Annotated in this window: 90 protein-coding genes, 2 tRNA genes and 3 pseudogenes (2 of these 95 cut by a window edge); 49 read left to right on the top strand and 46 right to left on the bottom strand. The window is 71.0% G+C overall.

Features of this window, described 5'->3' with window-relative positions:
- The 5 genes and pseudogenes from VMR06_RS15990 to modA form a co-directional block, all read right to left on the bottom strand.
- Positions 1–461, bottom strand: the beginning of a protein-coding gene (locus VMR06_RS15990) for an acyl-CoA dehydrogenase C-terminal domain-containing protein (RefSeq protein WP_325378121.1). The gene continues 1,330 nt to the left of window position 1, outside the view; the window shows 461 of its 1,791 coding nt (coding positions 1–461); it begins with the start codon at positions 459–461; the stop codon falls past the left edge of the window.
- A 139-nt stretch (positions 462–600) separates the two neighbouring features.
- Entirely contained in the window at positions 601–1,050 is a 450-nt protein-coding gene (locus VMR06_RS15985) for an LEA type 2 family protein (protein WP_325378119.1), read from the bottom strand.
- A 185-nt stretch (positions 1,051–1,235) separates the two neighbouring features.
- A pseudogene (locus VMR06_RS15980) lies at positions 1,236–1,835 on the bottom strand (ATP-binding cassette domain-containing protein); the annotation flags it as partial.
- Complete coding sequence (modB, locus tag VMR06_RS15975) at positions 1,828–2,514, bottom strand: molybdate ABC transporter permease subunit (RefSeq protein WP_325378117.1); 687 nt, start codon at positions 2,512–2,514, stop codon at positions 1,828–1,830. The pseudogene VMR06_RS15980 and the gene modB, both read right to left, overlap by 8 nt.
- Positions 2,515–2,550: 36 nt before the next feature.
- The gene (gene modA / locus VMR06_RS15970) at positions 2,551–3,375 is read right to left on the bottom strand and encodes a molybdate ABC transporter substrate-binding protein (RefSeq protein WP_325378115.1); all 825 of its coding nucleotides are present in this window, start codon (positions 3,373–3,375) and stop codon (positions 2,551–2,553) included.
- 68 nt (positions 3,376–3,443) lie between these two features.
- On the opposite strand from modA, the gene VMR06_RS15965 reads away from it, so the two are divergent.
- The 4 genes from VMR06_RS15965 to VMR06_RS15950 all read left to right on the top strand — a co-directional run bounded on the left by VMR06_RS15965 (position 3,444) and on the right by VMR06_RS15950 (position 8,914).
- Positions 3,444–3,845, top strand: a complete 402-nt coding sequence (locus tag VMR06_RS15965) for a LysR family transcriptional regulator (protein ID WP_325378113.1) — start codon at positions 3,444–3,446, stop codon at positions 3,843–3,845.
- 246 nt (positions 3,846–4,091) lie between these two features.
- Positions 4,092–4,667 carry a molybdopterin-dependent oxidoreductase gene (locus VMR06_RS15960; protein ID WP_325378111.1) on the top strand — a complete coding sequence of 192 codons (576 nt, stop codon included), beginning with the start codon at positions 4,092–4,094 and terminating at the stop codon, positions 4,665–4,667.
- 186 nt (positions 4,668–4,853) lie between these two features.
- Positions 4,854–7,283, top strand: a complete 2,430-nt coding sequence (locus VMR06_RS15955; RefSeq protein ID WP_325378109.1) for a winged helix-turn-helix domain-containing protein — start codon at positions 4,854–4,856, stop codon at positions 7,281–7,283.
- Between the two features lie 74 nt (positions 7,284–7,357).
- Positions 7,358–8,914, top strand: coding sequence for a hypothetical protein (locus tag VMR06_RS15950; protein WP_325378107.1), 1,557 nt, complete (start codon positions 7,358–7,360; stop codon positions 8,912–8,914).
- Between the two features lie 100 nt (positions 8,915–9,014).
- On the opposite strand, the gene VMR06_RS15945 is transcribed toward VMR06_RS15950, so the two are convergent.
- The 3 genes from VMR06_RS15945 to VMR06_RS15935 form a co-directional block, all read right to left on the bottom strand.
- On the bottom strand, positions 9,015–10,514 hold the full coding sequence (locus tag VMR06_RS15945) for a hypothetical protein (protein ID WP_325378105.1): 1,500 nt from the start codon (positions 10,512–10,514) through the stop codon (positions 9,015–9,017).
- Between the two features lie 651 nt (positions 10,515–11,165).
- Entirely contained in the window at positions 11,166–12,872 is a 1,707-nt protein-coding gene (locus tag VMR06_RS15940; protein ID WP_325378103.1) for a serine hydrolase domain-containing protein, read from the bottom strand.
- A gap of 38 nt (positions 12,873–12,910) precedes the next feature.
- Positions 12,911–13,240 carry a hypothetical protein gene (locus tag VMR06_RS15935; protein ID WP_325378101.1) on the bottom strand — a complete coding sequence of 110 codons (330 nt, stop codon included), beginning with the start codon at positions 13,238–13,240 and terminating at the stop codon, positions 12,911–12,913.
- Between the two features lie 141 nt (positions 13,241–13,381).
- On the opposite strand from VMR06_RS15935, the gene VMR06_RS15930 reads away from it, so the two are divergent.
- Together VMR06_RS15930 and VMR06_RS15925 are read left to right on the top strand one after the other, a co-directional pair.
- Positions 13,382–13,960: a sigma-70 family RNA polymerase sigma factor gene (locus tag VMR06_RS15930; RefSeq protein ID WP_325378099.1), complete on the top strand. Its 579-nt coding sequence runs from the start codon at positions 13,382–13,384 to the stop codon at positions 13,958–13,960.
- Complete coding sequence (locus VMR06_RS15925) at positions 13,957–14,400, top strand: hypothetical protein (protein ID WP_325378097.1); 444 nt, start codon at positions 13,957–13,959, stop codon at positions 14,398–14,400. Before VMR06_RS15930 ends, VMR06_RS15925 begins: the two co-directional genes overlap by 4 nt.
- Before the next feature lie 252 nt (positions 14,401–14,652).
- Here the strand turns inward: VMR06_RS15925 and VMR06_RS15920 are convergent, their stop codons facing one another.
- The 3 genes from VMR06_RS15920 to VMR06_RS15910 all read right to left on the bottom strand — a co-directional run bounded on the left by VMR06_RS15920 (position 14,653) and on the right by VMR06_RS15910 (position 19,228).
- Entirely contained in the window at positions 14,653–17,070 is a 2,418-nt protein-coding gene (locus VMR06_RS15920) for a winged helix-turn-helix domain-containing protein (protein WP_325378095.1), read from the bottom strand.
- Between the two features lie 77 nt (positions 17,071–17,147).
- Positions 17,148–18,047 (bottom strand): DUF1684 domain-containing protein, encoded by a 900-nt coding sequence (locus VMR06_RS15915; protein WP_325378093.1) that lies wholly within the window; start codon positions 18,045–18,047, stop codon positions 17,148–17,150.
- Positions 18,048–18,118: 71 nt separating this feature from the next.
- Entirely contained in the window at positions 18,119–19,228 is a 1,110-nt protein-coding gene (locus tag VMR06_RS15910; protein WP_325378091.1) for a hypothetical protein, read from the bottom strand.
- Between the two features lie 251 nt (positions 19,229–19,479).
- On the opposite strand from VMR06_RS15910, the gene recQ reads away from it, so the two are divergent.
- Complete coding sequence (recQ, locus tag VMR06_RS15905) at positions 19,480–21,303, top strand: DNA helicase RecQ (protein ID WP_325378089.1); 1,824 nt, start codon at positions 19,480–19,482, stop codon at positions 21,301–21,303.
- Between the two features lie 10 nt (positions 21,304–21,313).
- On the opposite strand, the gene cfa is transcribed toward recQ, so the two are convergent.
- The 3 genes from cfa to VMR06_RS15890 all read right to left on the bottom strand — a co-directional run bounded on the left by cfa (position 21,314) and on the right by VMR06_RS15890 (position 24,549).
- Entirely contained in the window at positions 21,314–22,432 is a 1,119-nt protein-coding gene (cfa, locus tag VMR06_RS15900) for a cyclopropane fatty acyl phospholipid synthase (RefSeq protein WP_325378087.1), read from the bottom strand.
- Between the two features lie 114 nt (positions 22,433–22,546).
- On the bottom strand, positions 22,547–22,936 hold the full coding sequence (gene crcB / locus VMR06_RS15895; RefSeq protein WP_325378085.1) for a fluoride efflux transporter CrcB: 390 nt from the start codon (positions 22,934–22,936) through the stop codon (positions 22,547–22,549).
- Between the two features lie 272 nt (positions 22,937–23,208).
- Positions 23,209–24,549: an alkaline phosphatase PhoX gene (locus VMR06_RS15890; RefSeq protein ID WP_325378083.1), complete on the bottom strand. Its 1,341-nt coding sequence runs from the start codon at positions 24,547–24,549 to the stop codon at positions 23,209–23,211.
- 396 nt (positions 24,550–24,945) lie between these two features.
- On the opposite strand from VMR06_RS15890, the gene VMR06_RS15885 reads away from it, so the two are divergent.
- The 11 genes and pseudogenes from VMR06_RS15885 to VMR06_RS15840 all read left to right on the top strand — a co-directional run bounded on the left by VMR06_RS15885 (position 24,946) and on the right by VMR06_RS15840 (position 39,227).
- A tRNA-Met gene (locus VMR06_RS15885) sits at positions 24,946–25,022 on the top strand.
- 68 nt (positions 25,023–25,090) lie between these two features.
- Positions 25,091–25,252: pseudogene (locus VMR06_RS18230) on the top strand (DUF6538 domain-containing protein); the annotation flags it as partial.
- Positions 25,253–25,255: 3 nt separating this feature from the next.
- A complete protein-coding gene (locus tag VMR06_RS15880; protein ID WP_414648160.1) occupies positions 25,256–25,864 on the top strand; it encodes a hypothetical protein in 609 nt (202 codons plus the stop codon).
- Entirely contained in the window at positions 25,861–26,298 is a 438-nt protein-coding gene (locus VMR06_RS15875; protein WP_325378080.1) for a hypothetical protein, read from the top strand. The genes VMR06_RS15880 and VMR06_RS15875 overlap by 4 nt, the downstream gene beginning before the upstream one ends.
- A gap of 14 nt (positions 26,299–26,312) precedes the next feature.
- Positions 26,313–29,582, top strand: a complete 3,270-nt coding sequence (locus tag VMR06_RS15870; protein WP_325378078.1) for a site-specific DNA-methyltransferase — start codon at positions 26,313–26,315, stop codon at positions 29,580–29,582.
- A gap of 7 nt (positions 29,583–29,589) precedes the next feature.
- Complete coding sequence (locus VMR06_RS15865) at positions 29,590–32,424, top strand: BPTD_3080 family restriction endonuclease (RefSeq protein ID WP_325378076.1); 2,835 nt, start codon at positions 29,590–29,592, stop codon at positions 32,422–32,424.
- 852 nt (positions 32,425–33,276) lie between these two features.
- Positions 33,277–33,927 carry an MgtC/SapB family protein gene (locus VMR06_RS15860; RefSeq protein WP_325378074.1) on the top strand — a complete coding sequence of 217 codons (651 nt, stop codon included), beginning with the start codon at positions 33,277–33,279 and terminating at the stop codon, positions 33,925–33,927.
- 199 nt (positions 33,928–34,126) lie between these two features.
- Positions 34,127–34,531, top strand: a complete 405-nt coding sequence (locus VMR06_RS15855) for a YtcA family lipoprotein (RefSeq protein WP_325378072.1) — start codon at positions 34,127–34,129, stop codon at positions 34,529–34,531.
- 13 nt (positions 34,532–34,544) lie between these two features.
- The gene (mdtN, locus tag VMR06_RS15850) at positions 34,545–35,612 is read left to right on the top strand and encodes a multidrug transporter subunit MdtN (protein ID WP_325378070.1); all 1,068 of its coding nucleotides are present in this window, start codon (positions 34,545–34,547) and stop codon (positions 35,610–35,612) included.
- Position 35,613: 1 nt separating this feature from the next.
- Complete coding sequence (locus VMR06_RS15845; RefSeq protein WP_325378068.1) at positions 35,614–37,695, top strand: FUSC family protein; 2,082 nt, start codon at positions 35,614–35,616, stop codon at positions 37,693–37,695.
- A gap of 62 nt (positions 37,696–37,757) precedes the next feature.
- Complete coding sequence (locus VMR06_RS15840; RefSeq protein ID WP_325378066.1) at positions 37,758–39,227, top strand: efflux transporter outer membrane subunit; 1,470 nt, start codon at positions 37,758–37,760, stop codon at positions 39,225–39,227.
- Positions 39,228–39,284: 57 nt separating this feature from the next.
- On the opposite strand, the gene VMR06_RS15835 is transcribed toward VMR06_RS15840, so the two are convergent.
- From VMR06_RS15835 to VMR06_RS15825, 3 genes are all read right to left on the bottom strand, one after another.
- Positions 39,285–41,702, bottom strand: a complete 2,418-nt coding sequence (locus VMR06_RS15835) for a membrane-bound PQQ-dependent dehydrogenase, glucose/quinate/shikimate family (protein WP_325378064.1) — start codon at positions 41,700–41,702, stop codon at positions 39,285–39,287.
- Positions 41,703–41,964: 262 nt separating this feature from the next.
- Complete coding sequence (locus VMR06_RS15830; RefSeq protein WP_325378168.1) at positions 41,965–44,700, bottom strand: serine/threonine-protein kinase; 2,736 nt, start codon at positions 44,698–44,700, stop codon at positions 41,965–41,967.
- 279 nt (positions 44,701–44,979) lie between these two features.
- The gene (locus VMR06_RS15825) at positions 44,980–45,516 is read right to left on the bottom strand and encodes an ECF-type sigma factor (protein WP_325378063.1); all 537 of its coding nucleotides are present in this window, start codon (positions 45,514–45,516) and stop codon (positions 44,980–44,982) included.
- A 525-nt stretch (positions 45,517–46,041) separates the two neighbouring features.
- Between VMR06_RS15825 and VMR06_RS15820 the strand changes: the two genes are divergently transcribed.
- The 3 genes from VMR06_RS15820 to VMR06_RS15810 all read left to right on the top strand — a co-directional run bounded on the left by VMR06_RS15820 (position 46,042) and on the right by VMR06_RS15810 (position 48,929).
- The gene (locus tag VMR06_RS15820; RefSeq protein WP_325378061.1) at positions 46,042–47,286 is read left to right on the top strand and encodes a DUF3182 family protein; all 1,245 of its coding nucleotides are present in this window, start codon (positions 46,042–46,044) and stop codon (positions 47,284–47,286) included.
- Positions 47,283–48,113 (top strand): alpha/beta hydrolase family protein, encoded by an 831-nt coding sequence (locus VMR06_RS15815; RefSeq protein ID WP_325378059.1) that lies wholly within the window; start codon positions 47,283–47,285, stop codon positions 48,111–48,113. The genes VMR06_RS15820 and VMR06_RS15815 overlap by 4 nt, the downstream gene beginning before the upstream one ends.
- A 204-nt stretch (positions 48,114–48,317) precedes the next feature.
- Complete coding sequence (locus VMR06_RS15810; protein ID WP_325378057.1) at positions 48,318–48,929, top strand: carbonic anhydrase; 612 nt, start codon at positions 48,318–48,320, stop codon at positions 48,927–48,929.
- Between the two features lie 129 nt (positions 48,930–49,058).
- On the opposite strand, the gene VMR06_RS15805 is transcribed toward VMR06_RS15810, so the two are convergent.
- The gene (locus VMR06_RS15805) at positions 49,059–49,670 is read right to left on the bottom strand and encodes a helix-turn-helix domain-containing protein (protein ID WP_325378055.1); all 612 of its coding nucleotides are present in this window, start codon (positions 49,668–49,670) and stop codon (positions 49,059–49,061) included.
- Between the two features lie 105 nt (positions 49,671–49,775).
- On the opposite strand from VMR06_RS15805, the gene VMR06_RS15800 reads away from it, so the two are divergent.
- Positions 49,776–50,756 carry an SDR family oxidoreductase gene (locus VMR06_RS15800; protein ID WP_325378053.1) on the top strand — a complete coding sequence of 327 codons (981 nt, stop codon included), beginning with the start codon at positions 49,776–49,778 and terminating at the stop codon, positions 50,754–50,756.
- Positions 50,757–50,941: 185 nt separating this feature from the next.
- On the opposite strand, the gene VMR06_RS15795 is transcribed toward VMR06_RS15800, so the two are convergent.
- The 4 genes from VMR06_RS15795 to VMR06_RS15780 all read right to left on the bottom strand — a co-directional run bounded on the left by VMR06_RS15795 (position 50,942) and on the right by VMR06_RS15780 (position 53,632).
- A complete protein-coding gene (locus tag VMR06_RS15795; protein WP_325378051.1) occupies positions 50,942–52,201 on the bottom strand; it encodes an RNA polymerase sigma factor in 1,260 nt (419 codons plus the stop codon).
- A gap of 104 nt (positions 52,202–52,305) precedes the next feature.
- Entirely contained in the window at positions 52,306–52,725 is a 420-nt protein-coding gene (locus tag VMR06_RS15790; RefSeq protein WP_325378049.1) for a YciI family protein, read from the bottom strand.
- A 3-nt stretch (positions 52,726–52,728) separates the two neighbouring features.
- Positions 52,729–53,154: a VOC family protein gene (locus tag VMR06_RS15785; protein WP_325378047.1), complete on the bottom strand. Its 426-nt coding sequence runs from the start codon at positions 53,152–53,154 to the stop codon at positions 52,729–52,731.
- Positions 53,155–53,206: 52 nt separating this feature from the next.
- Complete coding sequence (locus VMR06_RS15780) at positions 53,207–53,632, bottom strand: VOC family protein (RefSeq protein ID WP_325378044.1); 426 nt, start codon at positions 53,630–53,632, stop codon at positions 53,207–53,209.
- A 159-nt stretch (positions 53,633–53,791) separates the two neighbouring features.
- Between VMR06_RS15780 and VMR06_RS15775 the strand changes: the two genes are divergently transcribed.
- Positions 53,792–54,187 carry a YciI family protein gene (locus VMR06_RS15775; RefSeq protein WP_325378042.1) on the top strand — a complete coding sequence of 132 codons (396 nt, stop codon included), beginning with the start codon at positions 53,792–53,794 and terminating at the stop codon, positions 54,185–54,187.
- A gap of 67 nt (positions 54,188–54,254) precedes the next feature.
- On the opposite strand, the gene VMR06_RS15770 is transcribed toward VMR06_RS15775, so the two are convergent.
- From VMR06_RS15770 to VMR06_RS15760, 3 genes are all read right to left on the bottom strand, one after another.
- Positions 54,255–56,657, bottom strand: coding sequence for a hypothetical protein (locus VMR06_RS15770; protein ID WP_325378040.1), 2,403 nt, complete (start codon positions 56,655–56,657; stop codon positions 54,255–54,257).
- A gap of 93 nt (positions 56,658–56,750) precedes the next feature.
- Positions 56,751–59,534 carry a serine/threonine-protein kinase gene (locus tag VMR06_RS15765; RefSeq protein ID WP_325378038.1) on the bottom strand — a complete coding sequence of 928 codons (2,784 nt, stop codon included), beginning with the start codon at positions 59,532–59,534 and terminating at the stop codon, positions 56,751–56,753.
- A 57-nt stretch (positions 59,535–59,591) separates the two neighbouring features.
- Positions 59,592–60,134 (bottom strand): ECF-type sigma factor, encoded by a 543-nt coding sequence (locus VMR06_RS15760; protein ID WP_325378036.1) that lies wholly within the window; start codon positions 60,132–60,134, stop codon positions 59,592–59,594.
- A 180-nt stretch (positions 60,135–60,314) separates the two neighbouring features.
- On the opposite strand from VMR06_RS15760, the gene VMR06_RS15755 reads away from it, so the two are divergent.
- On the top strand, positions 60,315–61,517 hold the full coding sequence (locus VMR06_RS15755; protein WP_325378034.1) for a multidrug effflux MFS transporter: 1,203 nt from the start codon (positions 60,315–60,317) through the stop codon (positions 61,515–61,517).
- 209 nt (positions 61,518–61,726) lie between these two features.
- Complete coding sequence (locus VMR06_RS15750) at positions 61,727–62,701, top strand: LysR family transcriptional regulator (RefSeq protein WP_325378032.1); 975 nt, start codon at positions 61,727–61,729, stop codon at positions 62,699–62,701.
- Positions 62,702–62,711: 10 nt separating this feature from the next.
- Here VMR06_RS15750 and VMR06_RS15745 read toward each other — a convergent pair.
- From VMR06_RS15745 to VMR06_RS15715, 7 genes and pseudogenes are all read right to left on the bottom strand, one after another.
- Positions 62,712–64,631 (bottom strand): annotated as a pseudogene (locus tag VMR06_RS15745) (M2 family metallopeptidase); the annotation flags it as partial.
- 108 nt (positions 64,632–64,739) lie between these two features.
- Positions 64,740–65,723, bottom strand: a complete 984-nt coding sequence (locus tag VMR06_RS15740; protein WP_325378030.1) for an LLM class flavin-dependent oxidoreductase — start codon at positions 65,721–65,723, stop codon at positions 64,740–64,742.
- Positions 65,724–65,805: 82 nt separating this feature from the next.
- The gene (locus VMR06_RS15735) at positions 65,806–66,261 is read right to left on the bottom strand and encodes a hypothetical protein (RefSeq protein WP_325378027.1); all 456 of its coding nucleotides are present in this window, start codon (positions 66,259–66,261) and stop codon (positions 65,806–65,808) included.
- Between the two features lie 12 nt (positions 66,262–66,273).
- Entirely contained in the window at positions 66,274–66,552 is a 279-nt protein-coding gene (gene minE, locus VMR06_RS15730; protein ID WP_325378025.1) for a cell division topological specificity factor MinE, read from the bottom strand.
- 6 nt (positions 66,553–66,558) lie between these two features.
- Entirely contained in the window at positions 66,559–67,371 is an 813-nt protein-coding gene (minD, locus tag VMR06_RS15725) for a septum site-determining protein MinD (RefSeq protein ID WP_325378023.1), read from the bottom strand.
- Between the two features lie 88 nt (positions 67,372–67,459).
- Positions 67,460–68,257, bottom strand: coding sequence for a septum site-determining protein MinC (minC, locus tag VMR06_RS15720; RefSeq protein ID WP_325378021.1), 798 nt, complete (start codon positions 68,255–68,257; stop codon positions 67,460–67,462).
- 3 nt (positions 68,258–68,260) lie between these two features.
- Entirely contained in the window at positions 68,261–68,872 is a 612-nt protein-coding gene (locus tag VMR06_RS15715; protein WP_325378019.1) for a GNAT family N-acetyltransferase, read from the bottom strand.
- A gap of 198 nt (positions 68,873–69,070) precedes the next feature.
- Here VMR06_RS15715 and VMR06_RS15710 point away from each other — a divergent pair, with 198 nt between their 5' ends.
- From VMR06_RS15710 to VMR06_RS15700, 3 genes are all read left to right on the top strand, one after another.
- Positions 69,071–70,252: a sensor histidine kinase gene (locus tag VMR06_RS15710; protein WP_325378017.1), complete on the top strand. Its 1,182-nt coding sequence runs from the start codon at positions 69,071–69,073 to the stop codon at positions 70,250–70,252.
- Complete coding sequence (locus tag VMR06_RS15705; protein WP_325378015.1) at positions 70,249–70,890, top strand: response regulator transcription factor; 642 nt, start codon at positions 70,249–70,251, stop codon at positions 70,888–70,890. Before VMR06_RS15710 ends, VMR06_RS15705 begins: the two co-directional genes overlap by 4 nt.
- Positions 70,891–71,113: 223 nt before the next feature.
- Positions 71,114–72,316 carry an SRPBCC family protein gene (locus VMR06_RS15700; protein WP_325378013.1) on the top strand — a complete coding sequence of 401 codons (1,203 nt, stop codon included), beginning with the start codon at positions 71,114–71,116 and terminating at the stop codon, positions 72,314–72,316.
- A gap of 241 nt (positions 72,317–72,557) precedes the next feature.
- On the opposite strand, the gene VMR06_RS15695 is transcribed toward VMR06_RS15700, so the two are convergent.
- The gene (locus VMR06_RS15695; protein WP_325378011.1) at positions 72,558–74,000 is read right to left on the bottom strand and encodes an aldehyde dehydrogenase family protein; all 1,443 of its coding nucleotides are present in this window, start codon (positions 73,998–74,000) and stop codon (positions 72,558–72,560) included.
- Positions 73,997–75,397: an exodeoxyribonuclease VII large subunit gene (gene xseA / locus VMR06_RS15690; RefSeq protein WP_414648158.1), complete on the bottom strand. Its 1,401-nt coding sequence runs from the start codon at positions 75,395–75,397 to the stop codon at positions 73,997–73,999. The genes VMR06_RS15695 and xseA overlap by 4 nt, the downstream gene beginning before the upstream one ends.
- A 145-nt stretch (positions 75,398–75,542) precedes the next feature.
- On the opposite strand from xseA, the gene VMR06_RS15685 reads away from it, so the two are divergent.
- The 3 genes from VMR06_RS15685 to VMR06_RS15675 are packed head-to-tail and all read left to right on the top strand — an operon-like array spanning position 75,543 to position 80,918.
- Complete coding sequence (locus VMR06_RS15685) at positions 75,543–77,753, top strand: putative bifunctional diguanylate cyclase/phosphodiesterase (RefSeq protein ID WP_325378007.1); 2,211 nt, start codon at positions 75,543–75,545, stop codon at positions 77,751–77,753.
- Positions 77,750–80,467, top strand: coding sequence for a CHASE domain-containing protein (locus tag VMR06_RS15680; RefSeq protein ID WP_325378005.1), 2,718 nt, complete (start codon positions 77,750–77,752; stop codon positions 80,465–80,467). Before VMR06_RS15685 ends, VMR06_RS15680 begins: the two co-directional genes overlap by 4 nt.
- Positions 80,460–80,918: a response regulator gene (locus VMR06_RS15675; RefSeq protein WP_325378003.1), complete on the top strand. Its 459-nt coding sequence runs from the start codon at positions 80,460–80,462 to the stop codon at positions 80,916–80,918. The genes VMR06_RS15680 and VMR06_RS15675 overlap by 8 nt, the downstream gene beginning before the upstream one ends.
- Positions 80,919–80,949: 31 nt before the next feature.
- On the opposite strand, the gene VMR06_RS15670 is transcribed toward VMR06_RS15675, so the two are convergent.
- The 5 genes from VMR06_RS15670 to cysG form a co-directional block, all read right to left on the bottom strand.
- Entirely contained in the window at positions 80,950–82,434 is a 1,485-nt protein-coding gene (locus tag VMR06_RS15670; protein ID WP_325378001.1) for a phospholipase D-like domain-containing protein, read from the bottom strand.
- Positions 82,435–82,589: 155 nt separating this feature from the next.
- On the bottom strand, positions 82,590–83,387 hold the full coding sequence (locus VMR06_RS15665) for an SDR family oxidoreductase (protein ID WP_325377999.1): 798 nt from the start codon (positions 83,385–83,387) through the stop codon (positions 82,590–82,592).
- Between the two features lie 234 nt (positions 83,388–83,621).
- Positions 83,622–84,635 (bottom strand): cysteine synthase A, encoded by a 1,014-nt coding sequence (locus VMR06_RS15660; protein ID WP_325378166.1) that lies wholly within the window; start codon positions 84,633–84,635, stop codon positions 83,622–83,624.
- Between the two features lie 50 nt (positions 84,636–84,685).
- On the bottom strand, positions 84,686–85,321 hold the full coding sequence (locus VMR06_RS15655; protein WP_325377997.1) for a peroxiredoxin: 636 nt from the start codon (positions 85,319–85,321) through the stop codon (positions 84,686–84,688).
- A gap of 32 nt (positions 85,322–85,353) precedes the next feature.
- Entirely contained in the window at positions 85,354–86,871 is a 1,518-nt protein-coding gene (gene cysG / locus VMR06_RS15650) for a siroheme synthase CysG (RefSeq protein ID WP_325377995.1), read from the bottom strand.
- A 223-nt stretch (positions 86,872–87,094) separates the two neighbouring features.
- Here cysG and VMR06_RS15645 point away from each other — a divergent pair, with 223 nt between their 5' ends.
- Entirely contained in the window at positions 87,095–88,099 is a 1,005-nt protein-coding gene (locus VMR06_RS15645; RefSeq protein ID WP_325377993.1) for a LysR substrate-binding domain-containing protein, read from the top strand.
- A 126-nt stretch (positions 88,100–88,225) separates the two neighbouring features.
- Here VMR06_RS15645 and VMR06_RS15640 read toward each other — a convergent pair whose 3' ends face one another.
- A complete protein-coding gene (locus tag VMR06_RS15640) occupies positions 88,226–90,325 on the bottom strand; it encodes a diguanylate cyclase domain-containing protein (protein ID WP_325377991.1) in 2,100 nt (699 codons plus the stop codon).
- Positions 90,326–90,422: 97 nt separating this feature from the next.
- Between VMR06_RS15640 and rimO the strand changes: the two genes are divergently transcribed.
- The 11 genes from rimO to VMR06_RS15585 all read left to right on the top strand — a co-directional run bounded on the left by rimO (position 90,423) and on the right by VMR06_RS15585 (position 104,355).
- Positions 90,423–91,751 carry a 30S ribosomal protein S12 methylthiotransferase RimO gene (gene rimO / locus VMR06_RS15635; RefSeq protein WP_325378164.1) on the top strand — a complete coding sequence of 443 codons (1,329 nt, stop codon included), beginning with the start codon at positions 90,423–90,425 and terminating at the stop codon, positions 91,749–91,751.
- A gap of 68 nt (positions 91,752–91,819) precedes the next feature.
- On the top strand, positions 91,820–93,061 hold the full coding sequence (locus VMR06_RS15630; RefSeq protein WP_325377989.1) for a DUF819 domain-containing protein: 1,242 nt from the start codon (positions 91,820–91,822) through the stop codon (positions 93,059–93,061).
- Between the two features lie 26 nt (positions 93,062–93,087).
- On the top strand, positions 93,088–93,936 hold the full coding sequence (locus VMR06_RS15625; protein ID WP_325377987.1) for a DUF3025 domain-containing protein: 849 nt from the start codon (positions 93,088–93,090) through the stop codon (positions 93,934–93,936).
- A gap of 113 nt (positions 93,937–94,049) precedes the next feature.
- On the top strand, positions 94,050–94,916 hold the full coding sequence (locus tag VMR06_RS15620; protein WP_325377985.1) for a sel1 repeat family protein: 867 nt from the start codon (positions 94,050–94,052) through the stop codon (positions 94,914–94,916).
- Between the two features lie 367 nt (positions 94,917–95,283).
- Positions 95,284–96,231: an ABC transporter ATP-binding protein gene (locus VMR06_RS15615; protein WP_325377983.1), complete on the top strand. Its 948-nt coding sequence runs from the start codon at positions 95,284–95,286 to the stop codon at positions 96,229–96,231.
- Positions 96,228–96,962: an ABC transporter permease subunit gene (locus VMR06_RS15610; RefSeq protein WP_325377981.1), complete on the top strand. Its 735-nt coding sequence runs from the start codon at positions 96,228–96,230 to the stop codon at positions 96,960–96,962. Before VMR06_RS15615 ends, VMR06_RS15610 begins: the two co-directional genes overlap by 4 nt.
- 13 nt (positions 96,963–96,975) lie before the next feature.
- Positions 96,976–98,847: a GldG family protein gene (locus tag VMR06_RS15605; RefSeq protein WP_325377979.1), complete on the top strand. Its 1,872-nt coding sequence runs from the start codon at positions 96,976–96,978 to the stop codon at positions 98,845–98,847.
- Positions 98,847–100,040 carry a DUF4340 domain-containing protein gene (locus VMR06_RS15600; protein WP_325377977.1) on the top strand — a complete coding sequence of 398 codons (1,194 nt, stop codon included), beginning with the start codon at positions 98,847–98,849 and terminating at the stop codon, positions 100,038–100,040. The genes VMR06_RS15605 and VMR06_RS15600 overlap by 1 nt, the downstream gene beginning before the upstream one ends.
- Before the next feature lie 4 nt (positions 100,041–100,044).
- On the top strand, positions 100,045–100,434 hold the full coding sequence (locus VMR06_RS15595; RefSeq protein WP_325377975.1) for a DUF423 domain-containing protein: 390 nt from the start codon (positions 100,045–100,047) through the stop codon (positions 100,432–100,434).
- Between the two features lie 166 nt (positions 100,435–100,600).
- Positions 100,601–103,036 carry a winged helix-turn-helix domain-containing protein gene (locus VMR06_RS15590; protein ID WP_325377973.1) on the top strand — a complete coding sequence of 812 codons (2,436 nt, stop codon included), beginning with the start codon at positions 100,601–100,603 and terminating at the stop codon, positions 103,034–103,036.
- A 212-nt stretch (positions 103,037–103,248) separates the two neighbouring features.
- Positions 103,249–104,355: a hypothetical protein gene (locus VMR06_RS15585; RefSeq protein WP_325377971.1), complete on the top strand. Its 1,107-nt coding sequence runs from the start codon at positions 103,249–103,251 to the stop codon at positions 104,353–104,355.
- Between the two features lie 114 nt (positions 104,356–104,469).
- Here the strand turns inward: VMR06_RS15585 and VMR06_RS15580 are convergent, their stop codons facing one another.
- Positions 104,470–104,943, bottom strand: a complete 474-nt coding sequence (locus VMR06_RS15580) for a hypothetical protein (protein WP_325377969.1) — start codon at positions 104,941–104,943, stop codon at positions 104,470–104,472.
- Between the two features lie 292 nt (positions 104,944–105,235).
- Between VMR06_RS15580 and VMR06_RS15575 the strand changes: the two genes are divergently transcribed.
- The gene (locus tag VMR06_RS15575) at positions 105,236–105,637 is read left to right on the top strand and encodes a BlaI/MecI/CopY family transcriptional regulator (RefSeq protein WP_325377967.1); all 402 of its coding nucleotides are present in this window, start codon (positions 105,236–105,238) and stop codon (positions 105,635–105,637) included.
- Positions 105,634–107,916 carry a M56 family metallopeptidase gene (locus VMR06_RS15570; protein WP_325377965.1) on the top strand — a complete coding sequence of 761 codons (2,283 nt, stop codon included), beginning with the start codon at positions 105,634–105,636 and terminating at the stop codon, positions 107,914–107,916. The genes VMR06_RS15575 and VMR06_RS15570 overlap by 4 nt, the downstream gene beginning before the upstream one ends.
- 15 nt (positions 107,917–107,931) lie before the next feature.
- Here VMR06_RS15570 and VMR06_RS15565 read toward each other — a convergent pair whose 3' ends face one another.
- Positions 107,932–109,245 (bottom strand): sensor domain-containing phosphodiesterase, encoded by a 1,314-nt coding sequence (locus tag VMR06_RS15565; protein ID WP_325377963.1) that lies wholly within the window; start codon positions 109,243–109,245, stop codon positions 107,932–107,934.
- A 308-nt stretch (positions 109,246–109,553) separates the two neighbouring features.
- Positions 109,554–109,643: transfer RNA gene (locus VMR06_RS15560), tRNA-Ser, on the bottom strand.
- Positions 109,644–109,755: 112 nt separating this feature from the next.
- Between VMR06_RS15560 and VMR06_RS15555 the strand changes: the two genes are divergently transcribed.
- From VMR06_RS15555 to VMR06_RS15540, 4 genes are all read left to right on the top strand, one after another.
- Positions 109,756–110,148 carry a DUF6165 family protein gene (locus VMR06_RS15555; RefSeq protein ID WP_325377961.1) on the top strand — a complete coding sequence of 131 codons (393 nt, stop codon included), beginning with the start codon at positions 109,756–109,758 and terminating at the stop codon, positions 110,146–110,148.
- Positions 110,149–110,209: 61 nt separating this feature from the next.
- Positions 110,210–110,653: a hypothetical protein gene (locus tag VMR06_RS15550; protein ID WP_325377959.1), complete on the top strand. Its 444-nt coding sequence runs from the start codon at positions 110,210–110,212 to the stop codon at positions 110,651–110,653.
- Between the two features lie 103 nt (positions 110,654–110,756).
- Positions 110,757–111,875, top strand: a complete 1,119-nt coding sequence (locus VMR06_RS15545) for an alanine--glyoxylate aminotransferase family protein (protein ID WP_325377957.1) — start codon at positions 110,757–110,759, stop codon at positions 111,873–111,875.
- Positions 111,876–111,908: 33 nt separating this feature from the next.
- Positions 111,909–112,520 (top strand): glutathione S-transferase family protein, encoded by a 612-nt coding sequence (locus VMR06_RS15540; RefSeq protein ID WP_325377955.1) that lies wholly within the window; start codon positions 111,909–111,911, stop codon positions 112,518–112,520.
- Between the two features lie 193 nt (positions 112,521–112,713).
- Here VMR06_RS15540 and VMR06_RS15535 read toward each other — a convergent pair whose 3' ends face one another.
- The 3 genes from VMR06_RS15535 to cysI all read right to left on the bottom strand — a co-directional run.
- Positions 112,714–114,480: a bifunctional sulfate adenylyltransferase/adenylylsulfate kinase gene (locus VMR06_RS15535; protein ID WP_325377953.1), complete on the bottom strand. Its 1,767-nt coding sequence runs from the start codon at positions 114,478–114,480 to the stop codon at positions 112,714–112,716.
- Positions 114,481–114,562: 82 nt separating this feature from the next.
- The gene (locus VMR06_RS15530; protein WP_325377951.1) at positions 114,563–115,285 is read right to left on the bottom strand and encodes a phosphoadenylyl-sulfate reductase; all 723 of its coding nucleotides are present in this window, start codon (positions 115,283–115,285) and stop codon (positions 114,563–114,565) included.
- Positions 115,282–115,343: the 3' portion of an assimilatory sulfite reductase (NADPH) hemoprotein subunit gene (cysI, locus tag VMR06_RS15525; protein WP_325377949.1), read on the bottom strand. The gene runs 1,627 nt beyond the window's last position; the window shows 62 of its 1,689 coding nt (coding positions 1,628–1,689); the start codon falls outside the window, past its right edge — the gene reads right to left on this strand; its stop codon occupies positions 115,282–115,284. The genes VMR06_RS15530 and cysI overlap by 4 nt, the downstream gene beginning before the upstream one ends.

Here is a 115,343-nt window from a genome sequence, read left to right as displayed (position 1 = left end):
TTCAGGAACGCCTCGCGCTGCCAGTCCTCGCCGTGCGCCTTGAGCGCCTCGACCGCGCCGTGCGACAGCATCGGAAAATTGCCCCAGGACACGTTGGCCGAGTCGATCATCTCCTTGACGATCGCGCCGACCACCTCGGGCAGCTCCTGGCCGCCATAGACGGCCGGCGTGGTCAGGCCGGTCCAGCCGCCCTCGACGTACTGGCGGAACGCTTCCTTGAAGCCTTTCGGCGTGGTGACGCTGGCGCTGGCCTTGTCGAGCGTGCAGCCTTCCTGGTCGCCGCTCTGGTTGAGCGGCGCGAGCACCTGTTCGGTGAACTTGGCGGCTTCCTCGAGCACGGCGTCGACGATGTCGCGGCCGGCGGCCTCGAAGCCGGGCAGGCGCTGGTAGAGCGCTTCGGCGCCGAGGACGTCGTACAGGGCGAAGCGGATGTCGGCGAGCGGTGCGGCGTAGACGGTCATGGCGGTTCCTGCGGGTGGGGCGTGGGCGTACGGCGGGCGGGTCTGGCTCGGGTCGCGGCGGAGACTGCTGATCGGTCCGGGGCGGCGGGCGGCCGGATCGGCGCCGCGGCCGCGCCGCGATCCGGCGGTCGCGGCCTGGCTAGCGCCAGGTGCCGGCGAGGCCGGGGACCGGGGTCAGCCGGCTCGAGCGGTCGAACGGATAGACCTTCTTCGGGTCGGTCACGTCGATGTGTCCGGTCAGCTCGTAGGCGAAGTCGCCGGCCGGCAGGCGGACCGAGACCGGCAGCGTCGCCTCGACGACCTCGGCGCTGTTGCCGACCACGTCGAAGCCGAGCGGCAGCGCGAGCGTGCCGACCTCGGTGCCGTCGACCTTGACGGTCGCGTCGAGCCGGCCGAACACCATCGGCACGGTGCTGAAGTTCTGGATACGCAGCGTGAGACGCCATTGACCGCTGCCGTCGACGACCAGCTGCTGGATGCTCGCGGTCGGCGGATTGATGCGCCTGACCGGACCGCTGCCGCAGCCGGCCACGAGCAGCGCCGCCGCGGCGGCCACGATCAGGGTGCGTCGGGATTCGCGTGGAGTCATCGAGGCCTCGAACGATCGTTTGAATCGGCCAAGAGTAGCCGGTTCGACCGGGCACGGAAAGCTGCGCCGCAAGGTGCCGGCGGCCCGCACCGGCGCATTGGCGGCGCGGCTCAGCGGCCGAGCTGGCGTTGCGCGAAACGGTCGACCGGCATCTGGTCGGCGACTGCGCCGGACTGCATCAGCACGACCTCGTCGGCCAGCGCGATGACTTCGGCCGGCTGGTGCGAGACCAGCAGCATCGCCAGGCCGAGTTCGAGCTTGAGCCGGACCAGGTGGTCGAGCACCTGCTCGCGCGCTTCGCGGTGCAGACCGGTCAGCGGCTCGTCGAGCAGCAGGATGCGCGGCGCCGACAGCAGCGCGCGCCCGATCGCGACGCGCTGGCGCTCGCCGCCGGACAGCTGCGCGGGCCTGCGCGCGAGCAGGGCGGCGAGGTCGAGCAGGGCGACGATGCGGTCCAGACCGGCGCCGTCGCGGCCGCGCGCCCGCGCGCCGTAGAGCAGGTTGGCGCGCACGCTGAGGTGCGGGAACAGGCGGCCGTCCTGGAACACGTAGCCGATCTGGCGCTGCGCCACCGGCAGGCAGATGCCGGCATCGCGATCGAACAGCACGCCGCCGTCGAGCACGATGCGGCCGGTGCGCGGCGTCAGCAGGCCGGCGATCGCGTTGAGCACCGTGGTCTTGCCGGCGCCCGAATCGCCGAACAGCGCCAGCACGCGGGCCGGCGTGCGGAACGCGACCTCGACCGTGGCGTCGCGATAGACGTGGCGCAGTGCGACCTCAATCATCGGCGCGGCGCCTCCACAGCGCGCCGCCGAGCAGGGCCGCGATCAGCGTCGCGGCGAGCGCGACGGCGAACGCGACCACGGTCAGCCGCTGCACGCCGGCCTCGCCGCCGGGCACGCTCATCAGCTCGTAGATCGCGATCGGCAGCGTGCGCGTCTCGCCGGGAATATTCGAGACGAAGCTGATCGTCGCGCCGAACTCGCCGAACGCACGCGCAAACGCCAGCACGCAGCCGGCCAGAATGCCGCCGGAGGACAGCGGCAGCACGATCGTCCAGAAACGTCGCCAGGCGCCGGCGCCGAGCGTCTCGGCCGCGCGCTCGAGTCGGCGGTCGAGGTTGTCGAACGCGACGCGGATCGACAGCACCAGCAGTGGAAAGCCCATCACCGCCGCGGCCAGCACTGCGCCGGTCCAGCGGAACGCGAAGACGATGCCGGCCGCGGCCAGCCACTGGCCGATCGCACCGTTGCGGCCGAACAGCACCAGCAGGGCATAGCCGGTCACCACCGGCGGCAGCGTCAACGGCAGGAACAGCAGCGCCTCGATCAGCGCGCGTCCCGGCACGCGCGTGCGCGACAGCACCCAGGCCAGCGCGAGCGCGAACGGCAGCGAGACGATCACGCTGATCGCGGCCACGCGCAGGCTGAGTGCGAGTGCCGCGGTTTCGTCGGGTGTCAGCATCGAAGAGCGGTGCGGGCGAAAGCCGAAGTGTGCCAGCTACCGCGGCGTCTGCGTCGGGAGCGGCGTCGCCGACCGCACAGGCGCGCTGCCGAATCCGTAGCGCTCGAACACCGCCTGCGCGGCCGGCCCGCGCAGCAGCGCCGCGAACGCACGGGCCGGCGCGCCGTCCTCGGCCGCGAGCACGGCCAGCGGATAGACGATCGGCGCATGCGTCGCGGCCGGGAACGTGTCGAGGATGCGCACGGCCGGCTCGGACACCGCATCGGAGCGATAGACGATGCCGAGCGGCGCCTCGCCGCGCACGACGAAGGCCAGCGCCGCGCGCACGCTGTCGGCGGCGACGATGCGCCGCGAGACCGCATCCCAGGCGCCGAGCGAAGTCAGCGCGGCCTTGGCGTACTTGCCGGCCGGCACGCTGTTGGGCTCGCCGATCGCCAGACGGCCGTCGGCGCCGAGCGCGGCGGCGAGGTCGACTCCGGGCACGAGCGCGATGCGCGCCTCGCTCGCGGCCGGTGCGACCAGCACCAGCGCATTGCGGATCAGGTTCACGCGCGTACCGGCCGCGACCGCGCCGCGCGCCTCGACATGGTCCATCCAGTCCTGATCGGCCGAGATGAAGATCGCGGCCGGCGCGCCGTGCTCGATCTGGCGCGCCAGTTGCGAGGACGCCGCGTAGCTGGCCCTGATCGTGCCGATCGCCTGCGCCTCGGGGCCGGCGATGATCGCGTCGAGCGCGGGTTTCAGGCTCGCCGCGGCGAACACCAGGACCTCGGCCGCGCACAGCGGCGTGGCCGGCAGCAGCAGGATCAGCGCGAGCAGGCTCGCCCGCAGCCAGGTCGAAGCGTGGGGGCGCAGCATCATGACGGACTCCGCCGCGGCGCGTCGTGGAGAGGAATCGGTATCATCGCGGCGCCCTCCCGAGGTCGAAGATGCCGCCATCGGAACGCCGCTCCACCCGCACGACCGTGTGCGCCGCAGCCGCCGAGTCGCGGCCGCGGCTGAGCCTGCGCGTGCTGCGCGGCCGCGCCGGCGTGCTCGGTCCCGGCAAGGCCGACCTGCTCGAAGGCATCGACCAGACCGGCTCGATCGCCGCGGCCGGCCGGCGCCTGAAGATGAGCTACAAGCGCGCCTGGCAGCTGGCCGAGGAGCTCAACCGCGGCTTCCGCGATCCGCTGATCGAGGCCAGCAAGGGCGGCAGCGGCGGCGGCGGCGCCCAGCTGACGGTGCTGGGGCGCGAGGTACTGAGGCGCTACCGGCGCATCGAGGCGGCCTGCTCGCAGGCCGCCGCCGCCGACCTGGCCGCGCTGCAGCGACGCATGGCGCGGGACTGACGACGCGCCGGCCGCGCCAGTCGCGGTCGCGCGAATGGTGCCCGGCGGTGCGGCCGGGACCGGGCCGGTTGTCGAATCGGTGCGCACGTCGATATAGTCGTATGGAAATAACGAAAGTGACAAGCACCGCCGCATTCACAAGCCAGCAAGGGCGGTGGCCAGCATCGCCTCGATCGCCGTGGGGAGCCGTCATCCCGAGCCGGGCCGGGCGAATACCTGCCCGGCGACCCGATCGAGGACCATCCGATGACATCGTATGCATCTTTCGCCGCGCATCGTCCGCGTATCGCGCATCGCCTGGCCTGGATGCTGGCCGGCGCCGTGGCCGTGATCGGCACGTCGGCGCCGGCGCAGGACACGCACGACCGCCACGCCCATGCCGGGCCGGCCGCCGAGACCGATGCGGTGGTCAAGATCGGCGGCGAGGTCGCCAAGCCGCTGACGCTCGATGCCGCCCTGCTGGCGAGGCTGCCGCGCAGCAAGGTCAAGGCAGCCGCGCACGGCGTCGAGGGCGAGTGGGAGGGCGTATCGCTGATCGAGATGCTGCGCGCCGCCGGCGCGCCGGTCGGCGCCGCGCTGCGCGGCCAGGATCTGCAGCTCTACGTACGCGTCAGCGCCGCAGACGGCTATCGCGTGGTCTATGCGCTGGCCGAACTCGACCCGGCGTTCCGCGACGACGGCGTAATCCTGGCCGACCGCCGCGACGGCCGGCCGATCGCCGGCGACGAGGGGCCGTTCCGTCTGATCGCGCCGCGCGAGGCGCGGCCGGGCCGCTGGGTGCGTCAGGTCATCGCGATCGACGTGCTGCGCGCCGCGCGGTGACGCGTCTGGCCTCGCCAACGTGCGAGCGGCGGCGAGGCGAGACGGCTTCGGCGTCGCAGATCACGCACGGCCAGACCACGCCGCTGCGGTCCGGCGGCGAGCCCGGCGGCCGCGCGCCGATCCGAACACCGGTTCGCGTTCGTACGCCCGGGCCGGCGGCGTGGAGCGAGTCGCTATACTTCTTGCGTGAAGCGCACGACGTACTTCTTTTCTGAATTCAGTCTTGATCCGGCGGCGCGCGAGATCTACCGCGGCGCCGCTCGCGTCGATCTTCCCGGCAGTGCGCTGGACTGCCTGGTCTACCTGGTCGAACATCGCGATCGCGCGGTCGGGCGCGATGAACTCATCGCCGCAGTGTGGGGGCGTACCGACGTCAGCGATACGCAGCTCAGCCAGACCGTCTCGCGCGTGCGCCAGGCGCTGGACGACACCGCGGGCCTGCAAGGCACGATCCGCACCATTCCGCGCTTCGGCTACCGCTGGGTGGCCGCTACCCGCAGCGAGGCCGGGGTCATCGCGGCAAGCGCCGCCGGAGCGGTCGGCCCGGTGTCCGCCGTCGGGTCGGAGCCGGGTGGTCGCGAACCGGTCGATATCGCGGCGGTTGCCGAACCGGCATCCGCTGCGCCGGCCCGCCGCACCGGGTTTTCGCGCCGGGCGCGGCGCATCGGGCTTGCGGCGTTGGCTGCCGGTGTCGCAATCGCCTGGGCGATGGCTCGTCTGCCATCGCCGCCTGCCGATTCTCCTGCGCCGCCGGCCGCGGGCGATGCGTCGGCGACGGTACCCGCGATCGCGGTTCTGCCGGCACGGGTCGACGCGCCTTCGGAGTGGCGCTGGCTGCGCCTGGGCTTGATGAGCCTGGTCGCCGATCGACTGCGCGACGGCGATCTGCCGACGATGCCGAGCGAGGCGGTGATCGGCTTGATCTCGCCGCAGGGTGCTTTGCCCGAGGGCGATACGGACAGCGCGGCGCTGGCAGGGGCTGCGGGGCTGCGGATCTGGCCCGAGGCGACGGTCGAAGGCGCGCGCTGGCGGGTCCGCCTGCGGGCGGTGTCGGCCAGCGAGACGCAAATCGTGGAAGCGGTTTCGGACAACGTGCTGAGTGCCGCGCGCAGTGCTGCGGACCAGTTGTTGATCCGCTCCGGCCACAAGCCGCCTGCGGCCGCCGACGGCGGGCTTGCCCAGGAAGAGCTGATCCGGCGCGTCCGCGCCGCGTCGCTGGCCGGGCAGCTCGCGCTGGCCGACACGCTGATCCGCGAGGCTCCGCCCGAGCTGCGCTCGCAGCCCGACGTGCAGCTGAGCGCGGCGGTCAACGTATCCCGAAGCGGCGACTACCGGCAGGCCGAGCAGATGGCGCTGGCCCTGCTCGATACGCCGGCTGCGCGGACCCGGCCGACGCTGCGCGGCCAGACGCTCAATCTTCTCGGAGCGATCGCGTCCCGCGAGGACGACCTGGCAAAGGCCTCTCAACTCTATGACGAAGCGATCGAGCAGTTGCGTGATCAGTCGACCCGCCGCGACTTGGGTCTGGCCTACCTCGGGCAGGGACTGATCGCGGCCGAGCAGCTCCGCTACGAGGAGGCGATCGCGCTGCTCGGCCGCGCGCGCGTCGAAATGGCCGCCGGCGGCGATCCGCTCGGCGAAGCCGAGATCGACGCCAATCTGGGTGCGATCCAGGCGCTGCGGCATCGACCTCACGTCGCACTGGGCATCCTTGAAGCGGCAGAGCAGCGATTCTTCCAGCTGGGCGCCCAGGAACAGCGCGCGCTCATGCTGACCAACCTGGTCCAGGTGCTGATACAGCTGGCCGAGCACGAGCGGGCGCTCGCGGTCAGCGACCGATTCTGGCCGCCCGAGACGCACACCGCCAACCAGCGCCTGCTGTGGCGCCTGGTCTGGACGCGTGCCGCGGCCCTGGTCGACAACGGCAAACTGAGCGAGGCGCGTACATTGCTCGACCGCATCGAGACGGGCGCGGACCCCGAACGCGATGCCGAGGTCCGCACGATCGCCGCTCAGCTGAAGGCGCAGCTGGCCGATGTTGCCGGGGATATGCCCGAGGCGCTGCGGTTGAGCGCAGCCGCCAGCACGCCGTCGCTGCGCGAGCGCGATCCCGTCGGCTACCTGAAAATGGGTCTGTTGCACGCGCACGCGCTGCGCGCCCTCGGCGATCCGCGTCAGGCGCAGGCGCAGATCGACGCCTTGGCCCTTGACGCCGGCGCCAACGCCGATCCTCGGCTGGCGCTGTATCTCGCTCTGGGGCAGGCCGACCAGGCGCTTGCCGGACGGGGCCTCGCGGCCGCCCAGACCCACTACGACGAAGCGCTCAAAGGGGCGCTCGCACTGGCGATACCGGAGGACGTGATCGGGGTGTCGCGAGCCTACGCCGAAGCCCTGCTCGCGCAGGACCATCTGCAACAGGCACAAGCGGTGGCCGGCGGCATCGCGATGTGGGCGGGACGCGATTTCTACGCGGCTTGGACCCAGGCGTGCGTGCTGCGCCGGCTCGATCCGGGCCGCGCGGCCGTGGAGGCGGCGACCACGGCGGTGCGGCTGGCCGGCGAGCGGATGCTGCCGACGCCGTTGTGCGGCAAGGGGTTGGGCAGCCCACAGCCGTGAAACTGTGATCCCCGCGAAGCGGCCGGCGGGGCGATGCAGCGGATTGGAAGGAAATTCGAAGCATTCCGGAAAACGTGCGCACTCGGCATCTTCTATGGTCGGCGGACCCAACCAGGAGTGCGCTGCCCATGACTGTTCGTGAATCACGCCGATACCCGACGCCGTTGCTGTCTGCATTCGCGGCGGGTGTCCTGACCGTTGCTGCTATGTCCGCCTGGGCCGAGCCGATCCTGATCGACCTCGGCGAACTCGCGCCCGGTGCCGGCTCTCAGGCGATGGGATTCAGCGTCGACGGCCGGACCGTCGTGGGCATGAGCGCGTTCCAGCCCTTTCGCTGGAGCGCAGCCGATGGCCTGCAGAATCTGGGCTCGCTGTCGCTGGGAGGAGGGTCCAGCTATGCCTGGGACGCGAGCGGCGACGGCAGCGTCGTGGTCGGCCACAGCCAGACGCACGCATTCCGTTGGAGTGCCGGCAGCGGCATGCAGGACCTGCTGACGTTGCCGGGCAGCCCGTTCTCCGAAGCGCATGCGGTCAGCGCGGACGGCAGCGTGGTGGCGGGCTGGAGCGGCAGCCAGACCGGTACCGGATCAGCGTTCCGCTGGACCGCGGCCGACGGCATCGAGAATATCGGCACATTGGGGGCGGGCGAGACCAATGCGCGCGGCATCAGTGCCGATGGCAGCGTGATCGTCGGCCACAGCGCCGGGCGGCCGTTTCGCTGGACCGCAGCGGACGGCATCGAGGATATCGACATCGGCGGAGAACCGGCCAGCGCCTACGCGATCAGCGCCGACGGCTCGACCATCGTCGGTGCCATCGGACCCAATTTGCATCAGTTCCGCTGGACTGCGGCGACCGGATTGGAGGTGCTGCCCGACCACCCCGGCGCCGGCTCGCTGAACCAGGCGCAGGCGGTCAGTGCGGACGGCAACGTCGTCGGCGGGCGTGCCTTCGTGTCGGCGAACCGCGGCTATGTCGCCACGTTGTGGACCGCCGATCTGGGCACGATCAATGTCGCCACCTATCTGGCCGGCCTGGGTATCGACCTGACCGGCTGGACCATCAACCAGATCATGGGCGTGTACGTGGATTCGCAATCGACCGTGCTGGTCGGCAACGCCATCGTCGATACCGGCGAAGGATTCATCCAGCACGGCTGGATCGCCACCGGGCTGCCGCCGCTCAGCGTCGTGCTCGATCCGCCCACCGTCGCAGTCGCCTTCGAGCCGGCCAAGGTCGAAGCAGGCGCCACCAGCACGGCGACGATCACGCTGACCAATGCCAACGCGGCCGACGCGATGCTGACCGCCGATCTGCTCGACGTCCTCCCGTCCGGACTCACGGCCACCGCCGCGAGGACGACCTGCGTCGGCAAGGCGAGCTTCGTCGCGGACGCGGTCATGCTTGCCGCAGGCGCGGCGATTCCGGCCGGTGGCGCGTGCACCCTGACGGCTACCGTGCAGACCACCGATGTCGGCAGCTACGTCGACACGATCGCAGCCGGCGACCTGGTCACCGATGCCGGCCGCAATGCGGCTGCGGCCACGGCGACGCTGACGGTGACCCGAAGCACCGCCGAGGATATCTTCTGCACGGGCTTCGAGACCGGCGAGACCGGCGCGTGCGGTTGATCCGAGCTTTCCGACGATGCCTGGGACCGGCATTAGGCCGGCGTGCCGGCGGGTCCTTCCCGCCGGCCGCTTCGCGCGGCGCGGCCGCGCCAGCCTGGACTCACGGAATGCGGATCGCCGCGCCGCTACGGTCGTAGGCGTAGTCGAGTACGGTGACCGGAAAGCCGGCCGGCGCGGTCGTCTGCAGGTGCAGATAGCCGTAGTTGACCTGGCCGGTCTGCTCGTTCCAGAACTTGAAGCCGAGATAGCCGGTCGCGCCGGCCAGCCAGTGATCGAGCGGCTTGGACTGCAGGCTGTAGAACGGATCCTCGCCGACCCGGCCACCGGGCTGCAGCAGCGAGAAGTCGATCGCGCCGGTCGTGTTGACGTCGATGACGCCGCCGACGAAGGCCGGCGTCACGTCGGCGTACCAGTACACGCTGAGCGTGCCGGCGCCGTCGTTGCCGGCATAGAGATTGACGTCGGCCGCCGCGCCGCCGCTCTTGGGACCGTGTGCGCCGGTGACCAGGTCGATCGCCAGACCGGCGAAGTCGGCCGGCACGCTCCAGTTCAGCGGTCCGCTGCGCACCAGGCCGGTCGGCGCGCCGTCGCAGCGTCCGCTTTCGCCGGACTCGAAGCCGCTGCAGAACAGCGGACCGGCGTCGCTCCCCACGGTGACCTCGAGCGCGATGCGGACTTCGGGGCGGGCCGGATCGTTGCTGATCACGCAGGCGATGGCGCGATGCCGGCCGGGGCCGGCCAGATCGCCGCGTGCGGCGAACCACAGCCGCACCGCCTCGCCGGCGGCCAGCGTGGCGGCGGCCGGCGTCGCGCCGAGCCAGGCCGGCTGCGGCGCCGAGCAGAGTTCGCCGTCGTCGACCAGGCGGATCGTATAGCTCAGCGGATCGGCACCGAGGTTGGCCAGGTTGATCGCGGCGGCCGTGGTCGCCGGCGCGGCGAGCGACCACTGCAGCTCGGTCCGGTCGACCTCGACGGTCGGTTCGGTCGTCGCCGGCGCGCCGAGCCGCACCGTGTCGATCCACCAGCCGTTCGGCGCGGGCGCGGCGACCGACGAATCGGTCGCGAAGCGCCAGCGCAGCCGGATCGCGTGCCCGGCGAGGTTCGACGGCAGCATCACGCGCGTCGCGAAGAACGCGTCGCGCTCGCCGCCGGCCCAGGCGCGGCGACCGCCGATCGGATTGCCGCCGCAGCAGGCCGCCAGCGTGCCGTCGTAGCCGCCGGCCACGAACCGGCCGCCGGCGTCGAGGATGTCGGCGAAGCCGCCACCGTCCACGGCGATCTCGAGCACGCCGCCGTCGTACGGCGCGACCTCGAGGTTCCAGCGCTGGCGAAAGCTCAGCTCGGTCTCGTCGGCCGCCAGCGTCAGCGATGGCGTGACCAGGCTCGCCTCGCCGGCGGCCTCGGCCTCGACGATCTGCGCCGATCGCGTGCCGCTGTGCGCGCGGTCGCTGACGACACGCCAGCCGTCGCCGGCGGCGTCCAGCGTCGTGGTCCAGCCCTCGGGCAGTGCGTCGCCATCGTCGAACGTCCACAGGCGTTCGGCGGCGGCCGGTACGGACAGCGACCCGAGTGCGAGCAGCAGCGGCAGCGGGGAACGCATGCGAAAACGCGAAGCAGACATACGATGACCTCGGGCGAGCGGCGCGATACGGAAGAGGCGCGCATTGGATGTCGCCCGCCTGCGTGCTGCCGTGCCGTTGCGTGGTCGTTCGATGGCCGTTGCCGGCAAGTCGTTGATTGACGGCCGGCGTACATACTGCGGCGGCCCGCGCCGCGCTGCATACGTATCGCCGTGCGGTCCCGGCAAGGTAAAGTCCGCTGCGGACCGCGGCCGTTCGTTGCGAGCGACGCGCCACCGCCCGAGTGGTGAAACTGGTAGACACAAGGGACTTGAAGACTTGAGCCCTGTGCGGGAAACCGCCCAGGTGGCACCCGTCAAACTCGGTGAACGCCCTGGCCGCGTGCGGCCGAGCCGACGCCGAGCCAAGCCCGCGCCGTGGCGCGGGAAGGTGTAGAGAGCAGACGGCGGGCACCTAAGGCCGCGAGGCGATGGTGAAGGCGTGCTCCAGACCACGAACGTCCGGCGCGAGCCGGGCGGCGGCGAAAGCCGAAGTGGCAAGAAAATCCCTCGACCTCACGGTCGTGCCGGTTCGATTCCGGCCTCGGGCACCATCCGGACATGCTGGCCGCCGCATCGCGCGGCGGCCGGCGTGCACGTCAGGTCATTGCGGGTCGATCGGCGGGCGCGTGTTCATGGCTGCTTGCGCTCGAGCGGAATCTCGGCCGGCCCCTGCTTCAGCGTGACGCGCGCGGCCGGGCCGGGGCCGGCGTCGAACGTCAGCGTCGCGTCGACCTCGGCGATGAACAGCCGCTCGGCGCTTTCGGCCTTCAGCGCGAATGCCGGCTGGCCGGGCACCTGCGCGTGCAGCACGCCGGCCTCGTCGAGGAACACCTTGATCGCCAGCTGCGGCGAGGCGTAGTCGCCGGCCAGACGTTCGAGCGCCGCGCGCGGCAGCTCGATCGCGACGCGACCGGGCGGCAGGTCGCCGCTGCGCCGCCAGCGTTCGCCGGCTTCGCCTTCCGGATGGAAGACCAGGCCGGTGACGCGGCCGCGCCGGTCGCGCTGCGGCTCCAGATAGCTCAGCGACCCTTCGAACACGAAGCGCCCGCCGGCGACGGCGATCAGCCGGTACGGACGTCCGCCTTCGCGCTGCGAGGTCAGCGCGCCGTCGACGACGCGCAGCACGCGGCTGTCGGTCTCGTCCTTGCGATAGACGCCTTCGAGTGCGCACAGCGCGTCCTCGGCGATCGCGACCGGTGCCGGGTCCGGATACGGATCGCCGAGCGCGAACGCGGCGATGCGCCGTTCGGCCGGCGGCACCGGCGCGCCGTCGGCATTGCGCAGGCTGACCACCGTCAGCTGCTGCTCGGGCAGCCAGCTCAGTTTCGACAGGAAGCCCGGGATGCCGCCGTCGTGGCTCAGCGTCGTGCGGCCGCGCAGCGTGCCGCGAGCGATGCCGTAGCCGTACGGCGCGTCGGCCTTGGCCGCGGCGCCGGCCGGGGTGATCATGCGCCGGTAGCTCGCCTCGCTGAGCACGCGGCCGCGATGCAGCGCGAGGTTCCAGCGCCACAGATCCTCGAGCGTGGAGACCAGCGCGCCGGCCGCATGCGGCTGGGTCATGCTGATCGCCTGGGCGCGCGCGAGCCGGCCGCCGGCGAGGCTGTAGCCGGTCGCGAAGCCGTCGATCACGGCCGCATCGGCGCCGTAGCGCGTATCGGCCAGGCCGGTCGGGGCCAGCACGGCCTCGGTCAGATAGGCGTGCCAGGGCTTGCCGGTGATCGCCTCGATGACCGCGCCGACCAGCACGTAGCCGGAGTTGCTGTAGGCCCATTTCTCTCCGGGCGCGAAGTCCGGCTTCTCGTGCGCGAACACCGCGACCAGCTCGGCGGTGGTCAGGTCGCGCCGGATCGGCGCGTCCATGTAACCGGGCAGGTCGGTGTAGTTGGCGATGCCGGCGGTGTGGTCGAGCAGCTGATGCAGCGTGATCGCCTGCGCGTTCGGGTAGTCCGGCAGGTATCTGGCAAGCGGATCGTCGAGCGCCGCGCGGCCCTCGTCGACCAGCTTCAGCAGCGCGGCCGCCGCGAACTGCTTGGTCACCGAGCCGATCCGCATCACGTGGTCCGGCGACAGCGCCACGCCGAGCTCGATGCTGGCGCGGCCGCGCGCACCGCGGTAGAGGATCTCCTCGCCGCGCGCGACCAGGACGGCCAGGCCCGGCCCGTCCGGATCGGGCACCGCTTCGCGCATCACGCGTTCGGCGTAGGCGGCGACCTCGGCGACCTCGGCGGCGTCCGGCGGTGCCGCGGCGCCGGCCGTTCCGGCGAACGGCGTGCCGAGCAGCACCAGCAGCAGTGCGGAGCGCCAGGCCGGCCACCGCCGGGTCCGCGGGTGCGGCATCGGAATGGTCCCGAACGGCGTCGTGCGCATGCGCCCGGTCACCGGTTCGACCAGCGCGCGATCGCGTAGTAGGCGAGATTGCCGATGCCGGTCGCGGCGAGCAGGATCGCGAACACGCCGGGCGTCACGTCGGACCAGCCCTTGTATTCGATGACCGCGAAGCCGATCGCCAGCGTCAGCAGCACGACGCCCCAGCGCAATGCGGCATGGCGGCGCTGCAGCTCGTCGCTTTCGAGCATCGAGCGGATCAGGTCCTGAGAGGCGCTGGCATCGATGATGCGGCGCCGCGTACGCGCGTCGACCACGGCCTTGATCGCATAGGTGATGCAGACGAACAGGCTGATCGGGATGAAGACGTCCAGGTTCATGCGGAGACCTCGTGTGGGTGGGTTGCGCAGCAGGAGATACCGGGGCGGCGCCGGCGGTTGCAGCCGATCGCAGCCGATCGCTTGCAACCGATCCCGCTCCGGGCGTATCCCTGAGCGGCGATGACCGATGCGCCCCCTTCCATGCCCCCGACCGCGGCCGACGATGCGGCCCTCGTGCAGGCCGTCCTGGCCGGCGCGCCCGGCGCGTTCGAGCGCCTGGTGCGCCAGTACCAGGGCCTGTGCTGGCATATCGTCGACCGCATGGTGCGTCATCCGGAGGACACGCGCGAGCTGTGCCAGGAGGCGTTCCTGCGCGTGCATCGTTATCTGCACCAGTACCGCAGCGAAAGTCCGCTCAAGGCCTGGATCGGTCAGGTCGCCTATTCAGTCGCCAAGCGCCATCTCGAGCGCCGTCGCATTCCGCTGGCCGAGGCGGCCGACGGCGCCGACGGCATGGCGCTGGCCGAGTCGGTCGGGCAGGATTTCGACCTGGAGACCGCCTGCGCCGAGGACGAGGCGCAGTCCCTGCTGCATGCGGCGATCGAGGCGTTGCCGCCGCTGCAGCGCACCTTGCTGACGCTGTACCACCTCGACGAGGTGCCGATCGGCGAGATCGCCTCGATGACCGGCCTGGCCGAGGGTACGATCAAGAGCCATCTGTTCCGCAGCCGCAAGCACCTGCGCGCGATCCTGGAGCCGCGCATCGGAGTTCCCGCATGACATCCCCCCCTCCCATGGTCGACGAACGCGCCTGGCAGGCACAGGAGCAGGCGCTGCGTGCCGCGCACGGCGGCGTGGCCGGTCCGGACGCGGCCACCGTGGCCGACCGGCGCCTGCTGCGCGCGCTGCGCGAGCCGCCGCTGTCGCCGCTGCCGGTCGATTTCGCGGCCGAGGTCGCTCGCCTGGCGGCCCCGCCCGCGCATGCACGCCCGGCCGATACGCGCCTGGAGCGTCTGCTCGGCGCCGGTCTCGGCATCGCGCTGGGCGCAGCCGCGCTGGTGATGGGTCTCGAGCAAGGTACCCAGTGGCTGCGCGCCGTCGCCGAGCAGGCGCCGCCGGGGACGCTGCGCTTCGGGGTCGCGCTGATCGCCTGCGTCGGCAGTTCGTGGCTGATCGGACTGCTGCCGCGGTCGCATTCGCGCGGGCCGCTGCGGCACTGAGGCCGCGCGCGGTCGCGCGGCGATGCATGGCGGATCGAGGCGGCCGGTACGCCGGTTCGCCGCGGCCGGACGGCGCGCACAGGCGGCGCCGGGCTGGCGAACCGCACCCCGCAAGAGACACGCAGACCCTCGGCGTCCGGCATCGCGCCGCGGACGAACGGGCGCGGCGCCGGCCGCGGTCTGCGCGGTACGCATCGGCAGGCATCGATCGGCCTTGCGTAGGGCGCGCGCCGCGGGCGCAGGCGCGAACGCTCAGGGCGCGGCGGCGCCGGCGATCGACACGCTGCGCTCGCCGGCCAGACCGCGTGCACGCGCCAGCGCCGCGGCGAGCGCGTCGGTCTGGCCGAGCGCCGCGTACAGGCGCGCCTGGATCAGCGCGCAGTCGAAATCCTGGGCCGCCCAGCGCGCGACCTGACCGACCACGGCGGCAGCGCGCACGTGATCGCCGGCACCGATCAGCGCGCCGCCGTAGGAGGCCACGACCTCGGCGACGTCCGACGGCGAGCCGCTGCGATTGGCCTCGCGCAGCGCTGCCTCGTAGACCGGTGCGGCAGTCTCGCGGCGTCCGGCGGCCCAGTCCTGCTCGGCCGCGGCCAGCAATGCGTGGATCAGCATGTCCGGCTCGCCGCTGCGCTCGGCCAGTGCCGTGAAACGCTGAGCCGCCTGCTGCGCGCGCGTCTCCTGGCCGGCCGCGCGCAGCGCGCGCACGCGCGTCAGCCGGCCGCTCGCGCGCAACCGCGCATACAGCGGCGTCGCCAGCGCCGGCTCGTCGAGCGCGGTCTCGTCCTCGACCAGACGTGCCGCGCGCACCGGATTGCCGTGGGCCAGCTCGAGCCGCGCCAGCTCGATGCGCACCGCCAGCGCGAGGCCGAGTACCGGCAGCGCGGCGGGCTGCTCGAGGATCGGTTCGAGCAGGCTGCGCGCCTCGCCGTCGCGGCCGTTGCGCGCCAGCACGCGCGCCTGCGTGTAATCGAAGATCACGCGCGTCAGCGCGCCGTCCTCGATCCGCGCGAGCCACGGCCGCGCCCGCTCGATCGTCGCCAGCGCGGCGGCCGATTCGAGCAGGGCGAGCCGCTCGATGCCGGCATTGCCGAGCGCCTCGACGACGTTGCGGGCATCGCCGAAACGCTCGAAGCGGTCGGCGACGCGATCCCAGACCGCCAGCGCCTCGGCGTGCCGGTTGCGCAGCGCCAGCAGATTGGCCTGCTGGCCTTCCAGACGCGCCAGGCGCAGCGTGTCGCCGCCGAGTTCGAGCGCGATGCGGCCCTGCGAGAAATCCGAGTCGGCGCGGTCATAGTCGCCCAGCACCATGCGCAGCATCGCGCGGCCGGCCAGCGCCTCGCCGAGCAGGTCGGGCTGGTTGAGATCCTGCAGCAGCGCGATCGCCTCGCCGAGCTGGCGCTGCGCGCCGGCCAGGTCGCCGCGCTGCGCGAGCGGTCCGGCGATGCCCATCAGCGCGCGGGCGCGCACGACCGGATCGCTCTCGCGGTCCGGAAAGCGGCGCAGCAGTTCGGCGTAGGCCGCGTAGGCCTCGTCGTTGCGCTCGGCCGTGATGTCCAGATCGGCCTGCCGCAGCAGCAGCGCCGAGGTGCCCTGCAGGTCGGGCGGCGCCTGTTCGATCAGGTTGCGCGCGGTCGCGAAGTCCTGGTCGAGCAAGGCGGCGTCGATGCGCTGCAGCCATTGCGCCGGCATCGCGTCGGCGCCTGGCAGCGCGGCCGGAGCACGCCGCTGCAGCCAGCCGAGCAGGCGGTCGCCGGCCTGGCGCGCGGCGCCGGCGGCGTCGACATCGCGGCCTTCGGCCTCGCGCAGGACCGCCTCGTCGCGGCGCCATTGCAGCCGCACGACCCAGCCGTTGGCGGTGCGCTCGGCGTCGCCGGTGATCAGGCTGCCGGCGCCGGTCGCCTCGTGCACGCGGCGCGCCTCCAGCGCCGGCGTGCCCTCGTTGCGGACCAGCGCGACGACGTTCGCGCTCGGCACCACGACCAGGCCGGCACGGCGCAGATGATGGGCGACCAGGTCCATCAGGCCGAGCCGCAGCCAGGCCCATTCGCTGTCGATGCCGGCGCCGATCTCGACCGGCAGGATCGCGATCGCCTCCTCGGAACCCGGCCGTGCCGGGGCGAGCGGCGCGCGCGCGAACCAGCGCTGCGCGCCGGCGGCCGCGACCAGCAGCGCCACCAGCACGATCGCCAGCGCCGGCCACGGACGGCGCCGCGCCGCCGCGACGGGTGTCGGCGCCGCGGCGACCGGGCTGGCGTCGGGCGGCAGCGCGGACGCTGCGCCGGCCGCTGCCTGCGCGGCGGACGGCACCTCGGCGAGCGGCGGCTCCGGCGTTCCGGACGCGGCGGTGTCGAGCACGCCGGTCGGTGCGATCCAGCGGTAGCCGAAGCGCGGCACCGTGCGGATGATCGTCTGGCCGTCGCCGTCGTCGCCGATGATCCGGCGCAGCTTGCGCATCAATTGGCCGAGCTGGGCGTCGGCGACGTCGGCGCGGCCCCACACCGCCGCGATCAGCTCGTCGCGCCCGACCGCGCGGTCGCGGTGCTCGATCAGCCAGACCAGGCAGTCGAAGATCTTCGGCGAGACCACGACCAGCTGGCCGCCCTGTCTCAGCTCCCGCGCGGCACTGTCTAGTTCGAAGGCGGCGAAGCGGTAGGTCGGGCGGCTCATCGGCTCGAAGATAACGCGGCCGCTTCGGCGCTGTCATGTCGAGCCGTGCGCCGCTTCCGCGGCGCGCGGGCACGCGGTCAGTGCGCCGTGGCGAGCTTCTTCTCGCCGGCCGTCACGCGCAGGCCGAGGCGGTTCTCGGGCGGCGCGGTCGGACAGACCACGTGCGGCGACAACGCGCACGGCGGGTTGTAGGCCTTGTTGAAGTCGATCACGACCTTGCCGTCCTTCGGCGCGTCGGCGTACAGGAAGCGCGCCGCGCCGTAGCTTTCCTTGCCGCTGGTGCGGTCGGCGATGATGAAGAACAGCTGCTTGCCGTCGTCCTCCGACAGCGGCTGCAGTTCGTAGCGCTGGCCGTCGCGCTCGAACACCGCCTTGCCGGGCACGATGCCCTGCTCGGGCGTGCCGAGCGAGGTGACCAGCTCGATCGTCCTGGGCGGATCGAACGGCTGCCAGTCGGCGACGACGCGCCACGCGGGATCGATCGGCCAGGTCTCGATGTCGGTGAACGCCAGCCGCGCCGGCGAGTCCGGATCGCGGAAGCGCCAGCCGACGACGTTGCCGGTTTTGACGACGTAGAACCAGGTGGCGCCGATCGTCACGCGCGTCGGCGTCGCGCCGTCGGCATTGGTCGACAACGTGGCGCGCTCGAACGGCTTGCCGTCGATCAGCGCGCCGCTGCCGGGTTCGGCGCTCAGCGTCAGGCCGCCGTCGGCGCCCAGATGCAGCGTGCCGAGCCGGGCCGGGCCCTTCGGCAGCACGATCGCATTGTCCTCGGCGCTGCCGACCGTGTTGTCGCCGGGCTGGACGCGGCCGGAGCCGGCGAAGCTCAGCCAGCCATCGGGCTTCTTGAGATTGGCGATGCGCGTGGCATGCCACTGCTCGATCGAGGCGACGTAGTCGTCGGCGGCGAGCGCTGCCGGCAGCGCGGCGGCCAGCGCTGCGCCGGCGATCAGACGGATGGACGTGGAGACGGACATGGGCGTGGCACGGGCGGGGAAGGGCCCGCCGAGTATAGGCGCGTGCGGGGCGCCGCCGCGGTCTGGCCGGATCAGGCCGGATCGAAGCCGTTGAGGAAGATCTCGATCGCCGGCATCGCGACGCTGCGCACGCAGTTCCAGGTCTCGCCGATGCGCGGGCCGGTGTCGATGATCTGGAAGTCGGTCACCTGGATCGCGGCCGCGCCGCCGGCGCCGTTCCAGAACACCTGCGGCGTGATGCCGAGGCCGGACCACTTGGCGGTGGTGTGGCGGTCGCTCTCGAAGGTCAGCGCGATGTTGCCGCCGTCGGCGAGCACCAGGCCGTAGCGCTGCATCGTGCGCAGGATCACGCGCGCCGCCGCGTTGTAGCCGCTCATGTCGAAGTCCGGGCGCAGGCGCATGCGCACGCCGTAGGGCACGGTGCCGCGCGGGCCGCTCGGGCCGCCGGCGTGCGAGGCCGGGCGCACGTAGAGACGGCCGCCGACGCCGCCGAGCGCGCTGTCGGTGGCCATGCGCGCATTGGGCAGGATGAAGCGGATCGCGTGGCCGAGATCACCGTCGGGCTCGCCCTGGCGCTGCGCGACCTCGTCGGCGTTGACCAGCAGCGGCGCGATCGGGAACCCGGCCGCGTCCGCGCTCGTGCAGTGCTCGCCGCGGCCTTCCGGCGGATAGACGGCGTTGAGATCCCACACGGCCAGACAGCGCGCATCGAGCACGCCGCCGGACAGATTGCCCGAGTACAGCTCGTAGAGCTTGCTGCCCTGGCGCACCAGCAGATGGCAGTCCGAGCTGGAGCTGTTGCAGCTCAGGCCGCTCTGTCCTTCGAACGCCGCGTCGGGCGGCACCGGCATCGTCGTCGGCAGCGCCTCGCAGTCCGGCGTCCAGTATTCGCCCGAGCCGCGATGCGGGACCACCTCGTAGCGCGGCGCATCGGCCGGCGCGCTCTGGTGCACGTGCAGCGAGAAGTCGATCTGCATGCGGTTGTTGTTGCCCCAGCCGCCGAGGCCGGCCAGGGTCTGCAGCATCTGGGTCGATTCGGGATGCAGCGGCGCGTTGGCGATGTTCTGGTGCCAGACCGAGCCGGCCGGGAAGCGCGGCGGTGCGGCGGCCGGCGCGACGGCGGGCAGCAGCACCAGCGTGGCGGCGAGGACGCGAACGGAGCGGGAGGCGGGCAGGGGCATCGGCGGTCCCGGCGGGGGTCAGGGCGGCGCAGGTTAGCAGAGCCCGGCCGGGCAATCCGTCGATCCGGCGCCGATTTCCCGTTGCCGTCAGCCGGCGTTCAAGTCGCTGATCGTAAAGGCCGCAATGGTCGAGCCGCGATCGCGCCGAGCACCCTGGGCGCGCAATCGCCGCAGCCCCGCTCTAGAATGCCGCTCCGCTCGCGCCCTCGGGGCCGCCGCGCCGTTCCGCCGCCGAAGGTCCGCCCGTTTCGATGTCCGTTCCGATCCCCGGTTCCGCGCTGCAGATCCTCAACACCGTCTTCGGCTACCCGGCCTTCCGCGGCGATCAACAGGCGATCATCGAGCACGTCGCGGCCGGCGGCGACGCGCTGGTGCTGATGCCGACCGGCGGCGGCAAGTCGCTGTGCTACCAGATTCCGGCGCTGCTGCGCGAGGGGACCGCGGTGGTCGTCTCGCCGCTGATCGCGCTGATGCAGGACCAGGTCCAGGCGCTGCTGCAGCTCGGCGTCGAGGCCGCGTTCCTCAATTCGAGCCTCGACGCGCAGGCGCAGCGCGAGGTCGAGCAGCGCTACGCGCGCGGCGAGCTCAAGCTGCTCTACGTCGCGCCCGAGCGGCTGCTGACCGAGCGCTGCCTGGACCTGATCGGCGCGCGCACGCCGGCGCTGTTCGCGATCGACGAGGCGCATTGCGTCTCGCAATGGGGCCACGACTTCCGGCCCGAGTATCGCCAGCTGACAATCCTGCACGAGCGCTTCCCGGCGGTGCCGCGGATCGCACTGACCGCGACCGCCGACGCGCCGACGCGCACCGAGATCGTCGAGCGGCTCAATCTCGGCGAGGCCTCGCGCTTCGTCGCCAGCTTCGACCGGCCCAACATCCGCTACCGCGTCGTCGAGAAGGACAATCCACGCCGCCAGCTCAAGGCCTTTCTCGACGGCCACCGCGGCGAGTCGGGGATCGTCTACTGCCTGTCGCGGCGCAAGGTCGACGAGACCGCGGCCGGCCTGGTCGAGGACGGCGTGCATGCGCTGGCCTACCACGCCGGCATGGATGCGGCCGAACGCGCCGCCAACCAGCAGCGCTTCCTGCGCGAGGACGGCGTCGTGATGGTCGCGACGATCGCGTTCGGCATGGGCATCGACAAGCCCGACGTGCGCTTCGTCGCGCACATGGACCTGCCCAAGAGCATGGAGGGCTACTACCAGGAGACCGGCCGCGCCGGCCGCGACGGCCTGCCGGCCGAGGCTTGGATGACCTATGGTCTGGCCGACGTGGTGACGTTGGCGCAGTTCATCGCGCAGTCCGACTCGGGCGAGGAGCGCAAGCGCGTCGAGCGCGCCAAGCTCGACGCGCTGCTCGGCTTCGCCGAGACCACCGCCTGCCGCCGGCAGCGCCTGCTCGCGTATTTCGGCGAAACGCCGGCCGGACCCTGCGGCAACTGCGACAACTGCCTGGAGCCGCCGCAGAACTGGGACGCGACCGTGATCGTGCAGAAGGCGCTTTCGTGCGTGTACCGCACCGGCCAGCGCTACGGCGTGGGCCATCTGACCGCGGTGCTGCGCGGCGACGACGACGAGCGCGTGCGCGCGCTCGGCCACGACCGGCAGAGCACGTTCGGCATCGGCGCCGAGCTCGACGCGCGGCAGTGGCGATCGGTGTTCCGCCAGCTGGTCGCCGCCGGCCTGCTGACGACCGACGAGGAAGGCTACGGCACGCTGCGTCTGACCGAGGCCAGCCGCACGGCGCTGCGCGGCAGCGAGCCGATCTGGCTGCGCCGTCCGCCCGGCAAGGCCGAGCGCCGCGCGGCCGGCCGCGACGGGGCGGCGCGTACGCGGCAGAGCCTGGACATCGCCCCGCACGAGGCCGCGCTGTGGGACGCCCTGCGCGATGCGCGCGCACGCCTGGCGCGCGAGCAGGGCGTGCCGGCCTACGTGATTTTCCACGACGCGACATTGCTGGCGATGCTGCGCGAGCGGCCGCAGTCGCTGCGCGAACTCGGCGCGATCAGCGGCGTCGGCGAGCGCAAGCTGGCGCGCTACGGCGAGGCCTTCCTCGGCGTGCTGACCGCGTCCTGAGCGGCGCCGCTCAGCGCGGCGCGACGTAGCCGCCGGGCACGCCGTCCGGGCTCATGACCAGCTGCCAGAGCTGGATCTGGCGCGTGCGGAAGCTCGCCATCGAGCCGGCCAGGTAGAAGCGCCACATGCGGCGGAAGCGCCGGTCGTAGCGGTCGGCCAGGTCGGGCCAGGCCGCCTCGACGTTGTCGCGCCAGGCCTGCAGCGTGCGGTCGTAGTCGGCACCGAAGTTGTGCCAGTCCTCGATCACGAACAGGCCCTCGCTGGCCTGCGCGATCTGCGCCGCCGACGGCAGCATCGAGTTGGGGAAGATGTACTTCTCGATCCACGGATCGGTGTGGTTGGTCGAGACGTTGGCGCCGATCGTGTGCAGCAGCGACAGCCCGTCCGCGGCGAGGTTGCGGCGCACGACCTCGAAATAGGTCCGGTAGTTGCGCACGCCGACGTGCTCGAACATGCCGATCGAGTAGATCCGGTCGAAGCGCTCGTCGATCTCGCGGTAGTCCTGCAGCCGGATCTCGACCGGCAGGCCGCGGCACAGCTCGCGCGCGTAGTCGGCCTGTTCGTGCGAGACGGTCAGGCCGACGCCGCTGATGCCGTAGTGTTCGGCCGCGAACTTCAGCGCCTCGCCCCAGCCGCAGCCGATGTCGAGCACGCGCTGGCCCGGTGCCAGCCCGAGCTTGCGGCAGACCAGATCGAGCTTGGCTTCCTGCGCGGCGTCGAGATCGGCGGCCCTGCGCCAGTACGCGCAGCTGTAGACCAGGCGGCGGCCGAGCATGCGCTCGAACAGGTCGTTGCCGATGTCGTAGTGACGCTCGCCGACCGTGTAGGCGCGCCGGCCGCGCTGCAGGTTGACGACGGCGGCCTTCAGCCACAGCAGGATGTCGTCGAGCCCGCGCACGCGCTCGTCCACGTGGACCGCCAGCAGGCGCGTCAGCAGACCGTCGAGGTCGTCGCTGTCCCACCAGCCGTCCATGTAGGCCTCGCCGAGGCCGAGCGAACCGTGGGCGATCACGCGCCCGTACAGACGGTCGTCATGGACGCGCAGATCCCAGGGGGCGTCACCGTCCAGGGTGACGCCGGCCAGCTGCAGCAGAGCCTGGATGCGGTTGCGAAGTTCCGGTTGGGACATCGATCCCCGACGGCGGCCGAACCGGCTACCAGTATGCCGCCGCCGCGCCGAGTTTTTAAGCCCGCCGCGTCCGCTCGGCACCGGCGCATCGAACGAAGGACTGAGTCCAGCGAGCTAGGCGGCGCGCAGCAGAGCCCGCGTCGCGGCCAGGCCGGCCGCCGTCATCAGCAGCGAGCCGCCCAGGTGCGCCGCCACCAGCACCAGCGCGGCGTTCCATTGCTGGCGCTCCAGCAGATGCACGGCCTCGCCGGAGAATGCCGAGAACGTGGTCAGTCCGCCGAGGAAGCCGGTCGTCGCGGCCAGGCGCCAGGCCAGCGGCACCGTGTCGAAATGGGCGAACAGCGCCATCGCCACGCCCATCAGCAGGCCGCCGGCGAGGTTGGCCGCCAGCGTGCCCAGCGGCAGCGACGGCAGCAGCGGATTGAGGCCGAGTCCGAGCAGCCAGCGCGCCAGCGCGCCGAGCGCGGCGCCAGCGGCGACGGCGAAGGCACTGGCGGCGTTCACGGGCGGCGCGGCCGGCGTGTGTGGACGACGGGCGGAAACATGGACGGGCCTCGGCGGCGCCGCCGGCCGGCGGCTGCCGCATTCTAGAGCGTGTCTCGGCCGCGGGGGCGGACCTCGCCGTCGCGCCGGTCTGCCATCGCGTCGCGCCGGCGTACGGCGATGCGACCGGCGGCAGGGTGGCGCATTCGTGGCGAGTGACCGCCGCGCCGCGCGCACCGCGACCGCCCGCGACCTGCGCCGCCCGCGAGGGCGTCGCCGGCGGCCGGAGCGCGTCAGCCCGGCAGGCCGCATTCGAAGCCGGCGCGGAACAGCGCCGCACCGGCGAGCGGCCCGCGGATCTCGTAGGTGACGCCGGGTCCGCTGCCGCCTTCGCCGCGCTGCGAATTGAAGTAGAGGCGGCTGCCGTCCGGGCTCAGCGCCAGACCGGTGATCTCCGAGCCTTCGTGCCCGGATACCTGCAGCAGCGGGTAGAGCGTGCCGCCGGCGCCGAGCGCGACCACCTGCATGTCGCCGCCGTCCTCGGCGACCAGCAGGTCGCCGGCGGACGTGGCGATGATGTTGTCGACGCCGGTCAGCAGCGGATCGGCGAACCAGGCCGCGTCGTAGAGCACCCACAGGCGGTCGTCGTGCGGATCCAGCGCCCAGACGCGGTCATCGCCCTTGGTCGTGAAATGGACCACGCCGCGGTGGTGCCAGATGCCTTCGCCGCCGCGGAAGCGGCTGGCGGCCGGAACCTGCTCGCGCGTCGGCGTTCCGAACAGGGCCGACGGGTTCGGGTCGGGCAGGTCGTGCCAGACCACCGCGCGCGGCGGTGCTTCAGGATCGGCGCCCGGATCGGCGCCGATGACCTCGGCCACCTGCAGCACGCCGGTCTCCAGGCTCGGCCAGTGGTCTGCCTTGAAGCGGTACAGGCAGCCGTCGCCGACGTCCTCGGTCAGGAAGATCAGGCCGAGCGCGTCGACCACCGCAGCCGCTTCGTGCTTGAAGCTGCCGAGCAGCGGCCGCCGGCGGCTGGACGGAAACAGGATGCCGCGATCGGTCGGCAGCACCTCGAACACCGCGCCGAAATCGATTTCCTCGCAGGTCAGCCACGAGCCCCACGGCGTGACGCCGCCGGCGCAGTTGATGCTGGTGCCGGCGAGCACGCGCCAGGCGTCGACGATGCGGCCGTCGCAGTCGAAGCGGATCGCGCTGACGCCGCCGCCGAGCAGGGCGATCGTTTCGGAATTGGAGACGTAGATCCAGCCGCCGTCGGGCTGCGGGAAGCAGGCGCCGCCGTCGGGCCAGGTGTGCCAGAGATAGCCGGTGCCGGGCACTGCTTCCATACCGCGCGCGATCACGCGGCTGGAGAAGCCTAGCGGCAGCCGGACGCCGTTGGCGTCCGGCTCCAGCAGCGCGCCGGGAAGCGCCGGCTGGCCGAGCGCGGCGAGACCGCCACGGCCGGGTGCCGGCGCGGCCGCCTGCCAGTGGTGGCCGCTGCGCGCCAGCAGGGCCGGGCCGCAGACGGCCAGGCCGGTACCGAGGCACAGGCGCGCGAGGAAGCGACGGCGCGACAGCGGCGCCGACAGGCGCGACCGGTCGGCCGCGACGAGCACAGAGGAATGGGGCGGCACGGGGCACTCGCGGAATCGTCAGGGGAGCCGCGAAGGTGTGCGTCGTCGATGAAGCCCTGTTGTCATGCGCGTTGCAGACCGCCGCCGCCGCTGCCAAAGCGTGCGCGACATCGCGGTTCGCGGACCCGTCGCGCGCACCACGATGCAACGGTTGCCGAGTTGAAGCCGGCACGGAGCAACCGGCCTCCTCGGCGCTCCGTTTCCCGGCGACGGGCTCATCCTGCAGAGCGGCTTCGGCGCGCGCGTGACCGACCTGCAGCGGCACCGCGCTTGCGCCGGGCGCGCCCGGCGCCGCCGCAGCGCCGCTGTGACGCCGCGGCCGGACGGACATGCGCCGGTGCGGGCAGGGCCGTTTACCGCGCCGCCGCGAGCGGCTAGAATGCGCGCCCTCGCCGTGGCTATGTAGCTCAGCCGGTTAGAGCACAGCACTCATAATGCTGGGGTCGGTGGTTCGAGTCCACCCATAGCCACCAATGCGTCGCAAGCGTTTGACGTCATTGGAAAATCTAGCACTTTCGCTCCCTTTAGCTCGATTGCTGCGGTGAGTGACCAGCAGGTGCTACAGCGACGCGGACAGATTTATACTTCACGCATCGTCGTCCCCTCGCGCATTCGCGCTCGCTGGGGGCGTCCAGAAATCACTCGAAGCCTGCGCACCGGCGACCTCCGAGAGGCACGGCGCCGCTTGGCACTGTGGGAAACCCACATGAGCGCCTTCCTGCAGCAAATCGACCGGAACCTTCAGTCGATGACCCGCGAAGAAGTTGACGCCCTCTACCGCAAATACCTGACCACCAAAGTCGACGAAATCGAGGCGCGGCTTTCCCGGCCGCTCGACGAAGACCAAGCGGACGGCACCTCCTTCTATCTCAACGACGAGGCCCACAGCATCTCAGCGGCGCTGGCCTTCGGACATGTCGAGGAACGCATCCCGGAAGCTATCCAGATGGCTCCTGGAGCACCCGAGGCAGACCAGCGCAGGCTCGCCAGGCGCCTCCTGGAAGCCGACCTGAAGGCCACGGTGGCCGAGCTCAACGCACTGGAAGGACCCCCCTGGAACTTCCCCCAGGAGACCTTGGCTGTCACGGCGCAGCCTAAGGATCAGACTGTGACCTCACCCCTGCTCTCAGAGGCGGTCCGGGGGTACTGCGAAGAGCATGTCGGCCTGAAGAAATGGTCCGAGCGGACTGCCGACCAAAGCCAAAAGATCTTCGAGCTGGTCGTGGGCTTGCTGGGAGACCGGCCGATCCACGAGATCGGCAAGGCCGATATCCGCACGCTCGGCGCGCAGAGCTTGAGCTGCCCACCAACATGACCAAGCTCTTCCGCGGGCTGACGCCTCGGCAGGCCCTGGAAGCTGCTGCATCTCGGCCCAAGCTCCCCCGCCTTATCAACAAGAACTACCAGTACGTCCGCTCCCTGTTCCTATGGGCGGCGGCACACGACTACGTGACCCAGAACCCCGCAACGGTCCTGCGCGACGTGAATGAAGGGCGCGCCCAGGATGCCCGGAAGGCACTCGACGACGATGACATCGAGAAGTTCATCGGATTCGTCTCGCAGCACGCCACGGAAGCCTACGAGCTCTGGATACCAAGCATCATGGCCTTTACAGGTTGCCGCATGGGAGAGGCCGCGAGGCTGGGAAGTGTCTTAAAACTCGGGACAGTCCAGAGAACGGCAGGACCGCGCCCGCAAGAGGCGGGGGCGGATCACCTGACCGGCGTCGTATTCTATCGGGACGACTAGGGGAATCCACAGCTATGGCCAAGGCAGCCGTTGCCGACATTCGTAATACCCTTCTGGAATTGCTTCCCAAGGACGGCTCGTCCGTAGGCAACCAGTCCCTACGCGATCAGCTGGCGGACAGGCTGGGCGCCCCCGTCTCCGAGGTCGATTATTTCGCCGCCCGAGACGCATTGGTTGACGCCGGAATGGTGCGCAAGGGGAAAGGTCGGGGCGGCTCCGTGGCGCGCATCTCGGATCAGGCAGAGGGCTTCTCCTTGGCGATGGCTGAGAAGCCCGCCGATGCGGATGCTCCAAAGTCCCGGCAGGCCGGCATGACACTGGCGCAGGCCCGACGGGAGAAGGCCGAAGTGAAGCCGAAGGGCGTCAGGGGCGACGCTGAGGTGATCGCCTACCGCCACGACCAGAAACGCCGCAACAATCCCGACGTCGGCGTGGTCACCCCGGACAACGATCCTGAGCAGCCCAAGACGCAATGGGCCTACGACCCACACATTGACCCTGCCTTGCAGTTCGATGTTGGCCGTGCACAGATTGAAACCCTGATCGACAACGCGCTGTCCAGCGGCGACGAGGCTACCATGCGCGCCGCGCTGGAACAGCTCAAGCGCCAGGCCGCGCCTTACCTCAACTGGACCGGCAAGGCGGAAAGCACCAGCTTCGAGGTGGACACCGTCAGCCTGCACGTGCACGAGCGCATCGACCCGGCCAGCATCCTGGCCGTCATCCAGAAGCGCATGAAAGCCGATGCCGGCAAGGCCGCAACCGGCGACATGTTCCGCGCCTGGTTCGAGGAGCCGCTGCCGCTACGCGAGGCGGTGGACTTCTACAAGCACGACCGCGGCTGGAGCAACCGCTTGGTGGCCGGCGACAGCCTGCTGGTGATGAACAGCCTGCTGCAAAAGGAGGGCATGGCCGGGCAGGTGCAGATGATCTACATCGACCCGCCCTACGGCATCAAGTACGGCAGCAACTTCCAGCCCTTCGTCAACAAGCGCGACGTCAAGGACCGCAAGGACGAGGACCTGACGCAAGAGCCGGAGATGATCAAGGCGTTCCGGGACACCTGGGAGATGGGCATCCATTCCTACCTGACGTATCTGCGGGATCGACTGCTGCTGGCGAAGGAGTTACTACACGAGTCGGGCAGCGTGTTTGTGCAGATTTCGGATGAGAACCTTCACCATGTGCGCGAGATCTGCGACGAGCTGTTCGGCGCCGAGAATTTGGCTGGTCTCATACCATTCAAGAAGACAAGTGGCCAGGCGAGCACGCTTATCGCGGGGGTCTGCGACTATCTCGTGTGGTACGCGAAGGATAAGCGGAAGGCGAAGTACCGCCAGATTTATGCCGCCCTAGGCACCGACGTTTCTGATGATTCCTATAACTGCCTACTCGCACCAGATGGGTCATGGCGGCGCTTGAAAGCCTCAGAGCTTAGGTCTGGTCATGTCGTCACCGATGGGCAGAGGTTTCGAACAGCAAACCTGACATCACAAGGCGAGTCAGGAGAAGACGATCAATTCGATGGCTGGGGGCAGGCGTTCCTACCTTCTGCGGGCACCCATTGGAAGCCAGGAGTCAGGAAGCTTCCCACGCTACAAAGGGCAGGAAGGCTCATAGGTGTTGGTAAAACACTTGCCTTCAAGCGCTTCTCAGGCGACTTTCCAGTGGTCGCGATCAACAACATGTGGTCCGACACGATTGAAAGCACGTTTGTTGCGGCGAAGATGTACGTAGTTCAAACCTCCGCGAAGGTAATCGAGCGCTGCCTCCTAATGACGACAGATCCGGGGGATCTGGTGCTCGATCCCACCTGCGGCTCTGGCACCACCGCGTACGTCGCCGAGAAATGGGGCCGCCGCTGGATCACATGCGACACCTCGCGCGTGGCCGTCACCCTGGCGAAGCAGCGGCTGATGACTGCCAGCTACGACTACTACGACCTCAAGTACCCGCACGAGGGTTTGAGGGCCGGCTTCATCTACAAGACCGTCCCGCACGTCACCCTGAAATCCATCGCCAACAACCCTGAGATCGACGAACTCTGGGAGCGCATGCACCCGGCCATCGAGGCGGCGCTGGGGCAGCTCAATGCTGCGCTGGCTGGTACCCGAGTCCCGTTCAAGGTCACCGAGGGCGGACGCAAGGGCGAAGACATCGCCTTCGACGCGAAGGGCACGCACGCGATGCCCACCGGCGAGCAGGTGCCGGCCAACGCGCTGCTGGAATGGGAGGTGCCGTTCGACTTCCCCGCCGACTGGCCCGCCTCTGCTCGCGGCGCCTTCGACGACTTCCATGCCGCGCGCCAAGCGATGCAACGGAAGATGGACGACTCCATCGCGTCCCACGCCGACCAGGAAGTGCTCTACGACCAGCCGCAGGTGGCCAAGGACAAGCTGCGCATCACCGGCCCGTTCACCGTGGAGGCGGTGCCGTTCCCCAGCGTGATGGTGCTGGACGAGGCGCAGCCCGCCGCCGAAGCGGACGCCAGCATCGCCCGCAGCGGCGAATCCGCCCGTCAGCACCGCTGGCGCGACGAGTTGTTGAAGGCCGGCATCCGAGGCAAGGGCGGGCAGATGCTTCGCTTCGCCGAGCTGGAGAGCCTGCCCGACACTCCGCACCTGCACTGCACCGGCCACCTGGACACCGGAGAGCGCGTGGTGGTGTGCTTCGGCCCGGAGCACGCCGCGCTGGAGCAGCGCACGGTGGAGTTGGCCATGCGCGAGGCCGGCGATCTGTTCCCGCGGCCGAAGATGATCGTGTTCTGCGCCTTCGCCTTCGATCCGGAAGCCGCCAAGGACATCGACGCCACCAAGGGCATCACCGCCCTGAAGGCGCAGATGAACACGGACCTGCTCACCGAGGACCTGAAGAAGAACGCGCGCCACAACCAGAGCTTCTGGCTGATGGGTCAGCCGGAAGTGGAGGTCCGCCAGCAGAAGGACGGCCGCTACGTGGTGGAAGTCCACGGCTTCGACTACTTCGATACCGCAGACGGCAAGCTGGTATCTGGCGGCAAAAAGAACATTGCTGCATGGAGCCTGGATACCGACTACGACGAACGCAGCCTGTTCCCGCGCCAGGTGTTCTTCCCCATGGCCGGCAAGAAGGACGGCTGGCACAAGCTGAAAAGAGACATCAAGGCCGAGCTTGACGAGAGCAAGCTGGACAAGCTGCATGGCACCGTCAGCCTGCCGTTCGAGGCCGGGGAGAACCGCAAGATTGCGGTCAAGATCGTCGACGACCGCGGCATCGAGTCGCTGAAAGTCATGGCACTGGGTTGAGCACGGCATGACGACTCCTAAATCGCTGATCGTCAACACGCCTTTCGAGGCGCCGCGCTGGCACTGGATAGACCACCAAGGTGGCCTGAAGCTGACTGAAGGTCGCCGCCCGGCGGGCTACGAGATCTTCGACACCCGCCAGAACACGCGCCGCACCGAGCGCCTGGACCTGGTCGAGCGCATCCGTGACCGTGTCAGCCAATGGCGGGCCTCGGATTACCCCGGCGTAACTACCGTTACCCGCAGTCTGCTCGAACACTGGCACGACGCCAGCGCTCGCCAGCATCCGTTCTACTTTTGCCAGCTGGAAGCCATCGAGACCCTGATCTGGTGGATCGAGGCGCCGGCCGATTTCAAGCAAGGCATCCACGTGCCCGGCGATGGCGGACCATGGCAGCGGCTCTGCAACAAGATGGCAACGGGCACCGGCAAGACGACGGTGATGGCCATGCTCATCACCTGGCAGGTGTTGAACGCACTGGCCTACCCCAGGCGCAACAAGGATTTCTCCCGCGCCATCTTCTTGGTTGCCCCTGGCCTGACGGTGCGCGAGCGCCTGCAGGTGCTCTATCCGGGGCACCCGGACAACTACTACGACCTGTTCGCCCTGTGCCCGAATGAGGCAATGCGCAGCAAGCTGAATCAGGCCGAGGTGCTGGTAGAAAACTGGCACACGCTGATGCCGCTCAAGCAGCCGGATCGCTCGGTGGTCAGGAAAGGGCCGGAGAGCGACAAGGCATTCGTCCGTCGCGTGCTCGGGAAGCTGGCGCAGTACAAGGACATCGTTGTAATCAACGACGAGGCCCACCACGCTTATCGGCAATCCCCCGACGACAAGCGCAGCCGCGACGTGAAGCGCCGGGCTGAGGAAATGGGCTTGGATCAGGAGGAGGCCACTCGCTGGATCGAAGGCCTGGACCGCATCCACAAGGAACTGCGTATCCAGCGTTGCTTCGACCTGTCCGCCACACCCTTCGCGCCGACCGGGCGCAGCAATACCGAAGGCGGCCTGTTCGATTGGATCATCTCTGACTTCGGCTTGAACGATGCCATCGAGGCGGGCTTGGTGAAGACCCCGCGGGTGGTCGTGCGCGACGGTGTGGTGCCGGATACGCAAACACTCAAACCCAAGCTGTATCACCTGTACCGCGACCAGGCTGTCCAGGACGACCTTGGCCGACGCGGCGCACAGGTCCATGAGCCGTTGCCCCCTTTGGTGCAGCAGGCCTATACCCTGCTCGGAGCTGATTGGCGCAAGACTGCCGAAGCCTGGGCGGAAGCAGGCCACACCTCCCCTCCGGTGATGCTGACGGTATGCAACCTGACCTCCACCGCCGCGCGCGTGGAGCGATTCTTCACCGAGGGCGACGTGCATTGGCCTGAGATGCGCGACGCCAACCGCACGCTTCGGGTGGACTCCCGCGTGTTGGAGAAAGCCGAGATCGGCGAGAAGGCGGGCGCCGACAAGGACTACGAGGAACGGCTTCGGGCGATTGTTGAGGCAGCTGCCATTCCGGCCGACCGAAAGAGCGAACTGCTGCAACTGCGGAAGGAAGAACTGCTGCGCGAGATCGTCGACAACGTCGGCAAGCGTGGCGCAGCCGGCCAGGACCTGCAGAACGTCATTTCCGTGGCGATGCTCTCCGAAGGCTGGGATGCCAAGAACATCACCCACATCATGGGGCTGCGTGCCTTCACCAGCCAGCTGCTTTGTGAGCAGGTAATCGGCCGCGGACTGCGCCGCGTCGGCTATGACACGGAGCCTGTGGTCTGCCCCGACGGTATCGAGCGGCAGTTGTTCGTCCCGGAGTTCGTCAACGTCTTCGGCGTGCCGCTGTCGGTGTTCCAGGATCTCAGTGGCGAGGGAGAGCCGCCTCCGCCGCCCAAGCAGAGCACGCAGATCGAATCCCTGCCGGAACGGAACAGCTTGGAGATCCGCTGGCCAAACGTGGTGCGCGTGGATGCCATCGTGCGGCCGGGCCTGACTCTCAACTGGCAAGCGATGGAACCTTTGCAGCTAGACCCTGCAGCCACGCCGCTGGCGGCAGAGATGGCACCTGCACTGGGTGGCGCCAATGCGTGGGACCAGATACAGGCCATCGACCTAGAGCTGTTGCCCGACGAGTTCCGCCTGCAACGGTTGGTGTTCCAGGCCGCACGCCAAGCGTATGCGCAGATGCGGGATCAATACACCGGGACACCGGAGTACCTGGCCTTCCAGTTGATCCGCCTAATCGACGAATTCCTCGCATCCGACAAGCTGGAAGTGCCCTCGCTGTTCCACCAGGAGCCGCTGCGCAAGCGCATCCTGGTATCACTGAACATGAACGCGGTGGTTCAGCACCTGCTGCGATACCTGCTGCCGCAGAACCAGGAGCGCATCGAGCCCGTGTTCGACGAGGAGTTTCCAGTAGGTTCAACGCGATACATGCGCACTTGGTATACCACCAAGACATGCCAGCCCGCGCAGAAGTCGCAAATCAGCCACGTGGTGGCCGATGGCGCTTGGGAAGCCCACGCGGCCAACCTATTGGAGACCAGCCCGCTGGTTCAGGCTTACACCAAGAACGACCACCTGGGCTTCCAGGTCTACTACATGTGGAACGGCGCCAAGCGCCGCTTCATTCCCGATTTCCTGGTCCGCCTCGCCAACGGCAAGACCTTGGTGTTGGAGATCAAGGGCATCGACGATGACCAGAACCGCGCCAAGCGCTCCGCGCTGGACGCATGGGTAATGGGAGTGAACCAGAAGGGAGGCTTCGGCACCTGGGCTAGGGACGTCGCTTTTGAACCTCACCACGTTCACGACATCTTGCAGCACCACTCACAGGCTAAGCCTTGAACCCATCATTGCCAAGAGGAATGGCATTGAAGATTCCAACTGAGCGACTGCTCCGACCATCGGAAATCCCGGCTAATTTGTGGAATGCCTCCAACGCCCTGCCTGCGGTGCTCGACCATGCGCCGTCCTTCGCCGAGCCGGTCGTCGGGTCTCGGGGGCGCCTTGCAGCCGTCGCCGGGCGTGATCATGCGGTAGCGCAGATCGCACGGTGGGGGCCGTAGCGGTCCGCCGGAGACATGAAGGATCGACGGCGGCCCTCGTTCTCCGAGAGCCATCCGCAAGCTCATCCGAAGCCTGGTCGGTGGCCGGCCGCCCCCGACCGCATCCACACGAACCGCATTCCCGCGCTCGCGTTCGGCGTCCTCAGCGTCGTCTCGAGGTCGCTCCGGATCATGTCCCGTCTCAGGTGATCGGGCAGAGCCCGGCATGACGATTGTGGACGATGGTCCTGCAGGCCATGAAGTCGCGGAAGGATTCGGCTGCCGTTCTACGTACTGGTCGTGGAAGCCGGCGTCCAGTCGAGGCGATGCCTCGGGGGGCCGGAGGGGCCGGGTGTGCAGCCGGAGTTCGATGTGCGCAGGAGTGGGGTCATGACGATAGCCGGGCCGGTCGATGACACGTGCTGGCGGGGACAGGCGGCGCCGGTCGGGCCTGTACGGTGTCCGGATCCGGAATGCGTGGTCGCGATGAGTTCGACCGCGCGCGCCGCCGGCGCGGCGTGCCGTCGCGTCGAGAAGGCGTGACCGCTCTTGCGGCGGCCGTTCTCGTCCGTGGGAGGTCGTGCCGGATTCTCTGCGCTCGGCGCCAGCTGGAAGGAACGCCCGGGAGCGCGGGATGACGGCATTCTTGCAGATGTCCGATGTGTCCCTTCTGCTGCACGTATTGTTGGCGCTCGCGCTCGGCTGGCTGCTCGGGTACGAGCGGTACTCGCATGGGCGGGCCGCCGGCACGCAGGTCTATTGCCTGGTCTGCATCGCGGCCTGCGCCTTGACGGCGGTCTCCGGCCAGATGACGAATCTGGTCGGCAACATACTGACCGGAATCGGCTTTCTCGGTGCCGGCATCATCGTCAAGAGCGGCACCAGCATACGTGGGCTCACCACGGCGGCCTCGGTGTGGTCATCGGCCGCGGTCGGCATCCTGGTCGGACTCGGCCACTACGTGGCGGCGGTCTACGTCACCGCGCTGTTCATCGCCAGCATGGTGCTGCTGCCGCGCGTGGAGCGCCGCTTCCGTGTGCAGATCGCCCTGGAGGTCTCACTGCGCTACCGGCAGGGACACCGGCCGGAGGAAGGCGCGGTGCACGCGTTCCTGGAGGACCGCGGGATGTCGATGCTCGCCGACAGCCTGTCGGTGATCTACGAAGAGAGCGGCTATCAGCTTCGCTTTCTGGTGATCACCGACTCGGTCACGCGCGCTCAGTTCATCTCGCGCGTGGCGGGCGAACTGCCGAGCATTCCACACGTGGACAGCTTCTCGATCGATCAAACCAACCGGGCGTGAGGCCGCGCTTCGGCGCGGTTCTGCCGTCGGGAGGCGCCGAGGAGACCGCACCGCGACGCGGCGCCGGATACGTTCGTGGCGGAGACGCCGCTCGGCACCTCTCGGCGCATCACCGATCGGGTCGTCCTGTCCTCAGGCTTCGGCAGAACGGTGCCGGTTCCGCGCGGCTCGGAATGGCTGGCGCGCCAGGCGGCCGGCCGTGCAGGCACGCGATGCGCGGGAGACGCGTTCTGCGGACGCGTTCCTGGTCCCTACGGCAATTCATCGCGGGCCTCGATCCATGAGCGGCAAGCCCACCACCGTTCCGGTACACGGCGTCTGCGACGCCGGCGCGCCAGGCGGCGCCGGTTTCGTCCGGTGCGTACTGCCGGGCCTGGCGCTGCTGTTGTGCGGCTGCGCCAGGATGCCGTCGATCGTGCTGTTCGGCGCCGCCTTTCCGGACTGGCTGTTCTGCATGATCGGCGGCGTGATCGCCACGGTCGCGGTGCACCGGGTGCTCGGCGCGACGCGGCGCGTAAGCCTGCTGGAGCCGTTGCCGCTGAGCTATCCGGCCCTGACGGCGATCTTCGCCGTGCTGATCTGGCTGCTCGTCTTCCATCAATGACCGGAGCGGACCCATGAACGCGCTCACCGCCGTGAAGAAGAGCCGGCTGCCCGCGCTGCTGATCGCGCTGATCGCACTCGTGCTGCTGATCGCGGCCCTGTGGATGATCGACCGCTCGCCGAAGACCGACGATGCCTACGTCTACGCCGACCGGATCAACATCGTGCCCGAGGTCGCCGGCCGCATCGTCGAGATGCCGGTGCGCGACAACCAGCAGGTACGCAAGGGCGATCTTCTGTTCCGCCTCGACCAGCGCCCGTTCGAGGCGGCGCTGACCCAGGCCAGGGCCCAGCTCGACGTGCTCGACAAGCAGATCGAGCTGACGCAGCGCACGGTCGACGCGCAGCAGTACAACGCGCAGTCGGTCGCCGCCTCGGTCGCGGCGGCACGCGCCAACGCCCGGCAGGCCGCCGACACCCTGCGCCGCCTCGAGCCGCTGCTCGGCCAGGGCTACGCTTCGCCGGAGGACATCGACAAGGCACGCACCGCGCAGCGCGCCACGCAGGCGCAGCTCGACGCCGCGCTGCTGCAGGCGCAGCAGGCTTCCGCCGCGGTCAGCGGCGTCGATGCGCTGGTCGCACAGAAGGTGGCGGTGACGGCACAGATCGCCGAGGCGGAGCTGCGTCTGGAGTACGCCACCGTGCGTGCGCCGTTCAACGGCCGCATCGTCTCGCTCGATACCAAGGCCGGACAGTACGCCTCGCCGGCCAAGCCGGTGTTCACCCTGATCGCCACCGACGAATGGTTCGTCGTCGCCCATTTTCGCGAGACCGAACTCGACGGCATCAAGCCGGGCACGCGCTGCACGCTGTACCTGTTGAGCGACAGCGGCCGGCGCTTCGAGGGCGTGGTCGATTCGGTCGGCTACGGCGTCACCCCCGGTGACGGCGGTACCTGGGTCGACGGCTTGCCGCGTGTGGCCAGGACGATCAACTGGGTGCACGTCTCGCAGCGGTTTCCGGTCAAGATCAGGGTGGAGCAGCCTGACGCATCGCTGTTCCGTCTCGGCGCCTCGGCGGTGGCGATTCTGCATCGCGGCCAGACCGGGCCGAACGAACCGGCGGCGCGGACCGGGCACTGACATGGGCGAGGCGGTCGCAAGCGGCTGGACGGCGGCGAAGCGGCAATTGGCGGCCGAGCTGCGCGCCTTTCCCGGGCGCTGGAACGTCGCGCTGCGCTGCCTGCTGGCGTGCGCGATCGTGATCGTGGTCTCGCAGGCCCTGCAGGTCCCGTTCCTGGCGGTCTCGCTGTTCGTCGTCTTCTTCGCCACGCAGGCCAATCTGGTGCTGACCCGGCTGGTCGGCCTGCTGATGTTCGTGGGCATCACGCTGGCGGTCGCCGCGGCCGTGCTGCTGGCGAAGTTCACTTTCGGCTATCCGGCCTGGCGCATCGTGGCGGTGGCCGCGCTGCTGTTCGGCTGCCTGTTCCTGATGCGCGCTTCCAGGATCGGTCCGGTGTTCTACGTCGTCGCCGTGGTGATCACCGCGGTGCAGGGCTATTTCGATCTGATCCCCGACGCCGAATGGGTGGTGCGCGCGATTCTGTGGGCATGGATCGCCGCGGTCTATCCGCTGATGGTCTGCGTACTGATCAATGCGCTGCTGCTGCCGGTCGAACCGCTGCAGCAGCTGAAAGCCGAAGTGCAGCGTCAGCTGGCGCAGGTCGAGGCGGCGCTCGCGCGCGCTGCGGGAGAACGCAGCGAAACGCCCGATCCGGATCGCGCGGACTTCTCGCGGGGCGTGCTCGCCGTGCAGAAGCTGCTGCGCTTCGCCTGGATGCGCGACGCGGCGTTCCGCGGCGACCGGGCGCGCCATCTCGCGCTTGCCGCGGGTCTGTCGTCGCTGCGCGAACAGGCACTGCACGTGCAGCCGGCCCGCGACGCGGCGGAGGCGGCGTCGATGGCGGCGCTGCGAGCCGCCGTGCGCCGGCTCGACGCGTGCATCCAGGCCGAGACGCCGTTCGATCTGCACGGCATCGCCGTCGAGTCCGGCCGCGATACGGTGCGTCCGCCGCTGGCGCCGATGTGGCGCACGCTGCGCGCGCTCGCCGAGCGCGACGCACCATCCGCGCCCGTTGCCGACGAGGCGAAAAGCGGTCTCCTCGCCGCCGACGCGTACGCCAATCCGGTCTACGTGCAGTTCGCGCTGAAGACCGTGCTGGCGATGATGCTGTGCTACCTGTTCTACGCCGGCGCGGACTGGACCGGCCTCCACACGGTCATGATGACCTGCCTGATCGTAGCGCAGCCTTCGCTCGGCGCTTCCAGCCGCAAGATCCGCTTGCGTGTGATCGGCGCGCTGATCGGCGGCACGCTGGCGCTGCTGCTCACCGTCTTCGTTCTGCCGCGGCTCGACACCATCGTCGGCCTGCTGCTGATCTCGCTGCCGGTGCTGGCGGCGTCCGCCTATCTCGCGGCCGGCTCCGAGCGCATCAGCTACGCCGGCATGCAGATCATGTTCACCTTCTCGCTGGCGATCCTCGGCGATTTCTCCGCCAGTGACGACCTCGCCGGCATCCGCGACCGCCTGATCGGCATCGGTCTGGGCATCACGGTGTCCTACCTCGTGCACGTCATGCTCTGGCCGGAGCCCGAGGGCCAGCCGTTGGTGCAGCAGATCGGCGCGCTGCTCAAGCGCATCGCGGCACTGATCGGCGATCGTTCCGGTGCCGGGCCGCTGGCCGGGCCGGCAGCCTCGACCCAGGCCTGGGCCGCGCTCGGCGCCTGCGAGGAAACGCTGGCGCGCGTGGCGTTCGAACCGGGCTGGCAGCAGGCCGAAGGCGAACGCGAGGGGATGATCCTGCGTCTGCAGGACCTGATCGCGCAGGCTCGCGAGATCCTGATCGAGGCCGGCACCGTGCGCCGCTCGCTCGACGCCCGTGCCGATGAGCTCGACGCCTCCCGGCGCGACACGCTGGCCAGTGCACAGGCCGGCGTCGCCGCGCGCCTGCAGCGCTACGCGGACGAGCTGAGCGCCGGCGGCGACCTGTTCCTCGCGTTGCCGCTGGACGAGGCGCCGCGGATGCCGCCGGCCATCATGGCAGACGATGCGTACGGCACGGCGCAGCGCCATCTGTACCGCCTCGCCGCGCGCGTGCAGGACCTCACGACCGCGTCCGCGCGGACGGACGCGTCCCATCCCCACAGCGAGGCCGCGTATCCATGACCGGTCGCACCTGCCAGCTCCGCTTCTCGCACCGGAGCCGTCCTCGCTGGATCGGCGCTGCCATGTTCACCGTGATCGGTGCGCTGTCCTCGTGCGCGCTGATCCGCGAGGACAGTGCGCCTAGGCCGATGATCGCGCCGGAGCGGATCGACCTGGCCAAGGACATCCGCCTCGCGCGCGACGGCTGGCCGGCGGCGCGCTGGTGGACGCGCTACGACGACGCGCAGCTGAACGCGCTGATCGAACGCGGCCTGGCCGACTCGCCCGGCATGCGCGTCGCGCGCGAGCGCGTCGAGCAGGCGCGCGCGGACGTGCGGCGCGCCCGCGCCGCGACGCGGCTCAAGGCCGCCGCGTTCGGCCGCGTCTACCGTCAGTGGTCCGATGCCGACGGCCGCGTCGGGCCGTTCTCGATCACCGATCCGGTGCCCGGCCTCGACGACGGCGGCTACAACTCCGGCGCGCGTGACGGCACCGTGTCCTCGGCCGGCATCGCCGGCAGCTATGCGTTGGATCTGTGGGGCCTGCAGCGCTCGGCCGTCGAGGCCACCGTCGGCGCGCAGAACGCGCAGCTGGCCGAGGCGGCCGCGGCCGAGCTGGAGATCGCCACCGGCGTCGCGCAGACCTACTTCAGCCTGCAGACGACGCTGGCCAAGATCGCGTTGCTGGAGCGGATGCGCGACATCCAGGCCGAGTCGGTCGCGGCGATGAAGGCGCGCCGGGAGCGCGGCCTGGTCGCGCAGAGCGCCGTCGCCAAGCCGACCGAGCAGCTGCTGCAGGCCGAGCAGCTGCTGTCGCTGGCGCGCACGCAGCTGATCGGCTTTCGCGAAGTGCTGCGCGCCCTGGTCGGCGCCGGCGCCGAGGACTTCGCCGCGATCGAAGCGGTGCCCCTGCCGCAGCCGCAGCCCGAGCTGCCGGCGACGCTGTCCTATGCCTTGCTCTCGCACCGGCCCGACCTGGTCGTGCTGCGCTGGTACGTCGAGTCTTCGTTCGATCAGGTCGACGCGGCCAGGGCCGCGTTCTATCCGAGCTTCGACATCAAGGCGCTGCTAGGCTTCAACGCGATCCGCATCGACGACGTGCTGCACATCGACAGCCGCCAGTTCCGCCTGGTCCCGGGCCTGACCCTGCCGCTGTTCGACGGCGGCCAGCTCAACGCCAACCTGCGCAAGGCGCGCACCACCAGCAATACGCTGATCGAACAGTACAACCAGGCGGTGCTGAATGCGGTGCGCGACGTCGCCGTCGCCGCCGCCCAGGTGCAGGGCCTGGAGGAGCAGGCACGGCTCGAGCAGGCGAAGTACCGCCAGGTGCGCATCGGCGGCGATGACGCCGATGCACGCAGGGCGCGCGGCCTGCTCTCGCGCGTCGCCGCGCTGGAGGCGCAGATTCCGGCGCTGCACGAGGAAGCCCAGCTTGCCGACACGCAAGGAAAGCGCCTGGCCGCGGAAATTTCGCTGATCAAGGCGCTCGGCGGCGGCTACGACCTGCCGGAGCTGCCGCGCGACGATCCGGCGGAACGCCGCCGCCCATAGCGGCGCGCATGGACGGCGCGGACCGCGGCGTTCGCCAGCGCCCAGGCGTCGCGCTGCCTACGGCAAGCTGTAGGCGACGACGTAGTCGCCCGGCGGCGTCATCATGAAGTGGTGGCCGCCGGCCATCTGCACCACGAACTGCTTGCCGTCGACCGCGTACGTCATCGGCGAGGCCTGGCCGCCGGCCGGCAGCACGTCGCTCCACAGTTCCTGGCCGGTGCCGATGTCGAGCGCGCGGATCAGGTTGTCGGTCGCCGCCGCGACGAAGACGAGATCGCCGGCGGTGAGCGCCGCGCCGCCGTTGTTCGGCGTGCCCACGTTGATCGGCATGTAGGTCGGGATTCCGAACGGACCGTTCGCACGCGCGGTACCGAGGGGACGCTGCCAGATCGGCTTGCGCGTGTGCATGTCGATGGCGGTGATCATGCCGTACGGCGGCTCGTTGCACAGGGTATCGAGCCCCGGCACGATGAACGGCGCGACGTCGACCGCGTAGGGCGTGTCCTCCATCGCGCCGGGGCCCTCGGCGCCGCCCTTGCCGGGTTGGTGCTTCGGGTTGTCGATCGCGTACAGCTTCCTGGCATCGGCTTCGGCGCGCGTGAGCAGGCGCTCGTACATCGGCGTCGCGTTCCAGTTGGCGACCAGGATGCCGCGATTGGGATCGTAGGCGACGCCGCCCCAGTCGCTGCCGCCGTTGTATCCCGGGTAGACGATCCACGGTTGCGGCGGCGCCATCGGCGGCGTGAACTCGCCGACGTAGTGCGCCTGCCGGAACTTGATGCGGCAATACAGCTGGTCGAATGGCGTCATGCCCCACATGCTCGCCTCCTTCAGTTCGGGGAAGCCCAGGCGCGGCATGCCCGTCGACCACGGCTGCGTCGGCGCGCGCGGATTCTCCGGCACGTCGCCGGCCGGAGCCGGCCGCTCCTCCACCGGCAGCAGCGGCTTGCCGGTGCGGCGGTCGACGACGAAGGTCTGGCCGCGCTTGGTCGGAATGAACATCGCCGGGATCGCTGCGCCGTCCGCGCCGGGATACTCGAACAGCGTCGGCTGCGAGCCGATGTCGTAGTCCCAGGCATCCAGGTGCACGGTCTGGAACACCCACTGCTCCTCGCCGGTGGTCGCGTCGAGGGCGACGATCGACGAGGCCACGCGGTTCTCCGCAGCGGTGCGCGTCTTGGAGTAGTAGTCGGCGGCCGAATTGCCGGTCGGCACGTAGACCATGTTCAGCGAATCGTCGCCGGTCATGGTGCCCCACGAGTTCGGCGTGCCGCGGCTGTACTGCTGGCCCGGTCCCGGAATCTCGCGCCAGATGCCGCCCGGATGGTTCACGTCCCAGGCCCACTTGAACGCGCCGGTCTCGGCGTCGTAGCCGCGAATCACGCCCGACGGTGCCCATCGGCGCTGGTTGTCGAGCACCTGGTGGTTGACCACGACGGTGCCGTTGACGATCGGCGGCGGCGAGGTCACCGCGATCTGCCCCGGGACCCAGTCGCCCATGCCCTGGGTCAGATCGACCTGGCCGCCGTTGCCGAAGCCCTGGCAGAGCCGGCCGGTCCCGGCATCCACCGCGATGATGCGCATGTCCAGGGTGGCCTCGACGATACGCTCGTGGCAGGCATCGCCCGGGGCCGAGGATGTCGAGACATAGTGGGTGACGCCGCGGCAGGCGGCGGTGTATGGAATGCTTTCGTACCGGGTGCCGGCGTCGAACCGCCACAGTTCCCGGCCGGTCGTCGGGTCGAGCTTGATCAGGTTGTTCGTCGCCGTGCACAGATAGAGGCCGCCGCCGACCATGATCGGCGTGGTCTCCGCGGCCCATTTGTTGGGCTTGCCCGGCGGCGGCAGGTCGCCGGTCCGGTACGTCCAGGCCACCTCGAGCTGGCCGACGTTCCGGGTCGTGATCTGCCTGAGGGGCGAATAGCGCGTCGCATCGTGATCGCGGCCGTAGGCTTTCCACTCGTTGTCCTGTTGCGCGGCGCGCCCGGCCGCCGTGCCGCCGGCGAGCAGCGGCGCGGCGGGTGCGTCGGCCAGCAGCTCGCTGTCGTGAGGCACGAACGCGCCGACGAAAGCACCGCCCGCGAACAGGAGGCAGCCTGCCGCGAGCATCCAGCCCAGGCCGCGTTTGGCTTCGCCGAACAGCAGCGGCAGCATCAGCGCGACGAAGAACGCCAGGACGGTGACGTAGCCCATGCGCGGCACCCAGCCCCAGAAGCGGTCGCCGGATTCGATCAGCGTCATGATCAGGGAGAGGACGAAGACGGCGAGATAGGCCAGGGCACCGGCGCGCCTGCCCCTCAGCAGCAGCACGCCGCTGGCCAGCATGAGCAGGCCGATCGTCGCCGGGAACCCGCTTCCGCCGAGGGTCAGCAGATAGCCGCCGCCGAGCGCGAGCACCAGACCCGAGAGAGCGATGACCCAGGCCACCATCCTGCTCCAGAGCGGCATCCGGGTGTTTCTGTGGACGACTGTCATTGCGGCGTTCTCCAGGATCGTGCGGGCTCGAGCGCAGCTCCGGTCGCCCGGTGCCATGGACGCGGCCGTTCGGCGTGCCGGCGGCTGCACGGGGGGCGGGCGCCGGAAGCGGCCGCGCCCTGGATCGCCGGACGCCGCGGCGGGAGCGAGCGGCTCTTCTCGTCGATGTGCCGCCTCGCACGTAGTACGAGAAAGCGGTGGCGATTCCTTCAGCTCCCGGGACCAGGGCCGGCCGTCGGTGTCGATGCGGCGCGCGCACGCTTCAGCGTTCCATGCCGAGTGCCTTCCTGGCCGCCGCGCGATAGAACGGGTCGGTCGCGGCGGCCTGCAGGGTCGCCTGTGCGCTGTCGCGAATGAGGGCCTCGTTTCGTGCGTCGGGCGTCGTCCCAGGCTGCATCCGGCGCCGGCACAGACCGGCGATGAGCGCGGCGCCCGCGATCGCCTCCCGGGCGGCGGGAGCCTCGCGTTCGAGCTGGCTCCGCAGTGCCTCCAGATCGGCCAGCGAGGATGCGCCGCAGCGGTCCTGCAGATAGTCCGCCTGCGCGGCGAGGGCGCGCGCCTGCACGATCCGGACGTCGCCGGCCGGCAGCGCGGCCGGTGCGTATGCCGCCGCCCTCTGCGCTTGCTCGCGCGCGGCTTCGACACGGCCCATGTCGCGCTCGGCCTTGGCCAGCTCGAGAATGGCGGTCAGCGAATCGAGGTTGTGCTCGCCCCTGCTGGTGTTCAATGCCGCGATCGCAGCGCGAAGGTGGGCTGCCGCATCGGCGGCGCGGCCCTGCGCGCGAAGCACCTGGCCGAGCCGGATCGAGGCCAGGGACGCCATCAGCGGCATGGCCATGCGTTCGGTGCGCGCGTGGACCTCGCGCGCCGTCGCTTCCGCCTTCGCGTATTGGCCGAGGCGAAGCAGGACGTCGGTCAGGACCAGGCCGGCATCGAGCGTGCGCTGGTCGTCGCTGCCGTAGCGTTCCGTGCCCAGCCGCATCGCCCGTTCGGCATAAGGCAAGGCCGCCGCGACAGCGCCTTGCTGCTGCTTGACGAACGCCAGGCGCCGCAAACACAGGAGCATGACGTCGCCGGTCTTGTCGACATCGGTGGCGATCGCGAGCGCGTGTACGAACAGCGTCTCCGCTTCATCGAGCTTGCGCGCACGCGCCAGCACGTCGGCGAGCGTGAACAGACTCACGGCGTATTGCGGATGGCGTTCGCCGAGCACGCGCTTTTGCGATGCGACGATCTCTCTGAGCATCGCCTCGCCCTCGGCGAGCCGGCCGTTGACGGCGAGCGCGGCGGCCAGGCTCAGGTGCAGGTGGGCGCGCTCCGGATCGGCCGCGGGCAGCGTCCGGGCCGAGATCACGGCCGCTTCGCGCAGCAGATCCACCGACTCGGACGAGCGCGGGCCGAGGCTCACCGCTTCGGACAGCGCCAGCAGGGCGTCTTTGAGCTGGCGCTGCCCGGGCTCGCCCTGCGCGCGTGCCAGATCGACCGCTTCGCGCAGCAAGGACTCGGCCTGGGGGTAGCGGCTGCGATCGACCTCGAGCAGGCCCAGCTTCGTCAGCGCCGGCACCAGCAGCGAGCGCTGGCCGGGCGGAAGATCCCGCTGCGTGGCGATGATGCGGTCGAGCAGCGGCCGCACCGGGTCGGAATTGCGGTGCGCCAGGTAGGTGGCATGGGCGATGTCCAGATCCAGCCGCGCCGTCGCCGCGGAGCGGTCTCCGGAGGCGATCGCCGAAAGGCCGCGCGCTCGCGCCAGCGTGTCCAGCGCGGCATCGTACCGGCCGAGATTGACGTAGAGGCCGCCGATCGTGCCGAGCAGCTGCGCCTGCAGCTCCGGCTGCGCCTGCAGGTCGCTGTCGATGCGCTGCCGGCCGATGTCGACCAGTTCGAGCGCATCGGGCACGTTGCCGAGCGTCCGTTCCGGCGAAGCGGACTTGAACAGGTCAATCAGGAAGTCCCGCGTGGCCACGGCGGTACGCGATTGCTGATCGGCCCGCTGCGCCTGCCGGCGAAGCTCGCGACCGAGCCATGCCATGCTGACCAGCACCACGAGAAGCGCGAGCAGGGCCGCCGCGGCCAGGGCGACCCCGATCCGGTGCTGCGCGACGAACTTGCGCAGCCGGTAGGTGCGCGCGCCTTCGACTGCGCAGACCGCTTCGTCGGCGAGGTAGCGGCGCAGGTCGTCGCTGAACTCCGCGACGGTCCGGTAGCGTGCCTCGGGCTCCTTGCGCAGGGCCTTGGCGACGATGTGGTGCAGATCGCCGCGCAGCAGGCGCTGCAAGGTCCGCACGCTGACGCCGCGGTCGTTCGCGATCTCCTCCGCGGCCGGATCCGCGGCGGACGTCAGCCGGGCAGCCATCGACGGCGCATCGCGTTCGAGTATCTCGCGCAGCAGGTCGAGCTGCAGTACGGCACGACCGCCATAGGCCTTGTGCCCGCACAGCAGCTCGTACAGCAGCAGGCCGAGCGCATGCACGTCCGTCGCCGTGGTGACCTTCTCGCCGCGGATCTGCTCGGGCGCGGCCGACACGGGCGTGAGCAGGCGTGCGCGGGTGTCGGTCGCCGCCGTGTCGGCATCGCCTTCGTCGAGCAGCTTGGCGATGCCGAAATCGAGCAGCTTCACCGTGCCGCCGGCGTCGACGAGCACGTTGTTCGACTTGATGTCCCGATGGACCACGGAGTGCCGGTGCGCGTACTCGACCGCTTCGCACAGATCGAGCAGCAGGTGCACGCGATCGGTCACGCAGAGCCTGCGCGCATTGCACCAGTCCATCAGCGGCACGCCGTCGATGTATTCCAGCGCGATCCACGGATGGCCTTGTGGGTCCAGTCCGCCGTCGATCAGATGGGCGATGTGCGGATGGGAAAAGCGCGCCAGAATGCGCCGTTCTCGCGCGAAGCGCGTATGGGCATCGCCGTGCAGCTTCTCGCTGCGCAGGATCTTCAGCGCGACCGTCTGCTCGAACGCGTCGTCGCCGCGTCGCGCCCGGTACACCACGCCCATGCCGCCGCTGCCGAGCAGGGCGGTGATCAGGAACGGACCGATACGGCGGCCGACCAGATCCTGAGGATCGTGGTCGGCTCCCAGCCGCAGGTCCTTGGCGAGCATTCCGACCGGACGGTCGAGAATGCCCGCTCGCTGCGCATCACGGCGCAGGAGCTCCCGCAGCTCGACAGCGCGCTCGGGAGCATCGGCGCAGGCCGCGGCGATCCACGCCTCGCGCGCCGCCTCGGGCTGGCCGAGTGCCTCCTGGAGCAGGGCGACGATGCTGCGATCCAATCGTCATTCCGCCATGTCGCGATACAGCAGCGCCCGCGCAACGCGCCACTCGCGCTCTACCGTGCTCAGCGAGACGCCGAGCAGACGCGCGATCTCCGAGTAGCCCAGGCCCGCGAAGAAGTGCAGATCCACGATCTGCGCCAGACGTTCGTCGTGCCTGCGCAGCGCATCGAGCGCGTCGCTGAGCCGGATCGCCTCGGCGGCGTTCACGACGCTCTGCTCGCCGGCCTGAGCGTCCAGGGTCACGACGGCTTCGGCGCTGCGCTTGTTCGCGCTCAGATACCGCGCGTGGTCGACGATGACCTGGCGCATCGCGATCGAGGCGGTGTTGAAGAAGTGCAGGGTGCTGCTGGGAGACTGGGAGGAGCGGCCGAACTTCAGATAGGCCTCGTGGACCAGCGCCGTGGTGTTCAGCGAGCTGGTCTGATGGCTGGCCAGCAGGCTGCGCGCCCGTCTGCGCAGATCCGCATAGACCTGATTGAACGTCGTCTGCGTGATCAGATCCGGTCGCGGCGCGGCGTCGGAGGGGAAGGGGGTCATAGCGGCCGCCACCGGTCATCGAACATGCTCTGCGCCTCGAAGGTCGTGGTCATGGCGACGTGCGCGACGATCGGTCCTTCCTCCGGCGTCTGCGCGGAACGGACTCGAACGCGACAGTTCGCAGCCTCCCACGGATCCGGCGGAGAATGAGCGGGTCCGAAGTCCGGTCGGCTGGTCGGACGAAGCCCCATGCGATAGCGGACTCGTCAATCGGTGCCGATCGTACAGCCGCTGCCGCGCGGCGCGGCCGAGCCGCCGTGGGCACTACACCGGATGCGGAGGAATGCACCGGCGCACCGTGTGCCGAAGGCAGCGGATCGTCCGCGCGCATCGGCCCGGTCTCGCGGCGGACCTGACCGGACCGGCCGGGACTGCGCCTGGCCGCTGGGCACGGACGCACGCACCGGCGGACGGTTCAGCGCCGGTATGCGGATCGACGGCACACTGGCGCGGCGCCGGTCCGACTGCCTGTCGCTGACGGCGGCCGGCGAGCACCGGCGTCCGTTCCCCCTTCTGGAGAATGCGATGGATCCCCGCGGATGCCTCGACAAGCCGGACCGCGCCACGTTCCGTCCCGGTCCCGCCTGCCCGCAGCGCACCGGCTGGCGCTGCGCCGCGGAGATCCCGGCCGGCCGCAGCGCCGCGGCGCGCACACCCGATCGCGTGGCGCCGGGAGACGCGGCAGCTGGATGCACGGCACGGCTTTCGCTCGGCGCCGCGCGCCGGGCCGGCGGTCACGAGGCGCGCACGCATGCCGCGCTGACGCGGCGCATCGCCATGCTGACCGGCCGTGCCTATGTCGGCGAACACCGCGCCGGACGCCGCTATGAGGGACCGGTGTACTTCGTGCCGGACCGCACCTTGCTGCAACAGGAGGCGGCGGAACTGGGCATCGGCGGCGAGGGCGATCTCTTCGGCGGCGTGGTGCCGTTCGCGTTCGTCGCCACCAAGACGATCAGCCACCCGCTGCCGGACGCGCAGGCGCGCGCACCGCAGGGCTGGGTGCACGCGCTCGGCGAGCGCCTGGCCGATGCAGTGCTGCCGGGCTATGCGGCGTTCTCGCGGACGGACCTGGAGCGCGCCGGCGAGCGCCTGCTGACCGCGGGCGCCGTGCGGATCAAGGCCGCGCACGAATCGGGCGGCAACGGGCAGTGCGTGGTGAGGACGCCGGGCGAGCTGCGCGCGCAGGCGGCGGCGCTGGACGCCTCGACGCTGGAGCGCCATGGTGTCGTGGTCGAGCGCGACCTGTCCCGGGCGACGACCTACAGCGTCGGTACGGCCCTGCTCGGCGCCTGGCGCGTGGCCTATGTCGGCAGTCAGCGCCAGACCGTCGATCATCGCGGCGCCGAGGTCTACGGCGGCTCGGATCTGATGGTGGTGCGCGGCGGCCTGCAGGACCTGCTGGCGCTGGATCTGCACGAGGCGCAGCGCCGCGCCGTCGCGCAGGCCTGCCGCTACGATGCCGAGGTGATGCGCGCCTATCCGGGCACCTACGCATCGCGGCGCAACTACGACGTCATCGCCGGCCGCGACGGCGACGGCCGCCTGCTCTCGGGCGTGCTCGAGCAGTCCTGGCGCATCGGCGGCGCCAGCGCCGCCGAACTCCTCGCGATCGAGGCGCTGGCGCGCGATCCCGGCCTGCAGTGCGTGCGCGCCTCGACCTACGAGACCTATGACGGCGAGGTGCCGGACGGCGCCGAGATTCATTATCGGGGCAGGGACGAACGGGTAGGGTCGCTGGTCAAGTACGGCCTCGTCCATCCGCAATGAACGTACAGCTTGAATCGGTCGACATCGCGGTCGACCAGGATCTGATCGGCGCCACGCTGCTGTCGCCGGCGCAATCGCTGCCCGGCGTCCTGTTCGTGCACGGCTGGGGCGGCAGCCAGGAGCACGATCTGGTGCGCGCGCGCGAAGCGGTCGGCATCGGCTGCGAATGCCTGACCTTCGATCTGCGCGGCCACGAGCGCACCGCTTCGCAGTGGGAGACCGTCTCGCGCGAGGACAACCTCGCCGATCTGGTCGCGGCCTACGACTGGCTGATCGCGCGGCCGCAGGTCGATCCGGCCGCGATCGCGGTGGTCGGCATCAGCTACGGCGGCTATCTGGCTTCGATGCTGACCACGCTGCGGCCGGTGCGCTGGCTGGCGCTGCGTTCGCCGGCGCTCTACAAGGACGAAGGCTGGGCGCTGGCCAAGCGCCAGCTGCACGCCGACGGCACGCTGGCGGCGTACCGGCGCAGCCGCATCCGCTGGCAGGACAACCGCGCCCTGCGTGCCTGCGCGGCATTCCGCGGCGATGCGCTGGTGGTCGAGGCCGAGCACGACGACATCGTGCCGCCCGCAGTGACCGCCAACTACGTGCGGGCCTTCGGCAAGGCGCGCTCGCTGACCAAGCGCGTGATCGCCGGCGCCGACCATGCGTTCACGAGCAAGCTCGTGCAGAAGGCCTACACCGACGTCCTGATCAAGTGGCTGCACGAGATGGTCGTCGGCGCGCGCGGCGAGATCGCCAAGGCCAAGATGAGCGCGCGCAAGGAGGAACTGCGCAATGCCGAGCGCAGCGCCCCCGGCGAGCGGCAGCGCCCGCATCTGTGAGGCGTGCCGTCGCGCGGCATCCGGCGCCGTATGGGCGGCGCGCCGGATGCTCGTGATCGCCGCGCGGTCGACTGCCGTCCGGGGCGCCGCCAAGCCGCGACGGTCCGGCCTCGATCGAGCGCACGGATCGGCCCCTGCGGGGCTTGAACGTGGCCGGTCGCTCATGCACCCTCGCAGCCCCTCAAGGCGACAGGCACCGGCCCGATGATTTCCGCAACCGAAGCGCTCGAGCGACTCAAGGCCGGCAACCAGCGTTTCGTATCGGAGACGCGCGACAGCGACGCCTCGAGCCACCAGACGCGCCGGCGCGCGCTGGCCGCCGGCCAGGCGCCGTTCGCGATCATCCTGGGCTGCTCCGATTCGCGCGTGCCGGCCGAGATCGTGTTCGATCAGGGCCTCGGCGACCTGTTCGTGATCCGCGTCGCCGGCAATATCGTGGCGCCGTCGCAGATCGGCAGCATCGAGTTCGCGGCGGCGCGCTACGGCACGCCGCTGGTCGTCGTGCTCGGCCATTCGCAGTGCGGCGCGGTGCTGGCGACCGTCGAGGAGCTCGGACGCCGCACCGAGGAGCAGTCGCGCAATCTGCGCTCGATCGTCGACCGGATCCGGCCCTCGGTCGAGACCCTGCTCGAGACCGAGGTCGCGAACGATCCCGATGCGCTGGTGCGCCATGCGGTGCGCGCCAACATCCGCATGTCGGTGCATCAGCTGCGCTACGGATCGGCACTGCTCGAGCAGATGATCGAGGACGGCACGCTGAATGTCGTCGGCGCCGAGTACTCGCTCGAGACCGGCGTCGTCGACTTCTTCTACTGAGCGCTGGCCGCGCCATGCGCGGCGCGCCCGGGATGCGATTCACCCGCCGGGCGTTACGGCCGCTCGCGGACGGCAGCGGCATCGCGACGCGCCCCATGCGGCGGCCGGCGCAGGTCGACGAGCGCCAGCTCAGAGCTCGCGCGCGAGCGCGTCGAACGCCTCGTGCAGATGCTGCGCGATCGGTGTGCGCGGTGCCGCCTGCGCCTGCCAGGTCTGGGTCGCCAGCCGCGACGCGCCGATCGCGACCATCGCGATCATGCGCAGCGCCATGCGCCGCTCGGGCTGGCGCCAGACCTCGCAGAGCGTCTCGAACAGCGCCTGTTCGCGCTCGACGTAGAACGCCTGCTTGCGGGCCTGCAGCGTGGGGCTCGAGCGCATCAGCGCGTCGAGCGAGTCCATCTCCTCCCCGGTGTAGCGCTCGACCTTCGCGACCAGAATGTCGCGTACCGCCTCGAGCGGCCTGAGGTCGGGCGAGGTCTTCAGCAGATCGGCATAGATCCCGACCCAGCTGTCCTCGAGCCAGAAAAGGACGATGTCGTCCTTGGACTTGAAGTACGAAAAGAAGCCGCGTCGCGAGATGCCGGCGGCGGACGCGATCGCGTCGAGCGTCGTGCCGTCGTAACCGTGGGTCAGGAACAGGCGCAGGCCGGACTCGGCGATGCGCCGCCGCGTCTCGCGGCGCTTGCGCTCGCGCAAACCCTCGCGGTCGCCGCTGCGCTCCAGGCGCGCGTGTTCGGACATGTCGGATGGCCTATTGCAGGATTGCACTCGGTGCATTAAATATTGCACTGAGTGCATAAATCGATGTACCCACCTTATCGTCCCGTTCTCGACCGAGGCAAGCACATGAGCATTTGGACCCTGGCCGATCTGCCGTCGCAGCGTGGCCGCAGCGCGGTCGTCACCGGCACCGGCGGACTCGGATTCGAGGTGGCCGCGGCCCTGGCCCAGGCCGGTGCCGAGGTCATCCTGGCCGGCCGCAACGCGGCCAGGGGCGCTGCGGCCGCGGAGCGCATCCGGCGCGCCGCGCCGGGCGCGCGCGTCACGTTCGGCGAGGTCGACCTGGCCAGCCTCGATTCGGTCGAGGCATTCGCCGATCGGCTGCGCGATTCCCGCGATCGGCTCGACCTGCTGGTCAACAACGCCGGCGTGATGGCGCCGCCGCAACGGCGGACCACGGCGGATGGCTTCGAACTGCAGTTCGGCACCAATCATCTGGGTCATTTCGCGCTGACCGCGCAGCTGCTGCCGCTGCTGCGCAACGGCGTCGCGCCGCGCGTCGTCGGCGTCTCGAGCATCGCCGCACGCCAGGGTGCGATCGACTTCGACGACCTGCAGTGCGAACGCCGCTATGCGCCGTTCGCCGCGTACGGCCAGTCCAAGCTGGCCTGCCTGATGTTCGCGCTCGAACTGCAGCGCCGCAGCGAGGCGGCCGGCTGGGGCATCGACAGCCTCGCCGCGCATCCGGGCATCTCGCGCACCGATCTGCTGCCGAACGGCGCCGGCGCCTGGAGCGGTGCCGGCATGGCGCGCCGGTTCCTGTGGTTCCTGTTCCAGCCGGCCGCGCAGGGCGCCTTGCCGATCGTCTACGCCGCGGCGGCGCCGCAGGCGAGCGGCGGCGCCTATTACGGTCCGCACGCGCTCGGCGAAAGCCGCGGCCGGCCGGCGCCGGCGCGGACGCCGGTGCAGGCGCTGGACCGGACCGCTGCCGCGCGGCTCTGGGCCGAGTCGGAGCGGCTGACCGGGATACGCTTTCCGGCCGGCGCGGCGCCCTCGTCGTCGGGCGATGCAGGCCGCGCGCCGGTCGCGCCGGCCCGCCCGCAGTAGGCGCGCTGCGGCGTAACACCGCGCGGCACATCCGGCTTTCAGGCGCGTCCGTCGACAGACGGCGGCCGGATCCAGGTCCGGCGTGCGGGCATGGGCGGCGCTTCGATCCGGTCCCGCTCGCGGCCTCGTCGCGCGGGGCGCCGCATGGCGAGCGAGCCTCGGGCGATGCCCGGTCCCGACGTCCGCTACGCGCAGTCGCGCGCGCGCTGCAGCAGCAGGTCGCGCTCGCGCGCATTGCGCGTCAGCGCCGCCGCCCGCTCGAACGCGTCGCGCGCCTCGGCGCCGCGGCCGAGCTTGGACAGCAGGTCGCCGCGCACTGCCGGCAGCAGGTGGTAGTGGGCGAGCGCGGGCGCATCGAGCAGCGCGTCGGCGATGTCGAGGCCGGCCTGCGGCCCGGCCGCCATCGCGACGGCGACGGCGCGGTTGAGCTCGATCACCGGCGAGGGCACGACGCGCGCGAGCTCGGCGTACAACGCGGCGATGCGCGGCCAGTCGGTCGCCTCGGCGGTGGCCGCGCGCGCATGGCAGGCGGCGATCGCGGCCTGCAGCGCGTACGGGCCCTGCGCGCCGCCGAGCCGTTCGGCCCGCGCCAGGCCGGCCAGGCCGCGGCCGATCAGCAGCCGGTCCCAGCGTGCGCGGTTCTGCTCGAGCAGCAGCACCGGCGTGCCGTCGGCGGCGGTGCGCGCCTGCGCGCGCGAGGCCTGCAGCTCCATCAGCGCGAGCAGGCCGTGCACCTCCGGCTCCTGCGGCATCAGGCCGGCCAGCACGCGGCCCAGGCGCATCGCGTCCTCGCACAGCGCCGGCCGCATCCAGTCCTCGCCCGCGGTCGCCGAGTAGCCTTCGTTGAAGATCAGGTACAGCACCTCGAGCACCGAGGCCAGGCGCTCGCCGAGTGCGTCGCCGCCGGGCACCTCGAACGGCACGCCCTTGTCGGCGAGGCTGCGCTTGGCACGCACGATGCGCTGCGCGATCGTCGGCTCGGGCACCAGGAACGCGCGCGCGATCTCGTCGGTGGTCAGGCCGCCGAGCAGGCGCAGCGTCAGCGCGACGCGCGCCTCGGTCGACAGCACCGGATGGCAGGCGACGAAGACCAGGCGCAGCAGATCGTCGCCGAACGGATCGTCGAGCGAGGCCTCGGCGCCGAACGAGGCCTGTTCGAGCGTCTCCTCGAGCGCGTGGACGAGAGCGTCGTGCTTGCGCATCAGCAGCTGCTCGCGGCGCAGGCGGTCGATCGCGCGGCGCTTGGCGGCGGCCATCAGCCAGGCGCCGGGATTGTCCGGCACGCCGCTGCCGGGCCAGTGTTCGAGCGCGGCGACCAGCGCGTCCTGGGCGCATTCCTCGGCGATGCCGATGTCGCGTACCAGGCGCATCAGACCGGCGATCAGCCGCGGGGACTCGATGCGCCAGACCGCGCCGATCGTGCGCTGGATGTCGGCCGCCGTCATGGCGGCCGATCAGACCATTCCCGTCCATCGTGCGCAAGCGCCGGAGCGCGCTCGCCGCTGATGCGCCGCAGCGTGCGACCGGTCGCCGGCGCGCCGCGTTCATCTCACTCGCCGCGGGCGCGGCGCTGCATTTGCTCGAAGCCGGCCGCCGCCCGCTGCACGTCCTCGGGGAAGTCGGCCATCTCCTGCACCTGGCGGATCTCGATGATCTCGTTGTCCGAGGCCGGGCAGCGCATCGCCCAGGCGATCGCCTCCTCGCGCGACTTCACGTCGATCATCCAGTAGCCGCCGAGCACTTCCTTGGCCTCGGCGAACGGTCCGTCGGTCACGCGCGGCTTGCCGCCGGCGAAGTGCACGCGCGCGCCCGCCGACGGCGGGTGCAGGCCGTCCAGCGCCAGCAGCACGCCGGCGTTCTGCAGCGCCTCGTTGTACTTCATCATCGCCGCCACGGCGTCGGCTTCGGGCATCGTCCCCGGCGCGGCGTTCTCGTAGCCCTTCGGAATCATCAGCAGCATGAAGCGCATCGCTCAGCCCTCCGCCGTTGCGCCGGCGCCCGGGAACGCCGCCATGTCCATGTAGGCGAGCTCCCAGAGGTGGCCGTCGGGATCCTCGAAGCCGTGCTGGTACATGAAGCCGTAGTCCTTGGCCGGGTTCGGCGTCTGGCCGCCGGCGGCGAGCGCCTTGGCGACCAGCGCGTCGACCTCGGCGCGGCTCTCGACGCCGAGGCAGACCAGCACTTCGGTCTGCGCATGCGCGTCGCACAGCGGCTTGGGCGTGAAGGTCCTGAAGAACGGCTCGATCAGGAGCATCACGCAGATGTTCTCGGCGACGATCATGCAGGTGGCGTTCTCGTCGGTGAACATCGGGTTGAACGTGAATCCGAGCGCCGTGAAGAACGCGACCGAGCGGTCGAGGTCCTTGACGGGCAGATTGACGAAGATCTGCTTGGCCATGTGAAACGACTCCGTGGCGGCAAGTGGGGGATGAGCGGAGCGGGCGGCGCGATCAGGCGCTGGCGTCGTCGCAGGGCTTGAGGCAGTTGACCATCCACGGCGTGCCGTAGCGGTCGACCAGCATGCCGAAGCGCTGCGCCCAGAACGTCTCGGCCAGCGGCATCACGATCTTCGCGCCGTCCGAGAGCGCGCCGAAGATGCGTTCGGCCTCGGCGACGTCGTCGACGCCGATGTTGACCTGCAGGCCCTGCGCCGGCTGGAACTGGCCGGGCGGACAGTCCGAGCCCATCAGCACCGCGTCGCCGGCGGTCAGGCACACGTGCAGCACGCGGTCGCCCCAGTCCGGCGGCACGTGTTCGGCCATCGGCGAGCCGGGCGTGGCCTGCACGAGGTCGAGCTTGCCGTTCAGTACGCGCGCGTACAGCGCGAAGGCTTCGGCGCAGCAGCCGTCGAAGTTCAGATAGGCATTGAGTTGCATCGCAGTCTCCGGTCGGGTCGGCGCGGGTGCGCCGGTGGTGGATGATCGGACGACGAACCGGTGCGCGCCGGATCGACATCGGCGCGAAAAGAATTTTCGCCTTGACGGCGGCCGGCGTCGCCGGTACTGGTGTCGGCCTTTCGCACCGCGGAGCCGGCCATGCAATTCCTGCTGCTGATCTACAACGAGGACGCCCTGCTCGAGGCGCTGCCGGACGGGGAGGCCGACGCGATGATGCGCAGCTGCCTGGCGCATGCCGACGAGCTGCGCGAGGAAGGCCATCTGCTCGAGTCGCAGCAGCTCGAGCCGCCGGCGGCCGCCAAGGCGGTGCGGATCCGCGGCGGCAAGCTGACCGTGCTGGACGGCCCGTTCGCCGAGACCAAGGAATACCTCGGCGGCTTCAATCTGATCGAGGCCGCCGACTACGACGAGGCGGTCAAGATCGCCGCGACGTTCCCGTGGGCGCGTACCGGCTGCGTCGAGGTGCGCCCGGTGCGCGACATCGATGCGGTGCGCCGCCGCGTCGGCGCGGCCGGCGGCGGCGTCAAGCCGTAACGTCACCGCCGGCTGGCGGCGCCGGTCCCCGAGTCCGCTCAGCGGCGCGGCGGATCCGGGGCGACGCTCAGGGCAGTTCGAAATCGTCGCGGAAGATCCGGTCGGACGGATCCTGGCACTCCAGCGTCAGCGAGATCGCGTCGATCCAGGCGCTCATCGTGTGCTCGCCGCCGACGACGGCATTGCCTTCGCTCGCCGTCAGCACCAGCAGCAGCGAGCTGCGATAGGTCGCCTGCGTCTCGCCGAGCTCGATCGTCGCCGGGATGCCGGGCTGGCTGAAGCTGCTCGAGCGCCCCAGCGAGAGATGGCCCGAGGCGTCCGGCGTGCCGCCGCTGCAGGACTCGCCGCCGTCATGGCGCAGCTCCCAGTACAGGCCGGCGTAGTCGGCGTTGACGAGGACGCCGCCGGAGCCGCGGCCGAAGCCGTTGAGCGTGTAGCGGCCCGGACCCGGCAGCGGGATGCACTGGCTGGCACCGAACGCGCGCGTCACGTTCTGCGGCGCGGTCAGCGTGACGTGCGCGGAGCCCGAGTCGGCCGAGCCGGCCGCGTCGCGCGTGCCGTCCCAACTCGTGTTATTGGCTGACCACAGGCGCAGGTCCTCGTCGAAGCCGGCATTGAGCGCCAGCGGCAGCAGCTGCTGCCGTTCGTAAGCGCCGATGTCGCGGCGACCGCGGAAGTCGGCTCGGCAGGCGATGTCCACGTCGCGCGCCTGGGCGAGCAGGTCACGGTCGTTACCGGCGACGGCGGATGCGTGATCGACTGCCGGCGACGCGGCGGCCGGCCGGTAATCGCCGTGCTCCGGATCGAGGAAGCGCGGATCCTGTGCGACCAGCTCGGGCGTGTTGCCGCCGTCGAGCGAGTCGCGCTCGCTGACGATCGAGGACTCGAACGTCTTGTCGCAGCCGCTGCATTGCAGCAGGGTCTTGCCGGGCTGCCACAGGATCGAGCGGGTCAGGTCGAACGAGCCATCCCCCTGCGTGATCACCTGCGCGGCACCGATCGCGTTGCCGGCCAGCGTGACGTCCTTCAGCCACACGACTCCGCCGTCGCCTTTCCGGATCAGGACGCCGCTGCTCTCGTTGTCGGCGACCAGCACGTTGTGCAGGCGAATCTGGGTGTCGCCGCCGGCCTCGATCAGATGGCCGCCGCGGTTGCCTTCGATCGCGACGCCACCGCGCACGGTACTCATGTCCTCGCCGGTGTAGCCGATCCACAGCGTGACGTTCTCCTGCTCGAGGTGGAACGTCGCGCCGTCGGTCGGCTGGGCGGCGCCGTTCTGCGAGACGTTGCCGCGGACACTGCCGCAGTACGCGCCGGGCGAGCACACCGCGGCGCCGGGCCAGCCGATCGCGTCCCAGGTGTCGTTGAAGTGGATGCTGCTGCCGATCGGGCTGCCGAATGCGGAGTTGTACGAGGCGCCGTAGACGGCCGCGCCCTTGGCCGCGATGTTGCCGTCCAGATCGACGTTCCAGAGCCAGGCCTCGGCGTCGATGGTGTCGTCGAGGTCCGCGTATGGCCGCAGATAGATCGCGCCGCCGTTCTGGGTCGCGACGTTCTGGCGGATCGCGGCCGGCGTGCCGGCCACGGTCGAGTACATCTGCAGCTGGGCGATCATGCTGGTACTGGTCGTCACGCCGCCCGGATCCTCGCCGAACACGGCCACGCCGCCGCCGTGCACCGCGCGGTTGCCGTAGATCGCGCCCAGTCCGGGCGTGCCGCTGCCGATGCGCGCATAGGCCGCGTTCTGCTTGGCCAGCAGGATCAGGCCGCCGCCGTAGCCGCCGCCGCCGTTGCCGAGCGCCTCGTTGAACGCGATCACGCTGTCCGGCTCGAGCATGTCGAAGCGGGCCTTCTCGATGTAGACGCCGCCGCCGCTGTGCGCGGCGATGTTGTTGTTGACGATGACGTCGCGGCCGAACACGAGCCGCGCTTCGCCGGAGTCCTCGCCGCCGACGTAGATGCCGGCGCCGTAGCCGGCGCGGTTCTGCCGCACCGAGACGTTGTGCAGCTCCAGCCGGCCGCGGCCGACGAACAGGATGCCGCCGCCGTGATCGGAATCGGGGTTGTCGCCGCCGGTCAGCGCCAGGCCGCGCAGGCGCACCAGCGCGCCGGTATCGCCGTACAGGCGCAGCACCGGATAGCCGCCGCCGCCGCTGCCGTCGAGCACGGTCGTGCCGCTGGCCGCATCCGCGCCGCAGCTGTCGTAGCCGCCGGCGATCTCGAGCTCCTGGCTGGTCGAGATCATGACCTGCTGGGCGGTGTAGGCGGCATCGCGCGCGACGCGGATCACGTCGGCGCCGGCGCTGTTCTGGGCCGCGTCGACCGCGGCCTGGATCGTGGTATGCGTACAGCCCGAGGCCGATCCGCCGACGCGAAAGACGGCGGCCTGCGACGAGGCGAACGGTGCGAGCGCGGCGAGGCAGAGCGCGGCGCGGGTGATGCGGACGGCGAGCGTGGCGGACCCAGTCATGGCGAATCTCCGAAGACGCGAAACGGGCGTCGTCCGGTAGAACGCCGTCGGCGCGCGTTCTGCGACACGGCCGGGCGGATCGGTGCGCGTGCCTCAGTGCTCGCGGCCCTCGCGCGCCAGATGCTGCAGATTCGCCAGCAGCGCGGGGTCGAGCGGCGCGGGCTTGGGCTCGATCGCCAGCGCCTCGCGCGCCGCCGCGCGCGCCTCGTCGCGCTGGCCGGCACGGGCCAGCGCGCGCGCTTGCAGCAGCAGCATCGAGAACAACGGCCGACGTTCGTTCGGCGTGCGCTGCTTCTGCGCGGCGATCACCGCGCCGATCAGCGGCAGGGTTTCATCGTTGCGGCCGAGCGCGAACAGCGCCAGCGCGCGCTGGAACCGCGCATAGTGCGGCTCCCTGCCGTCCTCGTTGCCGGTCGCCGCGGCGATCCGCGCGAGTTCGTCGGTGGTGCCGAGCGCCGCGGCATAGTCGCCGTGCTTGACCTGCGCGCGTGCGAGGAAGCCCAGCGGCGCCAGCAGCTGCGGATTGTCCGGCCCGCCGAGCTCGCGCTGCGCGGCGACCGCGCGCGCGGCCGTAGCCAGCGCCTGATCGGAGCGGCCCGCGATCGCCTGCATCTGCGAGACCGAGCCGAGCAGCCGCGGGCAGACCGGCTGGCGCACGCGTTCGCGCTCGCATAGCGTGACGCCCTGCTCGAAAGCGGCCAGCGCCTCCTCGCGCCGGCTCTGGCCGGCGCGCAGGCGGCCCAACGCGGCCAGGGCGTCGAGCGTCTCCGGATGGGCCTCGCCGAGCAGGGCGCGGCGCATCGACAGCGCGCGTTCGATGAACGGCTCGGCCTCGGCATAACGGGCTTGCGCGACCAGGAAGCTGCCGTAGATGCCGACCGCCCAGGCGGTGTCCGGGTGCGGGCGCGCATAGAGCTGTTCGGCCAGCACGATCGCCTCGCGGTAGCTGGCCTCGGCGCGCGCCGCGTCGCCGCCGATCGAGGCGGCATTGCCGAGCGCCGACAGCAGCTGCAGCACGTCGCGGTCGGGCGGCCGGCCGCTGGTCTTCCAGTCGGCCAGCGCGCGATCGGCGATCGCCAGTCCCTCGGAAAAGCGCTGCGCGTCGATCAGGCCGCTGCTGCGCAGCAGGTCCACCCGCAGCGTCCGTTCGCCGGCGCGTTCGGGCAGCTGCGCGGCGAGCCGGCGTGCCGTCTCGAATGCAGTGGTGGATTCCTCGCCACGGCCGACGTCGGCCAGCGCCTGCGCCAGCGCGATCTGCGCATCGACGCCGAGGCCGCCATACGCGGCGAAGCGCGCGTGCAGCGGCTCGAGCACGGCCAGCGCCGCCTCGGGCCGCGCCTGGCCGCGCCATGCGCCGGCGCGCAGCACGCGCGCGCGCAGCCACGGTTCGCTGTCGGGCGCATACAGGCGGGCGAGATCGGCCTCGGCGCGGTCGAGCAGGGCGTGTTCGCGCTCGTAGTCGCCGAGTGCGCCGCTGACCTTGGCCAGCGACAGCAGCAGATCGGCGCGGACATCGTCGGTCAGTGCAGTGTCGCGCAGTGCACGCGCGCCGGCATCGTCGACGAGATCCTCGAGGCTCGGCCGGTGCTCGCGCGGCAGGTCCGGCCCGGCCGCCTCGAACACCGACACCAGGAAATCGCGCGTGGCGGTCGCGCGGCGCGTCTGCTGGGTCGCGCGCTCGGCCTCGGCGCGCGCGATCCCGGCCTGCCAGACCGCCAGCGCGAGCGCCGCGAACACCGCCAGGAGGAACGCCATCGTCACCGCGACGCCGCCCTTGTGGCGCGTGACGAACTTGCGCGTGCGATACCAGCGCGTCGGCGCGCAAGCGTGCACCGGATGGCCGTCGAGCAGGCGCTCGAGATCGTCGGCGAGCGCGCCCGCCGACGCGTAGCGCTGCGCCGGATCGGCGTCGATCGCCTTCATGACGATCGCGTCGAGATCGCCGCGGACCTTGCGACGCGCGACCGGCGGCAGCGCCTGCGGCCGCGCTTCGCCGCGCGCCTCGCCGAGACGGCTCGACGGCGTGCGGCCGCTGCCGTCGTTGACGCGTTCGCCGGTGACCAGCTCGCCGAGCAGCACGCCGAGCGCGTAGACGTCGGTCGCGGTCGTGACCGCGCCGCCCTGACGCTGCTCGGGCGCGGCATAGGCCGGCGTGAACGCCGGTGCGGCCGTGTGGCCGGCGTCGTCCTCGGGCTGCAGCAGCTTGGCGATGCCGAAGTCGAGCAGCTTGACCTGTCCGGCGGTCGAGACCAGCACGTTCGACGGCTTGAGGTCGCGGTGCACGATCAGGCTGCGATGCGCGGCGTCGACCGCGCGGCAGACCTGCACCATCAGGCGCAGCCGCGCGGCGAGATCGAGCCGCGCCTCGCGCGCATGGTCGAGGATCGAGGCGCCGCGCACGCGTTCCAGCGCGATCCAGGGCTGCCCGCCGGCGCCGATGCCGGCGTCGATCAGATGGGCGATGTTCGGATGCTCGAGCGCCGCCAGCGCGCGCACTTCGCGCTGGTACTGCTGCTGCGCCTCGTGCGAATGCACGCTGCGGAACGGCAGCTTCAGCGCGACCTCGCGGCGCGTGCCGGCATGGTCGCGCCAGGCTGCGTACACGCGCGCGAAGCCGCCCTCGCCGAGCAGCGACTCGAGCACGTACGGGCCGACCTGCAGGCCGGGCGCCGGTGCGGACGGCTCCGCCGCGCCGATCTCCTCGGCCAGCCGCACAGCACCGCCGGTGGCCGGTTCGGCACCGGCCGCGTCGGCGTCGAGCAGGCGCCCGACCTGGGCGCGCAGCGCGGGGTCGGGACAGTGGTCGAGCAGCCAGGCGGCCGGATCGGCCTGTTCGATCGCCCGTTCGAACCAGTCGCGCAGGGTATGCGGTGTCATCGGCGGACTCGGCAGGAGGGTGTCGGCGTCAACGCCGTCCGGTGCGGCCTTGCGACATCAGCCGATCTCGGCCTGCAGGAACGCCCGCGCGAAGCGCCAGTCGCGGTCGACGGTGCGGCGCGCGAGCGCGAGCAGCTCGGCGGTCTGCTCGAGGGTCAGGCCGGCGAAATAGCGCAGCTCCACCACGCGTGCGGCGCGCGCATCGAGGGCCTCGAGCTTCTGCAGCGCCTGTTCCAGCGCCATCGCTTCCTCGGCGCTCTGCAGGGCCAGCTCGGTCCCGCTGCCGGTCAGCGTGATGCGCTGCCAGTCGCCGCCGGCGCGCAGCCGCAGCCGGTCGCGCGCGCGGTCGCCGAGCAGATGGCGCATCGCCTTGGCCGCGTACGCGAAGAACTGCGCCGGATGCTCGAAGCGCGCCTCGCCATGCCGGCCGAAGCGCAGGTAGAGCTCGTGTACGAGCGCGGTGGCGTCGAGCGACTCGTGCGGTCCGGCGCGCTGCAGCCGCGCACCGGCCAGTGCCTTGAGGCGGTCGTAGACCTGCGCGAACAGCGCATCGGCGTCCTGCGCGGGTGCGGCCGAGGTTGAATCGGCGGAATCGATCATGCGGCCTCCGGTGCCGGACCTGCGTTCGGGTCTGCCGTGCAGATGCCCCGGCGCCGATCTTAGAGCGTGTCGCGCCCGCGTGCCGCCGCGCCTGCCGCGGTACCGAGCTGAACGAAGCATCTGACGCGGCGGCCGCCGCGGTGGCATCATGAGCGGCTGCCTTCCTCCCCCCGGTGCGTCGTGTCCCAGTTGCCCCGCCGGCGTCGTCTGGCTCCGCTGCTCGCGGCACTGGCGATGTTCGGTCCGTTCTCGATCGACACGCTGTTTCCGGCGTTCCCGGCCGTGGCCGCCGATCTCGGCGCCGGCCCGATCGCGATGCAGCAGACGATCAGCGTCTATCTGATCGCCTACGCGCTGATGTCGCTGGCGCACGGGCCGCTGTCGGACGCGCTCGGCCGGCGCTCGGTGATCCTGGCCGGCGTCGCCGTGTTCACGCTGGCCTCGGTCGGCTGCGCGCTGGCCGGATCGATCGAAAGTCTGCTGGCGTTCCGCGCGCTGCAGGGCGTGTCGGCCGGTGCCGGCATGATCGTCGGCCGGGCGATCGTGCGCGACTGCTTCGACGGCGCCGATGCGCAGCGCCTGATGGCCTCGATCTCGATGATCTTCGGCATCGCGCCGGCGATCGCGCCGATCGTCGGCGGCTGGGTCATCGCGTTCGCGCGCTGGCCGATGATCTTCTGGCTGCTGGCCGGCTTCTCGCTGGTGCTGTGGTTCGTCTGTCTGGCCTGGCTGCCGGAGACGCATCCGCGCGAGCGGCGCACGCCGCTGTCGACGGGCGAGCTGGTGCGCTCGTACCGGATGATCCTGACCGACCGCATGTTCGTGCCGCTGGCGCTGTCGGGCACGCTCGGCTTCGGCGCGCTGTTCGTCTACATCGCCTCGGCGCCGGCGTTCGTGCTCGGCCTGCTGGGTCTGGACCAGCAGAGCTTCGCGTGGCTGTTCGTGCCGGCGATCGGCGGCATGATGACCGGCTCGCTGCTGTCGGGCCGCCTGGCCGGGCGGCTGTCGCCGCCGGCGACGGTGCGGCTCGGCTTCGCGATCATGCTGGCCGCCTCGACCGTCAACATCGCGTTCGCCTGGCTGCTGCCGCGGCCGATGCTGCCGTGGTCGGTCCTGCCGATCGCGCTGCAGGGCGTCGGCGTCGCGCTGAACTTCCCGACGCTGGCGCTGCTGCTGCTCGACCGCTATCCGCAGCACCGCGGCGCGGCCTCGTCGATGCAGGCCTTCGTCAACCTGCTGCTCAGCGCGCTGATCGCCGGCGCGCTGTCGGCGCTGCTGTCGGACAGCATTCTGAAGCTGGCGCTGGCGGCCGGCGCGTTGTCGCTGGCCGGCGCTCTGGTGTGGTGGTTGCGGCCGCGGCACACGGCCGAGCGCAGCGCCTGACGCTGCGCGCCTTGCGATTTCGCGCCGATCCGGGCGCGCGCGCTGCCGGCGGCGGCAACACCGATGCGGCCGGAGACGGCGCGCCTGCCGGCCCGTGATCGGGCTGCGCCAGGCGCCCGCTGGCGGCGTTCCGGCGCCGCACCGCGCAGGAGCCGGGCGGCGTCCGCTGCCGTTCCGTGCCACCATGAGCGGGTCCGAGGAGGAGTGGCATGGCGAGTCTCGATCAGATCCGTACGTTCGTGACCGTGGTCAAGCAGAACAGTTTCGCGCGGGCCGGCCGCGTGCTCGGCGTGACGCCGTCGGTGGTCAGCAAGCGCATCGCCGAGCTCGAGCACGACCTGGGCGTGCAGCTGCTGCTGCGCACCACGCGCAAGCTGACGCTCAGCGACCACGGCGCGCGCTATTTCCATCGCGCGGTCGAGCTGCTGCAGCGCTTCGACGAGCTCGAGCGCGACATCGCGCGGCACCGCGACGAGACCGCCGGCCTGGTGCGGATCGGCGCGCCGACCTCGATCGGCGTCAACTACATCGGACCGGCGCTGATCGAGTTCCGCGCGCGGCATCCGGATGTGCGCTTCGACCTGGTGCTGCACGACCGTACGGTCGATCCGGTCGAGGAGGGCCTGGACCTGCTGATCGCCGAACAGACCTACGTGATTCCGAACGGCGACCTCACCGAGGAACCGCTGTGCCCGATCGAGCGCGTGATCTGCGCCTCCCCGGCGTATCTGGCGCGGCGCGGCACGCCGCAGCATCCGCGCGACCTGGTCCGCCACGACTGCCTGCACTATTCGTTCCTGCCGAGCGCGCAGGTCTGGCTGTTCACCGGCCCCACCGGCGAGATCAGCGTGCCGGTCAATCCGGTGTTCAGCACCAGCAACGGCCAGATCATGCGCCAGATCGCGCTCAAGGACGGCGGCCTGACGATGCTGCCGACCCACGTCGTCGGCGAGGATATCCGCGCCGGACGGCTTGCGGTCGTGCTGAGCGGCTATGAGCTGCCGCAGTTCTGGCTGGTCGCGATCCTGCCGCCGCTCAGCCGCATCTCGCGCCGCGTGCAGCTGCTGGTCGAACACCTGCGCGCGGTGTTCTCGCCGCCGCCGTGGCTGCGCGGCGCCGCGCCGGCGCAGGACGCGGCGCCACGGCCGGACCGGAAGGCGCCGCGGCGGCGCGCTTCCGGCTGAGCACCGCTCACCAGCCGCAGCTGCGGCCCTGGTTCTGTTCCTTGAGCCAGGTCTGCAGCGGCGCGAAGTAGTCGAGGATCGCCGTCGCGTCGAGCTCGCCGCTGCCGGTCAGTTCCTTCAGCGTCTCCGGCCACGGCTGGCTCTGGCCCTTCTTGAGCATCGACCAGAACTTCTGCCCGGCTTCCTTGTTGCCGTAGAAGCTGCACTGGTGCAGCGGTCCGTCGTAGCCGGCTGCGTCGCACAGCGCGCGGTAGAACTGGAACTGCAGGATGTGCGCGAGGAAGTAGCGCGTGTACGGCGTGTTGCCGGGCACGTGGTACTTCGCGCCGGCGTCGAAATAATCCTCGCCGCGCGGCTCGATCGGCGCCACGCCCTGGTACTGGGCCTTCAGCGACCACCAGGCCTCGTTGTAGCGGTCCGGCGTGATCGAGCCGTCGAACACGCCCCAGCGCCAGCGGTCGATCATCAGGCCGAACGGCAGGAACGCGACCTTGGCCAGCGCCATGCGCATCTGCGCGTTGATGACCGCCTGCTCGCTCTGGCGCGGCTTGCCGACCAGACCGATCGAGTGCAGGTAGTCGGGCGTCAGCGCGAGCACGACGGTATCGCCGATCGCCTCGTGGAAGCCGTCGTTGGCACCGGACTGGAACAGCGGCGGCAGGTCGTTGTAGGCCAGGTAGTAATAGACGTGGCCGAGCTCGTGGTAGATCGTCGTGAAGTCTTCCTCGTTGGGCTTGATGCACATCTTGATGCGCACGTCGCCGGCGAGGTTCATGTCCCAGGCGCTGGCATGGCAGACCACGTCGCGGTCGCGCGGCTTGATCAGCTGCGCCTTGTCCCAGAAGCTGGCCGGCAGCTTCGGCATGCCGAGCGAGGCATAGAAGTCCTCGGCGCGCTCGGTCATGCTGCGCGCGATCGCGAGGTCGGCCTCGCGTTCCAGGCGCACCGTGTCCTCGGCACCGGGCCGGCCCTTGAAACCGGCCCGCGCGCGGCGCAGCGCCTCGGCGCGCTGCTTCTCGAGCGCGCCGGTGATGTCGAGGCTGCCGACGTTCCTGTACGGCTCCAGGATCGGCCACAGATTGCCCCAGTCCTGCTGCCACATGTTGCCGGTCAGGTGCGCCGGCAGCTTGCCGTCGATCTCGCCGCGCGCGCCGTACTTCTTCTCGAGCTTGCCGCGCACGTAGCACTGCAGATCGCTGTAGAGCGGCTTGACCTGCTCCCAGAGGCGGTCGGTCTCGGCGCGGAACGCGTCCGGATCCATGTCGTAGCCCGAGCGCCACATCGCGCCGGCATCGGCATAGCCCATTTCGCGCGCGCCCTCGTTGACCAGCTCGACGAAGCGCTGGTAGTCGCCGCGCATCGGCTGGGCGATCGTGTGCCAGCCGGCCCAGGCGTCGAGCTGCTCGTCGTAGCTGGCCTTCGGATCGCGCAGCACGTCCTCGAGCTCGCCGAGCTGGCGACACTCGCGCTTGCCGCCGTGATCGCGGCAGTAGGTGCCGGCGCCGTAGGCGCCCTCCAGACGCGAGGCGATCTGGGTCAGCTCGGCCAGCTTGGCCGGATCCTTCGGCGCCGGCATCGCGGTACTGAGCTTGAGCAGCGCGATCGAGCGCGCGGTATCGGCGCTCAGCGTCTGGCCCTCGTAGCGGCGCGATTCTTCGACGAAGGTGTTGAGCTGGGCCAGCGTGCGCTCGTTGCTCTTGGCGGCCAGGCGCTGCGAGTCGTCGTTGATGTAGGTCACCGCCAGCCACTGCGCGGAGGCGGTCTCGGGATACTGGGCGCGCTGGGTCTGGTTGACGCGCGCGACGAACGCATCGGCGCTTTCGCTGTTGGCGCCCGGCGCCGGTGCGGCAGCCTGGTCGCGCGTGGCGGTCGCCGCGCAGGCGCCGGTCAGGACGGCCAGCACGGCCGCCGTCAACAGCTTGACGTTCATCGATGCCTCTCCCCAGGTCGTGGTCGGTCGCGGAGGCTAGACCGCTGCCGCGACCGTGCGCAAGAGGCCGTCGCCGCGAGCGGCGGCGACGGCGGGGCGGATGCCGCCTCAGCCCGGCCGCGACGCCATCGCGATCTCGAACGAGCGCTTGCGCGCGGCATGGTCGTAGACGTTGGCGGTCAGCATCAGCTCGTCCGGGCGATGGCGCTCGACGAACGCGGCCAGGCCGTCGCGGACCTGGTCCGGATCGCCGACCACGCTGCAGGCCAGCGCCTGCTCGACGCCGATCCGCTCGGCCGGCGTCCAGTACGCCTCGATGTCGTCGATCGGCGGCGGAATCAGGCCGGGCCGGCCGCGGCGCAGGTTCACGAAGCTCTGCTGCAGCGTCGTGAACAGGCGGCGCGCCTCGGTCTCGCTCGGCGCGGCGACGACGTTGACGCCGAGCATCGCGTAGGGCCGGGCCAGTCGCCGCGACGGCGTGAACTCGCGCCGGTACAGCGCCAGCGCGTGATCGAGCGCATCGGGCGCGAAATGCGATGCGAACGCGTACGGCAGACCAAGCCGGGCCGCCAGGCGCGCGCCGAACAGGCTCGATCCGAGCAGCCAGACCGGCACGTCGACGCCGGCACCCGGCACCGCGCGCACCGGCTGGCCGGGCTCGGCCGGCTCGAAGTAGTACAGCAGTTCCTGCACGTCCTGCGGGAACGCGTCGGCGCTGTCGTGATAGCGGCGCAGCGCGCGCGCGGTCGCCTGGTCGGTACCGGGCGCGCGGCCGAGTCCGAGGTCGATCCGGCCCGGATACAGCGAGGCCAGCGTGCCGAACTGCTCGGCCACCTGCAGCGGCGCGTGGTTGGGCAGCATCACGCCGCCGGAGCCGACGCGGATCGTCTCGGTACCGCCGGCGACGTGGCCGATCAGCACCGCGGTCGCGGCGCTGGCGATGCCGGGCATGTTGTGGTGCTCGGCGAGCCAGTAGCGCGTGTAGCCGAGGCGCTCGGCGTGGCGCGCCAGGTCGAGCGTGTGCGCGAACGCCTGGCTCGCGTCGCTGCCCTCGCAGACCGGTGCGAGGTCGAGGATCGATAACGGGATCATGGCCACTCCGTCGGGGCGATGGCGCCCGAACTGGGGGCGACGGGCGCCGATTGCCAGGGCGGCCCGGCCGCCGCCGCGGCGCTCAGGCCGGCGGCAGCAGGCCGCGCTCGGCCAGCCAGCCCCGCGCGTCGTCGGCGTCGCGCTCGAACCAGGCGCGGCTGGAGCCGAGCCGGAACGTATAGCCCCAGGCGTCCATGTCGGCCATCAGGCGCTCGCGGCCGACGCCGGGCAGGCGGTCGGCGAGCAGGATCTGCAGACAGCAGGTCGCGTCTTCCTCGGCAATCGAATCGGTGGCGTCGGTGTGCACGGCGGCGCGCCGCTCCGGCGGCAGCACGATCAGGTGGCAGGCCTCGTGCAGCAGCGAATGCAGCGGCGTGTCGCGCCGCGCGTGCACGGTGCTGCCGATCACCCCGGCCTCCGGATCGCCCCAGTAGCTGCCGGGAATCGGCATGCCGTCGGCGACCAGGCTCAGCCTCAGGCCGTACTCGGCGAGCAGGGCCGCGACCTGCGCGAGGTCGACGTCGGCCAGGTGCAGCATCGGCGCCTCGCGTCAGGGCTCGTCGCGCATCGCCGCCGGCGCCTGGTCGGGCAGGGCGACCGAGAGCTCCAGCACTTCCTGGTCGCCTTCGCGCTCGACGTTGATCAGCACGGCGTCCGGGTCGACGTTGACGTACTTCTTGATGACCTCGAGCAGCTCGCGGCGCAGCAGCGGCAGGTAGTCCGGGCTGCCGCGCTGGGCGCGTTCCTGCGCGACGATGATGCGCAGGCGTTCCTTGGCGACGCTCGCGGTGTTCTTCGGCCGCGATTTGAAGAAATCCAGGATTCCCATGGTGCTTTAGCTCCCGAAGATGCGCGCGAACAGTCCCTTCTTCTGCGCGTCGAGGAAACGCATCGAGCGTTGCTCGCCGAGCAGCCGGGCGACCGCGTCGTCGTAGGCCTGGCCGGCGAAGGACTGCTCGTCGAGGATCACCGGCACGCCGGCGTTGGACGCGGCGAGCACGCCTTCCGATTCCGGGATCACGCCGAGCACCTCGATGCCGAGGATCTCCTGCACGTCCTTGATGCTCATCATGTCGCCGGCCTCGACGCGTCCGGGGTTGTAGCGCGTCAGCAGCAGGTGCTGCTCGATCGCGCCGTTGCCGAGCTCGGCGCGGCGCGTCTTGCTCGACAGCAGACCCAGGATGCGGTCGGAATCGCGCACGCTGGACACTTCCGGATTGACCACGACGACCGCGCGGTCGGCGAAGTACATCGCCAGCGCCGCGCCTTTCTCGATGCCGGCCGGCGAGTCGCAGATCACGTAGTCGAAGCCCTCCTCGGCCAGCTCGTTGAGCACGCGCTCGACGCCTTCCTTGGTCAGCGCGTCCTTGTCGCGGGTCTGCGAGGCAGCCAGCACGTACAGGGTCTCGAAGCGCTTGTCCTTGATCAGCGCCTGCTTGAGCGTGCACTCGCCGTGGATGACGTTGACGAAGTCGTAGACCACGCGCCGCTCGCAGCCCATGATCAAATCGAGGTTGCGCAGGCCGACGTCGAAGTCGATGACCGCGACCTTCTTGCCGCGGCGCGCCAGGCCGACCGCCAGCGAGGCGCTGGACGTGGTCTTGCCGACGCCGCCCTTGCCGGATGTGACGACGATGATTTCAGTCAAGGCGGGTTCTCCGTAAGGTTCGCCAAGTGTTGCATGCCTGTGACGCGGCGGCGACACCGGCCGCGCCGCGCCGGCACGCCGGGGTCGTTCAGAATCGGGCGATCACCAGCTTCTCGCCGTCCAGGCCGACCTGGACCGGCTGGCCGCGCAGCTCGTCGGGGATCGATTCGAACACCCGGTAGTGGCCGGCGATCGAGACCAGCTCGGCGTGGAACTCGCGGCAGTAGATGCGCGCCTTCTCGTCGCCGAGCGCGCCGGCCAGCGCGCGTCCGCGCAGCGCGCCGTAGACGTGGATCGAGCCGTCGGCGATGACCTCGGCGCCGTTGGCGACCAGCTTGTTGAGCACCAGGTCGCCGCCGCGCGCGTAGACCTGCTGGCCGGAGCGGACCGGCTGGTCGACGTGCAGCGTCGCGCCGCCCGCGGTGGCCGGTGCGCTCGCCGCGGGCGCCGCCGGTGCAGGTGTCGGCGCCGGCTCCGGTGCGGCCGGCGCCGTCCGCGACGGCGGTGGAGGCGTGGCGACCATCGGTTCGCCGCCGGCGCGCTCGTAGGCGGCGCGGAACTTGGCCAGCAGCGGCAGGCCGAGCGCGCGCGCCAGCTGCTCGTTGTCGCTGGTGCCGTAGGCCAGGCCGACCGGGATCAGGCCGGCGCTGCGGATGTGCGCGAGCAAGGTCTGCACGGTGCCGATGTCGGGCAGGGCGGACAGATGGCTGAGGTCGACGACCAGCGGCGCGCGCTCGAACAGATGCGGCGCATGGCGGACCTTGTCGGCCAGTTCCTGCTCGAGCGCGGGGCCGTCGAGGCGCTTCAGGCGCAGGTTGGCGATGCCGACCTGTCCGAACTTGAGCTCGCCGACCGGTTCCAGCGCGGAGATCGCGGCGGTCGTCATCGCTCAGGCGCCTCCGGCGGCGCGCGGCGGTTCCGGCAGCGCGTGCGCGCGGTCGGCCAGCCACGGCACGTCGGGCAGGCGGCGCTCGCCGGCGTTGAGATAGGTGTCGCGCACGAACGCGAAGCTCGGCAGGTTCTTGCCCTGCATCGACACGCGCCGCTCGATCACCGGCATTACCTGCTGGCCGACTTCCTGGAAGCCGTTGGTCGCGTGGAACAGCAGCGAGACGTCGTCGTGCGGCTCGAGGAAGACCTCGCAGGCCAGCAGCGGCACGCGCACCTCGGCGAAGCTGGTGACGTCGGCGTAGAAGATCCGGCCCAGGCCCAGGCCGCGATACGGCCGCGCGATCACGATGCGGTCGATGTAGAGGAATTCCTCGTAGCGCTCGCGGAACCACAGGTAGTTGGCGCTGGTGTAGTCGGTGTTGCGGTCCAGGCCCAGCAGGAAGCCGGCCAGGTGCCCGTCGACCTCGGCCACGCGGAAATAGCAGGCGCAGTCGTAGAACCAGCGCACCCGCGCCGCGTCCAGCGGCAGGATCGTCGGCCCGGCAGCGTTGTTGATGGCGACGATCGAATCCAGCTCGTGCTCGAGCACGTCGCGGATGACTACGGACATTGCGGGGCTCCTGCGGAATCGCCGCAGTGCGGGTCCGACCGCGGCTCGGCGATTATCGCACGCATGCGCACAGCGGTCACCGCACCGCCATGGGGCACGCGCCGCGCGCCGGCGGCCGCGCACCGCGCCGCTGCCGCGCGCCAGTGACTTAGGACAGGTTGCGATCGGCCGGGCCGGGCCTATGATGCCGCCATGCCGATGAAGCAGTTCAACCACATCCAGCTGCTGCGCTACGCCGGATTCTTCACGTACCTGTGCGTGGGCACCCCGCTGCTGCGCTATCCGGGCCTGATGGCGGCGATGCGCGAGCAGGGCCGTTCGCCGGTCCTGGTCGACCTGTGGCTGGTCTGCTACCTGCTGTTCGGCCTGGTGTTCTGGTTCCTGACCCACCGCCTCGGCGCGCGCCAGGTCTCGCCGGCCGAGCGCCTGCTGCAGATCGCGTTGCTGCTGGTCTTGAACGGCACCGCGGTGGTGATCGGCCTGATCAGCCAGAGCGGCCTGTGCGCGCTGCTGCTGGTCGTGGTCGCGGTCGTGCTGCCGTGGCTGCTGCCGCTGCGGCCGGGCCTGTTCTGGGCGGTCGCGCAGAACTACACGCTGGTGCCGGTCTGGCTGAGCTTCCACGACACCACCTTCACGCTGGCCGAGGCCGTGCTGCAGTCGAGCCTGTACCTCGGCTTCTCGGTGCTGGCGTTCGTGACCTCGGTGATCGCCAAGCAGCAGGGCGAGGAGCGCGAACAGCAGCGCCGGCTCAACGCCGAACTGCGCGCGACGCGCGCGCTGCTGGCCGAATCGAGCCGGCTCGGCGAGCGCATGCGCATCTCGCGCGATCTGCACGATCTGATGGGCCACCACCTGACCGCGCTCAGCCTCAATCTCGAGGTGGCCGCGCATCTGGCCCAGGGCCAGGCCCAGGAGCACGTGCGCAAGGCGCAGACGGTCGCCAAGCTGCTGCTCAACGACGTGCGCGAGGTGGTCAGCCAGCTGCGCGACGGCGACAACATCGACCTGACCGCCGCGCTGCGCAGCCTGATCGAGGGCGTGCCGCAGCTGGCGATCCATCTGGAACTGCCCGAGCGCTTCAGCATCGAGGATCCGCGCCGCGCGCAGGTGCTGCTGCGCTGCGCGCAGGAGATCATCACCAATACGGTGCGCCATTCCGGTGCGCGCAACCTGTGGCTGTCGTTCGTGCGCACCGAGGATCGCCAGCTGGCGATCCACGCCCGCGACGACGGCCGCGGCGCGGCCGACCTGACCGCCGGCAACGGACTGCGCGGCATGCGTGAACGCCTCGCCGAATTCGGCGGCCGGCTCGACGTCAACACCAGCCGGGGGCGCGGCTTCACGCTCGACGCCTGGCTGCCATTGGAGGTGGCGACATGATCAGCGTGTGCCTGGTCGACGACCAGAACCTGGTGCGCCAGGGCATCCGTTCGCTGCTGGAGCTGTCCGACGCGATCCGCGTCGTGGCCGAGGCCAGCGACGGCGCCCAGGCGGTGGCGACGATTCCCGAGGTCAAGCCCGACGTCGTACTGCTGGACATGCGCATGCCCGGCATGTCGGGCCTGGACGTGCTCAATGCGCTGGCGCCGCGCGGCCTGCTGCCGCCGACGATCATCCTGACCACGTTCGACGACGACCAGCTGGTGCTGGCCGGACTCAAGGCCGGCGCGCGCGGCTACCTGCTCAAGGACGTCTCGCTCGAGCAGCTGGTCGACGCGGTCAAGGTGGTCGCGGCCGGCGGCTCGCTGGTCGCGCCGGTGGTCACCCAGCGCCTGCTGACCGGCCTGGAGCGCATGAACAACGACTTCACCAGCCTGGACCGGCCCGACCCGCTAACCGAGCGCGAGACCGAGATTCTGCGGCTGATGGCCGGTGGCTACAGCAACAAGGAGATCGCCGGGTCGCTGAACGTGGCCGAGGGCACCGTCAAGAACCACGTGTCCAACATTCTCTCCAAGCTCGGCGTACGCGACCGTACGCGTGCGGTCCTCAAGGCGTTCGAGCTCGGCATCGTCTGAGCGGCGGGGCCGTTCGTGTACGAAACGGGTCGTTCCGGGGGTTTTCGGCGGTCCTGACCGTGCGCAGACTGAACCGTAGCCATACCATCGGCGGCACGGTACCATGCGCGCCCGGGCCGGCGCCTCGCCGCTGTCCCGGCTCAACCAGCGGACGAGTTCCGCGGACGTCCGGCGTGGCTGAGGGGCTCGCATGACGTCGTCTACGTTCTGGAGAGTCCCTGGAATGATTCGTGTTCTCGAAATACTCGTTTCGATCCTGATCGTCTTCCTGCTGGCGGTCGTCATCGGCGTGTTCCTGCCCGACAGCGGCCATATCGAGCGCTCGGTCGAAGTCTCCAATCCGGTCCGTCAGGTCTACGATTCGGTCAACAATTTCCGCCGCTTTCCGCAGTGGTCGGCGCTGCGCGCCAACGATCCGCAGGTCACCTTCGAGCGTTCCGGTCCCGAGAGCGGCGTCGGCGCGCGCATCGCGTGGCAGAGCGAGGTCGACAAGATCGGCGACGGCTCGCTGACGATCGCCTCGAGCGAGCCGGACAGCGAAGTCAAGATGGCGCTCGACAACGACTGGAGCGGCACCGACAAGGTCTACACGATCACGCTGACGCCGTCGGCCAACGGCCGCACCGTCACGATCAAGTGGGCCTACGACGTCAAGTACGGCTGGAACCTGCTGTGGCGCTACGCCGGCCTGTACATCCACGGCACGCCGGACCGCCTGGTGCAGGACAGCCTCGGCAATCTGTCCAATACGCTGGCGACGTTCCCGAACGCCGACTACCGCGATCAGGCGATCGAGGTCGTCGAGGTGCCGTCGCGTCCGCTGCTGCTGATCCGCGCCAAGGTGCCGCGCTCGCTCGACGAGATCGCGATCGCGACCGACGAGGCCGTCGCCAAGATCGACGCGGTCATCGAGAAGGCCGGCCTGCAGAAGGCCGGTCCGCTGACGACGATCACCACCAACTGGGGTGCCGAGAACTACGTCTTCGACATCGCCGTGCCGGTCAGCTCCGACACGTTCACGCTCGACGGCAAGGAGTTCAAGATCACGGCCGCTCCGGAGACCGCCGCGGCGGCCGAGGACGCCGACGCCGAGGCGGACGAGTCCACCGACCCGACGGCCGAGGGCGGCACCGGCGAGAAGGTCTACCAGCCCGGCGAGCTCGACGAGCGCGGCTATCTGATCGTGACCGACACGATCCGCGGCACGCTGTCCTACGGCGGCAAGGCGCTGGTGACCGACTACACCGGCAACCCGGCCGCGCTGCCGCTGCTGCGCCTGATGGAGCGCGCCTACGCCGAGACGCACGGCTACGCCTACAGCGAGATCGGCACCGGCCGTCCGTACGACGAGACGATCTCCGACCCGGCCACGACGCCGCAGGACGAGCAGGAGCTCAAGGTCTACCTGCCGGTCACGATCGAGTAAGCGGTCGCTGCAAGCATCGACACGAAAAAGGCGGCCTTCGGGCCGCCTTTTTCTTTGAGCGTTCGCCCGCAGCCTGCATCGGTCGCCGGCCGCTGCTCCGGCTTCGGCTCTCGCCGTCGGTGCGCCTGAAGCGAGCCGAAGCTCTTGAGCTTGATCTTCCGCCGTCGATGCCGTGGCTTAGGTCAGGTTGCCGAGCTCCTTCGCAAAGATGTAGAGAGCAGCACAATAAAGAACCGATGTCTCAGCCGCCGTGCGGCGGATCGCGCAGCACCAGCAGGCGGGTCTCGGTCATGTCGGCGATCGCGTAGCGCACGCCTTCGCGGCCGAGTCCGGATTGCTTGACGCCGCCGTACGGCATGTTGTCGACGCGGAAGCTCGGCACGTCGCCGACGATCACGCCGCCGACTTCGAGCACGTCCCAGGCGCGCATCGCCTTGCGCAGGTCGTGCGTGAACACGCCGGCCTGCAGGCCGTAGTCGCTGTCGTTGACGATCGCCAGCGCTTCCTCGAAGTCGCGGTACGGCTGCAGCAGCGCGACCGGCCCGAACGCCTCGAGCCGGCTGATGCGTGCCGACGGATCGACGTGCTCGAGCACGGTCGCCTCGAGCATCGCGCCGTCGCGGCGGCCGCCGCAGAGCAGGCGGGCGCCGCCGGCCGCGGCCTCCTCGATCCACTGCTGCAGCCGCTCGGCCTCGGCGGCGTCGATCATCGGGCCGACGAAGGTGGTCTCCTCGCGCGGATCGCCGGTGACCAGCCGCTCGGCGGCGGCGACGAAGCGCGCGGCCAGCGTCTCGTAGAGATCGGCGTGGACCAGGATCCGCTGCACACCGATGCAGCTCTGGCCGGACTGGTAGAACGCGCCGAAGATCAGCCGCTCGACGACGAAGTCGAGCTGGTCGCGCTGGTCGGCGTCGACGATGCAGGCGGCGTTGCCGCCGAGTTCGAGCACGACCTTCTTGCGGCCGGCGCGGGACTTGAGATCCCAGCCGACCTTCGGCGAACCGGTGAACGACAGCAGCTTGAAGCGCTCGTCGGTCGTGAACAGGTCGGCGCCGTCGCGGTGCGCCGGCAGGATCGAGAATGCGCCGGGCGGCAGATCGGTCTCGGCGAGAATCTCGCCGATGATCAAGGCGCCGACCGGCGTGCGGCTGGCCGGCTTGAGCACGAACGGGCAGCCCGCCGCGATCGCCGGCGCGACCTTGTGCGCGACCAGGTTCAGCGGGAAATTGAACGGCGCGATGAACGAGCAGGCGCCGACCGGCATCTGCCGCGTGAAGCCGCGATAGCCGCGCGCGCGCTCGGAGATCGCCAGCTCCAGCGTCTGCCCGTCGATGCGCACGGCCTCCTCGGCGGCGACCTTGAACGTGTCGACCAGGCGGCCGACCTCGCCGCGCGCGTCGCGGATCGGCTTGCCGGCCTCGATGCACAGCGCCTCGGCGAGCTCGTCGCTGCGTTCGCGAAAGCGCGCGACGCAATGCTCGAGCACGGCTTGGCGGCGATAGGCCGGCAGCTCGCGCATCGGTCGCTCGGCCGCGACCGCCGCGGCGATCGCGGCATCGATCGCCGCGGCGTCGGCCAGCGCGACGCGCGCGGCGACTTCGCCGGAATACTTGTCGAGGACTTCCAGGTCGGTATTGGGCTGGTGCGGCTGTCCGGCCAGCCAGTAGGGGTAGGTCGCCTTCATCGGGGATCCTCGCTGCGTTTGGAGCCGGCCGGCGCGGGCCGATCGATGCGCTCCACGCGCAGCGCCAGTTCGCCGTCGGCGAGCCGCGCGCGCACGCCATCGCCCGCCTGCACCTGGGCCACCGAGCGCACGAGGTGGCCCGACTCGGGCCGGTCCAGGATCGCATAGCCGCGTTCGAGCGTGGCCAGCGGGCTGACCGCGTTCAGCGTGCGGACCAGTTCGGCCAGGCGATGGCGGCGCCGTTCGATCGCGCGTGCCAGGGCCGCCAGCAGACGCTCGTGTGCGGCGGTGCCGCGCTCGGTCGCGCTGCGCAGCCGGCGCTGCGGATCGGCCGCGCGCAGCCGCACCAGGCTGTGCGCCAGACGGTCGGCGCGGCGCTGCTGGGCGTGCGCGGCCACGCGCAGCAGACGCGCCTGCAGCAGACCGAGGCGGTCGCGCGCGCGCAGCAGCCGGGCCTGCGGATGCTGGGCGTGCAGGCGCGCGGACAACTGGTCGAGCCGCTGCGCGCGGCGCTCGATCGAGCGCGTCATGCAGCGGCGCAGCTGCACGCGGCTGCCGGCGAGCAGGCGTTCGAGGTCGGCGCGATCGGGTACCAGCAGCTCGGCTGCGGCCGACGGCGTCGGCGCGCGCAGGTCGGCCGCGAACTCGGCGATCGTGAAATCGGTTTCGTGGCCGATCGCCGCGACCACCGGCACCGGGTGCGCGCGCACCGCACGCGCCAGCGCCTCGTCGTTGAACGCCCACAGATCCTCGATCGATCCGCCGCCGCGCGTCAGCACCAGGACGTCGTGCCGGCCGGCGCGCGCGGCGCCTTGCAGCATCGCGACGATCGCCGGCGCCGCGTCGCCGCCCTGGACCGGCACCGGCAGGATCTCGACCGGCACCAGCGGGAAGCGCCGAGCGATCACCGCCAGCACGTCGCGCACCGCGGCACCGCTCGGCGAGGTCACCACGGCGATGCGGCGCGGCCAGCGCGGCAGCGCGCGCTTGATGGCCTGATCGAACAGGCCCTCGGCGGCCAGGCGCGCCTTGAGCGCCTCGTAGGCGCGCCGCAGCGCGCCTTCGCCGGCCTCCTCCATGTGTTCGGCGATCAGCTGGAACTCGCCGCGCGGCTCGTACAGGCTGACGCGGCCGCGCAGCAGCACGTGCATGCCGTCGCCGGGCCGGAACCGCAGCCAGTTGCTGCGCGGTTTGAACATCGCGCAGCGCACCTGCGCGCCGGCGTCCTTGAGCGTGAAGTACAGATGTCCCGACGCCGGACGCGAGACGTTGGAGAGCTCGCCCTCGATCCACAGCGAGGCGAAACGCGTCTCGATCAGCTCGCGCGCGCGGCGGTTGAGTTGCGTCGGCGAGAGGATCTCGCCTTCGTCGGTGTCGTGTTGGCGTGTCACGGAGATCCGATCTTGCAGTGCAGCGTCTTGCGGCTGCCCACGCTAACACGCATCGCGTCCGTATCCGCCTGCGTCGGGCCGCGTCGGCTTGCGGGTGCCAACGCATTTTGCGATAAAGTGGAAACGCGCTGAGCGTCTCGCAAGGCGACCGATGAACGACAAGGCTGGACGGACATCGTTGGGGGGCAGCCGTTTGGAAGTCGCAGGGGCCAGCGGTCGGCCACTGGAGATCCTCCTGGTCGAGGACAATCCCGGTGACGTAAGACTGGTGGCGGAGGCCTTGCGGCAGGCGCGACTGCTGACCCATCTGCGCGTCGCCGACAGCGGCGACAGCGCGCTCTTGCAACTGCGCGGCGCCGGTGCCGCGCAGCGTCCGCTGCCGGACCTGATCCTGCTCGATCTGAACCTGCCGGGCCTGTCCGGGCACGAACTGCTGCACACGCTCAAGAGCGATCCGCGTCTGGTGCGCATACCGGTCGTCGTGCTGACCGGATCGGACGCCGACGAGGACATCCGGCGCGCCTACGACGCGCACGCCAACTGCTACGTGCGCAAGCCGGTCGAGTTCGAGCAGCTGCTCGGCGTGCTGCAGACGGTCGGCAACTTCTGGCTGTCCGTCGTCAGTCTGCCCGAGGGCGTCTCGACCGGACGCATGGAGACGCCTTCGCTGCTGCTGGTCGAGGACAATCCCGGCGACGCGCGCATGGTGCGCGAGATGCTCGGCGAGTCGATGGAGGAGGACCTGCGCATCGACGTGGTCACGCGTCTGCGCGAGGCGATCGACGCGGTGCGCGAGCATCGCTACACGGCGATCCTGCTCGACCCGGGACTGCCCGATTCGCAGGGTCTGGAAACCGTCGCGGCCCTGCACCGCGTGGCTCCGCTGACGCCGCTGGTCGTGCTGAGCGGGCACGGCGACGAGGAGATCGCGCTGCGCGCGATCCAGCTCGGCGCGCAGGATTACGTGATCAAGGGCGAACTGCAGAGCGCACCGCTGCTGCGCACGCTGCGCTATGCGATCGAGCGCAAGCTGGTGCAGGAGCGCCTGGACTACCTGGCCAGCCACGACGGCGTGACCGGACTGCCGAACCGCCAGGTGTTCCTGGCCAATCTGAGCCAGGTGGTATCGGGCTGCCAGCGCACCGGCGGGGATGCCGCGGTCATCAGTATCGGCCTGTCCGGCATCGGTCTGGTCAACCAGATCCACGGCCACGAGGTCGGCGATCAGGTCGTCGCGGCGGCCGTGCTGCGCATCCGCGAGGCGCTGCCCGAAGGCGTGCTGCTCGCGTGTACCGGCAGCGCCGAATACTCCACGATCCTCACCGACCGTGGCGCGATCATGGACACGCCGCGCATCGCCGAAGACCTGCTGGTGCGGATCCGCACGCCATGCCAGGTCGCCGACCAGAAGTTCTACCTGGCCGCCAACGTCGGCATGAGCATGTACTCGATCGACGCCGACGAGGCCGCCCCGCTGCTCAAGTGCGCCGAGACCGCGCTGTACCAGGCCAAGAACACCAGTCCGGGCACGTTCCAGTTCTATTCGGCGCAGATGAACGCGACCGCGCGGCGCCGGCTGATGCTCGAGCGCGACCTGCGCCATGCGCTCGAGCGCGAGGAGTTCGAGCTGCACTATCAGCCGGTCGTCGATGCCGCGACGCAGGCCCTGGTCGGCGCCGAGGCGCTGCTGCGCTGGCGCCATCCCGAACGCGGCCTGCTCGCGCCGGACCAGTTCCTCGACGTCGCCGAGCAGTCCGGGCTGATCGTGCCGATCGGCGCCTGGGCGATGAATACCGCCTGCCGCGTCGTCGCCTACTGGAACACGCTGGTCGCGCAGCCGCTGCGGGTCAGCGTCAACGTATCGGCGCACCAGCTCGGCGGCGACGAGCTGATCGGCGTGATCGACCGCGCGCTGCGCGAGAACCAGCTGTCGCCTGCCGCGCTGATGGTCGAGCTGACCGAGAACATCATGCACAGCGAGGCGTCGCGGCATCTGCTGCTGGGGCTGCGCGAGCGCGGCATCAGCGTCGCGCTCGACGACTTCGGCATCGGCTTCAGCTCGCTGGCGTACCTGCGCCGCTTTCCGGTCGACGTGCTCAAGATCGACCGCAGCTTCATGACTCACGTGCCGGCCGACCGGCGCGACGCCGCGATCGTCCGCGCGATCGTCGTGATGGCGCGTACGCTCGGCCTGCTGGTCATCGCCGAGGGCGTCGAGACCGAGGCGCAGCGCGACTTCCTGCGCGAGGAAAGCTGCGACCAGATGCAGGGCTACCTGCTCGCGCGGCCGATGGACGCGGCCGCGTTCGCGACACGCCTGGTCACCGCGGACGACACCGACCGCATGGCCGGCGGACGATGAACGCCCGGGTGCCGCGCGCGGTCGCCTGCCGCGGCTGTCTGATCGTCGCCGCGGCGGTGCTGTTCGCGTTCGCGCTGGCCGGTCACGTGCTCGACCTGACGGCGTTCCGGTTGCGCTGGATGACGCTGTTCGCGCTGTTCGCGATCGTGCTGGCGCTGTCGCAGCGCCGGTTCGGCTGGCGCGCAGCGGTCGGCGGCGTGGTCGGCACCGCGATCGTGCTGCTGACCGTCAACCAGCTGCTCGGCTTCGTCGCCGGGCGCATCCTCTTCGTCGGCGGCAGCGGTCTGACGCCGCCGCTCGGCCCGGGTTTCGCCGGCGGCCTGTGCTGTCTGGGGCTGGCGCTGATGGTCGACGCCGTGCTGCCGCCGCGGCTCGGGCGGCGCGCGGTGATCGGCATACTCGCGGCCGTCGCGATCTGCCTCGGCGCGATCGGCAGCCTGGTCGGCGCGACGCCGGCCGAGATGGCCACGCCCAGCGGCTGGAGCCAGCTGGTACGGATGCGGCCGGCCAGCGGCATCGTGCTGGTCCTGGTCGGCGTCGCGATGATGGCCTGCCTGCGCTCGGCGCTGCCGCCGATCCGCGACGCGGGCCGTTCGCTGCAGGAACAGCCCGAGGACGGAGCCGGCCTTGCCGCAAGCATCGTGGTGCTGGTCGTCGTGCTCGGTGCGACCGCGCTGGCCTGGCGCATCGCAACCGACACCGATCGCGCGAACCAGGACGCCGCGATCGAGCGCGCCGTCGAGCGCGTCGGCGCCAACCTGGGCCTGCGCCTGCGCGAGTACGCCGATCTGCTCAACGGCGCACGCGGCCTGTTCGCGGCATCCAGCGAGGTCTCGCGGGCCGAGTGGCGCCGTTTCGCCACGGCGGTCGATTTCGAGCGCCGCTACGCGGACGTCCGCGCGTTCGGCTTCGTCAAGCGCATCGCCGACCGGGACCGCGCCGACCTGACCGATCCGGACGGCCGTCCGGTCGCGATCTGGCCCGACGGCGAACGCGACCAGTACTTCGCGGTCGCGTTCACGCTGCCGGACGATCCGCGCAACCGGCGTGTGCTCGGTTTCGACCTCGGATCGGTGCCCGAGCGGCGGCCGGCGCTGGAGGCCGCGCGCGACGAGGATGCCGCGCGCCTCACGCCGCGCGTGGATCTGATCCAGGAGGACGATCCGGTGCGGCGTCCGGGCTTCGTGATGGTCGTGCCGGTCTATCTCGGCGAGGCGGCGCCGGACGACCTGGCCGCGCGCACCGACCGGCTCGCCGGATTCGTCTATGCCGTGTTCAGCGCCGCCGACCTGGTCGGCGGTGCGCGCGAGGGCGAGTTGCCGATGAACCTGCGTCTGTACGACGGCGATGCGCCGGCGCCGGCGGCCCTGGTCTACCAGACCGCGCCGTTCGCGCCGACCGGCACGGTCAAGCGCGTCGCGATCAGCCGGGGAGGGCGGCTGTGGACGCTGGAAGGGCAGCCCTCGGCCGCGCCGGCCGCCGGCGTCGGCGACCGCGATCGCGACCGGGTGCTGCTGGTCGGCGTGCTGGCTGCGATCGTGCTGTTCGCGATCACCTGGCTGCTGGCCGGCAATCGCGCGCGTGCGCTGGCGATGGCGCGGTCGATGACCGAGGAATGGCGGCGCAGCGAGCGTGCGCTCAAGGCCGTCACCGATACCGCCAAGGACGGCATCGTCATGACCGATGCGCGGGCGCGCATCCTCTACGTGAATCCCGCGGCCGAGCGCGGCTTCCGGGCGCCGCCGGGCAGCCTGATCGGCAGCTCGGCGCTGGAACTGTTCGCCGAGGAGGAGCGTCCGCTCTACGAGCGCGCGCTGCGCCGCGGCCTGCATCCGATGGAGCCGGGGCTCGGCGATCATCCGGTCGAGGTCACCGCGCGCCGCCACGACGGCAGCGAGTATCCGGCCGAGGTCACGTTCTCGCGCTGGCGCAGCGACGAGGACGTCTTCATCACGGCGATCATCCGCGACATCAGCCGGCGTCGACTCGCCGAGCAGGAGCTGGAACGGCGGACGCAGGAGCTGCAGCGTTCCAATGCCGAGCTCGAGCAGTTCGCGTACGTGGCCTCGCACGATCTGCAGGAGCCGCTGCGCATGGTCGCCAGCTACGTGCAGCTGCTGGCGCGCCGCTATCGCGACCAGCTCGACGCCGACGCCGACGAGTTCATCGGCTACGCGGTCGACGGCGCGACGCGCATGCAGCGGCTGATCCAGGATCTGCTGGCCTATGCGCGGATCGGCCGGGCCGGCAAGGAGCCGGTGCCGACCGACGCGGCTCAGGCCGCGCGGCAGGCGATCTCGCAGCTGACCGACGTGCTGCGCGAGGCCGGTGCGCGGCTCGACGTCGACCTCGACTGTCGCGTGGTCGCCGTACCGAGCCAGCTGGTCCAGCTGTTCCAGAACCTGATCGGCAACGCGGTCAAGTTCCGCGGCGCGGCGCCTCCGTCGATCACGATCGACGCGCGCCGCGAGGACGCGATGTGGCACTTCCGCGTCGCCGACAACGGCATCGGCATCGAGCCGCAACACCGCGAGCGCGTGTTCGCGATCTTCCAGCGTCTGCATACGCGGCGCGAATACCCGGGTACCGGCATCGGACTGGCGATCTGCCGCAAGATCGTCGAGAACCATGGCGGCACGATCTGGGTCGAGTCCGAGCCCGGCCACGGAGCGGTCTTCCATTTCACCCTGCCTGGAGAGAGCGAGCATGGCTGACGTCGAAGTCGACCGCTGGGAGCAGGTCGTCGAGATCCTGCTGATCGAGGACAACGAGGGCGACGTGCGCCTGACGCGCGAGGCGCTCAAGGACGGCCGGCTGCGCAACCGCCTCAACGTCGTTTACGACGGCGAGCAGGCGCTGGCCTATCTGCGCCGCCAGGCGCCGTACGAGGAGGCGGTGCGGCCCGACCTGATCCTGCTCGACCTCAACCTGCCGCGGCTGGACGGGCGCGAGGTGCTGGCCGCGATCAAGCACGATCCGCAGCTCAAGCAGATCCCGGTGTGCGTGCTGACCAGCTCGCGCGCCGAGCGCGATCTGCTGCGCGCCTACGATCTGCACGCCAACTGCTTCATCACCAAGCCGGTCGAGTTCGAGGAGTTCATGCACGTCGTGCGCAGCATCGAGAACTTCTGGCTGACGATCGTCGTCCTGCCGCCCAAGGAGTGACGCGCGGCCGCCGCGAGGCGGCGCCGGGCGCTCAGCGGGCCGTGGGATCCTCGTCGGCCGGTCCGGCCGCATCGGCGGCGCGCCCGGCCGGCGTCGCGCGCCGCCACCAGTGCCGGCCATGCCGCATCAGCATCGCCGTGGCCATCCACAAGGCGGCGCCGGCCAGCGGCCAGGCCACGTAGTGCGGGCGCACGATCGCCAGCGCGGCGAAGGCCAGCAGCGAGAACGTCGCGACCAGCGCGACGCCGGCCTCGGCCGGGCCGAGCACGCGGTGACGCGAGAACGCGGCGCCGACCGTATTGACGAAGCGCATCGCGCTGGCGGTGGCGCGCGATGAGCTGCCGCGGCCCCCGCGCGCATGGCGGCGTGCCGAGGGCGCGGCGCGGCGTACGCGCCGCCGCGGCGTCAGCACGATCTCGGTGGCGCCGCACAGATCCGCCTCGTACTGGCGCTCCATGCGCTCGGCGAATCCGGCATCCTCGATCGCCACGTCGATCTCGCAGTTGCCGAGCCAGCTGGCGATATTGAGATTGCTCGAGCCGACCCTGGCCCAGCGCCCGTCGGCGACGGCGGTCTTGGCGTGCATCATCGAGCCGTTCCATTCGAACACGCGCACGCCGGCTTCGAGCAGCGGCCGGTAGCCGGCGCGCGACAGCGACGCGACCATGCCGACGTCGCTCGATCCGGGCACCAGCAGGCGCACGTCGACGCCGTCGCGCGCGGCCGCGGCCAGCGCCTGCACGTACGGTGCGACGCCGATGAAATACGCATCGGCCAGCCACAGCGAGCGCTGCGCCAGGGCCGCGACGAGCTGATCGAGCCGGTAGACGCCGGTGGTGCTCGGCCGCGTCGCGATCAGGCGGACGTCGACCGAGCCGGCGCTTTCGATCGGCTCGGCCGGTTCGGCCTCGGCCAGCGGCGAGCCGGTCGCCGCCCACATCGCCGCGAACGCGCGCGTCAGTTCGCCGAGCACGGGGCCGCGCAGCGCGACGCCGGTATCGCGCCACGGCGGCACGCCGCGCTCGGGCCGGCCCAGCCATTTGGCGCTGACGCAGACGCCCGACACGAAGCCGACCGTCGCGTCGACGACCAGCGACTTGCGATGGTCGCGGCTCAGCCAGTTGCCGCTGCCGGGCAGGCCCGGCCGGTTGTAGGTGCGCACCTCGCCGCCGGCCGCGACCAGCGGCTTCCAGAAGCGCAGCGAGGATTCGCCGAAGCAGCCGAGCCAGTCGCGCAGGACGCGCACCTCGACGCCGGCGGCGGCACGTTCGGTCAGCGCCTCGAGGAACGCACGGCCGACCGCGTCGTCGCGAAAGATGTAGTTCTCGAGCAGGATGCGCCGTCGGGCGCTGCGGATCGCGGCCAGCCAGGCGTCGAAGTGAGCCTGGCCGTCGATCAGCAGATCGACCGCGTTGCCGCCGACCAGCGGTGCGCCGGCCGCGCGATAGAACGCGCGTTCGGCCGCATGGCGCAGCGCCTGGTCGGCATCGGGAAGCGGGAGCGAGCGGGGGGACATGGTGTGAGTCTAGAGCGTCCGGCCGACTTTGAGCTGAGCGGGTCCGGTCGCGCACCGAGGCGGCCGGTGTCACGGCAGCGCGCGGTCCTGTAAACGCGGTCCGCGGCGGTGCGCGATCCGGCGTCGGCTGGCTCCCGTGCGGTGGACGCCGGCGCTCAGGACACCTTGAGGCGACGCGCGAACGCGGTGTACCAGCGCAGCGGCAGGAAGCGCTTGAACCAAACCGCGACGCGCTCGCGGCCGGCGATCACGACCTCGTAGCGATCGCGTTCGACCGCTCGCCAGATGCGCTCGGCGCAGGCGGCCGGCGTCATGCCCTGGCCGATGTCGCTGTCGACCGTGCCCCAGGCGCGGCCTTCCGGCCCCAGCGCATTGAGCGAGATCGCCGTGCTGACGAAGCCGGGACAGGCCAGCGTGAAGCGCACGCCGCGATCGCCGAGCTCGATCCGCGCGCAGTCGTAGTAGCCGTGCAGCGCATGCTTGGCGGCCGCGTAGCCGGTGCGCCGTGCCATCGCGATCTTGCCGAACACGCTGCTGACGACGACCACGTGGCCGCTGCCGCGTGCCGCCATCGCCGGCAGCAGTGCCCGCGTCAATGCGATCGGCGCGAAGAAGTCGATCTCGAACAGGCGCCGGTACGAGGCCAGCGAGGTCTCCAGCGCGGTCGTGCGCTGCGACAGGCCGGCGTTGTTGACGAGCACGTCGACCGGACCGAAGAACGCCTGGGCGCGGTCGGCCAGCGCCTGCGCGTCGTCGATCCGTTCGAGGTCGGCCGGCAGCAGGGCCACGCGGGCCGGATCGGGACAGGCCGCGCGCACGCGCTCGAGCTCGGCATCGCGCCGGGCGGTCAGCACCAGGCGCGCGCCGCGTGCGGCCGCGCCGTACGCCAGCGCCTCGCCGATGCCGCCGGACGCGCCGGTGATCCAGACCACCTTGTCGTGCAGCTCGGTCATCGCATGTCCTCGTGGTGCCTGCGCCCGGTGCGGGCCGAGGCGACAGCGTGCCAGCCCGCGTGCGGACTGGCAAAGGCGCGCGGCCGCGGCGCGGAGACCGGTCCACGAGCGCCGCGCCGACGCCGGCGGCGGGACGCCGCGCGGCGGTCGCACCGCGCGGCCGCGCCGAGGTGCTGCTGCCGGAGCATGCCGGATCTGCCGGACGCGTAGCGGCCGGCGGCGTCGCGCGGCCGGCTACGGAAACGCGCGATCGAGCCAGTCCGGCACCGGCAGTCCCTTGTCGCGCAGGAAGGCCGGGTTGAACAGCTTGGCCTGATAGCGCGTGCCGGCGTCGGCGAGGATCGTCACGATCGTATGTCCGGGGCCGAGCCGGCGCGCCAGGCGGATCGCGCCGGCGATGCTGACGCCGCTCGATCCGCCGACGTTGAGTCCTTCCTCGGCGATCAGCGCATGCACCAGCGGCACCGACTCGGTGTCGGGGATCGACCAGGCCAGGTCGATCGGCGCGTCGGCGAAGTTCGCGGTGATGCGGCTCGATCCGATGCCCTCGCTGATCGAGCTGCCTTCGGCCTCGAGCCGGCCGGTATTGACGTAGCACGCCAGCGCCGAACCGGCCGGATCGGCCAGCGCGATGCGCACGTGCCGGTTGCGCGCCTTCAACGCACGGCCGACGCCGGCCAGCGTGCCGCCGGTGCCGCTCGCGCAGACGAAGCCGTCGACGCGGCCGTCGAGCTGATCCCAGATCTCCGGCCCGGTCGTCGTCTCGTGGATGTCGCGGTTGGCGGTGTTGTCGAACTGGTTCGCGAACCAGGCGCTGCCGGCCTCGCGCGCGTTGATCTCGGCGGCCAGACGCCGCGCCACGTGCGCGTAGTGGCCCGGATCGGCGTAGGCGACGGCCGGCACCAGATGCACCTCGGCACCGGTCACGCGCAAGGCATCGATCTTCTCGCGGCTCTGCGTCGCGGGCATCGCGATGATCGTGCGGTAGCCGCGGCTGGCGCCGAGCAGGGCGAGGCCGATGCCGGTATTGCCGGCGGTGCCCTCGACGATCGTGCCGCCGGGCCGGATCGCGCCGCTGCGCTCGGCCTCGAGCAGCAGGCCGAGCGCGGTGCGGTCCTTGATCGAGCCGCCGGGGTTCGCGAACTCGGCCTTGCCGTAGATCGCGCAGCCGGTCTGCGCCGACGCGCCGCGCAGCCGGATCAGCGGGGTGCGGCCGATCGCGGCGGCCAGATCGTCACGGGTGTCCAGAACGCCTCTCCCCGACGCCTGCGGTGCGCCGGCCGCCCGCCGCGCCACCGTCATGCACGCGGTGCCGGTACCGTGCGCAGGTACGGCTTGAGCGTCTTCCAGCCGTCCGGATGCAGTGTACGCGCATCCTCGTCGGAGACCGACGGCGCGATGATGACGTCCTCGCCGGGCTTCCAGTCCACCGGTGTGGCCAGCTTGCGGCCCTCGGTCAGCTGCAGCGAATCGAGCACGCGCAGGATCTCGTCGACGTTGCGGCCGGCGCTCGGCGGGTAGGTCAGCGTCAGGCGCACCTTCTTGTGCGGATCGACGATGAACACCGAGCGGACGGTCACCTTGGGATCGGCGGCCGGATGGATCATGCCGTAGAGCTCGGCGATGCGGCGGTCCGGGTCGGCCAGCAGAGGATAGCCGAGCGTCGTGCCGCCGACGTCCTCCACGTCGGCGACCCAGCGCTGGTGCGACTCCAGCGGATCGACCGACAGGCCGAGCAGCCGCGTGTTGCGTGCGCTGAACTCGTCCTGGCGGCGCGCGAAGACACCGAGCTCGGTCGTGCAGACCGGCGTGAAGTCGGCCGGGTGCGAGAAGAACACGACCCAGCCGTCGCCGGCGTAGTCGTGGAAGCGGATCGGACCCTGGGTCGACTCGGCACTGAAGTCCGGGGCGATCTCTCCGAGTTTGAGCGACATCGATGTCTCCTGAGGCGGGTGGACGAAAGCGGTCAGGCCGCCGCGACCAGCGGCGGGTGCGGATGCGGGGCACGGCGGGTGTCGTGGCGGGCTGCGTCGAGGACCGGCGCATCGGCCGGCGGCGCGCCGTGCGCGCGCTCGTCCACGACCGGCGCGCCGAACCAGGCCAGCGACGGCGCCAGCGCGGCCACTTCGCCGAGGATCAGCAGGCTCGGCGAACGCAGCGCATGCCGGCGCGCCAGTGCCGGCAGGTCGGCCAGCTCGCCGCAGATCACGCGCTGCCCGGGGCGGCTGCCGTTCTCGATCAGCGCGAACGGCGTGCGCGGATCGCGGCCGTGCGCGAGCAGCCGCTCGCGCAGCGTGTCGAGCTCGAGGCCGGCCATGTACAGCGCCAGCGTCTGCCGCTCGGCGGCCAGCGCGGGCCAGTCGAGCGTATCGAGCGAGTCCTTGCAATGCGCGGTCAGCAGCCGCAGCGACTGCGCGTGGTCGCGATGGGTCAGCGGAATGCCGGCGTAGGCCGCGCAGGCCAGGGCGGCGGTGATGCCGGGCACGACCTCGTAGGCGATCGCGTGCCCGCGCAGGAACTCGAGCTCCTCGCCGCCGCGTCCGAACACGAACGGATCGCCGCCCTTGAGCCGGACCACGCGCCGCCCGGCGCGCGCGTGCTCGAGCAGGATCTGGTGGATGCGCGCCTGCGTGACCGCGCGGCCGCCGCCCTGCTTGCCGACGTCGATGCGCTCGGCATCGCGGCGCGCCAGCTCGAGCACGGCCGGCGCGACCAGCCGGTCGTGCACGATGACGTCGGCCTCGTTGAGGACGCGCAGCGCGCGCAGCGTCAGCAGGCCCGGATCGCCGGGGCCGGCGCCGACCAGGGCGACGCGTCCCGCTGCCGCTGCGGAAGGCGCCGCGATCATGCGCTCGAGCGCCGCCTCGGCCTCGCGCTCGCGTCCGGCGCGCAACAGCGCGAGCAGCTCGCCGTCGAGCAGGCGCCGGTAGACGCCGCGGCGCGTGCCGGGCGTGCCGTGCCGTTCGCGGATCGCGCCGCGCCGGCGCGCCAGCAGCGCGGCCAGCGGACCGAGCGCCGGATCGAGCAGCCGTTCGAGCCGCTCGCGCAGCAGGGTCGCGAGCATCGGCGCGCCGCCGCCGGAGGAGACCGCGATCTGCAGCGGCGCGCGATCGACGACGGCCGGCACCTGGAAGCTCGAGTGCCCGGCGTCGTCGACGACGTTGACGAAGACGCGCCGCTGCGTCGCCGCAGCGGCGATCGTCGCATTCAAGGCCGCGTCGTCGGTCGCCGCGATCACGAGCCAGACCGCGTCGAGCCAGGCCGGCTCGAAGCGGCCCGGCAGATGGACCAGCTCGCCGCCGGCGGCGCGCGCGGCGAGCGCCGGCGTCAGCCGCGGCGCGCCGACGCGGATCGCCGCGCCGGTGCGCAGCAGCGCATCGATCTTGCGCGTGGCGACCGCGCCGCCGCCGACCACCAGCACCGTCCGGCCGCGCAGATCGGCGAACAGCGGATAGAGCGTCGGTGGCGGGGCGGCATCGTTCACGGCGAGGACCATAGCGAGGGTGCGCACGGTGCGGAAATGACCGCGACGACCAGGCATATGGCCGCAGGGCATGACGCATCATCGAGATCCGGTTCGGACGGATGGACGTCCAAATAACTTGTGGCTATGATGCCGCGACACGTCGCCGCGAATGCGGATCTTCGCAGCATGCACGCCGGACCGCCCCGGGCGTGCCGGCGCGCTTTCCTCCCGGAGCATCGTCATGACACTCACGCAGCTGCGCTATCTGGTCGCGATCTCCGACGCCGGGCTCAACATCACCCAGGCCGCCGAGCACGTGCACGCGACCCAGCCCGGCCTCAGCAAGCAGCTCAAGCAGCTCGAGGACGAGCTCGGCTTCCAGCTGTTCGCGCGCAAGGGCAAGAGCCTGGCCAGCGTGACGCCGGCCGGACAGCAGGTCATCGATCGTGCCCGCATGATCCTGGCCGAGGCGCGCAACATCCGCGCGATCGCGGCCAACCTGCGCGGCGACCAGGAGGGCGAGCTCGCGATCACGACCACGCATACCCAGGCGCGCTTCGTGCTGCCGTCGGCGATCGCCGAGCTCAAGCGGCTGTATCCGGCGATCGGCGTGCATCTCAAGCCACACGGCGACGCCCAGGTCATGGGCCTGTTCGAGCGCGGCGAGGCCGATCTGGCGATCATCAGTACGACCGGCACGGCGCCCGGCGACGGCGTGGCCGTGCCGCTGTTCCGCTGGCGGCGCGTCGTCGTCGTGCCGCGCGCGCATGCGCTGGCGGCGCTGCGGCGCCCGCTCGCGATCGAGGACCTGATCGGCCAGCCGCTGGTCAGCTACGAGTCCTCGCTGCGGCCCGAATCGTCGTTGCGGCGCGTGTTCGAGGATGCCGGCGCGACGCCGAACTTCGCCTGCACCTCGCGCGATGCCGACCTGATCAAGACCTACGTGCGCGCCGGCCTCGGCGTCGGCATCTTCGCCGAGATGGCGCTGGCCGACGAGGACGCACGCGACCTGGCCGTGCTCGACGCGGCCGGCCTGTTTCCGGAATGCACGACCTGGCTGGTGCTGCGGCGCGACCGCGTATTGCGTGCCTACGCCGCGTCGCTGGCCGGACTGATCGCGCCGCAGCTCGATCCGCGCGATCTGCAGCGCGCGCTCAACGGCGAGGCGCCCGCGGCCTGGCCGCAGCCGCCGTACTGGCGCGACCGCGCGGACGGCGGCTACGCACCGGCCGCGCGGGTCGCCTGAGACACCCGTCGCGAGGCGCGGCCGAGGCCATGGCGCGCGGCGTCCGCCGCGGCGCGGAACGCGATCCGGGCGCGAAATCCCGAGTGCCCGCTGCGGCGATGTCTGCTGCGCGCGCCGCGCGCGGGCTCAGGCCACCGAGCCGCGCGTCAGCGGCGTCGGCGACGGATAGCGGATGACTCGGTTGCGGCCGGACGCCTTGGCCGCGTAGAGCGCCTGGTCGGCCGCGTCGAGCAGTACCTCCAGTCGCCGCGTGGCGACCGTCGACAGGCTGGCCAGGCCGATGCTGATCGTGCGCGCCGGACCGGTCGGATCGAGCGTCCGCAGCGCATCGCCGACCTTCTCGCAGATCCGCTCGGCGACCTGCGTGGCCGCCTCGCCGCCGCTGCGCGGCAATACGATCAGGAACTCCTCGCCGCCGAAGCGGCCGAGCAGGTCGCCCGGTTCGAGCCATTGCCGCATCGCCTGGACGCCGACCACGAGCGCGCGGTCGCCGAACAGATGGCCGCGCAGATCGTTGAGCTGCTTGAAATGGTCGAAATCGATCAGCAGCACGCTCAGGTCGTGGCCGTGGCGCTCGGCGTCGCCGATCGACTCGTCGAGCTGGCGTATCAGGTGGCCGCGGTTGTACGCGCCGGTCAGCGGATCGCCGATCGCGGCCTGGTAGAGCTCGGCGGCCTGGCGCTCGAGCTTGCCGTTGGCATCGGACAGGATCTGACGCTGCCGTTCCAGTTCCGCCGCGCCGCGCGCGAGCAGCTGGTTGCGCTGCTTGACGCCGATGTAGCGCCACGACAGCAGGCCGAGCACGATCAGCAGCGTGCCGATGCCGAGCAGGCCGAACTGGCGCTCGAGCTTCTGGTTGTGCAGCCGCGTGGCCTGCAGCTCGTTTTCCTTGGTCAGCAGCGCATTGCGCTGCTCGCTGTCGCGCCGTGCATGGCGCACCTGCAGCGCGGCGAGCTGGCGGCTGGTGCGCGCGCCGAGCATCTCCTCGCGCAGCGCGGACCGCCGCGACAGGTAGCGCAGCGCGGCCGGTGTGTCGTGCTCGGACAGCGCCAGCTGCTCGCGCAGCTGGTAGGCCTGGGCGAGCTGCGGCTTGAGCTGGCTGAATTCGAGTCCGGCGATCGCCTCGTCGAGCAGGGCGCGGGCGCGCAGGCGGTCGCGCCGTTCGATCGCCAGGCCGGCCAGATTCAGCAGAGCCGTCGCGACGATCTCGCGCTGGCCGAGCTCGCGGCCGAGCTCGAGCGTCTGCTCGAATTCGGCCTCGGCTTCCTCGCGCCGGCCGAGGCCGCTCAGTGCACGCCCGGCCTCGAGCCGCTCCAGCCCCTGCGAGGGCCGCGTGCCGATCGCGCGATCGATCGCCAGCGCCTCGCGCGCGGCCAGCAGCGCTTCCTCGTAGCGTTCGCGGTCGTTGAGCTGGCCGGCGTAGCTGCCGAGTATCGGCGCGAGCAGCGACGGGGCGGCGCGGCGCCGCGCCGCGTCCAGCGCATGCGCGAAATAGACCGCGGCGGCGTCGCCGTCCTCGATCGCGCGGTAGATCAGCGCGATGTTGCGATAGGAGGTTTCGGTCTGCTCGTCGTAGCGCTCGCGGATCGTCAGCGCCTCCAGCTGCAGGTCGAGCGCCTTGGCATAGTCGCCGCGATCGCGCATCGCGGTGCCGAGATTGGCCAGCACCTGGGCCTCGCCGAGCCGGTCGCCGAGCGCGCGGTACAGCTCCAGGGCATGTTCGCCGTGGCGCAGGGCGGCGTCGAGACGGCCCTGGCGGCGCTCGAGCACGGCGCGGAACAGCTCGGCGGTCGCTTTGCCGTGCGGCAGCGGCAGCGTCGCGAGGCGGCTGACGTAAGCCTCGCAACGGCGGTAGTCGCCCGACTGCAACGCGATCTCGGCGCGGTTCTGCAGGGCCTCGGCCAGCAGCGGGCGGTCGCCGCCGCGATCGGCCAGGGCCTGGACCTCGCCCCAGCGGCGGTCGGCCAGCTCGCGCGCCTCGAACAGCAGCGCCAGATGCGCGATGACGTGCGCGGCGGCCAGCCGGCCGGCACGGTCGGCGTTGAGGCCGGAGATCTCGGCGGAGAAGCCGACGATCGCGTCGAGGCCCTCGGCGACGCGGCGCGAGCCGGCCGCGACCTGGGCACTCGGAAAGGTCTCCTCGGAGGCCGGCGTGGCCGGAACACCCGCCGTCGATGCCAGCAGCAGGGCGAGGCAGCAGCCGGTCAGGCGTCTCGTATGTGACATGGCCATTCGAAACAGGGGACGACGGCCGCGAGCGTTGCGCGCTGCCGCGTGGCTGGTGGCGAGTGTAAACTTCGCGATCCCACGAAATGTTAACGAGATCGTGCAAAACGCCCCGAAAGTCGGCTTCGTCAGCCTCGGCTGTCCCAAGGCGCTGGTGGACTCCGAGCGCATCCTGACCCAGCTGCGCGTGGAGGGCTATGCGATCGTGCCCAGCTACGACGCGGCCGACGTCGTCGTCGTCAACACCTGCGGCTTCATCGACGCGGCGGTCGAGGAGTCGCTGGACGCGATCGGCGAGGCGCTCGAGGAGAACGGCCGCGTGATCGTGACCGGCTGCCTCGGCAAGCGCGCCGACCTGATCCGCGACGCGCATCCGGACGTGCTCGCGATCAGCGGTCCGCAGGACTACGCCAGCGTGCTGAGCGCGGTGCACCAGGCGCTGCCGCCGCGGCGCGACCGCTTCACCGATCTGCTGCCGGTCCCGGAGCCCGGCGTCGGCGTCAAGCTGACGCCGAAGCACTATGCGTATCTCAAGATCTCCGAGGGCTGCAATCACCGCTGCACGTTCTGCATCATCCCGTCGATGCGCGGCGACCTGGTGTCGCGGCCGGTCGACGAGGTGCTGATCGAGGCCGAGAAGCTGGTGCGCGGCGGCGTCAAGGAGCTGCTGGTGATCTCGCAGGACACCAGCGCCTACGGCGTGGACCTGCGCTATGCCGAGCGCGACTGGCGCGGCCAGCCGCGGCGCACGCAGATGACCGCGCTGTGCGCGGCGCTGGCGGAGCTCGGCGCCTGGGTGCGGCTGCACTACGTCTATCCGTATCCGCACGTGGACGAGGTCATCGAGCTGATGGCCGACGGCCGCATCCTGCCGTACCTGGACATTCCGCTGCAGCACGCCAGCCCGCGCATCCTCAAGCTGATGAAGCGGCCCGGCGCGGTCGACCGCACGCTGCAGCGCGTGCAGGCCTGGCGCGCGGCCTGCCCGGAGCTGACCTTGCGCAGCACCTTCATCGTCGGCTTCCCGGGCGAGACCGAGGCCGAGTTCGGCGAGCTGCTCGACTTCATCGAGGCCGCGCAGCTCGATCGCGTCGGCTGCTTCGCGTATTCGCCGGTCGAGGGCGCCCGCGCCAACGATCTGCCCGATCCGGTGCCCGAAGCGGTCAAGCACGAGCGCCTGGAGCGCTTCATGGCCGTGCAGGCGAGGATCAGCGCCGCGCGGCTGCGCGCGAAGATCGGGCGCGAGATCGAGGTGCTGGTCGACGAGATCGACGGCGACGTCGCGATCGCGCGCTCGGCCGCCGACGCGCCCGAGATCGACGGCATCGTGCAGGTCGCCGATGGCGCCGGCTTGCGTCCGGGCCAGTTCGCGCGCGTGCGCGTGACCGGCGCGTCCGAGCACGATCTGGACGCGGTGCGCATCTGAGGCGCGTGCATCGCCGGTGTCGCTCCGGTTAGGCTTCGGCATTCCCGAATGCCCGCCGGAACGTGCCGATGCCGACGAACACCGCCCTGATCACCGACGACGGCGTCGTACTCGGCCTGGTCGCCGCGATCCTCGCGCTGGTGTTCTGGACCGCATCGAGCCCGGCCCCGTTCTGGCGGCGCTTCTATTCGGTCGTGCCGGCGCTGATGCTGTGCTACTGCATCCCGGCGCTGTTCAACACCTTCGGCATCATCGACGGCCACGCCGCGGCGCTGTATCCGGTCGCGCGCGACTACCTGCTGCCGACCGCACTGGTGCTGCTGACGCTGTCGATCGACATCAAGGGCCTGCTCGGCCTGGGGCCCAAGCTGCTGATCATGTTCGCGGTCGGCACGCTCGGCGTGATGATCGGCGGACCGGTCGCCTTCCTGGTCATCGGCTGGATCCATCCGGAGACCGTCGCCGGCGACACCTGGGCCGGCATGGCCGCGCTGGCCGGCAGCTGGATCGGCGGCGGCGCGAACATGGTCGCGATGCGCGAGATCTTCCAGGTCGACGCGAACACGTTCGGCCAGTTCGCGGCGGTCGACGTCATCGTCGCGAGCCTGTGGATGGCATTTTTGCTGTTCCTGTCCGGCCGCGCGGCCAGCGTCGATGCCCGGTCCGGCGCCGACACCCGCGCGATCGACGATCTGAAGCGGCGCATCGAGCACTGGCATGCGCAGCATGCACGCAATCCGGCGCTGGCCGACATGATGGTCGTGCTCGGCGTCGGCTTCGCCGCGACCGGCCTGGCACATGCGATCGGCGGTCCGGTCTCGGCCTGGATCGCCGCCGAGGCGCCCGGGCTGTCGCGCTTCAGCCTGACCTCGAAATTCTTCTGGGTCGTCATGCTGACGACGACGATCGGCGTGAGCCTGAGCTTCACGCGCGCGAGCCGGCTCGAGGGCGTGGGCGCGTCGAAGTTCGGCTCGGTGCTGCTGTACGTGCTGATCGCCAGCATCGGCATGCAGATGGACCTGCGCGCCTTGCTCGACCGGCCGTGGCTGTTCGCGCTCGGCGCGATCTGGATGCTCGTGCACGCCGCCTTGCTGTACACCGCCGGCCGGCTGATCAAGGCGCCGCTGTTCTATTTCGCGATCGGCTCGCAGGGCAACATCGGCGCGGCGGCCTCGGCGCCGGTGGTCGCGGCGGCGTTCCATCCGTCGCTGGCACCGGTCGGCGTGCTGCTCGGCGTGGTCGGCTACGCGACCGGCACGTATCTGGCCTGGGTCACCGGCCAGCTGCTGCGCTGGCTCGCCGGCGCCTGACCGCGCGCAGCGCAGCGGCCCCCCGGATGGCGCCCGAGCCGGCCGAACGCGCCGCCTGGGATGCGGCGACCGAGCGGCCGCCGCTGAGCGCGTGGCGTGACACGCTGCCGGGACCGCAAGTCGACGTCGCTGCGCTCGACCGGCTCTTTCGCGCAGCCTCGGCGCGTGACGGCGTGCCGCGACCGGCGGTGCGCGAGCAGACGCCGGCCCTGCTCGCCGACGGCCTGCACTACGAGTCGCGCATCGCCCGCGACGGCGTGCTGGCGACGCGCAGCAGCGGCGTGCACGATCTGTTCAACGCGCTGATCTGGCTGCGTCATCCGGCGCTGAAATGGGCGCTCAACGCACGGCAGGTCGCCGATATCGAACGGGTCGGGCCGCGCCTGCGCACGCGCGGCCAGTGCGCGCTGACGCATTTCGACGAGGCCGGCGCGATCGTCTGGATCGCCGACGAGGCGGTGCTGGCGTGCTGGGACGCGCACGACTGGACCGGCCTGTTCCATCGTCACGCCGACGCCTGGGGCCGGCAGGTCGCGGTGACGGTGTTCGGCCACGCGCTGCTCGAGCACGCGGTGCGGCACGCGCACCGGCCGACTGCCAAGGCGCTGGTGGTCCGTGTCGGTGCCGCCCGGCTCGCCGCGCGCGGCCTCGCGGCCGACGCCCTGGTCGGCGCCTGGCCGGAGCCGGAGGCGGCGCTCGCGCAGGCGATCGCCGAGTGCCGGCTGCTCGCCGATCCGCAGGAGCTGCGTCCGCTGCCGCTGGCCGGCATTCCGGGCTGGCACCTTCGTCCGCCGCCGGAGGCGTTCTACCGGACCGAGGCCTGCTTCCGCCCGTTGCGGCCGGGGCGCCGTTATCCGCCGCCGTTCGCCTGTTGAACGGCCTGGACGGACCCGCGCAGGCGCACCAGTGCGACGCGTTGCGCCGGCACGGGCCAGGTCGCATGATGCCGCCGCGGGCGTCTGTCGCCGCCCGACCGAGGAGCAGCCGCATGATTCACCGAACCGTCCTGGGCGCGGGTCTGATCGCCGCATCGCTGTCGCTGTCCAGCGCGGCGTTCGCCGTCGAGGACGGCGCCGCAGCGCAGTCGGATCCGGCGCGCGGCGCCGCCGACGCGGACGTGATCACGATCAGCCCGCGCGAGTACGAGCGCACCGTCGCCAAGCTCGGCCGGGTCAATCCGGTACGCGGCTACAGCGACGTCATGGGCTTCTCGCAGGGCCTGGCCGCGCACGCGCGCGGCCGCTACGCCAGCGCGATGAAGTTCTTCCTGATCGGCGCCCGCTACGCCGACAAGCCTTCGCAGCTCAGCATCGGACTGATGTATCTCAACGGCGAGGGCGTCGCCGCCGATCCGGCCACCGCCTATGCGTGGATCGATCTGGCTGCCGAGCGCCAGTATCCCGATTTCGTCACCACGCGCGACCGTGTCGCGGCACAGCTCTCGCCCGAGCAGCGCGCGCGTGCCGAACGGATCCGCGCCGATCTCGCCGCCGAGTACGGCGATGCGGTCGCCAAGCGCCGCGTCGCCGGCGAGCTCGGCTCGGTGCGCCTCAACACCACCGGCTCGCGCACCGGCTACGACGACCTCAGCGTCCGCAGCGCCAGCAGCGCCGCCAGCAACGGCGGCGGCAACTGCATGAACATCGGCGGCATCGTGATCGGCAACATCGTGATCGGCGAGTCCGGCTGCGGCCAGGCCGTGCGCGGGCTCAACGACGTCAATCCGACCGATCCGAAGGCCTATTTCGCGCTGCGCGACGCGCAATGGAAGGGCACCGCCACGGTCGGACCGCTGCAGCCGCTCGAGCAGACGCCGCCGGCCGAGAAGGCCGAGCCCGCGCCGTCCGGCGACTGACGGAAAGGGGCGGACGCCGTCCATCCGCCCATCGCGGCATTGGACGCTCGCCGCCGGACCCGTCGACGGCATCGGGCGGCACGGCCCGCGCCCGTGTGGACGGAACAATGGGGCGGTCTCACGCAAGGACGCCTGCGCGAGCGGCCCGGTCGGGAACTTTTCCGCGGCGTTTGCTGTACATTTCCCGGCCCGCAGGACGTGCCCGGGCGGGGCATGTTCCGATGGCGGCTTCCCTTGCAGTTTCGTCGCGGCGCGATCGGCCGCTGCGGTGCTTTTTTCGGGGCAGGGCCGGCCGTCGCCGTCGGCCGCGATCCGCGGCGGTCCGGACGGGGCGTGACGTCATGAGAACGCAACGAGTGATCAGACCATGATAGAAACCCGGCAACTCTCCAAACGCTACGGCGATCTGGTCGCCGTGGACGGCATCAGCTTCACCGTCGAGCCCGGCCAGGTGCTCGGTTTCCTCGGGCCCAACGGCGCCGGCAAGTCCACCACGATGAAGATGATCGCCGGCTTTCTGGCACCCTCGTCGGGCAGCGCCAGCGTCTGCGGCTTCGACGTCGAGAAGCAGCCGCTGGAGGCGCGCCGCGCGCTCGGCTACCTGCCCGAGGGCGCGCCGAGCTACGGCGAGATGACGGTCCTGGAATTCCTCAAGTTCATCGCCGACGTGCGCGGCCTCAAAGGCGAGACGCGCGAGCGCCGCATCGACGACGTGATCGGCCGCCTGCATCTGGAGCGCGTCGTCGAGCAGCCGATCGACACGCTGTCGAAGGGCTTCAAGCGCCGCGTCGGCATCGCCCAGGCGATCGTGCACGATCCGAAGGTGCTGATCCTCGACGAGCCCACCGACGGCCTCGATCCGAACCAGAAGCACGAGGTGCGCGGCCTGATCAACGACATGGCGCGCGACAAGACGATCATCGTGTCCACGCACATTCTCGAGGAGGTCCACGCGGTCTGCGATCGGGCGATCATCATCGCCGCCGGCAAGGTGCTCGCCGACGCCAAGCCGGCCGAGCTGGAGGCGCGGTCGCGCTATCACCAGGCGGTCACGCTGACCGCGCTCGACGTCGCCGCGGCGCGCGAAGCGCTGGCACGCGTGCCCGACGTCGCCGCGATCGAGGTCGATCCGCAGGACGGCCGCATCACCGCGTTCCCGAAACCGGGCCGCGCGATCTTCAACGCGGTCGGCGACGCGCTGAAGGCGCAGAACATCGCCGTGCGCGAACTCGCGCTCGAGGGCGGCCGCCTCGACGAGGTGTTCCGCACGATCACCACGCGCGCCGCGACGGCCGCCCAGGAGGCCCGCACATGAGCGGCGTGTCGACCCTGTTCAAGCGCGAGCTGCGCAGCTACTTCGCGACGCCGGTGGCGTACGTGTTCATCGTGATCTTCCTGGTGCTGTCCGGGGCGTTCACGTTCTATCTCGGCGGCTTCTACGAGAGCGGGCAGGCCGACCTGCGGCCGTTCTTCACGTTCCATCCGTGGCTGTATCTGTTCCTGGTGCCGGCGGTGTCGATGCGGATGTGGGCCGAGGAGCGCAAGAGCGGCACGATCGAGCTGCTGCTGACGCTGCCGGTGACGACCTGGCAGGCCGTGCTCGGCAAGTTCCTCGCGGCCTGGGCGTTCATCGGCATCGCGCTCGCGCTGACCTTCCCGATCTGGCTGACGGTCAACTATCTGGGCTCGCCCGACAACGGCGTGATCTTCGCCAGTTATCTCGGCTCGCTGCTGATGGCCGGCGCGTTCCTGGCGATCGGCTCGTGCCTGTCGGCCTGCACGCGCAACCAGGTCGTCGCGTTCATCCTGACTGTCGTGGCCTGCTTCCTGCTGCTGCTGGCCGGGTTCCCGCTGGTGCTCGACGCGGTGCGCGCGTTCGCGCCGCAGGGCGTGGTCGACGCGATCGCGTCCTTGAGCTTCCTGACCCATTTCGCGGCGATCAGCAAGGGCGTGATCGACCTGCGCGACCTGCTGTATTTCCTGTTGATGATCGGCTTCTGGCTCTACGCGAGCGCGCTGGTCATCGAGATGAAGAAAGCCGACTGAAGGGAACGACGACATGACGCTTCATCGCAAGACCCTCTCCGGCGGCGCGCTGGTCGTGCTCGCCGTGCTGTTCGTCGCCGTGCTGCTGATCGTCAACACGCTGTTCCGCGGCGCGCGCGTGGATCTGACCGAGAGCCGGCTGTATACGCTGTCGGACGGCACCCGCAACATCCTGGCCTCGATCGAGGAGCCGATCCATCTGTACCTGTTCTACTCGGACAAGGGCACGCAGAACCTCGCGCCGCTGCGCACGTACTACCTGCGCGTGCGCGAGATGCTCGAGGAGATGGCCGCGCGCGCCGGCGGCAAGATCGAGCTTGAAGTGATCGATCCGCTGCCGTTCTCCGAGGACGAGGACCGCGCCTCGGCGTTCGGTCTGCAAGGCATTCCGGCCGGTCCCGGCGGCGAGTCGATCTTCTTCGGCCTGGCCGGCACCAACTCGACCAACGGCCGGGCGACGATCCCGTTCTTCCAGCCCGACAAGGAATCCTTCCTCGAGTACGACGTCGCCAAGCTGATCCACGAGCTCAGCGTGCCCAAGAAGCCGGTGGTCGGCCTGTTGTCGAGCCTGCCGGTCAGCGCCGGCTTCGATCCGGCGACCCGGCAGATGCGCGAACCCTGGGCGATCGCCCAGCAGCTCGAGCAGCTCTCGGAGCTGCGCACGCTCAACGCCGAGGGGCTGAAGACGATCGACGCGGAGATCGGCACCCTGGTCGTGGTCCATCCCAAGCAGCTGCCGGACGATGCGCTGTACGCGATCGACCAGTTCGTGCTGCGCGGCGGCCATCTGCTGGTCTTCGTCGATCCGAACGCCGAGACCGACACCTCGGGCCAGGATCCGGAGAATCCGCAGGCGGCGATGTTCGCCGACAAGTCCTCCGACCTCGGCAAGCTGTTCAAGGCCTGGGGCGTCGGCTACGACGCCGGCAAGGTCGTCATCGACCGCCTGCGCGCGCTGGCGATCAGCCGCGGTCCCGGCCAGCCGACGACGCGCCATCCGGCGATCCTCGGCCTGACCGCCGGCGACTTCAGCCGCGACGACGTCGTGACCTCCGGTCTGGAGTCGATCAACGTCTCGACGACCGGCTACTTCACGCTGGCCGAGGGCGCCAAGGCGACGCTGACGCCGCTGATCCAGAGCTCGGGCGAGGCGGCCGCGGTCGACACCGACCGGATCCGCTTCATGCAGGATCCCGGCGCGCTGTTCGAGGGCTACCAGGCCGCCGGCCAGCCGTTCGTGATCGCCGCGCGCGTCGGCGGCAAGCTCGCGACCGCGTTCCCGGAACGCAGCGAGGCCGGCCATCTGGCCGAGGCCAAGGACGATGCGCAGATCGTGGTGGTCGCCGATACCGATCTGCTGTCGGACCGGCTCTGGGTGCAGGTCCAGCAGTTCTTCGGGCAGCGCATCATGAACGCGTTCGCCAACAACGGCGACTTCGTCGTCAACACCGTCGACAACCTCAGCGGCTCGGGCGATCTGATCTCGATCCGCAGCCGCGCCACCTCGCAGCGGCCGTTCACGACCGTGGAGGCGCTCAAGCGCCACGCCGACGAGCGCTTCCGCGCCAAGGAGCAGGAGCTGCAGCGCGAGCTGTCCGACACCGAGCGCAAGCTTGCCGAGCTGCAGCGCGCCAAGTCCAGCGACCAGGCGATGATCCTGTCGCCGGAGCAGGAGGCCGAGCTCAAGAATTTCGCCGAGCGCAAGCTCGAGATCCGCAAGGAACTGCGCGGCGTGCGCCGCGAGCTCGACGCCGACATCGAAAGCCTCGGCACGCGCCTGAAGCTGATCAACGTGCTGCTGATGCCGCTGCTGGTCACGCTGGGTGCGCTCGGCTTCGTGCTGTGGCGACGCAACCGCCGCCGCGCGGCGCAGGGAGGTCTGTGATGAACGCCAGAACCCTCGCTATCGTCGCCGTCGTGACGCTGGCCGCGCTGGCCGCGGCGATCGGCCTGAACCACACGCGCAAGCCGGCCACCGAGCTGCGCAGCGAGCCGCTCGTGCCGGGCCTCAAGGACGAGGTCAACGCGATCTCCAAACTCAGCCTGATCGGCGCCGGCAATGCGCCGCTGGTCGTGCTCGAGCGCAAGGACGCCGGCTGGGTCGTCGCCAACCGCGACGGCTATCCGGCCGACAGCGGCAAGCTGCGCGAATTCGTGCTCAAGCTCGCCGACGCGACCGTGCTCGAACCCAAGACCGCCAGCCAGGACCGCTATCCGGCGATCGGCGTCGAGGACGTCGCGGCGGCCGACGCCAAGGGCGTGCGCGTCGAGATCGACGGCCCGAAGACGCCGGTGCGGCTGATCGTCGGTACGTTCAACGGTGCCGGCGGCGGCGGAACCTTCGTGCGCCGCGCCGACGAGGCACAGAGCTTTCTCGCCAGCGGCACGCTGACGCCCGAGAAGAATCCGACCGAGTGGCTGAGCCGCGATCTGGTCGACGTGCCGGCCGCGCAGATCGCCGAGGTGACGATCGAGAAGGCCGGCAAGACGCTGCGCGTGTTCAAGCAGGACGCCGCCGAGGAGAACTTCCGCATCGCCGACCTGCCTAAGGGCCGCGAGGCCAGTTCGCCGGCCGCAGCCAATCCGCTCGCGTCCGGCCTGGCCGGCCTGCGCATCGACGGGGCGCGTCCGGCGTCCGCCGCCGCGGCGCCGGCGTCCGCGGTCAAGGCGCGCTATGCCGCGTTCGACGGCCGCGTCGTCGAGGTCACGGCCTGGCAGGCCGACGGCAAGCACTATGCGCAGTTCGCGGCCTCGCTCGACGAGGCGCGCGCCGATGCGCATGCCGAGGCTGCGCAGGCACAGGCCAAGGCTGCGCAGCCCGCGCCGGCGGATGCGGCGGCGGCCGAAGGCCAGCCTGCCGCGGATGCCGAGCGCGCTGCCGGCGACAGCGCAGCAGCGGCGGCCGACGCGGCGCCGGATCGCGCGGCGCGGCTGGCCGCGGTCAGAACCGAGGTCGAGGCGCTGCAGCGCCGCTTCGCCGGCTGGGCGTTCGAGATCCCGGCGCACAAGTACGCGAGCTTCGACAAGTCCATCGACGATCTGCTCAAGCCGGCCGATGCCAAGCCGGCCAAGAAGTAGGCCGGTGACCGACCCGCGCCGGACGATCGCGTGCACGGCGGCCGCTTTCGGCGGCCTCGGCGTGATCGCCGGCGCGTTCGGCGCGCATGCGCTGAAGGCCACGCTCGCGGCGGACCGCATCGCGCTGTGGCAGACCGCGGTGGACTACCAGATCTGGCACGCGCTGGCGCTGCTCGGCCTGGCCGCGCTGGCACCGGGTCTCGCGGCACGGCCGGCGCGGCTGGCCGGTGCGCTGTTCGCGACCGGCATCGTGCTGTTCAGCGGCAGCCTCTACCTGCTCGCGCTCGGCGCACCGCGCCTGCTCGGCCTGGTGACGCCGTTCGGCGGACTGGTGCTGATCGGTGGCTGGCTCGTGCTCGGCTGGGCCGGCCAGCGCCGATCGGCGCCGCCATGAGCCGCGGCAGTGGCGCCGGCGCGCCGATGGGCTCGGCGCACGCGCGGTAGAATCGCCGGCGATACGAGCGGGCAGGTCGCTTCATGAGCAGTGCACATCGCGAGCGGAGCGGTCCGGCGCCGACTCGGCGCTACGCGCGTCGCACCCCGAGGGGCTGCACCCGCTGATGCAGCCGCTGGCGTTTCGCTTCGGCGCGTTCCGGCTGCTGCCCGCTGCACGCGAGCTGTGGAACGGCGACACCCTGGTCGCGCTGCCGCCGCGTGCGTTCTCGTGTCTGGTCATGCTGGTCGAGCAGCGCGAACGCGCGGTCGGGCGCGAGGAGCTGATCGGCGCCCTGTGGCCGCGCGGCCATGCCTCGGATGTGCAGCTCGGCCAGCTGATCCTGCAGTGCCGCCGCGCGATCGACGACGACGGCCAGAGCCAGCACGCGATCCGCACGGTGGCCGGCTTCGGCTATCGCTGGATCGCGCCGGTCGAAGTCGAGCGCCTGCGCGGCGATTCCGAGGCGCCGGCCGCGAGCGCACCGGCGGTATCGCCGTCCGGCGCGGCCGGGTCGGCAGCGGCGACCGATCCGGCGCCGGCGTCTGCGGCCGCGGCGATGCCCGTGCCGCGCAGCGGCCGCGGCCGGCGGGCCGCCTGGCTCGCGGCGGCCGCATTGCTGATCGCGGCCCTGATCGCGGTCTCGGCCTGGCTCGTTCGACGGCCCGCGTCCGAGGCTGCGCGCGGCGCGGACCGGATCGTCGTGCTGCCGGTCGCGTCGGCCGACGCGGACGAGCCGTGGATCCGGCTCGGCGGCATGGACCTGGTCGGCGACCGGCTGCGCCGCAGCGGCATCGCGGTGGTGCCGAGCGATGCGACCGTCAGCATGCTGCGCAGCCTCGGCGTCGCGCCGACGGCGATGCCCGGCGAGGCTGAGCTGGCCGAACTGCGACAAATGGCCGGTGCGGCTGCGCTGGTGCGCACGACGCTGACGCGGTCCGGCGATGCCTGGCTCGCGACGGCGAGCGCGGCCGCCGATGTCGGCCCGCCGCTGCTCGGCCGCTATCAGGACGTCTCGCCGGTGGCTGCGCTGCGCGGTGCCGCCGACCGGCTCAGTGCGGTGCTCGGCCACGTGCCGGCGGCTCCGGCCGATGCCGGCGGTCTGTCCGAGACGCTGCAGCGTGCGCGTGCCGCGATGCTCGCCAACGAGCCGGCGGCCGCGCGCGCGATCCTGCTCGCCGATCCGGCCCTGGTCCGCGACGAGCCGCGGCTGCGCCAGCACCTGGCCGAGGTCGACATCCGCTCCGGGCGTTTCGAGGATGCGCGCGCCGCGCTCGACGCGCTGCTCGCCGAGACGCAGGGCCAGGCCTCGGTGTTCCGCGCCGAGGTGCTCGCGGCGCGCGCAACCGTCGCGATCCGCACCGGCGCGTTCTCCGACGCCGGACGCTACGCCAGCGAGGGCATCGAGCTGCATGCCGACGACGACGATGCGATCCTGGTCGGCCGCCTGCACCTGGCGCGCGGCGTCAGCCGCATCTCGATGCAGGACTATTCCGGCGCGCTGATCGACAACGGCATCGCGCGCGAGGAGTTCCAGCGCGCCGGCGACATCGCCAGCGTCGCGCGCGTCGACGGCAATCTCGGCGCACTCGAGAATCTGCGCGGCCACCCGGCGCTGGCCGTGCCGTACCTCGAATCGGCGATCGCCCAGTTCCAGTCGCTCGGCGTGGTCCAGGAGCAGATCAGCAACCTGCAGAACCTGTTCGTCTCGCTGCGCCAGCAGCTGTTGAACGCGCAGGCGCTGGCGGCGATCGACCGCGCCTGGGCGATGCGCGAGCGGATGGTCAATCCCGATTCGCTGCTGTCGGTGCGGCTGTTCCGCGTGCAGGGTCTGTTGCGGGTGGGACGCCACGGCGAGGCGGCCGGCCTGCTCGACGATCCCGCCAACGACCGCACGCCGGCCGATCCGATCGAGAACGACCGGATCCGCCTGCTGCGTGCCGAGCTGGCCTGGGACCGCGGCCAGCCCGCCGAGGCGCTCGGCCTGCTCGAGGCCGTGCCCGAGGACGAGGCCGCCTCGGCCGACAACGACGTCGTACGGGCTGCGGTCGCGGTGCTGCGTTCGCGGCTCGAGCAGGCGCTGGGCACGCCGGTCACGCCGCCGGGCAGCGGCGAGGCAGCCGTCATGCGTGCCGAGCGCAGCCATCCGCGCATGCCGCTGCGCGGGCTGGCCGCCGCCAACCGGGCCTGGACGGCCGGACGCCTCGACCAGGCCGAACACGCGTTCCAGGCCGCGCTGTCGCTGGCCGACGCGCAGGGCGTCGCCGAGACGACCGCGGCGATCGTCGCCGACTACACGCGGTTCCTGCTCGCGGCCGGCCGCGTGCGCGAGGCGGCCGCGATCGCCGGCCGCGTCGCGCTCTGGGCCGCGCACGACTACGGCTGCGCGCTGACCCGGTTGCGGCTGGCCCATGCGCAGGGACGGACCGACGCCTGGCGCGCCGCGCTTGAGCAGGCCCGGGCGCTGGCCGGCGAGCGGACGATACCGGCCGAGCTGGTCGCTGCGCCGGGTCCGCGCGACCCCGCGGTCGCGCGTTCCGGCGCCCGGCCCGGCGAGCGCTGAACCCCTGGCGCCGCCGGACCTCGATCGGCGGACCGGGCGCCTGCGCCGGCGGCGCCGGACCGATCGCAAGCAATTGATCGGAAACCTTTAATCGGATCGTAACGCGATCCGAACGTGCTGCGAATCGCGCCGCCGCCGTCATCGGACGACCATCGCGACGGCGCCGTGCCCGTGCCATGGCCGCTCTCACCCGTACGAGGAAGCCTGCCCAGATGATCACCGTGAAATCGCCGCCGTCCGCCGTCCTCGCGATCGCGCTCGGCCTGACTGCCGCGACGGCCGCCGCCGCCGCGCCGCAGTACCACCTGGTGCCGATCGAGATCGACGGTGCCGAAAGCGTCTTCGTCGCCGACATGAACGACGCCGGCCTGGCGGTCGGCTACTACGTCGACGCCGACACGTTCCAGAACCGCCCGTTCCTCTGGGACGGCCAGCAGGCGCGTCGGCTGCCGATTCCGGCCGACCGCGAGGAGGGCCAGGCGACCGGCATCAACGGCAACGGCCGGATCGTCGGCTACGCCTCGACGATCCTCAAGGACGGCGCGGTCACGACCGCCTTGCTCTGGGACGCCGCCGATCTGGCGCAGTACGCGATCATCGAAGGCCCGGCCGGTACCCAGGTCAATCCCGACGATATCAACGACAGCGGCGTCGTCGTCGGCCTGGCCGCGACCGCAGGCCAGTTCAACGCATTCGAATGGAGCGCCGAGCGCGGCTTCGTCGACGACGGCGTGCCGGACCACGGTCCCGGCACGCAGGCCTACTGGGCCGGCATCAACAATGCCGGCGTCAAGCTCGGCGGCTGGTACTTCCCGGGCACGCCGTCGCACGCCACGATCGGCCAGGCCGGCGTCCCCGGCATCGCCCCGATCGCCGCCGGCGTCGACGACGTCGCAAGCAAGGCCTATGCGGCCAACGAGGCGGGCCTGGCGGTCGGCGAGATGGATCTGGCCGGCAACGGCAAGCCGGTGCCGGTGACGTTTCGCGACGGCACCGCGACCGCCGTGCCGGGGGCGCTGCTCGGACTCGCGCAGGGCATCGCCTTCGACGTCAACGAAGGCGGCACGATCGTCGGCCGCGCGTACGACTTCGCGACGCTCGCGTTCAAGGCCTTCGTGCATGTCGACGGCGTCTCCTACGACATCGCCGCGCAGGCCGACAACGGAACGCTCTACGAATACCTGCTCAACGCGGTGGCGGTCGCCGAGGACGGCACGATCGCCGGCACCGCGCGCGGCCCGAATTTCACGGTCGCCAGCTACGTCGCGGTGCCGGTCGTCGCCGAGACGATCTTCGCCGACGGCTTCGACGCTCGCTGAGGCCGGCTGCCGCGTTCCGCCGCCGGCTGCTCGATTCGCCGCTCGGACCGCCGGTTCGATCCCAGCCCGATGCGATCCGCCGACCCGCCGCGCGGGCGGCGGATCGCGGGCGCGTCAGCACCAGCTGCTGCCGCCGCCGCAGACCGCCGGAATCCAGTAGGTCGCCTCCAGGGGCAGCGTCTCGGAGGTGGCCGTGTCGGTCACGGTCACGAAGATCGTATTGTCCAGATCGCTGCCGGCCGAGCCGACCGCGAGATTGCAGTACGAGGTCGTCGAGATGCAGCCGGAGAAGATGCTCTGCTTGGCGCCGAAAGGCGGCGGCAGCGCCGGAACGGTCCAGGCGTAGCTGTAGGTGCCGCCGGCCGGCGCGTAGACCTGGATGTTGACCGCGTAGCCGGACGCCGGTACCGACGGCACGCAGTAGTCGGTCGCGCTGCCGGAGGAACCGCCGGGTGTGGTCCAGCATTTGATCACCGTACCGCTCAGCGAGTCGGGCGCGATCGCAGGGCTGCGCTGCAGCGACGCGGGACCGGCATGGGCGCCGGCAGCGGTCAGCGTGACGGCAGCGGCGAGAAGACGGATTTTCATGTGCACACTCTCCTTGGCGTGGTTGAGCGCCGATCGTCTGCCGCTGCGCGGCATTCATCCGTGACTGCGGTCACGGACGTTGCGCATCCCGTCCGGTGACGGACCGGCCGGACCGGCACGAAGCCTGGACGGACCGCGGGCACAAGCGCGGCCGGCCGATCGTGCCGGGCAGCGGCCGCCGGCGATGTCGCCGCGTGCGAGCCGGCCGTGACGCCCGTCCATGACTTTCGGCCCGTTACGGCAGCAGCTTCGTGTTCTACAAATGTAGTACTACGGGCGTAGAAGGTAGCTCATGGAACACCGGTCCGACGACATCGCGCTGAGCGATCTGCAGCTGGACGTCATGCGCACGCTCTGGCGCGGCGAGGCGACCGTGGCCGATGTCGTGGCCGCCCTGGCCGCGTCGCGCGATCTGGCCCACACCACGGTGGCCACCTTGCTGACGCGTCTGGAGAAGCGCGGCGTCGTGGCGGTTCGCCGCGAAGGCCGGCAGCTGCTCTACAGCGCCCGCGTCAGCGAATCGCAGGTGCGCCGTTCGATGGTCAGCGGCCTGATCCAGAGCCTTTTCCGCGGCGACGCCCGCGCACTGCTCGCGCATCTGGTCAGCGAGGACGACGTCGCGCCGGACGACCTCGAACGCGTGCGCGCGCTGCTCGATGCCGAGCGCGCCCCGCCGCGCAGGAGGCGGACATGATCGTCCTCGTCGAGCGGCTCGCTTCGGCACTGGCGACGCTGGCCGTGCATGCGACGCTGCTGCTGGCGATCGTCTGGTCGCTCGAGCGCCTGCGTCTGCTGCGCAGTCCGCAGGCGCTCGAATGCGCATGGCGCTTCGGCTTGTTCGGTGCGCTGCTGTCCACGGCCGTTTCGGTGCTGGTTCCGGCGGCACCCGACTACGCTGCGCAACGGCAGACCGCGGCCGAGCGGTCTGCGTCGATCGCGGCCGCGCCGTCACCGTCGACACCGCTGCCGGTCGCGGGTACCGCGCAGTTCGGCGGCACCGATGCGGCGATGGCGCTGCTGCCGATGCCACCCGGCCAGACGCCTGCGACGAAGTACCGGCCGGCGATGGCTCTGACGTCGGGCCTGATGCAGGGCGCAGTCGCGGCATGGCTGGCCGGCCTCCTGGTCGCGCTGCTGGTGTTCGTGCGGCGCGGGCGCGGGCTGCTGCGGTTGCGGCGAGGCGTGCTGGTGCGGGGGCAAGCGGCCTCGCCGCCGCTGCTCGACCGAGTCGTCGATCTGGCTGCCCGGATGCACCTGCCGGTCCCGGCCGTTCGCGTGACGCCGGCGGTCACCGGTCCGATGGCGCTGCCGCACGCGATCGTGCTGCTGCCGCGCTGGAGCGAGGCGCTGTCGGCCGAGCAGCAGCGCGCGATGCTCGCGCACGAGCTGGCCCATCTGCAGCGCCGCGATCCGTACTGGCGGATCGTCCAGCACGCTGCCTTGCTGCCGCTGTTCTTCCATCCGCTCGCCTGGCATGCGCGGCGGCGCCTGGAATCGCTGGCCGAGGATGCCTGCGATGCCGCGGCGGCCGACCTGCTGGGCAGCGGACGGCCATTGGCCGAATGTCTCGCCACCTGTCTGTCCCATGCGCACAGCGGTCCGCGCATGCCCACCTTCGCCGCCACGATGGCACACGATGCAAGTCCGGTCGTGCGCCGCGTGCAGCGCCTGCTCGAGGAAACTCCGATGTCGATCCGTCCTTCATCCGCGTGGCTGCGAGGCGGCGCGTCCGCCGCCGTCGTACTGGCGCTGCTTTCGCTCCCGGGCATCGCGGTGACCACCGCCGTTGCCGGCGACGCCCGTCGCAACGTCGAGGTGCGCACCGCGAACGGCACCGAGACCATCCGCTACCGCGATCGCCGCGACGGTTACGCGCTGGACGTCGAGCAGAACGGCACGATCGACTTCAACGCCGACGAGAGCGACGTGGCACGGCTCGCGAACGGTGCCGATCTGACGATCACCGAGACGGTCTCCGGTGTGACGCGCGAGATCGGCTTCAAGGGCCGCGGCGACGCCGTCGAGCGGCGCTACCGCGTCGACGGCACCGAGCAGCCTCTGGATGCCGACGGCCGCGCCTGGGTCGCGGCCGTGCTGCCGCGCGTGCTGCGCGAAAGCGGCGCTCAGGCCGAGGCGCGCGGCGGGCGCCTGCTCGCCCGCGGCGGCGCCGATGCCTTGCTGGCCGAGATCGACCTGATCCAGTCCGATCACGCACGTGCCGCCTATCTGCGCGTGCTGTTCGCCGGGGCCACGCTGGCGCCGGAACAACAGCGGCGCGCGCTGGCGCTGACCGCGGCGATCGGATCGGACTACGAGAAGCGCAACGTGCTGCAGGGCGCGCTGGAACAGGACGCGCTGCCGGCGAACCTGCAGGTGCCGCTGCTGCGGGCAGCCGCCGGCATCGGTTCGGACTACGAACGCGCCGAGCTGCTGAGCTGGGTGGCCGAGCGCCTGCCGCTGCAGGGCGAGGCGCTGGACGCCTGGAGCGAGGCGGTGCGCGGCATCGGCTCGGATTTCGAGCGGCGTCGCGTGATCGAGGCGCTGCTCGAGCGCGGCCCGGCGACGCCGGCCGTGCTGGTCCGTGCACTCGACGATGCCGGCGGTATCGGCAGCGATTTCGAGAAGCGCTCGGTGCTCGATGCGATCGCCGCCCAGCACAGCGATTCCGCCGACGTGCGCGCCGCCTATCTGCGCCTGGCGTCCGGTATCGGCTCGGACTTCGAGCGCCGTCAGGCGCTGCTGGCCCTGCTCGACGGCGCCGTGCCCGATGCGGCCACGACCAATGGCGTGCTCGCGGCGGTCGAGACGATGGATTCGGATTTCGAGGCGCGCCAGGTGCTGGTCGGCCTCGCCCGCGTGATGCCCGGCGAAGCCGGACTGATCGCGCGCTATCGCAAGGTCGCGCGCGGTCTGGACGATTTCGAGCGCGGCCAGGCCGAGAAGGCGCTGGACCGGTTCGACGGCGCCGACTGAGGCGCGTTGCCGATCTCAGACCGGCGCCGGCCGGCTCAGCAGGAAGCCCTGGCCGTAGCGCACGCCGAGCGCGGCCAGGGTGTCGCGTTCTTCGGCGGTCTCAATGCCTTCTGCGATCAGCGCGGTGCCGGTTTCGCGCGCGAACGAGACGATCGCGGTCGCGAGCTGGCGATGCTGCAGGCGCTGGTCGATGTCGCGCGTGATCGAGATGTCGAGCTTGATGATGTCCGGCGACAGCCGCAGCACATGGCGCAGGCTGGCATAGCCGGCGCCGGCGTCGTCGATCGCGAAGCGCCATCCATACTGGCGCAGCGCCTGCACCCGCTCGGCCAGCGTGGCGTAGTCGGCGACCTGCGAGTGCTCGGTGATCTCGATGACGACGCGCTCGCCGGGGAAGCGGGTGAGCAGGATGTCGAGCTCCGCGCGCAGCAGCGTGCTCGGCGACACGTTGACCGACAGATAGGCATCGGCCGGCAGGCGGTGCGCGACCGCGACGATCGTCTCGATGCAGGCCAGCTCCAGTTCCTCGCACAGACCGAGCGCATCGGCTGCGGCGAACCAGCCGCCTTCCGGTGCGGCCGGCCGTTCCGGAAAGCGGCTCAGGCCTTCGTAGCCGACGATGCGGCCGCTGTCGAGCTCGAAGATCGGCTGGAACACCGGCGCGATCGCGCCGGTGTCGATCAGCGCGCGCAGGCTGTTGCACTGCGCCTCGTGGCGCTCGCGCGCCTCCTGCTCGCCGGCCGCGGCGGCCGCGGCCTCGGCTAGCGTGCGCGCGTGCTCGAGCGTGTGATGCAGCGTGGCGCCGATGAAGGTGCCGAACATCTCCAGCGTCGCCGTATCGCGCCGCGTATACGCATAGGGCCGATCCGACACGACCTTGAGCACGCCGACCGTGCGTTGCTCGTACAGCAGCGGCACGAGGATCGCCGAGCGCAGACCGACGCGGCGGCAGGCCTCGAGGTTGACGCGCGGATCGTGCTCGCTGTCGTCGCATTGCAGCACCTGGCCGGTGCGCAGGCACAGGCCCGAGATGCTGCCCTCGCACGAGACGCGAAAGCCGCGGTGCGCGGCGACCGATCCGCTCGCCGACCAGTAGACCAGCTCGTCGCCTTCGAGCATCTCGACGACCGCGCCGGTCGAGCCGGTCATCGTCTGCGAATGGCGCGTGATGAGGTCGACCACCTTGAGCGGGTCGAGACCGGCACGCGCGATCTCGCTCTGCGCGGCGATGATCTGCGTCAGCACGGCCTCGTCGACCTGAGCGTGCGGGCGCCCGTGTCGCCGCTGCAGCGGCACCACGTTCGATGCGGAAGACTTCCCTGGAGACATGGCGCGCCCCGTTCGTCGCAATCACGAAACTTATACTCTTCCACCCGGCGTTGCGCCTGAATCGTCCCCATGGCCGGCTCAAACGGGCGTTTGAGGCAGGCGCGGCCGGCTTGCCAGCCGTTGCGGCGCGGCGCCGGGCCGGCAGCGCCTCTCCATTCCGGTTCGACGGCGGTACCGCGGAGGCGCGTCCGGGCGTGTTCGTCGAGAGATGCCGGGGCCGGCGTCGCGGTCGTGAGGCCTGAGCGAGCATGCGGCGAGGCGACGGTCCGGCCAACAAAAAGGCCCTGACGGATCAGGGCCTTGATGGGTGGCGGAGAGGGTGGGATTCGAACCCACGGTACGCTTGCACGTACGCCTGATTTCGAGTCAGGTACATTCGACCACTCTGCCACCTCTCCAGAAAAGCGGCGCCCGTATGGTCTCGGGAGGGCGCGCATGATACGGGGCGCTGCGGCCGGTGACAACGGGGTCCGGTAAACTGGCCGCTCCCTCCGCTTTCGATGCGTGCCGATGAGCCTGATCTCCACCCCCGTTTCGTATGGCGAGCTGATCGACAAGATCACGATCCTCCAGATCAAGTCCGAGCGCATGAGCGACCCGGCCAAGCTCGCCAACGTCGGCACCGAGCTGGACGCCTTGAACCGCACCTGGGCCGCCGACCCGGCCGCGGCGGCCGACATCGCCGAGCTGCGCGGCCGGCTCAAGGCCGTCAACGAGGCGCTCTGGGACATCGAGGACCGGATCCGCCTCAAGGAAAAGGCCAAGGCCTTCGATGCCGAGTTCGTCGAGCTGGCGCGTTCGGTCTACATCCGCAACGACGAGCGCGCGGCGCTCAAGCGCGAGATCAACCTCAAGCTCGGCTCGACGCTGATAGAAGAGAAGTCCTACCAGAACTATCTCTGACCCGGACGGCTCTGATGCGATCTTCCGAGCTTCGGCCGGAGGCAGGCTCTAGGAGGACCTTGTGTCGACAATGACGATGGCGCAACTCTTTTCAGCCTGTCTGGGCATCGTTGGGTCAGTCTTCTTCGCTAAGGGAATTCTCAAGCAAAGCGTCGAGGCCATGGGGCGCCTGTCTGGAACGTACTGGAACTGGAATCCCAATCTTCCGCCCGCACTGGCTACGCAGAAGGCTGAGTATCAGTTTGGATGCGGCTTCATATTTCTTGCGTTTCTGATGCAATGGGCTTCGTTCTTTTTGTCGGACGAGCCCTTGGTCGGGGTCAGCCCGCTTTTACGTTGGTACGCCGTGCCGGTGACCATAGTGCTGTTCTTCGCGGCTAGACTGGCTTGTATGCGCTTAGCTAAGCGGTACGAAGCACAGGTCATTCAATGGCTGCGGCGCGAACATCGCGTTGTACAGGGTCGTCCGAAAGATGCCGACGTCGGTGCTAGTCCAAGCACCTGAGCCGGCGTGAAGCGCGGGTAAGACCGCAACGGCGAGGGCCGGGCGTCCTGGATTGACGGCGAAGCTACAATCGCCATTCCCGCCGCTCCGAGGATCGCCGCCGATGCACAGCTTCTTGCCTCCCGATCGCCTGCTGCTGGGGCCTGGGCCGTCACCGGTGCCGCCGCGCGTGCTGGCCGCGCTGGCGCGGCCGACGATCGGCCATCTCGACCCGCGCTTCATCGCGATGATGGACGAGGTCAAGGATCTGCTGCGCGGCGCGTTCCGGACCGGACATGCGCTGACGCTGCCGGTGTCGGCGCCCGGATCGGCCGGCATGGAAACGGCCTTCGTCAATCTGATCGAGCCGGGCGACACCGTGATCGTCTGCCGCAACGGCGTGTTCGGCGGGCGCATGCGCGAGAACGTCGTGCGGATCGGCGCCAATGCGGTCATGGTCGACGACCCGTTCGGCCGGCCGGTCGATCCGCACAAGGTCGAGGCCGCGCTGCGCGCGCATCCGGGGGCCAAGGCGCTGGCGTTCGTGCACGCCGAGACCTCCACCGGCGTCGCTTCGGACGCCGCGACGCTGTGCCGGCTCGCCCGCGAGCACGGCGTGCTCAGCATCGTCGACGCGGTGACCAGTCTCGGCGGCAGCCCGCTCGAGGTCGACGGCTGGGGCATCGACGCGGTCTATTCGGGCTCGCAGAAGTGCCTGTCGGCACCGCCGGGTCTGTCGCCGGTCAGCTTCAGCGACGCGGCCGTCGCCGCGATCCGCGCACGCCGCACGCCGGTGCAGAGCTGGTTCCTCGATCTCAACCTGGTCATCGGCTACTGGCAGGGCAGCGGCGCCCGCGCGTATCACCACACCGCGCCGATCAACATGCTCTACGCGCTGCACGAAGCCCTGCTGATCCTGCACGAGGAGGGCCTCGAAGCGGCCTGGGCGCGCCACCGCGCGAACCACCTGCGATTGTGCGACGGGCTCGAGGCGCTCGGTCTGACGCTGCCGGTCGATCCGGCGTCGCGTCTGCCGCAGCTCAATGCGGTCGCGGTGGCGGACGGCGTCGACGAAGCGGCCGTGCGCCGCACGCTGCTCGAACGGCACGGCATCGAGATCGGCGCCGGTCTCGGCGAGCTGGCCGGCAAGATCTGGCGCATCGGCCTGATGGGCCACGGCAGCACGCCCGGGAACGTCGACCGTGTCGTCGCCGCGTTCGGCGAGGCGCTCGCGCGCGGCTGAGCGCGCATCCGGCCACATCGTGAGGAGAACCGCATGAAGCTCTACTACGCGCCCGGCACCTGTTCGCTGGCCTGCTGGATCGCGCTCGAGTGGGCCGGCGCCGACTACACGGCCGAGAAGGTCGATCCGAAGTCCGACGCCTACCGGCGCATCAATCCGCTCGGCACGGTGCCGGCGCTCGACATCGGCGGTCCACGCGCGATGACGCAGGCCGACGCGATCCTGCAATACATTGCCGAGACGCATCCGCAGCGGCGGCTCGGCGTCGAGGGCGGCGCCGAGCGGCGCTTCGCGTTCGCCGAGACGCTGGCGTTCCTGACCGGCGATTTCCATCCGGCGTTCTGGCCGTTCTTCTCGCCGCAGCGCTACACGACGCGCGAGGACGAAGCCTCGCTGCAGGCGGTGCGCGAGGCGGCGCATGCGCGCATCGATCGCGTGATGACGCATCTGGACGGCCTGATCGGCGGCGGCGTGCACGTCCACGACGGCCGGCGCACGATCGCCGATGCCTATGCGTTCGTGATGGCGCGCTGGACCGAACGCCTGCCCAGGACCTGGCGTGCCTATCCGAACGTCGCGCGCTTCATGGAGACGATGCAGGACGATCCGGCGGTCGACCAGGTGCTGATGCAGTCGCGCGCCTGAGCCGGCGCGGCGTTCCGGCTCGTGCGCTCGTTGGCCCCGGGGCCGTGCGGCCGGGCTGACGGTGGCCGCGCCGCGGCGCCGCTTGCCCTGGCGGGTCGGGCCGCTGCCGCGATCGTGGTCGCCGCGACCGCACCCATCGCATCGCCGGGCCCGCCGCGCCGCGTGGCCGCGGCTCGGCCTGCCGCGCGGACGCTCAGCCGAGCAGGCCGCGCTCGGCCAGTGCGTTCAGCACCGCGTCGGCCAGCGCATGCGGTGTCGTGGCATCGGTGTCGAGGCGCAGATCCGGTGCGGCCGGCACCTCGTAGGGATCGCTGATGCCGGTGAACTGCGCGATGCGGCCGGCGCGCGCCTGCGCGTAGAGCCCCTTGCGGTCGCGCGCCTCGCAGACCGCGAGCGGCGTGGCGACGTGGATCTCGACGAACGCGCCGTGACGCTCGACGAGACGCCGCACCGCGTCGCGGTCGTCGGCATACGGCGCGATCGGCGCACAGACCGCGATGCCGCCATGGCGCGTGATCTCGGCCGCGACCCAGCCGATCCGGCGCACGTTGGCCGAGCGGTCCTCGCGGCTGAAGCCGAGGCCGCGCGACAGATGCGTGCGCACCTCGTCGCCGTCGAGCAGGGTGACCGGCCGCGCCGAACGTTCCATCAGACGCGCGATCACGGCTTCGGCGATCGTCGACTTGCCGGCGCCGGACAGGCCGGTGAAGAACAGCGTGTAGCCGCGCCGCGCGCCGGCCGGATGGCGTTCGCGCAGGATCGCGGCGATCTGCGGATAGGTGAACCAGGCCGGGATGTCCTCGCCGTGCGCCAGGCGGCGCCGCAGCTCGGTGCCGGACAGGTCCTCGACGCGCTCGCCGTCACCGACCTCGTCGGCGGGCAGGTAGCGGTCCTGGTCGGCCGCATAGACCATCGCCGGGAACGGCACGATGCCGATGCCGAGTTCGTCCTGATGCCGGGCCAGCAGCTCCTGCGCCGCGAACGGCGGATAGAACGGCACGCCCTGCGCATCGCGGCCGGGCCCGGCATGGTCGCGGCCGACGATGAAATGCGTCGCGCCGTAGTTCTTGCGGATGATCGCGTGCCACAGCGCCTCGCGCGGGCCGGCCATGCGCATCGCCAGCGGCAGCAGCGACAGTTTGGCGCGATCGGGCGGGTAGTGGTCGAGCAGCGCGCGATAGCAGCGCACGCGCGTGAAGTGGTCGACGTCGCCGGGCTTGGTGCGGCCGACCACCGGCTGGATCAGCAGGCGGGCGCCGGTTCGCTCGGCCGCGCGCAGCGTCAGCTCGCGGTGCGCGCGGTGCATCGGATTGCGCGTCTGGAACGCGACGGTCTCGCGCCAGCCGTGCCGGGCCAGCCAGTCGCGCAGCTCGCGCGGCGATTCGCGCAGGTCGCGAAAGTCGAAATGCGTCGGTGCCTGGATGCCCTGCAGGCGGCCGCCGAGGTAGACCGGGTGGCTGCGCTCGAGCAGGTCGGCGACACCGGGATGGCTGCGGTCGAGGGTGCCGAACACCGCGCGGGCCTCGGCCTCGCGGTCGGGCCGGTAGCGGCTCTCGATCGTCAGCACCGCCAGCGGCACGCCCTGACCGTCGCGCAGCGCGATCTCCTCGCCGATCGCGAGCGGCGCGGCGAACGCCTCATCGACGTCGAGCGTGATCGGGATCGGCCACAGCGTGCCGTCGGCGAGCCGCAGCTCGCTCAGCACGCGTTCGTAGTCGGCCTGGCCGAGGAAGCCCTCGAGCGGCGAGAACGCGCCGTTGAGCAGCAGTTCGAGGTCGCAGAGCTGGCGCTCGCCGAGCGTCCAGGCCGGCAGGGCCGCGCTGCGCGCGCGCAGCGCCGCGGCAGCCTCGCCGCCGAGGTAGCGCTCCTTGAGCACGCCGCCGTGCGGCGGAATCGGAGCGCCGGCAGGCGTGCCGGTCGGATCGGTGGGCAGGTCGAGAACGGCAGCGGGGCGGGACATGGGGACTCCGGGGCGGATCTTTGTTGTCGTGGCGCACGGCCCGGCGGGCCGGCAGGGGATGAGGCGGTCGCGGACGGCGGCCTCAGGTGTCGTAGTGCAGGCCGCACTCGCGGCCGAGGCCGAAGAAGCGCGTGTCCTCGGCCGTCATGCCGTCGGCGAGCGCGCGCGTGGTGTGGACGTCGCCGATCGACACGTAGCCGCGTTCCCAGAGCGGGTGGTACGGCAGGTCGTGGCGGCGCAGATAGGTCCACACGTCGCGGTCGCTCCAGTCGGCCAGCGGATGCAGCTTCCAGCGTCCCTCGCGCAGCTCCAGTACCTGGGCGCCGGCGCGCGTGCGCGACTGGCTGCGTCGCAGGCCCGCGATCCAGGTCCGCGCGCCGAGCTCGTCGAGCGCGCGGCGCATCGGCTCGACCTTGCGCAGGCGGTTGTAGCGGCGCAGCCCTTCGGGACCGTCCTCCCAGAGACGGCCGTGGCGCGCCTCCATCCAGGCGACGCCGAGTTGCGGGCGATAGACGCGCAGCTGCAGGCCGAGCCGCTCGGTCAGGTAATCGGCGAAGCGGTAGGTCTCCGGGAACAGATAGCCGGTGTCGATCAGCACGACCGGCAGCTCGGGCCGCTGCCGCGTCGCCAGATGCAGCAGAGCCGCCGACTGCGCGCCGAAGCTCGATGACATGACGTGCGTGCCCGGCAGGTACTGCAAAGCCCAGGTCAGGCGCGCCGCGGCGTCGCGCCGTTCGAGCCAGGCGTTGATCTCGGCGCGCGCGCGCTCGTCTTCGGCTGCGCTGATCAGGTCCGGCAGATTCATGGCGCGCCCGCGGACGGCACGGCGGCCGCGATCAGGCCGCTGCGCAGCAGGCAATCGC

This window comes from Dokdonella sp. (assembly GCF_035511235.1).
Classification (GTDB): Bacteria; Pseudomonadota; Gammaproteobacteria; order Xanthomonadales; family Rhodanobacteraceae; genus Dokdonella.
The sequence above is the reverse complement of the archived record's forward strand: the minus strand, read 5'-3'. Positions and strand labels throughout refer to the sequence as shown.

Excerpts from the sequence above, each read along its gene's own strand:
- VMR06_RS15580 (WP_325377969.1), bottom strand. The coding sequence starts at position 104,943 with ATGAAAATCCGTCTTCTCGCCGCTGCCGTCACGCTGACCGCTGCCGGC.
- VMR06_RS15700 (WP_325378013.1), top strand. The coding sequence starts at position 71,114 with ATGATTCGTGTTCTCGAAATACTCGTTTCGATCCTGATCGTCTTCCTG.
- VMR06_RS15820 (WP_325378061.1), top strand. The coding sequence starts at position 46,042 with ATGGATCCCCGCGGATGCCTCGACAAGCCGGACCGCGCCACGTTCCGT.
- VMR06_RS15800 (WP_325378053.1), top strand. The coding sequence starts at position 49,776 with ATGAGCATTTGGACCCTGGCCGATCTGCCGTCGCAGCGTGGCCGCAGC.
- VMR06_RS15590 (WP_325377973.1), top strand. The coding sequence starts at position 100,601 with ATGCAGCCGCTGGCGTTTCGCTTCGGCGCGTTCCGGCTGCTGCCCGCT.
- VMR06_RS15540 (WP_325377955.1), top strand. The coding sequence starts at position 111,909 with ATGAAGCTCTACTACGCGCCCGGCACCTGTTCGCTGGCCTGCTGGATC.
- VMR06_RS15945 (WP_325378105.1), bottom strand. The coding sequence starts at position 10,514 with ATGCGTTCCCCGCTGCCGCTGCTGCTCGCACTCGGGTCGCTGTCCGTA.
- VMR06_RS15835 (WP_325378064.1), bottom strand. The coding sequence starts at position 41,702 with ATGACAGTCGTCCACAGAAACACCCGGATGCCGCTCTGGAGCAGGATG.
- VMR06_RS15740 (WP_325378030.1), bottom strand. The coding sequence starts at position 65,723 with ATGATCCCGTTATCGATCCTCGACCTCGCACCGGTCTGCGAGGGCAGC.
- VMR06_RS15935 (WP_325378101.1), bottom strand. The coding sequence starts at position 13,240 with ATGAACCTGGACGTCTTCATCCCGATCAGCCTGTTCGTCTGCATCACC.
- minE (WP_325378025.1), bottom strand. The coding sequence starts at position 66,552 with ATGGGAATCCTGGATTTCTTCAAATCGCGGCCGAAGAACACCGCGAGC.
- VMR06_RS15685 (WP_325378007.1), top strand. The coding sequence starts at position 75,543 with ATGAACGACAAGGCTGGACGGACATCGTTGGGGGGCAGCCGTTTGGAA.
- cfa (WP_325378087.1), bottom strand. The coding sequence starts at position 22,432 with ATGTCCCAACCGGAACTTCGCAACCGCATCCAGGCTCTGCTGCAGCTG.
- VMR06_RS15665 (WP_325377999.1), bottom strand. The coding sequence starts at position 83,387 with ATGACCGAGCTGCACGACAAGGTGGTCTGGATCACCGGCGCGTCCGGC.
- VMR06_RS15605 (WP_325377979.1), top strand. The coding sequence starts at position 96,976 with ATGACGCTTCATCGCAAGACCCTCTCCGGCGGCGCGCTGGTCGTGCTC.
- VMR06_RS15925 (WP_325378097.1), top strand. The coding sequence starts at position 13,957 with ATGACATCCCCCCCTCCCATGGTCGACGAACGCGCCTGGCAGGCACAG.
- VMR06_RS15880 (WP_414648160.1), top strand. The coding sequence starts at position 25,256 with ATGAGCGCCTTCCTGCAGCAAATCGACCGGAACCTTCAGTCGATGACC.
- VMR06_RS15795 (WP_325378051.1), bottom strand. The coding sequence starts at position 52,201 with ATGACGGCGGCCGACATCCAGCGCACGATCGGCGCGGTCTGGCGCATC.
- VMR06_RS15680 (WP_325378005.1), top strand. The coding sequence starts at position 77,750 with ATGAACGCCCGGGTGCCGCGCGCGGTCGCCTGCCGCGGCTGTCTGATC.
- VMR06_RS15815 (WP_325378059.1), top strand. The coding sequence starts at position 47,283 with ATGAACGTACAGCTTGAATCGGTCGACATCGCGGTCGACCAGGATCTG.
- VMR06_RS15780 (WP_325378044.1), bottom strand. The coding sequence starts at position 53,632 with ATGCAACTCAATGCCTATCTGAACTTCGACGGCTGCTGCGCCGAAGCC.
- VMR06_RS15750 (WP_325378032.1), top strand. The coding sequence starts at position 61,727 with ATGGCGAGTCTCGATCAGATCCGTACGTTCGTGACCGTGGTCAAGCAG.
- VMR06_RS15910 (WP_325378091.1), bottom strand. The coding sequence starts at position 19,228 with ATGCCCCTGCCCGCCTCCCGCTCCGTTCGCGTCCTCGCCGCCACGCTG.
- VMR06_RS15705 (WP_325378015.1), top strand. The coding sequence starts at position 70,249 with ATGATCAGCGTGTGCCTGGTCGACGACCAGAACCTGGTGCGCCAGGGC.
- VMR06_RS15610 (WP_325377981.1), top strand. The coding sequence starts at position 96,228 with ATGAGCGGCGTGTCGACCCTGTTCAAGCGCGAGCTGCGCAGCTACTTC.
- VMR06_RS15600 (WP_325377977.1), top strand. The coding sequence starts at position 98,847 with ATGAACGCCAGAACCCTCGCTATCGTCGCCGTCGTGACGCTGGCCGCG.
- VMR06_RS15810 (WP_325378057.1), top strand. The coding sequence starts at position 48,318 with ATGATTTCCGCAACCGAAGCGCTCGAGCGACTCAAGGCCGGCAACCAG.
- VMR06_RS15930 (WP_325378099.1), top strand. The coding sequence starts at position 13,382 with ATGCCCCCGACCGCGGCCGACGATGCGGCCCTCGTGCAGGCCGTCCTG.
- VMR06_RS15790 (WP_325378049.1), bottom strand. The coding sequence starts at position 52,725 with ATGCGCTTCATGCTGCTGATGATTCCGAAGGGCTACGAGAACGCCGCG.
- VMR06_RS15865 (WP_325378076.1), top strand. The coding sequence starts at position 29,590 with ATGACGACTCCTAAATCGCTGATCGTCAACACGCCTTTCGAGGCGCCG.
- VMR06_RS15695 (WP_325378011.1), bottom strand. The coding sequence starts at position 74,000 with ATGAAGGCGACCTACCCCTACTGGCTGGCCGGACAGCCGCACCAGCCC.
- VMR06_RS15715 (WP_325378019.1), bottom strand. The coding sequence starts at position 68,872 with ATGTCCGTAGTCATCCGCGACGTGCTCGAGCACGAGCTGGATTCGATC.
- VMR06_RS15875 (WP_325378080.1), top strand. The coding sequence starts at position 25,861 with ATGACCAAGCTCTTCCGCGGGCTGACGCCTCGGCAGGCCCTGGAAGCT.
- VMR06_RS15805 (WP_325378055.1), bottom strand. The coding sequence starts at position 49,670 with ATGTCCGAACACGCGCGCCTGGAGCGCAGCGGCGACCGCGAGGGTTTG.
- VMR06_RS15785 (WP_325378047.1), bottom strand. The coding sequence starts at position 53,154 with ATGGCCAAGCAGATCTTCGTCAATCTGCCCGTCAAGGACCTCGACCGC.
- VMR06_RS15825 (WP_325378063.1), bottom strand. The coding sequence starts at position 45,516 with ATGACCCCCTTCCCCTCCGACGCCGCGCCGCGACCGGATCTGATCACG.
- VMR06_RS15860 (WP_325378074.1), top strand. The coding sequence starts at position 33,277 with ATGTCCGATGTGTCCCTTCTGCTGCACGTATTGTTGGCGCTCGCGCTC.
- modB (WP_325378117.1), bottom strand. The coding sequence starts at position 2,514 with ATGCTGACACCCGACGAAACCGCGGCACTCGCACTCAGCCTGCGCGTG.
- VMR06_RS15735 (WP_325378027.1), bottom strand. The coding sequence starts at position 66,261 with ATGCTGCACCTGGCCGACGTCGACCTCGCGCAGGTCGCGGCCCTGCTC.
- VMR06_RS15570 (WP_325377965.1), top strand. The coding sequence starts at position 105,634 with ATGATCGTCCTCGTCGAGCGGCTCGCTTCGGCACTGGCGACGCTGGCC.
- VMR06_RS15670 (WP_325378001.1), bottom strand. The coding sequence starts at position 82,434 with ATGTCCCCCCGCTCGCTCCCGCTTCCCGATGCCGACCAGGCGCTGCGC.
- recQ (WP_325378089.1), top strand. The coding sequence starts at position 19,480 with ATGTCCGTTCCGATCCCCGGTTCCGCGCTGCAGATCCTCAACACCGTC.
- VMR06_RS15565 (WP_325377963.1), bottom strand. The coding sequence starts at position 109,245 with ATGTCTCCAGGGAAGTCTTCCGCATCGAACGTGGTGCCGCTGCAGCGG.
- VMR06_RS15960 (WP_325378111.1), top strand. The coding sequence starts at position 4,092 with ATGACATCGTATGCATCTTTCGCCGCGCATCGTCCGCGTATCGCGCAT.
- VMR06_RS15920 (WP_325378095.1), bottom strand. The coding sequence starts at position 17,070 with ATGAGCCGCCCGACCTACCGCTTCGCCGCCTTCGAACTAGACAGTGCC.
- VMR06_RS15870 (WP_325378078.1), top strand. The coding sequence starts at position 26,313 with ATGGCCAAGGCAGCCGTTGCCGACATTCGTAATACCCTTCTGGAATTG.
- VMR06_RS15615 (WP_325377983.1), top strand. The coding sequence starts at position 95,284 with ATGATAGAAACCCGGCAACTCTCCAAACGCTACGGCGATCTGGTCGCC.
- VMR06_RS15585 (WP_325377971.1), top strand. The coding sequence starts at position 103,249 with ATGATCACCGTGAAATCGCCGCCGTCCGCCGTCCTCGCGATCGCGCTC.
- VMR06_RS15760 (WP_325378036.1), bottom strand. The coding sequence starts at position 60,134 with ATGATCGATTCCGCCGATTCAACCTCGGCCGCACCCGCGCAGGACGCC.
- VMR06_RS15625 (WP_325377987.1), top strand. The coding sequence starts at position 93,088 with ATGGCGCCCGAGCCGGCCGAACGCGCCGCCTGGGATGCGGCGACCGAG.
- VMR06_RS15545 (WP_325377957.1), top strand. The coding sequence starts at position 110,757 with ATGCACAGCTTCTTGCCTCCCGATCGCCTGCTGCTGGGGCCTGGGCCG.
- VMR06_RS15630 (WP_325377989.1), top strand. The coding sequence starts at position 91,820 with ATGCCGACGAACACCGCCCTGATCACCGACGACGGCGTCGTACTCGGC.
- VMR06_RS15830 (WP_325378168.1), bottom strand. The coding sequence starts at position 44,700 with ATGGGCGTGGTGTACCGGGCGCGACGCGGCGACGACGCGTTCGAGCAG.
- VMR06_RS15535 (WP_325377953.1), bottom strand. The coding sequence starts at position 114,480 with ATGTCCCGCCCCGCTGCCGTTCTCGACCTGCCCACCGATCCGACCGGC.
- mdtN (WP_325378070.1), top strand. The coding sequence starts at position 34,545 with ATGAACGCGCTCACCGCCGTGAAGAAGAGCCGGCTGCCCGCGCTGCTG.
- minC (WP_325378021.1), bottom strand. The coding sequence starts at position 68,257 with ATGACGACCGCCGCGATCTCCGCGCTGGAACCGGTCGGCGAGCTCAAG.
- modA (WP_325378115.1), bottom strand. The coding sequence starts at position 3,375 with ATGATGCTGCGCCCCCACGCTTCGACCTGGCTGCGGGCGAGCCTGCTC.
- VMR06_RS15620 (WP_325377985.1), top strand. The coding sequence starts at position 94,050 with ATGATTCACCGAACCGTCCTGGGCGCGGGTCTGATCGCCGCATCGCTG.
- VMR06_RS15675 (WP_325378003.1), top strand. The coding sequence starts at position 80,460 with ATGGCTGACGTCGAAGTCGACCGCTGGGAGCAGGTCGTCGAGATCCTG.
- VMR06_RS15770 (WP_325378040.1), bottom strand. The coding sequence starts at position 56,657 with ATGACTGGGTCCGCCACGCTCGCCGTCCGCATCACCCGCGCCGCGCTC.
- VMR06_RS15710 (WP_325378017.1), top strand. The coding sequence starts at position 69,071 with ATGAAGCAGTTCAACCACATCCAGCTGCTGCGCTACGCCGGATTCTTC.
- VMR06_RS15985 (WP_325378119.1), bottom strand. The coding sequence starts at position 1,050 with ATGACTCCACGCGAATCCCGACGCACCCTGATCGTGGCCGCCGCGGCG.
- VMR06_RS15555 (WP_325377961.1), top strand. The coding sequence starts at position 109,756 with ATGAGCCTGATCTCCACCCCCGTTTCGTATGGCGAGCTGATCGACAAG.
- VMR06_RS15530 (WP_325377951.1), bottom strand. The coding sequence starts at position 115,285 with ATGAATCTGCCGGACCTGATCAGCGCAGCCGAAGACGAGCGCGCGCGC.
- VMR06_RS15940 (WP_325378103.1), bottom strand. The coding sequence starts at position 12,872 with ATGCCGCACCCGCGGACCCGGCGGTGGCCGGCCTGGCGCTCCGCACTG.
- VMR06_RS15645 (WP_325377993.1), top strand. The coding sequence starts at position 87,095 with ATGACACTCACGCAGCTGCGCTATCTGGTCGCGATCTCCGACGCCGGG.
- VMR06_RS15915 (WP_325378093.1), bottom strand. The coding sequence starts at position 18,047 with ATGTCCGTCTCCACGTCCATCCGTCTGATCGCCGGCGCAGCGCTGGCC.
- VMR06_RS15840 (WP_325378066.1), top strand. The coding sequence starts at position 37,758 with ATGTTCACCGTGATCGGTGCGCTGTCCTCGTGCGCGCTGATCCGCGAG.
- VMR06_RS15845 (WP_325378068.1), top strand. The coding sequence starts at position 35,614 with ATGGGCGAGGCGGTCGCAAGCGGCTGGACGGCGGCGAAGCGGCAATTG.
- VMR06_RS15640 (WP_325377991.1), bottom strand. The coding sequence starts at position 90,325 with ATGTCACATACGAGACGCCTGACCGGCTGCTGCCTCGCCCTGCTGCTG.
- VMR06_RS15775 (WP_325378042.1), top strand. The coding sequence starts at position 53,792 with ATGCAATTCCTGCTGCTGATCTACAACGAGGACGCCCTGCTCGAGGCG.
- VMR06_RS15765 (WP_325378038.1), bottom strand. The coding sequence starts at position 59,534 with ATGACACCGCATACCCTGCGCGACTGGTTCGAACGGGCGATCGAACAG.
- VMR06_RS15575 (WP_325377967.1), top strand. The coding sequence starts at position 105,236 with ATGGAACACCGGTCCGACGACATCGCGCTGAGCGATCTGCAGCTGGAC.
- VMR06_RS15655 (WP_325377997.1), bottom strand. The coding sequence starts at position 85,321 with ATGTCGCTCAAACTCGGAGAGATCGCCCCGGACTTCAGTGCCGAGTCG.
- VMR06_RS15965 (WP_325378113.1), top strand. The coding sequence starts at position 3,444 with ATGCCGCCATCGGAACGCCGCTCCACCCGCACGACCGTGTGCGCCGCA.